The sequence below is a fragment of the Parabacteroides sp. AF19-14 genome (genome assembly GCF_003635485.1).
Lineage (GTDB): Bacteria > Bacteroidota > Bacteroidia > Bacteroidales > Tannerellaceae > Parabacteroides > Parabacteroides distasonis.
In genome coordinates this window covers 1-85698 of record NZ_QTMJ01000022.1, presented here as the reverse complement: position 1 = coordinate 85698, position 85698 = coordinate 1, and the positions used below count along the sequence as shown (strand labels likewise).

Annotated in this window: 69 protein-coding genes; 41 read left to right on the top strand and 28 right to left on the bottom strand. The window is 46.0% G+C overall.

The window, feature by feature from the left end:
- Window positions 1–109 precede the first annotated feature (109 nt).
- Window positions 110–649: an RNA polymerase sigma-70 factor gene (locus DWX33_RS18235; RefSeq protein ID WP_005860644.1), complete on the bottom strand. Its 540-nt coding sequence runs from the start codon at window positions 647–649 to the stop codon at window positions 110–112.
- Between the two features lie 257 nt (window positions 650–906).
- Between DWX33_RS18235 and DWX33_RS18230 the strand changes: the two genes are divergently transcribed.
- Window positions 907–3162 (top strand): inorganic phosphate transporter, encoded by a 2256-nt coding sequence (locus tag DWX33_RS18230; protein ID WP_044545184.1) that lies wholly within the window; start codon window positions 907–909, stop codon window positions 3160–3162.
- A 56-nt stretch (window positions 3163–3218) separates the two neighbouring features.
- Here DWX33_RS18230 and DWX33_RS18225 read toward each other — a convergent pair whose 3' ends face one another.
- A complete protein-coding gene (locus tag DWX33_RS18225; RefSeq protein ID WP_009276618.1) occupies window positions 3219–4091 on the bottom strand; it encodes a hypothetical protein in 873 nt (290 codons plus the stop codon).
- A gap of 196 nt (window positions 4092–4287) precedes the next feature.
- On the opposite strand from DWX33_RS18225, the gene DWX33_RS18220 reads away from it, so the two are divergent.
- Genes DWX33_RS18220 through phnW form a run of 3 tightly spaced genes read left to right on the top strand, consistent with a single transcriptional unit; the run spans window position 4288 to window position 7571 of the window.
- Entirely contained in the window at window positions 4288–5631 is a 1344-nt protein-coding gene (locus DWX33_RS18220; RefSeq protein ID WP_008774290.1) for a DUF5690 family protein, read from the top strand.
- A gap of 34 nt (window positions 5632–5665) precedes the next feature.
- Window positions 5666–6454 (top strand): phosphonoacetaldehyde hydrolase, encoded by a 789-nt coding sequence (gene phnX / locus DWX33_RS18215; protein ID WP_005863985.1) that lies wholly within the window; start codon window positions 5666–5668, stop codon window positions 6452–6454.
- 31 nt (window positions 6455–6485) lie between these two features.
- Window positions 6486–7571: a 2-aminoethylphosphonate--pyruvate transaminase gene (gene phnW / locus DWX33_RS18210; RefSeq protein ID WP_122144732.1), complete on the top strand. Its 1086-nt coding sequence runs from the start codon at window positions 6486–6488 to the stop codon at window positions 7569–7571.
- On the opposite strand, the gene DWX33_RS18205 is transcribed toward phnW, so the two are convergent.
- From DWX33_RS18205 to dapB, 4 genes are read right to left on the bottom strand one after another with little or no spacing between them, the layout of a single operon-like run.
- Window positions 7555–8184: a WbqC family protein gene (locus tag DWX33_RS18205; RefSeq protein ID WP_122144731.1), complete on the bottom strand. Its 630-nt coding sequence runs from the start codon at window positions 8182–8184 to the stop codon at window positions 7555–7557. The two genes, phnW and DWX33_RS18205, sit on opposite strands and share 17 nt — an antisense overlap.
- 2 nt (window positions 8185–8186) lie before the next feature.
- Window positions 8187–9047 (bottom strand): signal peptidase I, encoded by an 861-nt coding sequence (gene lepB / locus DWX33_RS18200; RefSeq protein ID WP_122380823.1) that lies wholly within the window; start codon window positions 9045–9047, stop codon window positions 8187–8189.
- 19 nt (window positions 9048–9066) lie between these two features.
- The gene (locus DWX33_RS18195; RefSeq protein WP_044545178.1) at window positions 9067–10464 is read right to left on the bottom strand and encodes a S26 family signal peptidase; all 1398 of its coding nucleotides are present in this window, start codon (window positions 10462–10464) and stop codon (window positions 9067–9069) included.
- Between the two features lie 16 nt (window positions 10465–10480).
- Complete coding sequence (dapB, locus tag DWX33_RS18190) at window positions 10481–11197, bottom strand: 4-hydroxy-tetrahydrodipicolinate reductase (RefSeq protein ID WP_005863996.1); 717 nt, start codon at window positions 11195–11197, stop codon at window positions 10481–10483.
- Window positions 11198–11273: 76 nt separating this feature from the next.
- On the opposite strand from dapB, the gene DWX33_RS18185 reads away from it, so the two are divergent.
- Window positions 11274–12554 carry a DUF2851 family protein gene (locus DWX33_RS18185; protein WP_122144730.1) on the top strand — a complete coding sequence of 427 codons (1281 nt, stop codon included), beginning with the start codon at window positions 11274–11276 and terminating at the stop codon, window positions 12552–12554.
- 95 nt (window positions 12555–12649) lie between these two features.
- Here DWX33_RS18185 and DWX33_RS18180 read toward each other — a convergent pair whose 3' ends face one another.
- Window positions 12650–13324, bottom strand: coding sequence for a M15 family metallopeptidase (locus tag DWX33_RS18180; protein ID WP_233564027.1), 675 nt, complete (start codon window positions 13322–13324; stop codon window positions 12650–12652).
- A gap of 922 nt (window positions 13325–14246) precedes the next feature.
- Here DWX33_RS18180 and DWX33_RS18175 point away from each other — a divergent pair.
- On the top strand, window positions 14247–16160 hold the full coding sequence (locus DWX33_RS18175) for an Ig-like domain-containing protein (protein ID WP_122380822.1): 1914 nt from the start codon (window positions 14247–14249) through the stop codon (window positions 16158–16160).
- Window positions 16102–16968 carry a DUF3108 domain-containing protein gene (locus DWX33_RS18170; RefSeq protein WP_005860674.1) on the top strand — a complete coding sequence of 289 codons (867 nt, stop codon included), beginning with the start codon at window positions 16102–16104 and terminating at the stop codon, window positions 16966–16968. The genes DWX33_RS18175 and DWX33_RS18170 overlap by 59 nt, the downstream gene beginning before the upstream one ends.
- Before the next feature lie 293 nt (window positions 16969–17261).
- Here the strand turns inward: DWX33_RS18170 and DWX33_RS18165 are convergent, their stop codons facing one another.
- From DWX33_RS18165 to DWX33_RS18155, 3 genes are all read right to left on the bottom strand, one after another.
- Window positions 17262–17669 (bottom strand): PaaI family thioesterase, encoded by a 408-nt coding sequence (locus tag DWX33_RS18165; protein ID WP_005864005.1) that lies wholly within the window; start codon window positions 17667–17669, stop codon window positions 17262–17264.
- Between the two features lie 25 nt (window positions 17670–17694).
- On the bottom strand, window positions 17695–19170 hold the full coding sequence (cysS, locus tag DWX33_RS18160; protein WP_087347183.1) for a cysteine--tRNA ligase: 1476 nt from the start codon (window positions 19168–19170) through the stop codon (window positions 17695–17697).
- Between the two features lie 90 nt (window positions 19171–19260).
- Entirely contained in the window at window positions 19261–21627 is a 2367-nt protein-coding gene (locus DWX33_RS18155) for an ABC transporter permease (protein ID WP_122380821.1), read from the bottom strand.
- A 195-nt stretch (window positions 21628–21822) separates the two neighbouring features.
- Here DWX33_RS18155 and DWX33_RS18150 point away from each other — a divergent pair, with 195 nt between their 5' ends.
- The 4 genes from DWX33_RS18150 to DWX33_RS18135 all read left to right on the top strand — a co-directional run bounded on the left by DWX33_RS18150 (window position 21823) and on the right by DWX33_RS18135 (window position 27320).
- Window positions 21823–23190: a sigma-54 dependent transcriptional regulator gene (locus DWX33_RS18150; protein WP_044544785.1), complete on the top strand. Its 1368-nt coding sequence runs from the start codon at window positions 21823–21825 to the stop codon at window positions 23188–23190.
- Window positions 23187–24455 carry a PAS domain-containing sensor histidine kinase gene (locus DWX33_RS18145; protein WP_048928470.1) on the top strand — a complete coding sequence of 423 codons (1269 nt, stop codon included), beginning with the start codon at window positions 23187–23189 and terminating at the stop codon, window positions 24453–24455. The genes DWX33_RS18150 and DWX33_RS18145 overlap by 4 nt, the downstream gene beginning before the upstream one ends.
- Window positions 24456–24706: 251 nt before the next feature.
- The gene (locus DWX33_RS18140) at window positions 24707–26545 is read left to right on the top strand and encodes a right-handed parallel beta-helix repeat-containing protein (RefSeq protein ID WP_122380820.1); all 1839 of its coding nucleotides are present in this window, start codon (window positions 24707–24709) and stop codon (window positions 26543–26545) included.
- On the top strand, window positions 26535–27320 hold the full coding sequence (locus DWX33_RS18135) for a phosphatase PAP2 family protein (protein WP_005864018.1): 786 nt from the start codon (window positions 26535–26537) through the stop codon (window positions 27318–27320). Before DWX33_RS18140 ends, DWX33_RS18135 begins: the two co-directional genes overlap by 11 nt.
- A gap of 29 nt (window positions 27321–27349) precedes the next feature.
- Here the strand turns inward: DWX33_RS18135 and DWX33_RS18130 are convergent, their stop codons facing one another.
- A complete protein-coding gene (locus tag DWX33_RS18130; RefSeq protein WP_005864020.1) occupies window positions 27350–28867 on the bottom strand; it encodes a GH3 auxin-responsive promoter family protein in 1518 nt (505 codons plus the stop codon).
- An 80-nt stretch (window positions 28868–28947) separates the two neighbouring features.
- Between DWX33_RS18130 and DWX33_RS18125 the strand changes: the two genes are divergently transcribed.
- Window positions 28948–29961 (top strand): ATP-dependent 6-phosphofructokinase, encoded by a 1014-nt coding sequence (locus tag DWX33_RS18125; RefSeq protein WP_005864022.1) that lies wholly within the window; start codon window positions 28948–28950, stop codon window positions 29959–29961.
- Window positions 29962–30025: 64 nt separating this feature from the next.
- On the opposite strand, the gene DWX33_RS18120 is transcribed toward DWX33_RS18125, so the two are convergent.
- The 4 genes from DWX33_RS18120 to DWX33_RS18105 all read right to left on the bottom strand — a co-directional run bounded on the left by DWX33_RS18120 (window position 30026) and on the right by DWX33_RS18105 (window position 35069).
- Window positions 30026–32620 carry a T9SS type A sorting domain-containing protein gene (locus tag DWX33_RS18120; RefSeq protein WP_122380819.1) on the bottom strand — a complete coding sequence of 865 codons (2595 nt, stop codon included), beginning with the start codon at window positions 32618–32620 and terminating at the stop codon, window positions 30026–30028.
- 81 nt (window positions 32621–32701) lie between these two features.
- Window positions 32702–33544, bottom strand: a complete 843-nt coding sequence (gene rnc, locus DWX33_RS18115; protein ID WP_005864026.1) for a ribonuclease III — start codon at window positions 33542–33544, stop codon at window positions 32702–32704.
- Window position 33545: 1 nt separating this feature from the next.
- Entirely contained in the window at window positions 33546–34811 is a 1266-nt protein-coding gene (fabF, locus tag DWX33_RS18110; RefSeq protein ID WP_122380818.1) for a beta-ketoacyl-ACP synthase II, read from the bottom strand.
- Between the two features lie 21 nt (window positions 34812–34832).
- Window positions 34833–35069 (bottom strand): acyl carrier protein, encoded by a 237-nt coding sequence (locus tag DWX33_RS18105; protein WP_005639879.1) that lies wholly within the window; start codon window positions 35067–35069, stop codon window positions 34833–34835.
- Between the two features lie 154 nt (window positions 35070–35223).
- On the opposite strand from DWX33_RS18105, the gene DWX33_RS18100 reads away from it, so the two are divergent.
- On the top strand, window positions 35224–35784 hold the full coding sequence (locus tag DWX33_RS18100; RefSeq protein ID WP_122380817.1) for a phosphoribosylglycinamide formyltransferase: 561 nt from the start codon (window positions 35224–35226) through the stop codon (window positions 35782–35784).
- Between the two features lie 13 nt (window positions 35785–35797).
- On the opposite strand, the gene pdxB is transcribed toward DWX33_RS18100, so the two are convergent.
- From pdxB to DWX33_RS18085, 3 genes are all read right to left on the bottom strand, one after another.
- The gene (gene pdxB / locus DWX33_RS18095) at window positions 35798–36907 is read right to left on the bottom strand and encodes a 4-phosphoerythronate dehydrogenase PdxB (RefSeq protein ID WP_122380816.1); all 1110 of its coding nucleotides are present in this window, start codon (window positions 36905–36907) and stop codon (window positions 35798–35800) included.
- Between the two features lie 315 nt (window positions 36908–37222).
- Window positions 37223–38422: an MFS transporter gene (locus DWX33_RS18090; protein ID WP_009018735.1), complete on the bottom strand. Its 1200-nt coding sequence runs from the start codon at window positions 38420–38422 to the stop codon at window positions 37223–37225.
- Between the two features lie 40 nt (window positions 38423–38462).
- On the bottom strand, window positions 38463–38783 hold the full coding sequence (locus DWX33_RS18085) for a hypothetical protein (protein ID WP_230327978.1): 321 nt from the start codon (window positions 38781–38783) through the stop codon (window positions 38463–38465).
- Between the two features lie 290 nt (window positions 38784–39073).
- On the opposite strand from DWX33_RS18085, the gene DWX33_RS22940 reads away from it, so the two are divergent.
- Window positions 39074–39721 carry a hypothetical protein gene (locus DWX33_RS22940; protein WP_233570208.1) on the top strand — a complete coding sequence of 216 codons (648 nt, stop codon included), beginning with the start codon at window positions 39074–39076 and terminating at the stop codon, window positions 39719–39721.
- 35 nt (window positions 39722–39756) lie between these two features.
- Window positions 39757–41247: a S8 family peptidase gene (locus DWX33_RS18080; RefSeq protein ID WP_233570207.1), complete on the top strand. Its 1491-nt coding sequence runs from the start codon at window positions 39757–39759 to the stop codon at window positions 41245–41247.
- 20 nt (window positions 41248–41267) lie between these two features.
- On the opposite strand, the gene DWX33_RS18075 is transcribed toward DWX33_RS18080, so the two are convergent.
- Together DWX33_RS18075 and DWX33_RS18070 are read right to left on the bottom strand one after the other, a co-directional pair.
- The gene (locus DWX33_RS18075; protein WP_122380815.1) at window positions 41268–43793 is read right to left on the bottom strand and encodes a carboxypeptidase-like regulatory domain-containing protein; all 2526 of its coding nucleotides are present in this window, start codon (window positions 43791–43793) and stop codon (window positions 41268–41270) included.
- Window positions 43790–44668, bottom strand: coding sequence for a GLPGLI family protein (locus DWX33_RS18070; RefSeq protein ID WP_057328602.1), 879 nt, complete (start codon window positions 44666–44668; stop codon window positions 43790–43792). Before DWX33_RS18070 ends, DWX33_RS18075 begins: the two co-directional genes overlap by 4 nt.
- A gap of 160 nt (window positions 44669–44828) precedes the next feature.
- Between DWX33_RS18070 and DWX33_RS18065 the strand changes: the two genes are divergently transcribed.
- From DWX33_RS18065 to DWX33_RS18040, 6 genes are all read left to right on the top strand, one after another.
- Window positions 44829–46244, top strand: coding sequence for a sensor histidine kinase KdpD (locus DWX33_RS18065; RefSeq protein ID WP_122380814.1), 1416 nt, complete (start codon window positions 44829–44831; stop codon window positions 46242–46244).
- Window positions 46241–46924 carry a response regulator transcription factor gene (locus DWX33_RS18060; protein ID WP_122380813.1) on the top strand — a complete coding sequence of 228 codons (684 nt, stop codon included), beginning with the start codon at window positions 46241–46243 and terminating at the stop codon, window positions 46922–46924. Before DWX33_RS18065 ends, DWX33_RS18060 begins: the two co-directional genes overlap by 4 nt.
- 84 nt (window positions 46925–47008) lie before the next feature.
- On the top strand, window positions 47009–47614 hold the full coding sequence (locus DWX33_RS18055) for a DUF4254 domain-containing protein (RefSeq protein ID WP_005860709.1): 606 nt from the start codon (window positions 47009–47011) through the stop codon (window positions 47612–47614).
- Window positions 47614–48669 carry a glycosyltransferase family 9 protein gene (locus DWX33_RS18050; protein ID WP_122380812.1) on the top strand — a complete coding sequence of 352 codons (1056 nt, stop codon included), beginning with the start codon at window positions 47614–47616 and terminating at the stop codon, window positions 48667–48669. Before DWX33_RS18055 ends, DWX33_RS18050 begins: the two co-directional genes overlap by 1 nt.
- Window positions 48653–49387, top strand: a complete 735-nt coding sequence (locus DWX33_RS18045; RefSeq protein WP_122380811.1) for a lipopolysaccharide kinase InaA family protein — start codon at window positions 48653–48655, stop codon at window positions 49385–49387. Before DWX33_RS18050 ends, DWX33_RS18045 begins: the two co-directional genes overlap by 17 nt.
- 6 nt (window positions 49388–49393) lie before the next feature.
- The gene (locus DWX33_RS18040; RefSeq protein ID WP_122380810.1) at window positions 49394–50257 is read left to right on the top strand and encodes a hypothetical protein; all 864 of its coding nucleotides are present in this window, start codon (window positions 49394–49396) and stop codon (window positions 50255–50257) included.
- 13 nt (window positions 50258–50270) lie between these two features.
- Here the strand turns inward: DWX33_RS18040 and DWX33_RS18035 are convergent, their stop codons facing one another.
- Genes DWX33_RS18035 through DWX33_RS18010 form a run of 6 tightly spaced genes read right to left on the bottom strand, consistent with a single transcriptional unit; the run spans window position 50271 to window position 55881 of the window.
- Window positions 50271–51335, bottom strand: coding sequence for a glycosyltransferase (locus DWX33_RS18035; RefSeq protein WP_122380809.1), 1065 nt, complete (start codon window positions 51333–51335; stop codon window positions 50271–50273).
- A gap of 23 nt (window positions 51336–51358) precedes the next feature.
- Complete coding sequence (locus DWX33_RS18030) at window positions 51359–52492, bottom strand: glycosyltransferase family 1 protein (protein WP_122380808.1); 1134 nt, start codon at window positions 52490–52492, stop codon at window positions 51359–51361.
- Window positions 52493–52548: 56 nt separating this feature from the next.
- Window positions 52549–53184 (bottom strand): viroplasmin family protein, encoded by a 636-nt coding sequence (locus tag DWX33_RS18025; protein WP_122380807.1) that lies wholly within the window; start codon window positions 53182–53184, stop codon window positions 52549–52551.
- A complete protein-coding gene (locus DWX33_RS18020) occupies window positions 53171–53968 on the bottom strand; it encodes a polysaccharide deacetylase family protein (RefSeq protein WP_009018725.1) in 798 nt (265 codons plus the stop codon). Before DWX33_RS18020 ends, DWX33_RS18025 begins: the two co-directional genes overlap by 14 nt.
- Before the next feature lie 9 nt (window positions 53969–53977).
- Window positions 53978–54694: a glycosyltransferase family 2 protein gene (locus DWX33_RS18015; protein WP_122380806.1), complete on the bottom strand. Its 717-nt coding sequence runs from the start codon at window positions 54692–54694 to the stop codon at window positions 53978–53980.
- Between the two features lie 5 nt (window positions 54695–54699).
- Window positions 54700–55881 carry a glycosyltransferase family 87 protein gene (locus DWX33_RS18010; protein WP_122380805.1) on the bottom strand — a complete coding sequence of 394 codons (1182 nt, stop codon included), beginning with the start codon at window positions 55879–55881 and terminating at the stop codon, window positions 54700–54702.
- Window positions 55882–55986: 105 nt separating this feature from the next.
- Between DWX33_RS18010 and DWX33_RS18005 the strand changes: the two genes are divergently transcribed.
- The 8 genes from DWX33_RS18005 to DWX33_RS17970 all read left to right on the top strand — a co-directional run bounded on the left by DWX33_RS18005 (window position 55987) and on the right by DWX33_RS17970 (window position 67737).
- Window positions 55987–58047 (top strand): hypothetical protein, encoded by a 2061-nt coding sequence (locus DWX33_RS18005; RefSeq protein WP_122380804.1) that lies wholly within the window; start codon window positions 55987–55989, stop codon window positions 58045–58047.
- A gap of 80 nt (window positions 58048–58127) precedes the next feature.
- Complete coding sequence (locus tag DWX33_RS18000) at window positions 58128–58649, top strand: shikimate kinase (protein ID WP_005860724.1); 522 nt, start codon at window positions 58128–58130, stop codon at window positions 58647–58649.
- A gap of 3 nt (window positions 58650–58652) precedes the next feature.
- Window positions 58653–59864 (top strand): alanine dehydrogenase, encoded by a 1212-nt coding sequence (locus DWX33_RS17995; RefSeq protein ID WP_005860726.1) that lies wholly within the window; start codon window positions 58653–58655, stop codon window positions 59862–59864.
- Window positions 59865–59952: 88 nt separating this feature from the next.
- The gene (locus DWX33_RS17990; protein ID WP_008774335.1) at window positions 59953–61806 is read left to right on the top strand and encodes a 2-oxoacid:acceptor oxidoreductase subunit alpha; all 1854 of its coding nucleotides are present in this window, start codon (window positions 59953–59955) and stop codon (window positions 61804–61806) included.
- 3 nt (window positions 61807–61809) lie between these two features.
- A complete protein-coding gene (locus DWX33_RS17985; protein ID WP_122380803.1) occupies window positions 61810–62826 on the top strand; it encodes a 2-oxoacid:ferredoxin oxidoreductase subunit beta in 1017 nt (338 codons plus the stop codon).
- Between the two features lie 414 nt (window positions 62827–63240).
- On the top strand, window positions 63241–64848 hold the full coding sequence (gene pckA, locus DWX33_RS17980; RefSeq protein WP_005860732.1) for a phosphoenolpyruvate carboxykinase (ATP): 1608 nt from the start codon (window positions 63241–63243) through the stop codon (window positions 64846–64848).
- Window positions 64849–65037: 189 nt separating this feature from the next.
- The gene (locus DWX33_RS17975; protein ID WP_057317550.1) at window positions 65038–66138 is read left to right on the top strand and encodes a TlpA disulfide reductase family protein; all 1101 of its coding nucleotides are present in this window, start codon (window positions 65038–65040) and stop codon (window positions 66136–66138) included.
- A 60-nt stretch (window positions 66139–66198) separates the two neighbouring features.
- Window positions 66199–67737, top strand: a complete 1539-nt coding sequence (locus DWX33_RS17970) for a YifB family Mg chelatase-like AAA ATPase (RefSeq protein ID WP_008774337.1) — start codon at window positions 66199–66201, stop codon at window positions 67735–67737.
- Between the two features lie 189 nt (window positions 67738–67926).
- Here DWX33_RS17970 and DWX33_RS17965 read toward each other — a convergent pair whose 3' ends face one another.
- On the bottom strand, window positions 67927–68769 hold the full coding sequence (locus DWX33_RS17965) for an AraC family transcriptional regulator (protein ID WP_122380802.1): 843 nt from the start codon (window positions 68767–68769) through the stop codon (window positions 67927–67929).
- 266 nt (window positions 68770–69035) lie between these two features.
- Between DWX33_RS17965 and DWX33_RS17960 the strand changes: the two genes are divergently transcribed.
- The 12 genes from DWX33_RS17960 (at window position 69036) to DWX33_RS17905 (ending at window position 85147) form a co-directional block, all read left to right on the top strand.
- Window positions 69036–69836 carry a DUF4493 domain-containing protein gene (locus DWX33_RS17960; RefSeq protein WP_122380801.1) on the top strand — a complete coding sequence of 267 codons (801 nt, stop codon included), beginning with the start codon at window positions 69036–69038 and terminating at the stop codon, window positions 69834–69836.
- A 38-nt stretch (window positions 69837–69874) separates the two neighbouring features.
- On the top strand, window positions 69875–71215 hold the full coding sequence (locus DWX33_RS17955; protein WP_122380800.1) for a DUF4493 domain-containing protein: 1341 nt from the start codon (window positions 69875–69877) through the stop codon (window positions 71213–71215).
- Window positions 71216–71223: 8 nt separating this feature from the next.
- A complete protein-coding gene (locus DWX33_RS17950) occupies window positions 71224–73023 on the top strand; it encodes a PCMD domain-containing protein (RefSeq protein ID WP_122380799.1) in 1800 nt (599 codons plus the stop codon).
- An 11-nt stretch (window positions 73024–73034) separates the two neighbouring features.
- The gene (locus DWX33_RS17945; protein ID WP_044546377.1) at window positions 73035–73784 is read left to right on the top strand and encodes a hypothetical protein; all 750 of its coding nucleotides are present in this window, start codon (window positions 73035–73037) and stop codon (window positions 73782–73784) included.
- Between the two features lie 10 nt (window positions 73785–73794).
- Window positions 73795–75459 (top strand): PCMD domain-containing protein, encoded by a 1665-nt coding sequence (locus tag DWX33_RS17940; protein ID WP_122380798.1) that lies wholly within the window; start codon window positions 73795–73797, stop codon window positions 75457–75459.
- 4 nt (window positions 75460–75463) lie between these two features.
- Window positions 75464–77596 carry a DUF4493 domain-containing protein gene (locus tag DWX33_RS17935; protein ID WP_158595309.1) on the top strand — a complete coding sequence of 711 codons (2133 nt, stop codon included), beginning with the start codon at window positions 75464–75466 and terminating at the stop codon, window positions 77594–77596.
- A gap of 11 nt (window positions 77597–77607) precedes the next feature.
- Window positions 77608–78306 carry a DUF4493 domain-containing protein gene (locus DWX33_RS17930; RefSeq protein WP_122380796.1) on the top strand — a complete coding sequence of 233 codons (699 nt, stop codon included), beginning with the start codon at window positions 77608–77610 and terminating at the stop codon, window positions 78304–78306.
- A gap of 13 nt (window positions 78307–78319) precedes the next feature.
- Window positions 78320–80149, top strand: a complete 1830-nt coding sequence (locus DWX33_RS17925; RefSeq protein WP_122380795.1) for a DUF4493 domain-containing protein — start codon at window positions 78320–78322, stop codon at window positions 80147–80149.
- A gap of 35 nt (window positions 80150–80184) precedes the next feature.
- Complete coding sequence (locus DWX33_RS17920; protein ID WP_122380794.1) at window positions 80185–81051, top strand: DUF4493 domain-containing protein; 867 nt, start codon at window positions 80185–80187, stop codon at window positions 81049–81051.
- Window positions 81052–81221: 170 nt separating this feature from the next.
- A complete protein-coding gene (locus DWX33_RS17915; RefSeq protein ID WP_233570206.1) occupies window positions 81222–82562 on the top strand; it encodes a DUF3575 domain-containing protein in 1341 nt (446 codons plus the stop codon).
- Between the two features lie 603 nt (window positions 82563–83165).
- On the top strand, window positions 83166–84890 hold the full coding sequence (locus tag DWX33_RS17910) for an ATP-binding protein (RefSeq protein WP_122380792.1): 1725 nt from the start codon (window positions 83166–83168) through the stop codon (window positions 84888–84890).
- A 74-nt stretch (window positions 84891–84964) separates the two neighbouring features.
- Window positions 84965–85147, top strand: a complete 183-nt coding sequence (locus tag DWX33_RS17905; protein WP_121962188.1) for a hypothetical protein — start codon at window positions 84965–84967, stop codon at window positions 85145–85147.
- On the opposite strand, the gene DWX33_RS17900 is transcribed toward DWX33_RS17905, so the two are convergent.
- Window positions 85140–85559 carry a hypothetical protein gene (locus DWX33_RS17900; protein ID WP_147331050.1) on the bottom strand — a complete coding sequence of 140 codons (420 nt, stop codon included), beginning with the start codon at window positions 85557–85559 and terminating at the stop codon, window positions 85140–85142. The genes DWX33_RS17905 and DWX33_RS17900 overlap by 8 nt on opposite strands.
- Between the last annotated feature and the right edge of the window lie 139 nt (window positions 85560–85698).

Here is an 85698-nt window from a genome sequence, read left to right as displayed (position 1 = left end):
TTAGGTGAAAGGAGTCAGTCGAAAGATTGGCTCCTTTTTTTTGGTATATACACCAGCCGTTGTAGAGATGTGGCACGCTACGTCTTTACAAAGAGGGAACGTGGATAGATTAGTCGTTTATTTCTTTAGCTAGAGATTCCCGTAGTTTTCGGACTGCCGTGGCGATGTGGGCTTCTAATGTCTTTACTGATATTTCTAGGATATTTGCCGCATCCTTATATTTCATCTTATCTTCACGGATCAGTTTAAAAGCCATCTTGCATTTATCCGGGAGTGTATTGATCGCCTCATTTAAATGATCGATGCATTCTTTGGAAATAAGTTCTTCCTCGGGCGTAGTATCGGTATGTGCGAATAAATCGATCGTATTCTCATCGATCTGGACTTTCTCCATATGCTGTGTCCGGTATAGGCTGATGGCTTTGTGGCGGGCTATGCCATAGATATAAGAATCGAAGTTAGAGATCTCCGGTAATGACTTTCTATTATTCCAAAGACTTAGAAATGTATCAGAGACAATTTCCTCAGCTTCTACAGAGGAAGGCACATAAAGGGATGTAAACCGCATTAGCCTCTGAAAATAGGCTAAATAAAGCGATTTAAAAGCAGTTTGAGAATCGGATAGCGCGATTTCACAGACCCATTGCATTATTTCTTTGGAGTGTTTTTCCAAGTAACTAGAATCTTGTTAACTTATTTCCCTTCTAAATATATAGTCGCAAATGTATATAAAAACCCTTAGTAGATCTCTCTCTTAAAAGAGAAATACTTGATGTTAATTTCAACCTAATTTCATATCTGGTTGTTTTTGAATCTAATCCGCAGGTTGTAACATCATTGTAATATGTATGTAACGGATGCGAAATAATTGTTTCAGAACTTTGCGCAAGAATTGTAACAATCAGTATGGAAACATTTTATTTGTTCTTGGTCATATTTTTGTTTGTATTGGCCATCGTAGATTTATCGGTCGGTGTTAGTAATGATGCCGTGAATTTCTTGAATTCAGCTATCGGCGCGAGAGCCGCATCCTTTAAAGTTATTATCGCTATCGCTGCTGTGGGAGTCTTTGTTGGTGCGGCGTTATCCAATGGTATGATGGATATCGCCCGGCATGGTATTTATCAACCCCAGCATTTTTATTTCTCGGAGATCATGTGTATCCTTGCGGCCGTTATGCTTACGGATGTGGTGCTACTGGATATTTTTAACTCGTTAGGTATGCCGACCTCGACAACGGTTTCCATGGTGTTTGAGTTGGTGGGTGGAACGGTAGCGATCGCCTTGGTAAAGATCGCTAGTTCTTCAGGCGCTTTGCAATTGGGGGATCTGCTGAATACCGAAAAGGCTTTTACCGTGATTCTGGGTATCTTTCTTTCTGTGGCGATCGCTTTTTTCTTTGGTGTGATCGTGCAGTATCTGTCCCGGATCTTGTTCTCGTTTAATTATAAGAAAAGCTCTAAATATTTTATTGGTCTGTTTGGAGGTTTAGCGGCCACTTCCATCATTTACTTTATGCTGATAAAGGGATTGAAGACAAGTTCTTTTATGACGGGTGAGTTCAAGGATATGGTGTATGCCAATACGGGGATGATCGTTTTGGGATGTATGGTATTTTTTACGATCTTGATGCAGGTATTGCATTGGTTGAAGGTGAATGTATTCAAGGTGGTCATTTTGATGGGTACGTTTGCCTTGGCGTTGGCTTTTGCCGGGAATGACTTGGTGAACTTTATCGGAGTCCCCTTGGCTGGCTATTCCTCTTATATGGACTTGATGGCGCAGGGAGGGACCACTACCACGGATACATTTTTGATGACCTCCTTGTTGGGACCGGCCCAGACACCTTGGTATTTCTTGGTGGGTTCCGGGGTCGTGATGGTAATCGCCTTGGCTACCTCCAAAAAGGCTCAGAACGTGGTGAAGACTTCCTTGGATCTGTCTCGTCAATCGGATGGAGAGGAGTCTTTCGGTACATCGCCTGTCGCACGGGTATTGGTACGGAATTGCAGTAATATATCCGCTACGATATTAAGTATCGTGCCCACTCCGGTTAAGAACTGGATTGATAGCCGTTTCAACCAAAGCGAGATGATCATGGATGACAAGGCTAGCTTCGACTTGGTACGTGCCTCGGTGAACGTGGTTTTGTCCGGATTGCTGATCGCTTTGGGAACCTCCTTGAAATTGCCTTTATCTACGACGTATGTGGCTTTCATGGTCGCTATGGGTACTTCGTTGGCAGACCGTGCTTGGGGGCGTGAGAGCGCCGTATATCGCATCACAGGCGTATTGTCCGTGATAGGTGGTTGGTTCATTACGGCAGGGGCTGCTTTTACGATCTGTTTCATCGTCGCTCTTTTGATTTATTGGGGAGGTATTCCAGCTTTGGTCGCTATGATTGGTTTGGCGATCTATTCGTTGGTTCGTAGCCACTTCGCTTATAAGGCTAAATTGCGGAAAGAGGCATTGAAGGAGGAGGTGAATTCTACGGTGTCTAAACTTCGTAAGGCTACGGATACCCGTGAGGCTTTGGCACTGTTCCGCGAGCATAGCCGTGAGGAATTACAATCCGATCTGGATTTTACGGCGGAAGTATTCGGTAAGGCGGTAAATGGATTCATGAATGAGAACCTCCGTGAGTTGCGCAAGGTCTTGACTGCCGTGGAGGAGAAGAAGATTCACTTGAAGCAAGTGAAACGTGTCGGTACGCTTGGCGTTACCCAATTGGATCACGATATCGCCGTGGAGAAGGGGCTTTATTATTATCAAGGAAATGACTTCGCCAGCGAGATCATATTCAGTATCCGTCGCTTGGCAGAACCGATGAAAGATCATATCGATAATAATTTCAGCCCGTTGAGTCCGGTACAGAAAGATGATTTTGGTAAGGTATCTGAACAAATCATCTCCTTCTTGAGAAATTGCGCTACTATGATCCGTAAAAACGATTATATTGGTTTTGAGGAGCTGATCGCTGAGTCGATTACTTTGATGAACCAACTTACCGCCTTGAAGAAAGGGGAGTTGAAGCGTATCCAAGGGCAGTCCGGCAGCACGAAGGTGAGCATGGTTTATTTGAACATGGTACAAGAGGCCCAGAACGTGGTTTCTTTTACGGCGAACCTTTTGAAGGTGAGCAGGAAGTTCCAGAAGGAATAATCAGTCTCTATTCTATTGGGATGGTGGGAGACGGGGCATGCCCCGTCTCTACTGGTTTATAGGGTTAGCATCTTCTTTTCTTTGACTAAATCACTCTCGTCCATCCGCAGGGATGGGACTGTACACATCTTGATAAAATCTCCTGTTTGGCAAGTATAATCATAGTAGGCCTGTTGTTCCGGGGTAAAATCTTCTTTATCGATCAGTCCGCTTTTCCGGCTCATGAATTCATCGATCTCCGTGCTTTCTGATTCCTTGATAAGAAGGATTCGGCGGGCGATCGGGTTACGATTATAATCCTGCCCGATGTATAATCCTCGTAATTGGCGGGGATTCTTGAAAAATGGTATTTGCAGGTATATCGTTACCATCGTGAATTGGGGCGCTTGGTTCTCGTTCAGCATGCAATGGAAATTCTGAGGATCGGGCATGATCCCGAATCCCCATTGAGCCTCTCCATAAGCGCTGATCCGCCCTACACGGACTTGATTATCCGAGGGGGAGAGTAGGAAGGGTTCCATCTTGAGGCAGTCCGAGGAGGAAGAAAGGCTGTAACTGGTATAGATTCCTTTGAAAGCCTCTATTTTAGAGGCGGAGAGCCGTGTCTCCTCCATCAATTGCTTGGCGAAAGGATTATCTTTTAGGCTATCCGGTTCGGCGAGCTCCATCTGGTCTAGGCGAAGGATCATCTCCTCTATATGGGAAAGCAAACGTTTTTTCGACACGTTATTCACTAGGGCGAGCGCCGAGTCCAGCGCTTCTTCCGGCGGGTAACTCTTGATGCCCTCGAAATAATTCGGCAATACGGTCGTATATAGGGAGGACAATATGCTGGGAGCCATATCGATCCAGTCGGCTATCTCTTTCATCTTAACCCCATTGCTTCGTAGATATTCGATCTTTCGGTAGAATTCTTGAAGATTGTTCATGTGTTTATACTCTTGATTTACCTTACAAAATAAGAGGACATATGTTGCGTTTCCGTTTCATGAATGTTACATAAATATTTCTTTATAATTTATTGATTCCTAGTTGGGTATTAATAATATACATTCATGGGTTCAGTAATATGTCTGTAACATGGCGGCTGTACTTTTGCCTTCGAAAATAAAACGACAGAAGATTATGGACACTGCGATACAGACAAATAAAACATCCCGGAGGCGGGTTTCCGATCTCTTCTTCATCCTATGGGCCGGAGGGGCCGCTTTGCTTTCTTATTCCTTGGTATATATGTTGCGTAAGCCTTATACGGCTGCCGCTTTCGAGGATCTGGAGGTATTCAATATGGACTATAAGGTGGCGGTTACGATCGTGCAGATCTTGGGGTACGTGGTGTCGAAGTTCATGGGAATTAAGTTGATATCGGAGTTGCGGCGGGAAGAGCGCTTGCGGTTCATCTTGATGTCCGTGGTGATGGCGGAACTTTCGTTGGTATTCTTCGGGTTGCTCTCGGCTCCTTATAATATAGCGGCGATGTTCTTGAACGGGCTTTCGCTGGGATGTATGTGGGGGATTATTTTCAGCTTTATAGAAGGACGTAGGATGACGGATGTCCTCGCTAGTTTGTTGGGCGTAAGTATGGTGATCAGTTCCGGTACGGCAAAGTCTGTCGGCTTGTACGTAATGGATACGTGGCAGGTCAGCGAGTTCTGGATGCCCGCCTTGATCGGGGCGGTGGCATTGCCTTTGCTAGCCTTGTTGGGATATGCGCTGAACCGGCTTCCACAGCCTACGGAGGAGGATATCGCCTTGAAGTCGGAGCGGGAGACCTTGAACGGGCGGCAGCGTTGGGAGCTTTTTAAGCATTTCATGCCTTTCTTGACGATGCTTTTCGTGGCGAATATAGCGATCGTGGTATTGCGGGATATCAAGGAGGACTTCTTGGTGAATATCATCGATATGTCCGGTTACTCGCCTTGGTTGTTCACGCAAATAGATAGCGTGGTGACCTTGACTATCTTGGCGATCTTTGGTTTGATGGTGCTCGTGAAAGATAATTTTAAGGCGCTTTCAGTCCTGTACGGTTTGATTATTACGGGCATGATGGTCATGGCGTTCGTGTCGTTCGGGCAGGAGCGGATGGGATTGAGCCCGGTGACATGGCTTTTCTTGCAGAGCCTTTGCCTGTATATGGCTTACTTAACCTTCCAGACGATTTTCTTCGATCGCTTCATCGCTTGTTTCAAGATACGGGGAAACGTCGGTTTCTTTATTGTCTTAACAGATTTTCTGGGGTACACGGGTACGATACTGGTATTGGTGCTAAAGGAATTCGTGGGTACGAGATTGGACTGGGCGGTATTTTATAACCAACTTGCCGGATATGTAGGGATCTTTTGCTGCGCCACTTTTGTCGCTTCCTTCGTATATTTGCGGCAACGCTATCGCAAGGAGACCGCTTTATGTGGCTGCGAGGAAATAGCAACTCTTGAACCTACCGAAAACAATGTCCTTACGATCGCTTAAACAAGAAAATTATTAAATACGATACATACAGAATATGAAGAAGATTTCAGGTGTCATTATGGATTGGGCCGGTACGGCCGTGGATTATGGATGCTTCGCTCCGCTGAACGCTTTTCTCAAGGTATTCTCGGAAGAGAAAGGGATTGATATCACTTACCGGCAGGCCCGTGAGCCGATGGGTCTCTTGAAGATCGATCATATCAAGGCGATCTTGAGCATGCCGGAGGTGAACGAGAAGTTCCGTGCCCTGTATAAGAGGGACTGGAACAAGGGGGACGTGGATGAGATGTACGCTAGTTTCGAGAAACATTTGTTCGCTTCCTTGAAGGATTTCACCACTCCGATACCGGGAGTCTTGGAGACGATGGCGATGCTTCGCGAGCAAGGTATAAAGATCGGCTCTACGACCGGGTACACGGCGAAGATGATGGAGATTGTCCGTCCCGGAGCCGAGGCCAAAGGATATAGGGTAGATAATCTGGTGACACCAAACGAGGTCCCGGCCGGTCGCCCCGCCCCGTATATGATCTATAAGAATATGATAGATTTAGCGATTCCTTCCGTAGATCAAGTGGTGAAGGTAGGAGATACGATCGCTGATATTAAGGAGGGCGTGAACGCCAAGGTATGGAGCGTCGGTATCGTGACCGGTAGCAACGAGATGGGCGTGAGCGAGGAGGAATATAACAGCCGTCCGGCGGAAGAATGGGAATCTCTGAAGAAAGAGGTGCGTGAGCGTATGTTGGCGGCGGGGGCTCATTTCGTCTTGGATACGATCGCCGAGCTGCCCGCTTGCATCGAGAAGATTAACAACAGGAATTAAGCTTGATAACCGAATAGAATAAAACAATCATATGAGAAACTATTTATTATTGACACCGGGCCCGTTGAGTACGTCGCAGACGGTACGTGAGGCCATGCTTCAAGATTGGTGTACGTGGGATAAGGATTATAACGAGGGTATCGTTACCCCGATCCGTAAAGGCTTGCTGGCGATAGCGGGACTGGACGGGGATGAGTACACCAGTGTCCTGCTGCAAGGTAGCGGAACGTATTGTGTGGAGGCTACGATCGGGGCTACCGTGTGTCCGGAGGATAAATTGTTGATCCTCGCTAACGGCGCTTATGGCAAACGTATGGCGCAGATCGCCGATTATTATCATATCAATTACGTACTGGTCTCTTTGCATGAGACGGAACTGGTAACTGGCGAGGTAGCCCGACGTGCCTTGGAGGAGCATCCCGGTATCACGCATCTCTCAATGGTACATAGCGAGACCACGACCGGTTTGTTGAATCCGATTGAGGAGGTAGCCGAGGTGATCAAGGGCCGGGGGATTACCTTTATCGTGGATGCGATGAGCAGCTTTGGCGGTGTCCCTATCGACGTGAAAGGTTTAGGTATCGACTTCTTGGTCAGTAGCGCGAACAAATGTATTCAAGGAGTTCCCGGCTTCGGCTTTATCCTCGCTCAAAAAGATAAATTGATGGCGACGAAGGGGAATGCCCGCTCGCTTTCCTTAGATATCTATGCCCAGTGGGAAGCGATGGAGAAAGGGGGAGGCAAATGGCGTTTCACGTCTCCGACGCACGTGGTTCACGCTTTCTACCAAGCGATGAAGGAATTGAACGAGGAAGGCGGTATCACGGCTCGTTATAAGAGATATCAGGAGAATCACCAGATATTGGTGGAAGGTATGCGTGGATTGGGTTTCAAGACCTTGCTGCCCGATGATGCCCAAGGGCCTATTATCACTTCGTTCTTATATCCTTCCGCGGATTTCGATTTCACCTCGTTCTACGCACGGCTGAAGGAGAAAGGCTTCGTGATCTATCCGGGTAAGATCTCGGATGCGGATACGTTCCGTATCGGTAATATCGGAGATATCTTCCCGAAAGATATGGAAGCCTTGATACAAGCGATTAAAGAGATCCGGTAATCGATGCCCGTAACGTAACGAGTCCTTCGGGGCCCATATTGAACAGCAAATCAGCAATACTCAGATTGGGGAGGAATCCGAATTTCTCCCGGAATACTTGATAATAAGGTTCCGGGTGGAAGGCGGGATCTTCCCCTTCGTGTTTCGGGCAGATCGTTTCCCGGAAATCGTTGGCTACCTCTGGCTCATAATGCTCGGTGTAGACGACTGCGGGTTGCATATCCAACAGGTCACAGACTAGACGGCGCAGTTCCTCGTTGAAGTCGAGGAGGAACTCGTATTTCTTTTCGTAGAAAGGAGCGAAGTCATCGGCATAATACTCGAAAAACGGACTCATATTGTAGGCCGATACCAAAGCGTTCCAGTGTAGGTGCCGCCAGTTTCCGTGGTCGGAGATACGGATGTCCTTGGTCTGGCATTTCAAGGTATCCGGCTTGACGATGGGGATGGATAGGGAGAGTGGGCCGTTCGCGGCGGCGATGACGCAGCGGTTACGATAGGTTTGCTTCACGTAATTCTCGGCGGTCTCGATACGGACTTCCGGGTATTGGAGCATCTTGCAATATTGTTGTATGGGGCCTAGATAGGCGGTCGCTATATATACAGGTCGCATGATTAATGAACGGGTTTAAAGATTCGTTGTTTGTCGGGGCTGTACCAGCAGAGCCAAGCGTTGCCGACGATATGGTCGGCCGGTATGAAACCGAGATGGCGGGAATCTACCGCCTCGTTGGTATTATCGGACAGTACCCAATAGTAGTCTTGTCGGAAAAAGAAGAAATTAGTCTCCCGCCCGTCCAGATATAACTTTCCGTCGCGGAAGGAAGCCTTGCCATCCGTCTCCCGCAGGATGATCTCCTTGCAGGCGGTGAGCGAGGCTGCGTCCAGCGGGTAAGCCCGGTCTTTCCGGGGGACGATCAACATGTATTTTTGCTTTTGTTCCCCGATAAAATGACGGTTTATGGCATCGGGCAATTCCTCCCTCAATTGATATTCCTCGAAAGCCGTGAGGCTGAGCATGCAGCCAAAACTTTCCTGCCTGAAATCCCTAAGTGGGATGTCCAACTTCTCTAACGTCTCCAAGAACGTCTCCTTGGCGCTCAGTGTTATGAAATAGGAGCTGAGGGAGCGGGGAGAGCGGGGGATTTTCTGCCCGTTTATCGTATATCCGTCCATGCTGACCCGGATCGTATCGCCCGGCATACCGATGCAGCGGCTGATGAATAAGGGAGCATCCGCTGAATCTCGAGAGAGCGGACTGGTAAAAAGCACGACCTTGCCCCGGACGGGCTTATTCTTCCCCGGTATTTTATTGACTAGGATATAATCCCCTTTATGTAAAGCCTCTTCCATAGAGTCCGTGGAGATGCGATAGGACTCTATGCAGAAAAGACGTATGAGCATGACGATCCCCGAGGCTAGCGCGAAAGCTGCCAGCCATTTCATGAGAACTATCAGGAATCGTTGGATTGTCATAATACGAAGTTTTCACCTCTTAATCCGGATGAACCCAGCGGAACAGGCGGTTCCAACGGATACCACCGTCGAACAGACTGCGATCCTTGTCCAAGGATAGCCAAACCAAGATCGGCTTGCCGACAATGTGATCCTCGGGTACGAAACCCCATGAGCGGCTATCCGCGCTATTATGGCGGTTATCGCCCATCATCCAGTAATAATCGTATTTAAACGTATAGGAAGTCTCGGGCTTGCCGTTGATGTAGACCTTGCCGTCCTTCATTTCCAAGGTGTTGTTCTCGTAATTCTTGATACAACGGCTGTACAACGCCAGATTACGTTCGTCCAACGGGATGGTAGCCCCTTTCTTCGGGATCCAAAGCGGCCCGAAGTTATCACGGGTCCAGCCAGTATTGTATCCGACCGGATAGGTAGGGCCGCCCAACGTCTCCGGCTCGATGATAACCTTCTTCACGGTAGGTAACTTCTCCGCTATCGCCAAGGCCTTTTTCGTGAGTGGCAGGCGATATACCGGGTTGTACTGTCCGTTCGCGTTAGGCGTAAAGCCTAGGTATGACAATAGGTTCTGGTAATAACCGCCGCTGGAGGCCAGCATACGGTCATCCTTGCTTACGTCCATTAGGCGGAATTGCTCCTCTGTGATCGGGGAACCGTCTGTTTCGATGAAGTAGTTGAACTGCATATCTTTCGGGTTCTCGGCGGGTTTACCGTCTATGTACACTTGGTTGTCTATGAGTTGGAGCGTATCACCCGGCATACCGATACAACGCTTCACGTAATTCTCCCGTTTGTCGACCGGGCGGTACATAACCTCGCCGAACGTGGCCTTATCCAATAAGATACGTTCCCGTCCGTACTCCTCGACCAAGGAGTAGTAATCTGGGTTTTGCACTTTCACGGCGATCGTGTCGCCTGCGGGGAAGTTGAACACTACGATATCATTACGTTTCACGTGGCCCAAACCTTTCACCCGTTTGTAGCCCCATTCCGGCCAATCCAGATACGATTTGCAGTTTAAGATAGGCAACGTATTTTGTACCAACGGGAAGGAGATCGGAGTGTTCGGAACGCGAGGGCCGTAACTTAATTTGCTGACGAACAGGTAATCTCCTACCAGCAAGGATTTCTCTAGGGAAGAACTCGGTATCTGATAGTTCTGGAAGACGAACAAATTGATGAAATAAACGGCTACCAGCGCGAATACGATATCGTCCACCCATTCCAATACGTTGCGTACCGCCGGGTTCTTAGACCGTTTCCAAGCTCCCCAAGGGATGTAGTGCGTCAAGAATATATCGACTAGGACGATTAATCCCAGCAGTAACCATAAGTTTTGCATCCAGATAGCGAACAACGTGTATAATACGGCCGCTATACTAAACTTGATCCATTGTTTTTTCGTGAACTTCTTCATCTTTTAGCTAATACGTTTAGAATTTGAATAAGTCATTCATGCCTAGGAAACCTTTCTTTCCGGCGGTAAACTCTGCCGCTATTACGGCGCCTAGCGCAAATCCGGCACGGCTCTTGGCATCATGCTTGATACTGATCGTATCTACGTCCGACTCATACGTGATCTCGTGGATACCCGGAACCTCACCCTCACGGATGGCGTGGATCGGCAGGTCGGTCGCGTTCTCGGCGTTCTCTAAGGTCCAGCGGTCTTTACGATCGATGTTTTCCAAGATACCTTCGGCCAACGTGATAGCCGTTCCACTGGGTGCGTCCAGCTTGTGGATATGGTGGACTTCCGTCATTTTAACGTCGTAGGAGGGGAAGTTGTTCATGATTTTCGCCAGATACTTGTTCATGGCGAAGAAGATATTTACGCCGATGCTGAAGTTGGAGGCGTAGAAGAAGGTTTTGCCCTCTTTCTCGCATTTCTCCTTGATCTCGCCGATACGGTCCAGCCATCCGGTAGTACCCGATACGACCGGCACGCCTACCTCGAAACATTTCATATAGTTATTGAAAGCGGTAGCCGGGGTAGTAAACTCAATCGCCGCGTCGGCGCTCTTGAACGCTTCTGAATATATATCCTCAGCGTTATTGATATCTATGATGGAAACAATTTGATGTCCTCTTTGGATGGCGATCTGCTCGATCGTTTTGCCCATTTTCCCGTAACCTATAAGTGCAATTTTCATACTTTAATTCAATTAATGTCGCAAATATACAGAAAATGAATTACATTTGAATCCAAAATCTTAACTCTGAAAGAATATGGAACGTTTATTACACTATGTTTGGAAATACAAACTCTACGCGAGTACTTCATTGGCTACCACCGAGGGGCTTCCCATCGCTGTTATCGATCCCGGAATACAAAACACCGACGCCGGTCCCGACTTCTTCAACGCCAAGATAAAGATTGACGGCACGGTATGGGCCGGAAGCGTGGAGATCCACGAGAAAGCTTCCGATTGGTTGCTGCATCATCATGATTCGGATAAGGCATATGACTCCGTTATCTTGCATGTAACAGGTGTGAATGACGCATCCATCTGCCGGATGAACGGTGAGCCTATTCCTCAATTGATATTACCCGTTCCGGAACCTGCCCGGAAAAATATCGATTGGTTATTGGCAAGAGAGGTGCCCGTCCCCTGTCTTGAGCGGATTCAAGATGTGGACTCCGTGCATCTGGCCTCATGGATGGATACCTTGCTCAGTGAGCGGCTGGAACGAAAGACAGAGGATATATACCGTCTGCTGGATCAGTACCAAGAGGATTGGAACGAGGTATTCTATATCCTATTGACCCGTAGTTTCGGCTTTGGCGTGAATAGCGACGCTTTCGAGTGGTTGGCGAAAAGCCTCCCCCTGCGATATATCCAAAAGCAAAGGGCTAGCGAGTCGCAAGTAGAGGCGATGCTTTTCGGACAAGCGGGTATGCTCTCGGAAGAGGGCTCCTGCCATTACTACCGTCTGCTGAGGCGGGAATATGAGTTTCTCCGCCATAAGTTCGGCCTCAAGCCTTTGGATGACTCCTTGTTCAAAAGCCTTCGCATCCGTCCGACCAACTTCCCGCATGTGAAGTTGGCGCAACTGTCCGCTATCTGGCATCGGTACGATACGTTGTTCTCGATGATCCTGTCCGCTTCTTCTCCTAAAGAGATCAAGGATTATTTCCGTATCCAACCCTCGGATTATTGGAAGAATCATTATCACTTCCAATACGCCTCGGTGCAAAAAGATAAAATGATCGGGGAGAATGCCTTGAATATCCTGTTAATAAATACGGTAGTCCCTCTGCTATTCGCTTACGGCGGTCGAAATAAACTTCCTGAGTATTGCCTGCGTGCGACCCGCCTCTTGGAGAGTATCCCGCCGGAACGCAATCATATCGTAACCGCTTTCGCTCGATCCGGTATCGAAGTCCATAACGCTGGTGATACGCAATCACTCATCCAGTTAAAACGAGAATATTGCGAGAAGCGAAAGTGTTTGTATTGCCGGATTGGGTTCAGGTTGCTAAAACGAAGTGTTAATCCTCCTCGGTAAAAGGAGCTCTGTAACCAGCTTAGGAAAAACACGTACATGTTTTCGAGGAAATAAGCTGATGATAGCCAAAGATAAAACTAATAATCGAAATGTGTTCATAATGATAGGTTTATCTCAAAATGCTGATAATCCTTCAATGAAGTCCAATCACCGCCCCATTCAAATCCGGCCTCAGTGAAGAGTTTGTACGCCAAATCATCGTGGTCTATTTTATACGGGATGTCGGTTCTACTCTCGCGGTCGAAAGCATACGGTTCGGCAGTGGCAGGCTCGATGTGCCAAGTACCATCACTTTTTCGCTTGACGTATGGATTGTAAAGCGCATTGATATCGATGGCAAGCCCAAGGCCATGTTTGGATATTTTAGTAGTCGAACCCGTCATGAAGCGGAAATTGAACGAGGAGGAGTTGTTGGCGCGCATCGATGTCTCATCATCGGCGCCATAATTATCAATCAACGCCATCCTCTCGATCCGGTAGCCTGCTTCATAGAGCTGGCGAAATATTCCCAGTACTTTATCCGCGATAGCGGTGTTTACTACCATCTCGCCGCATTGCGGCAATCCATCGGCATTGCGATGCAGCACTTTCAGGTAACGGAGATCGGATCTGTCCAAGGGACAATCCTCTTTCCACGATTTCAGCCACATGCGGTCGAAAACGTCATCGCTGATTTCCTCTGATTTGAACCAAGCATCCAAGCCGGTCCGGTCTATTTCAGATTTATCGACAATCGTTTCCGCTTTCCATTCGGTAAAATGAGCGGGCATGGGTTCATCACCCGAGCAAAACGAAAAAGCAGCCAGTTGTAGGAAGCAAAACGCAAAGCCTATCAGAAAACGTTTCATTGATACATCTTTTTATTAGAATTTTTCGAATATATATATGCGAAACAAATGTAGTATAAAGTTTATGAAAAGAGGAGAACTTCAGACAGGTAAGTGTCCATAGAAATCACTTTTAGTGTCCGCGGGAATCACCTTTTTGTTTCTTTTCCTTTAGTTATCAAATGCTTATGATCTTATGGGGGTCGCTATGGTTTTCCTTTATAGTATGTGCGTTAGGAGCTTTGCGTTTGTTTTATCCGGTTGTGCTTTTGTAAGGAATAAGTTAGGTATGGCTGTCTTCTTGTCGAAAAGAGGCTGCTTATCGTGACAAGTGATGTGAACGAAAAGGACGAATTAGGAGCGTGAAGTGGTGAAAATAAGGCTAGGGAACCGGAAATAGGGCTGTTTTTATGCGAAAGTAATGGAAAAAGGATACGCAAGTACTGCCGATTGGATGCGCAAGTACTGCCGTTGGGCATCGGAAGTAGCTGTGAACTGGATCGGAAGTAAGTGCGAATGGGCATTCAAGTAGGTTCATGAACCGGTTGGGGTGGTATCGGACTTCTATTTTGGCTCTTTTGGGGTGAATTACGGTGAATGGTTTCGCTAGAATAAAAGGTCGTTTTTCGGCATCTATCTATGAGCTAGCGTATTGCTAATTTATTTTCTCGTATTTGAGAGCGAACCGTACTTTAGTCCGAAATATGCGACTTTCCGGAGGGTAAGATGACAAATTGTCAAAATGTCAATCGATGAATCAAACGGAACCTTGTCCTTTGTAAAGATAGATTAATTAGCGTATATATCCTTATCGTTCACAGGATTTTTCCCTATTTTTGTCCCTCAATTGAAATATGAAGATTGAATGGAAGATAAATACGTAAGAAATAGTTTACGGTTCTTTATAGGAGTACTTTTGTTGGCCGTGCTGTACTCGTGCGCGAATATAGCCTCGCCGAACGGGGGGCCTTATGATGAGGCCCCGCCTAAGTTCGTAAGCAGTACGCCGTTGCCTAACCAGATAAACTATAAGGGAAAGAAGGTGGAGATTATTTTTGATGAGTTGATCCAGATCGATAAGCCTACCGAGAACGTGATCATCACTCCACCCCAAATGGAGCAACCCGTTATCCGGGCGAACGGCCGGAAGGCGGTCATCGAGCTGATGGATACGTTGAAGGAGAATACGACCTATACGATAGACTTTACCAATTCGATCTCCGATAATAATGAGAAGAATGTATTGGAGAATTATTCCTTCGCGTTCTCTACCGGCGAATCCATCGACAGTATGGAGGTGTCCGGAGTCTTGCTGAACGCCGAGAATCTGGAGCCTATGCCGGGTATTACGATCGGTGTGCATACGAATCTGGAGGATTCCGCCTTTACGACGATCCCATTTGTCCGTACTTCCCGTACGAACGACAAGGGAGAGTTTACGATTCGTAATATGGCCCCGGGGACCTATCGGATCTATGCCTTGGAGGATGTGATGCGCTCCTATAAGTACAGTCAGCCCGGGCAGCAGATCGCTTTTTACGATTCCTTGATCGTCCCCGCGTTCGAGTTGACGACCCGTCAAGATACGATTTGGAAAGATAGCTTGACGATCGATACGGTGATGACAGTCGGTTATACCCATTTTATGCCGGACAATATCGAGTTGCGCCTGTTTAAGGAGAAAGTAGAGCGTCAATATATGTTGAAGCCGGAGCGTACGGATGAGAAAATACTAACCTTGCGTTTCAATACCTCCTTGGATACTATTCCGGTACCGGTTCCTTTGAATTTCACCCCGGCGGATAGCAATTGGTATTTCTTGCAGACAGCGGAGGAAGGAAAAGCCGTGCATTACTGGTTGACCGATTCTTTGATCTGGAAGCAAGATACGCTACAAGTGGAGGTGAATTACCTGAAAAGTGATTCCATGAATATACTTCGTCCGCAGACCGATACGGTACAATTTACCGTGCGTCGCCGTCCTGTGGAGAAGAAGAAAAAGAAAAAAGACGATGAGCCGGAACCCATCGAGTTTCTGGGAATGAACGTAAACGCTTCCGGTTCCATCAACCTGTATGATACGGTCGCTGTTACGTTTAGCGAACCGGTAGCGGGGTTAACGAAAGATCATTTTTATCTGGATCAGAAAGTGGATACGCTTTGGGAAGCCGTTGACTTCGATTTCTTCCCGGATACGACGAATTCCTTGAATTTCTTCATCAAGCGCCCGTGGAAATATGGCGAGGAATTCCGTTTGGAAGTAGATTCCGCCACGATATTCAGTGCCTATGGTAAATGGAACGATGTGTATAGCGGGGAATTCAAGATCAAGAAGGAAGATGAGTACGGGCATTTATATATCAATATCGAGGGAGCGGATACCACCGCTTTCGTGGAATTATTGAATAGCAGCGACCAGCCGATCCGTAAGGTGAAGGTAAAAGATGGCGGCGTGCTTTTCATGGACTTGAAACCGGATAAATATTATGCCCGTTTAGTATTAGACGTGAATGATAACGGTGTCTGGGATACCGGTAATTACGCCGATAAACGGCAGCCGGAACTTGTCTTCTATTGCCCGAAGATGTTCAATATCATGCAGAACTGGCAAGTGGAGGAGACTTGGAATATCAAGGCTACACCGATGAAACGGCAGAAACCGATCGATATCACGAAGAATAAACCGAAAGAGCTAACGAAAAAGAAAAGAGATTACAAAAATGAGGGAACACAGTCTTCGTCCAATAGGAACAGCGGTGTGGGCGGCTTGCGCTTCTAAACTGTATATATGCGTTTTCTTTTTGTGTGTAGCGAGTCTTACGTCTTTGCGGGCACAAACGTTGCCGTTATCCCATGGGGAACGGGTGGATTACGATCTTTATTTCAAATGGGGGCTGATCATGTCGAAGGCCGGATTGGCTACCCTTTCCGTGAAAGAATCGGAATACCAAGGAGCGCCGTCATGGCATTATAACCTGTTGTTCCGCTCTGCCGGCGTGATCGAGAAAGTCTTCAGGATGCGTGATACGATGGATTGCCATTACTCAAAGGAGCCTCGGCTCTTGTTCAGCTCGAAGCGCACGAACGAGGGAGACTACTATCTGGTGGATAATCTCCAGTTTGAGTATCAAGGAAGCGGTAGGATCGATATCCACTCGCATCGCCATACATTAAAGGAGACGAAGATCGACACGATGCTAATGGCGAAAGGGCGTGTATTCGATATGCTGGGAGCTACGATGTATCTCCGTTCGCTGGATTGGCGGACGATGAGTTATGGTGCGGAGTTCCCTTTCATGATCGCTATCGGCCGGGAGCTCGTGAACGCTCGTTTCCGCTATACGGGACAACAGATCGTCGAGCATAAGGAGGCGAAATTCCGTACCCGTCATTTCTATATCGATATCTACGATGAGGCATTTTCCCAAGCCAAGGAAGCGGCGGAGGTTTGGATCGGTGATGACGAGAACCATATCCCGGTAAAGATCCGGGCGAAACTGAAGATCGGGGCGGCCGAGGTCTATTATAAAGACTCCTATAACCTGCGTGCCCCGCTTACTTGCCGTATCGTGGTGCAAAAGAAATGAAAGCTTTTAGATAGGCTTGTGTTTCTCGCACCCAGCTCATCACGGAGCTGGGGCGAGAGCTTTTTATATTGATAGGGTAGTTGTCGTGATCGTGTAGCATTGATGTAGACAAATATAAAAGATGTTTTATAATAAAGGGGGCTCATAAAGGCAGAGGTTATGACATGTGAATAATTTGTTTATGACATATTGTTTATTTAGATTGATTTATAATGTGTTGCGTATAAGCATAAAAAAGCGAAAGCCTTTGGGAACAAACCCCAAAGGCTTTCGCTTTTTATAGAATTTCTTTTTTAAACCAACGGAGTGAAGGGTAATTCCGTGTCTTTGCGGTAACCTGTACCATTAAAAGTCGCGATTAATTCTCCGGCTTCATTGGTGATACGGACTTCGCAATTCGCCAGTCTCTTATGGCTGAACGCTTCTTTCGCTTCCGCATATAAATATCCCTTACTCTCCGCCTTAAAGAAATTGATGTTTGAGGTAATGGATAATGTCAGGCGTGCGTGGCTATTAGTCGCCGCGGCGAAAGCCAGATCCGCCAACGTGAAGATCGCCCCACCTTGACATACGCCTCCACCATTTAAATGTTCGGGCTTGATGAGCATACGCGCCTTGGCGTAACCGTTGCCCGTTTCTAATAATTCAACGCCCGCAAGCAAGGCGAATTTATCGCCTTGAAGAAATTCATGGATTGTCATAACCTCTTACTATTCGCTTGGTGGATTATTTGCTTAGTTTCCATTCCGCACCATCCTTGGTATCCTTTATCTCGAATCCCATCGCGGTTAATTCGTTACGGATCTTGTCGGAGGTGGCCCAGTCTTTATTCGCCTTGGCTTGCTGGCGGATGGATAATAATAAGTCTACGGCCTTGCCAAAAGTCTCATAGCTGTTACCACCTGCGGAAGCCTCGTCTTTCATACCTAGGATGTCGAACAAGAACAAGTGGAATACCTCTTGTAATTCTTTCAGGTCCTCCTCGGTTATGGTAGCCTTGCCGTCTTTTATCGAATTGATCGCACGGGCGGCATCGAATAGATGAGAAATCACGATCGGTGAGTTCAAATCGTCATTCATGGCCTCGAAACATTTCTCACGAAGACCTCTCGTGTCTACAGTAGAGGTGGCGGACGGTTTCAACTTCATCAAATGTCCGTATGCCTCCATCAAGCGTGACAAGCCCTTCTCGGCAGCTTGCAAAGCCTCATTGCTGAAATCAACCGTGCTACGGTAATGCGCTTGCAGGATGAAGAAACGGATGGTCATGGCGGAATATGCTTGTTGCAACGTCGGATGATCACCCGTGAAGAACTGCTCCAGTGTGATGAAATTACCTAATGATTTACCCATCTTCTGGCCATTGATGGTGATCATATTATTGTGCATCCAATAATGAACCATGTCATCCCCTTGGGAAGCCACGGCTTGCGCGATCTCGCATTCATGGTGCGGGAAGATCAAGTCCATGCCACCCCCGTGGATGTCGAAATGCTCCCCGAGGTATTTCTTGCCCATAGCGGTACATTCGCAGTGCCAACCGGGGAAGCCGTCGCTCCACGGAGACGGCCAACGCATGATATGCTCCGGCTGGGCGCATTTCCAAAGGGCGAAGTCGATGGCGTTATGCTTCTCGTCCTGCCCGTCCAACGCACGGGTCGTATTCAACATATCCTCGATATTGCGACCCGAGAGGATGCCGTATTTATGATCTTTATTATATTTCTCTACGTCGAAATAGACGGAGCCTTGGCTTTCGTAAGCGTAGCCGTTATCCAGAATCTTCTTGACTAACTCGATTTGTTCGATAATATGTCCGGAAGCGTGCGGCTCGATGCTGGGAGGAAGTACGTTCAGCGCATCCATCGCTTGATGATAACGATTGAGGTAATATTGAACCACTTCCATCGGCTCCAACTGTTCTAGCCGTGCCTTCTTGGCGATCTTATCCTCCCCATCATCGGCGTCGTGCTCCAGATGCCCTACATCCGTTATATTACGTACATAACGCACTTTATATCCTAGGTGGGTAAGGTAACGGAATAGCAAGTCGAACGTGATCGCCGGACGTGCGTGTCCCAAGTGGGCGTCACCATAAACCGTGGGGCCACATACGTACATACCTACATGCGGCTCGTGCAGGGGTATGAATTGCTCCTTCTTTCTCGTAAGCGTGTTGTAAATATTCAATGGATGTTCCATATTCTATTATATATTTAGGAATCGCGAACTTACATAAAATCCTTGGTATTATCAAGCTGATCGTGAATAGTCTGTAGTTTTCATAGGCATTCATTGACTCTTGATGACTTCCGACGGATTCTCATTGGCTGCCTTACATACCTGTTCACGTATCGTACCTAGAACCATGCTGGTAATGGTGATGAATATTCCCACCAACCACCAGATCTGGATTTGGATGCGATAGGCGTAGCCTTGCAACCAGTAGTTCATGACGAGATAGCTGATCGGGAAAGCGATGATTCCGGCGATGACAATTAATCGCATGTATTCCTTGAAGAACAAGAAAATGATCTCGGAGGCTTTCGAGCCTACTACTTTCCGGATAGCGATCTCTTTACGCCGCCGTTTCGTGGAGGCTGTAGCGACGGCGTAGATGCCGAACAAGGAGATTAGCAAACAGGCGAAAGCGAGGAACGAGAATATTTTCAGCCCGACGATCTCGGATTGGTTCAGTTGATCGTAAAGCGTTCCGATCGGGGTGATCCGGGTATCCGCTAATGTCGGGTCTATCTTGGGCAGTAGCTCCGTGATATGGTGGGCGATGTTTCCTTCCTCGCCCGGTATGACCCGGATATACAGATTATTCACCAGTCCACCCGAAGGAATGAATAGCATCGGATGAATACTTTCCCGGAAAGATAGCGCATGGAAATCGTTGACGACACCGACGATCTCGTATTCTTTGATCACGCTGAAATCTGACCACCACGGCATACGGATGATGCTGCCGACTGGGGCTTGTAAGCCCATGGCACGAACCGCCGACTCGTTGAGCACGACACTAAGTTCGTTGCCTTCTGTCCACCACCGGCCCATTAACATCTTTAGGTCGAAGGTCTCACCAAATCGGTGATCGGTTCCATAGAGGTGGAAGTCCACCTTTGTGTCCAGCGGTTTTCCCTCCCATTCCACATTCGTGAAGATCGCCATGGGATCGACATGATGTTGAGGCTTAAAGTTCGTGTCGGTGAAACTTTTGACTTGCGGCAGGGCACTTAACTCTTGCATCAACGTGGATTCTATTTTCCCGGATACGTCTACGAAGCCGGATAGTTGGATAAGGCCTTTTGGGTCGAAACCTAAATCTTTTTGATTTACGAATCGCATTTGCTCCATGACAACCAGCGATGCTACGATGAACAGGATACTGATCATCAATTGTAAGGTCACGGCCATGCGGCGTAACAAAAGGGGTTTGACTGTCTCTTTGGGAACGAGCGAGGTGGTTGCCGTATGGCTGAACTGCCCGAAGAATACTAATCCTGCACATTGGAGGATGAGGAATGTACCTATACCTACCCCTGCGAAAAGAAACAGGAACCGGCCCATCTCCAAATCAATCTCCAGCCATCGGGCGAAAAGCGGCTTGACTTGGACTATGAAGATCAAGGCTACCAACAAGGATGCAAGTACGGAACAGCCTAGCTCGACAGACATTTGTTCGATCAATTGCTTTCTCGTTGCGCCGTTGACCGTCCGTAAACGCCATTCCCGCACACGTTGCCGAAAGAGATCCATATAGGAATTCAAGAAATTGAAGAGGGCGGCAAACAATAATAGGGCACCAGATACGACAAACAAGCCGATGAAATTTAAGGTGAAGGGTGTATCTTCATTCAGATGATGCCGGATCTCACGGATGGGGAGTGTTCGCAACTCGATCTCCTTGTTCACCCCGATACGTTCAGGTAGCTCTTTTAGTTGATTGGCGAAGGCTTTTGGGTCTGAGCTTGGATGGAGTTTCACGTATAAGTCCATCACGAAGAAGCTCCATTGTGCCTCTGGAGGTAACTGGGAGAAATGCTGTATCATGTTATGGTTGATGATCGCGTCGAACGGTAGATTGGTATGGGGTGATGGGTCTTTCACCACAGCCGTGACGATGTAGGGAGGTAAGGAGGCTCTCATCAAGGTGTGTATCGGTTGCCCGATCGCCTTTTCCGCGTCGCCAAATAGACGGACCGCCGTACGTTCGCTCAAGATCATGTTGTTTACGATTTGTAGCGGATGATTCATTTCTCCACAAACGAAAGATTGCGGGAATACCTCTAGGAACGTGCTGTCTGTATAAAGCATATTCATTTGGATATAAGGAGTCGCTTGGGTACGGCAGTTTTCGGTTGAAAGCATAAGCGTGGTGGAGGCTTCGATGGCTGGGACTTGCTCTCGTAAGCTATTCTCGATACCTTTCGAGGCTCCTTTGTTCACTTTCCCGGATTGTTTCTCGGCGCTATAGACACGGTAGATGGATTCGGAATCCTTGTAGAAAGAATCGTAAGTGGTCTCATGATCCATCCAATAGAGTATGGGCACGAAACAGACGAGGGCGAAAGCCAGCCCTAGGATACTGATGGAGGCGCTGACTTTATACTTCCAGATGTTTTTGAAGGCAATGACACAGTAATGTATTAACATGGCAATTCCGTTTTTTGATGATATCGCTGATGACTCAATTTCGCTGAATCCGATTCAAATATCATGCCATAAATGTAACGTATTAGAAAATAGAATCATAGAAAAATCTGTATTTCTTCATGTAGTGCGATAGCGTACATTTTTTGTGCGATAATGCACGTACAAGCTGTCTTTATTCCCTTTATCTTTGTCCGTATGGAAGAAAAAGGAAAGATATTGATCATCGACGATAATAAGGATGTGTTGTTCGCATTGAACTTACTGTTGGAGCCGTACATGCAAAAGGTGAAGGTAACGACACAACCGGCACGCATTGAGTATTTCATGCGAACGTTCCAACCGGACGTGGTCTTGCTGGATATGAATTTCCATCGGGATGCCGTGAGCGGGCAGGAGGGTTTTGAGTATTTGGGACAAATCTTGGAGATCGATCCGCAAGCGGTCGTGATCTTCATGACGGCCTATTCGGATATAGAGAAGGCGGTCAAGGCCATTAAGGTAGGAGCTACCGATTTCATCTCCAAGCCGTGGGAAACGGAGAAGTTACTGGCTACCCTCTCGTCGGGCATTCGATTGAGCCATTCCCGTAAGGAGGTAGGACGTTTGCGAGAGCAAATGAAAGCCATGAAGGAGGACGACACATTGCCGGAATTGATAGGTGAGTCGCCGGCTATGCTGAAGGTAAAAGACACGATCTACAAACTTGTGGAGACCGACGCGAATATATTGATTACCGGCGAGAGCGGTACGGGAAAGGATTTGGTGGCTCGTTTGTTGAGGCATTACTCGCCCCGGCGTGACGATGCTTTCGTGACGATCGATTTGGGAAGCATCCCGGAACAATTATTTGAGAGTGAGTTGTTCGGCTATGAGAAAGGTGCCTTCACGGATGCCCGAAGATCCAAGCCGGGACGTATGGAGATGGCTTCCGGCGGTACGCTCTTTCTGGACGAGATCGGGAATCTATCTTTGCCGATGCAATCTAAATTGCTGACAGCTATAGAGAAACGTCATATCACCCGTTTGGGAGCGGTGGAACCGATCTCGATCGATGTCCGTTTGATCTGCGCCACCAACGCCAATCTGCGTCAGCTGGTGAGCGAGGGGAGTTTCCGGCAAGACTTGCTCTATCGGATCAATACCATAGAGATAGCCATACCACCGCTGCGTGAGCGGGGAGAGGATATCTTGATGCTGGCCGATCATTTCCAGAGGCTGTATAGCCGGAAATACAAGAAAACGATCAAAGGGTTGAGCCGGGAGACGGGGAGTAAGCTGATGAAATACCCTTGGCCCGGTAATGTCCGGGAGTTGCAGCATGTTTTGGAGCGAGCCGTGATCTTGAACGAGGGCACGGTGCTGAGACCGGATGATTTCCCTCTCTATACGGCCTCGTACGAGCGAAAGAAGGAACCGGACCCTGATTTGAATCTAGAGCAAGCCGAGCGGAAAATCATTGAGCGCGCCTTGCGGCAAAGCAATGGCAATATGAGCTATGCCGCCGAGCTATTGGGTATCACCCGTTTTTCCTTGTATCGTAAAATAGAGAAGTTCGGCTTATGAGATCGTATGCGTTCACGGTCATCTCGCACATCGTAGGCATCGTCTTGTCTACGGGAGTCCTGTTCTATTGCGTGCATGAGGAGATTATCTTTTGTCCTACTTTTTGCGGGATCGCGATCTTGTATTTCTCGATTCATCTTTATTTCATACAGATGCGGCAGGTGAAGTATTGGCGTTATGTGGTGGATTGCTTGCGGCAGCAAGACTTGATCCAGATCGTTCGTTCACCTTATGAGGATAAGGTGATGCGGGAGTTGGCGGACGATTTGTCCGAGGCCCTGCGATCTTTGCGTGGCCGATTGATGGACGAGGAGGTAAGGCGGCAGTATTTTGAGAGTCTGTTGAATAAGGTGGACACTGCCGTACTCGTTACTGACAGGGAAGGGGCTATTGAATGGAAGAACCGGGCCGCCGACGCGTTGCTGGATACGAGGTGTCGGTTACCCAATGAGTTCTTGGAGGCTATCAAGGCGGGGAAGACGGTGGTGCGTTACGGAAAACCATCCGTTCCGCAAGATTGGGCGATCGATGCCACTCGTATCGACTTGCGAGGTTGCGAGCGTTGGATCGTCAGCTTGAAGAACATCCATTCTACCTTGGAGCGGAATGAGATGGAGGCTTGGCAGAAATTGATCCGTGTCTTGACGCACGAGATCATGAACTCCATCACACCCGTTATCTCGTTGTCCGAGACCTTGAGTAAACGTTGTAAAGCAGATCCGGATGATGTCCGGAATCGTTCGTATATCCAGCATGGGGTGAATGTCATCCATCGCCGGAGTAAAGGGTTGCTGGATTTCGTTGAGAATTACCGGAGATTGACCCGGATCGCCTCTCCGGTAAAGACCCGTATCTTAGTGAAAGATTTCTTTTCGGATTTAAGGCGTTTGTGCCCTGAGCCTTCTATCCGTTTCCGCTTGCCGGACGAGCCTCTGGAATGGTTCGCGGATCGGGCGCAGATGGAGCAGGTCTTCTTGAACTTACTGAAGAATGCTTGTGAGGCTTGTGCGGAAAAGCCAAACCCCGAGATTATCGTGGCGGCTCAGCGGGAGGGAAACGAACTCGTCTTTACCGTGCGAGACAACGGTATCGGTGTCTTACCCGAGGTTATCGACCGGGTTTTTGTACCTTTCTTTACCACCAAGCCCTCCGGCTCGGGTATCGGTTTAAGCATCTGTAAGCAAATAATCACCTTGCATGGCGGCCATATCTCGGTAGAATCCGAGAATGGAAAGGGTAGCTGTTTCTTTTTGTACTTTAATTGATTATCAGCCTATTGCAGTTTTTCTAAATTTCTTATACGGAAAACTTTAGTTTCTTCAAGGAAAAACTTTCGTTTCTATATAGGGAAACAAAAGTTTCTTACTGAGGAAACTTTTGTTTTATTAGGAGAAAACTCAGGCTGCTATTATAGGAGATTCGTGATAGGATTCATGAGACGGAAAGTTATTGTCTGTTTTTAGTGCGCTTACCCTGTAAAATACATACCTTCGCGGATATATTTAATTGATTTTCTATGAAATGGTATCTATGGGGGGCAGTTGTCCTGCTTTATTCCCTGTTTGGAAGCGCTTGTTCTACGGAACGGAGGTATGATTTGTCGGCTTATGGTTTATCCCCGGTCGAGAATGTGGATAATGCGCCCGCTATGGCGAGGGCATTGGAGCAGATACGGGAGAAATGCGAGGAAAACCAGATAATTGTGGTGACCTTGCCTAAGGGCCGCTATGAGTTTTATCCCGATAGCGCGGCGGAGCGTGTCTATTTCATCTCGAATCATGATCAAATGAATCCGAAGAAAGTAGGTTTGCCTTTCGAGGGGATGAAGAATATGGTGTTCGATGGGCAAGGCTCGGAGTTAATCTTCCACGGCAGGATGTTGCCGGTCTCTTTGCTGGATTCGAGGAATTGTGTCTTGAAGAATTTCAGTATAGACTTCAAGCATCCTCAGATTTCACAGGTAAAAGTGGTGGAGAACGATACGCTGAAAGGCGGGATCACCTTCGAGGTGGCTCCATGGGTACGCTATGAGATACGGGATAGCGTGTTTGTAGCGAAGGGAGAAGGCTGGGAGTTGACTCCCGGTTCCGGTATCGCCTTCGAGGGAGATACACGTCATTTGGTGTATAATACAAGCGATATCCCGGTAGGCGTGCGGGGCTTGATCGAGGTTTCTCCAAGGCTGATAAAGTCTCCCTGTTGGAAAGACAGCCGTTTGGTGCCCGGTACGGTGATCGCCATGCGTTCTTGGGAACGTCCGGCTCCCGGTGTCTTCCTGTATCATGACGTGAATACGACTCTGGAGAATATCAAGGTTCATTATGCCGAGGGAATGGGCCTCTTGGCGCAAGTGAGCGAGAATATCACGCTGGATGGTTTCTCCGTTTGCTTGAAAGGGGCGGACGATCCGCGGTATTTCACGACACAGGCGGACGCTACCCATTTCTCGGCCTGCAAGGGAACGATCATCTCCAAGAATGGCTTGTACGAAGGGATGATGGACGACGCTATCAATGTGCATGGAACTTACCTGAAAGTGGTGAGACGAGTGAATGACTCTACCTTGGTAGGCCGGTATATGCACCCGCAATCGTATGGTTTCGAATGGGGAAGGGTAGGGGATTCCGTGCAGTTCATCCATTCGAGCACCATGGAATTGATAGGGGCGAGAAACCGGATTACCGCTATCAAGGCAGTTGATCAACCGGATTACCGAGGGGCGAAGGAGTTCGAGATCCGGTTTGAGAATACGGTGAATCCTTCGATCCATGAGGGGAGCGGTTTCGGCATAGAGAATCTGGAGTGGACGCCGACGGTCCTATTCTCGGATAACGTGATCCGGAATAACCGTGCCCGCGGTTCCTTGTTCAGCACGCCTCGGCAAACGGTCGTAGAGAATAATGTTTTCGATCATACCTCGGGGACGGCGATCCTGCTGTGCGGTGATTGCAACGGCTGGTTTGAGACCGGCGCTTGCCGGAACGTGTTGATCCGTAAGAATAAGTTCATCAACTCCTTGACGAATATGTTCCAATTTACGAACGCTATTATCTCTATTTATCCCGAAATCCCGGATTTAGCGTCGCAAAGGAAATATTTCCATAGTGATATCGTGATCGACGCAAACGAGTTTATTACGTTCGATAGGCCATTGGTATACGCCAAGTCCGTGGACGGGTTGGTCTTCACGAATAATATTGTCAAACAAAATAAGGAATACCCAGCCTTCCATTGGAATAACCATCGTTTCTATTTCCAGCGGGTGATCCATTCGAAAATAGAGAACAACTATTTTGATGAAGGGTTTATCCGGGAGAGGGATGTCTTAGAGGAAAATAACGGATATGATATATAGGAAATTAATCGTCTTGGTAAGCCTTTTGATAGGCTTCGTAAACATTGCGTTCGCCGGCGTTGGTGATCTCGATACGTTAAACGTACGTTCTCAAGCCCCTGTCAAGGAGAGAATGCCTGTCGTCGCCTATAAGTTTAACCCGAAAAGCTTGATTCTTCCGGCCTCATTGATAACGGTGGGAGCCGTAGGCACGGCGATCGACGGGATGAATGACTTTCACCTGTTTTCACGGAAAGATTCCGTGAAGCAAATCCATATCGACAATTACTTGGAGTGGGGAATGCTGGGTTGGGTATTTGTCTGCGACCTTATGGGAAAAGAGAAGCATAACTGGGTGGACCAACTTTGCTTGGTTGCTTTAGCGGAAGGGATGAACGGATTGATGGTGCATGGGCTGAAGAACTGGGTAAACGAGCCTCGCCCGGACGGGGCGCCTTATTCGTTTCCGTCCGGACATACCTCGAATGCTTTCTTAGGGGCGCATATGGCTTATAAGGAATTTAAGGATAGCTCGCCTATACTCGCTTACTCGGGTTATGCGATAGCGGCGTTCGTGGCGGGTTCCCGCTTATACAATAACAGGCATTGGGTGGCGGATGTAGTAGCCGGCGCGGGTTTCGGGATCTTGTCGGTAGAGTTATCGTATCTGATCTATTTCCCGATTCGTAACGCTATCGCCCGGCGGATCAATCGAAATGTGAAGAACTGCCCGATCGTGGCCGCTCCGGTATTCAGTTCGAATATGGCGGGATTCTATCTGACTTATCAATTTTAATGCGTCTTATGGATCAAGCGCATGTCGGCTTATAGAGACTGGTTGATGCGCAAAAGCTCCTCTATATGCGTGCGGTCATTGCTGAGGCGTGGGATCTTGTGTTGGCCGCCTAATTTACCTTTCTGCTTGAGCCATTCATAGAAAGCACCGTCGTGGGCGATAACGATTTCCAGCGGTTGAAGGGAGATCTCTTTATACCGCTTCGCCTCATAGTCCGAGTTCAGCTTTTGTAAGTTCTGATCTAATAAAGTGGCGAATTCATCGAGAGATTCCGGTTTCTTGTCAAACTCGATAAACCATTGGTGCCGTCCTTTCGCCTTATCCAGCATAAAAAGTGGGGCGGCGGTATATTCTTTTACTTTCGCCCCGGTTCGTAGGCAAGTCATGGCGATCGCCTTATCGGCGTTATCCACCATTAGCTCCTCGCCGAAGGCGTTGATAAAGTGCTTGGTACGTCCGGAGATAACGAATTTATGAGGGAATAACGAGGTGAAACGTACCGTATCCCCGATCTGATAGCGCCATAATCCTCCCGAGGTCGTGATTACCATCGCATAGTTTTTCCCGGTCTCTACCGATTCCAGCGGCAACACGGTCGGATGGGCGCTACCCACCTCGTTCATCGGGATGAACTCATAGAAAATACCGTAATCCGGCATCATAAGCAAACTGGGGTCTGTCGGATCGTCTTGCAGCCCGAAGAAACCCTCGGATGCGTTATAGGTCTCCATATAATGCATCTTATTCGATGGAATCAAGGTTTTATATTGCTCCCGGTAAGGCTCGAAACTGATTCCCCCATGGAAGAAGACCTCCAGATTAGGCCATACGTCCGTAAGATATTCCCTACCCGTTTTTTTCAATACGGCCTTGATCAAGACCAACATCCAAGAAGGAACACCGGATAGGCTGTTTACATCCTTATTCCAAGTGTTCTCCACGATCGCCTTGATCTTGCTTTCCCATTCATCCATTAGGATAATGGGTTTCTTGGGGACGCGTATTAAATTGACGAGCGGATTGAGATTTTGAAGTAATACGGCGGATAAGTCGCCTTGATGAGCCTCGGAGTTTAGCGGGGAAGGGCTATGGCTACCGCCCAATATCAAGCCTTTCTTGGAGAAGAAACGGCTTTCCGGGTTGTTCCGCAGATAAATGGCTACGCAATCAAAGCCGCCTTTATAGTGGCAACCCTTTAATATCTCGGGGGTGACGGGCAGGAATTTACTTTTGTCGTTCGTGGTCCCGCTACTCTTAGCGTACCACCGCACCACCGAAGGCCAGAGAATATTCCTTTCTCCGTTTATCATTCGGGTGACATACGGCTTTATCTCGTCATAAGTCTGTAAGGGAAGACGTTGGCAGAAGTCAGAATAAGAGCGAATGCTTTTATAATCATATTTGAGTCCCCATTCCGTCTTGCGTGCCGTCGAAAGCAGAGCATGCAGCTGTTTGCGCTGGATATGGTCTATATCCTGCCCAAATCGTCCGATCTCCGTTTGTCGATGGCGGAAAAGGAGCGAAATCGTCTGTGTTAAAATATCCATGCTCTTTTTATTTGTTCGAGTGCAAATGTAGGCATTCTCTTTTTATTTATATCTTTGCTAGGTACTAAATTAACGTTACGATGAAAATAGGGATTCTCTCATCGGGTGGCGATTGCCCCGGTATCAACGCTACGATCCGTGGTGTTGGCAAGACCGCTATCATGCATTACGGCATGGAAGTGATAGGTATTCATAGCGGTTTTATAGGTCTTTTGAATAAAGACGTCCAAGTTTTCGATGAACGGAGCTTATCCGGCATATTAAATTTAGGGGGAACCATTTTAGGAACGTCCAGAGAGAAGCCTTTCCGTAAGCTCTTGGCCTCGGGAGATTCGGAAAAGCCGGAGATCATTAAGAAAAATTATGAGGAGCTGGGGCTGGACTGCTTGGTTTGTATCGGAGGAAACGGTACGCAGAAGACGGCCAATCTGTTATCTCAGATCGGATTGAACGTGATAGGCGTTCCCAAGACAATCGATAATGACATATGGGGTACGGATATTACGTTCGGTTTTAATACTGCCGTGAATATCGCCACGGAATCTATAGACCGTCTTCATTCTACGGCTAGTTCACATAAGCGGGTGATGGTCGTGGAGGTGATGGGCCATCATGCCGGATGGATCGCCTTGTATGCCGGGATGGCTGGAGGTGCCGACGTGATCTTACTTCCGGAATTGGGATACGATATCGATAAGGTGAACGAGGCGATCTTGGATCGGGCTCGCAGGGGCAAACCTTATTCCATCGTTGTAGTAGCCGAGGGTATCGAGACTCCGGATAAAAAGCGTCCTTCTGATTATATTACCCGGGCTATCGAGGCGGGAACGGGTATCGAGACCCGGGATACCGTATTGGGATACACCCAACGGGGTGGAAACCCCTCTCCGTTCGACCGTAACCTTGCGACTCGCTTGGGAGGCCATGCCACGGAACTGATCGCTAATGGTGAATTCGGACGTATGGTTTGTATGAAAGGAGATAGGGTAGAATCCATTCCCTTGTTAGAAGTAGCGGGAAAACTAAAATTAGTGACACCGGATCATGATTTGATCGTACAAGGAAAACGGATGGGGGTAACATTCGGGAAATAAAATAAAAAAGGTTGTGTGTCAGAGAACGCACAACCTTTTTTACTTTATACTAGTAGGCGGCCGTTTATTTCTTAATACCTTGAACGGTTTGGCTTCCCTTTTCGGTAGTCAAGCGGAAGATATACATTCCAGTGGCAAAATCACCCGTGCTGAGACTGCTTCCCGGTTGCGGGACGCTACGTATCAACTTTCCATCGGCCCTGTAGATCTCAAGCGATTTCAGTTGTTGATAATTCTGGATCTGTACTTCATTCGAGAAGATACGTGGTTGAATATCTACTTCTTCGCCTGTTGGCTTCAGTTCGTTACCTACGCTCGTTTCCGGAATTACCGTAACCGGGGCGCTCTCATCGGTACCATAAAGTGCCGTTACTTGGAGCAGAGGGGTACTTGTTGTCAGATTTTTCATCGTATAATTCCGTTGAGAAACAGGTAATGTCGTCAGTTCCCGGGTATCTTGATATACCTTATAACCGGTCAGCTCCGGAAAAGCCGTGATCAACTCTGCTTCTTGCGCATCAGAGGCGATAGCCAGTTTCCGGAATGATAATCGGCCCGTTCTCATGGGTTGCGGTTTCTCCGAGAAAGTGCTCGTGGAGAATACGGAACTTGAGGGGAGCTCACCTTCTTCCGCGCTTATTACGATCGATAACACAACATTGGCATCTAGCTCATCATCTGAGAATGTTTCCCATTTTTTTCCGTCCAAAGAGTATAAATTCCCTTTTCCGTCGACTGCGGGGCCTTCATCGGAGCATGCCGGGTATGTGTTATTGGCATAGCTTATCACATGAATGGCTACCAGTAAATCCAGCTTCGCGTCGATTACGAATGGTGTTTTAAGTGTGACCGAATTTATTTTACCTGATTTCAGTTGAGTGAAACTCTCTTCATACTCCCGGTTTCCCTGTTTGATATAGACTCCATAAGTGACCCTTTCCTGTGGATAGAAATTAACCTTCCGGATCGTTTTTTTATGTACCGGTTGTAGATCTTTCGTATCCCATTTCTGAGCGAAATAGAATGGATCTCCTCCGAGACCGAACTGTTGATAACGATCTTGTGATCCCCAACCAGCTATTTTTTCGAGGACTGGGGCATTCCATGTCAGTTGAATCTCACCCGTGGAGATCTGTTTGTATTTCAAATCAGTCGGACCTTCATACTCGTTTCCGATCGTTTTCCCATCCTGCGTCATTCCCTGCAACGAGGTGACGCCCGTTCCGAGTGGATCTAGCCAGACATCCATCCGGGCTGTATCATTATCACTGTATTTATTCCAGTGATAATACAATTTACCGTATAAATTCAATCCTTCGGGCAGTTCGCAACTGGAGCTTCCACCGCTCAGCGTGCCTATAATCAAGCCTTTGCTATTAAATAAAGGCGAGCCGGAAGAACCTCCCTCGGTCACCCCGTGTCCGTTTAGCGTGGCATCGAAAGTCGCATTCCAATGAGCGTTCGTGGCCCCGGTTTTCCCAACATCACTATTACGCCATGTAATCGATTCTGTCGGATAATTTCCATAGGTGGAGATTTTCATATAATCGCCGGAAGGATGATGGATGCCTACGCCCGAGAGTGAAAGCATATTTGAACGATCCCATCCGTTAAAGAATACATTATAATCGTCGGGGATCTCGTCGTTAAGCAACAGCAACAGTCCGTCGGAACCGTTTTCGACAGGGGTAGAGGCTTTCCGTGTACATCCTACCATGGTTTTTATCGGATAAATGGGTGACTCATTATCGCAGCCCACATGTTCTTGGTGGAAATAAAACAACCAGACCGCTAATTCCTCGGGAGTAACCGTCTGTTCGCCCAGTATATCTTGCGAACAATGGAAGGCGGATAATACATAAGGCTTTTTGTCACGGGCCGTATTATTTACCAGAGAAGCCGTACAAATATAGCTTCCTCCTTCTCCCTCTTTATTACGGATGTATTGAATCATTTGTATCACCCCCTTCTTTTGCTCCTGCCAATCGGCTCCCTCCTCGCAATTGATATTCACTTCGCAAGCTCCTGAAAAGTCGGCTCCCGGCGCTTCCTGTACTTCTGGCATGATCGCTTCAAGATGATTATACCCGTAACCGACCTCCCGGATGCGTAGTCGAGGTGTCTCGCCGGATGGTGCAGGTACATATTCGAGGATCACTTCATCGCCTGCTACGGCTTGGGTTGCGAACGGTCCGTTTTTAGGATGCGTACGATGCGTATAGGCACCCAATACTTGGGTTTTCGCTGCGTTATACAGGTATAACCGGGCACCTTTGGGTATATAAAAATCGGAGTAATACAGGATCAAGGCGATCGCTCCTTTCGCTTGAAGGTGAAGTTGCCATACTTGGCTACCGTCAGGTAGTGAAATCCAATCGCCGCTATTGGCGATGTCGAAGCTGGTTGGAATCGACTTGGCTACACGCAACGGAGCGCCTTGGCTGACCCTCCACGCATCGACCGCCTTGAGGTCTTCCACACTGAAATTCACTGGAACTTGTTCTGCTAGCTTTTCACTTCGAAGTGAACCTGCGAATTGAAAGCTGGGGGGGAGTCCTCCTTCGCTGATCTGCGCCAACGAACTTGAAATCGAGAAATAGCCGATATATAATATGCTGGTTATTAATATTCGGAGAAATTTACTGTACTGTTTTTTCATACATACAACTTTATATGAGCTTATTCTTATATAACTAAGAACTTGGGTATATCAAACGATATACCCAAGTTCTGCTATTTATCATACAGTTTCTTCCTCTGGGAGGTCAGAAAACTCTTTTTCATCGGTTAGTTCACCAGTCTTCTTTTTCTTTGTGGCAGAGATACGTTGCTGGAGTTCTTTGTCTGTCCGCAATCTTTTGACCGCCATTTTAGAAGCCGCTTGCTGGGATTCTTTTTTGGAGTAACCGATACCTATGCCAATTTGCTCGCCGAGCAATTTAATCGCGCTTTGGAATACAGGATTTCCATCATGATCTGTAAAAGACTCTATTAGATCGAACGAGATCGATATTTTGTTCTTTTGGCTCCATTCAATCAAGTTTGACTTGAAATTTATCTCTTTCCGGACGAGTGTATCTACATCGATATACTTTTCTATCATCACGTCACGGATAAACTTATAACAAACGTCATAACCTTGATCCAGATAAATAGCGCCGATTAAAGCCTCGAGCGCATTACCATACATATGATTGTTATGAGAGTTTATCTTGGTTGAATAGACTACCATTTGATCGAGGCCGAGTTGTACGGCGACCTTATTCATCGTTTCCCGTTGTACGATCTTGGAGCGTGTGTTTGTCAAAAAGCCTTCCCGCTTATTCGGGTAGCGCTTATAGACAATATCGGCGACCGCCGCATCCAAAATGCCATCTCCTAAAAATTCAAGACGCTCATTGTTAAGCCATTTACCATCATCCGTCTCTACCGATGATGATTTATGCAACAAGGCCTGCTCGTAAATCTGGAGATTATCCGGATAAAAACCTAGAATCTTTGATAAAGACAAATAAGGCTCCCTACCTTTATTATGCAGGAGCCTTATTCTTTTATGTAGCTGTTTGTATAGCTTTCTAAACACGTTATTTCACGAATTTTTTAACAATGGCGCAAGCGTTGTGTCCACCGAAACCAAACGTATTCGATAAAGCGGCTTTCACTTCTCTCTTTTGAGCCTTATTGAATGTGAAATTCAGTTTATAATCTATTTCAGGATCATCGTCGCCTTCCGCATGGTTAATGGTCGGCGGGATAATACCATCGTTTATAGCCATAATACACAGGATCGCCTCTACCGCTCCGGCAGCACCAAGCAAGTGACCGGTCATTGACTTTGTAGAACTGATATTCAGTTGATAAGCATGTTCTCCGAACACATCTTTGATCGCCTTAACCTCTGAGATATCGCCTACGGGAGTCGATGTTCCATGAACATTGATGTAATCAATATCTTCCGGAGTCATTCCCGCGTCTTCCAATGCGTTGCGCATAACCAGCTTCGCTCCTAAACCATCCGGATGAGAAGCGGTCAAGTGATAAGCATCGGCAGACATTCCGGTTCCTGCGATCTCGCAATATATTTTAGCGCCACGAGCCAATGCGTGCTCCATTTCTTCCAATACCAAGCAAGCTCCACCTTCACCCATCACGAATCCGTCACGGCTAGCGCTGAACGGGCGAGATGCGGTCTCGGGAGAATCATTACGTGTCGATAACGCGTTCATGGAGTTGAATCCACCTACACCCGATTCAGAAACAGCAGCTTCCGCTCCACCGGTGATGATGACGTTAGCCTTGCCTAAACGGATATAATTGAATGCGTCGCTGATAGCGTTTGTAGAAGATGCACAAGCTGAGACGGTCGCAAAGTTCGGGCCGTGGAATCCATAAAGCATGGAAATATGTCCAGCCGCGATATCCGAGATCATTTTCGGGATGAAGAACGGGTTAAACTTCGGACCGATCGTATCCTTGATCTTCGCATAACTCAATACTTCCTCGTCAAATGTCTTGATACCACCGATACCTGAAGCGAAAATAACGCCGATACGGTTCTTATCTTCTTTATCCAAGTCCATTGCCGCGTCCTCGATCGCTTGTTTCGCTGCGTCGATCGCGAATAAGCTATAACGATCACACTTGCGGGCTTCCTTACGATCCATAACTTTCAACGGATCGAAGCCTTTAACTTCGCATGCAAATTGTGTCTTGAATTTGGATGCATCAAACTGAGTAATAGGTCCAGCGCTACTTTTTCCATTGATAATACCTTCCCATGTTTCGGGGAGGGTATTACCAAGAGGAGTAATAGCTCCAAGACCTGTTACTACAACTCTTTTTAATTCCATACCTTTAGTTAAAAGGATTGATTACTTCGCGTTAGCCTCGATGTAAGCGATAGCGTCACCTACAGTTGTAATCTTTTCTGCTTGATCGTCAGGAATTGAGATGCCGAATTCTTTTTCGAACTCCATAATCAATTCTACAGTGTCAAGAGAGTCTGCTCCTAAATCGTTAGTAAAGCTTGCTTCGTTTGTAACTTCTGTTTCTTCAACACTTAACTTGTCAACGATGATAGCTTTTACTCTTTCAGCAACTTCAGACATAACTTTTTCAATTTAGATTAATAAATACGAATATACTTTTTAAATTTGCAGTGCAAAGAAAAGAATTTTTTATGTTACAAAGCAAATTTAATAAGCTAAAAATGCGGAAAACTGCACATTTTTTCTTTTCTTGTGCATTTAAACATCTAAAAATATGAAAAACATAGCGATTTTTGCTTCCGGATCTGGTACGAATGCCGAGAACATCGCCCGATATTTTGCTAACAGTGAAAATGTTAATGTTGCGGTTGTTTTATCAAATAATCGTAATGTTGGCGTGCATGGGCGGGTAAACAAGTTGGGAGTGCCTTCTTTCGTGTTTTCACGGGAGGAATTTATTGCCGGTGTGCCGATCTTGGAAAAGTTGGCGGAATATGATGTCTGCCTTATCGTGTTGGCCGGTTTTATGAATAAGATCTCAGACGTGATTCTTCAGGCTTTTCCCGGTAAGATCGTGAACATCCATCCTGCGTTACTCCCTAAATATGGCGGCAAGGGGATGTATGGCATGCATGTGCATGAGGCGGTCGTGAAGGCTGGTGAGCGGGAGTCGGGTATTACTATACATTATATTAATGAGCATTATGATGAGGGCGCTATCATCTTCCAGGCTTCTTGCCCGGTGCTTCCTTCGGATACACCGGAAGAGGTGGCCTGGAAAGTGCATGCCCTGGAGTATGCGCATTATCCTCATGTGATCGAAAGTTTATTGTAAAGCTTTTTTGTCATCAGCCTACTTGAAAACCTAGTTTCTGGAGTACGGCGAATTCTTCCGGGTCAGCTTTGATCGCTTGGTAAGCATGGAACTCACGGGGATGATCATACGCTGCCCTAAATCGCTCGAAATGATGAGGATTCGCTCTTAGTGCTTGGTCGATTACTTCTGGGTTGAAACTTCTCAAGATGGCTTCTTCCACCCGGTGCTCCTTGAATTGTCCCAAGTCGATGAACGGGTTGGTTGGGGCAGGCGGAATGACTTCCTTGATCTTTTCGATACGGATACCGAAAAAGCATCCTATATTCTCTAGGCACATTCGTGTCCCGTTCGCCTTCCCGTCGGCGGAGAAACCGGCTATATGAGGAGTGGCGATCGTGGCTTCCGACAGTAATTCCCGGTCGATATCCGGTTCGTTCTCCCAGCAATCGATGATCAGTTCGCTGACCTTGCCGGTTCGTTTGGCCTGCAATAAGGCCTGCGTATCATGTACGGCGCCCCGGCAACTGTTGATAAACCATGGTTTTCGTTCCAATTTGTCGAAAAAAGCAGGATCGGCGAGATGGCGGGTGGCAAAACGTCCCTCTTTGGTCAACGGCACATGCAAGGTTATGATATCCGCCTCTCTCGCGATCGTGTCCAAGGATACGAATCCATCCTCACCTTCCTGCTCGGCACGGGGCGGGTCATTGCGAAGCACACGCATCCCCATGGCCTCGCATAGCATCTCCACGATACTCCCTACATGGCCTACGCCAACGATACCGATAGTCTTCCCTGCTAGTCTCTCTCCTTTGCGGAGGGCGACGGCTACCAAAGAGGATAATACATATTGCCCCACGGAAGCGGCGTTGCAACCCGGGGCGTTCTTCCACGTGATCCCTGCCTTCTCGCAATAATGGATATCGATATGGTCGTACCCGATCGTAGCTGTCGTGATGAGGCGAACCCGGCTACCTTCCAATAGCTCGCGTGTACATTTATCTATGCTACGTACGATCAAGGCATCCGCGTCTTTTATGTTCGTGGGCGTAAACTCTTTGGAGTCAAGGTAGGATACGTCCGCTATCGGCTCCAAGATCCCTTTTAGGTAAGGAACCGTGTTATCTGCTATTATTTTCATCTTATCAGCTTGATTATCGTTACGCGATATTAAGTAAAAAACAGGGGATATACAAGTGATGATGGCTTCTTGTCGATTTCTATTTGTGCTTTTGTTCTCAGCCGAAAGATTCGGGAAAACACGTACGAGTTTCATCCAAAACACGTACGACTTTTTGAAAAAACATGTACGTGTTTTGACGGAAAGATTCTCGTGTTTTTTTGACGCTGATTCTTAGCTTCTTACGTGCGCAGCTCATGAGTAGGCTTATTGTATGGAATTAAAGCTTCTCGGCTTAACTAAAACGGATAGATTAATGGAAGAGCCGTGCAGTACTTATCTCAGCTTGTACCGATTGAAATGAGGCCCTGCCTTGAACAAGAAGAAAAACGTAGACAATACCGTAAGGCAAGCGCCAGACAAGTAGGCGTAGTTGAAGCCACCCAGCTCTTGTGCGATGCTGCCCCCGGCCATCAACCCGATACCGATACCTACATCCCAACTAGTTAGATATGTAGACGTGGCCGTACCCCGCTGGTTATTGGGTGCCAGATTCACGAAAAGCGTGTTGAAAGCAGGGAACATGGTTCCGAACGCCACGCCTTGCGAGAGGGCTATACCTATGTAGAGATAAGAGGAAAATACCGGATTCCAATGCATCAACTCCTTGAGCGCCGCAAGAAGAAAGAATGTGGCCGCCGCCAAATACATCCCGAGGGAGATAACAAGCGTGATCCGTCCTTTATCCACTTGCCGTCCGGAGAACAGGCGGGAGACGGCGAGTCCCACGGCCATAAAGGTGAAATAAAGTCCGGAGTTTACGCTGATCCCGATCTCAGCGGCGTACATCGCTACATAAGTGGTAGTCATACCATAAGGAATGGAGAGCAATAATAGGGAGATACCCGCCCAAGTTCCCTTCACCAAGAAAAAGCGGTCTAGGGAGATCGGTTCTCGTTTGACCGGTTGCTTATAAGGAGTCTTGACCATATAGGCCATGATAAAACCAAGGCTTCCGGATAGCAACGAGCAGGAAAAGATCACGTCGTATGTGAAGTTCCCTTGCATGAACAGACCGATCATCGGCCCGAAACTCATGGCGATGTTATTGGCTAGGCCGTAATAGCCAATACCTTCCCCACGGCGGGAGGAGGGCAAGATGTCGATCAGTATCGTATTTCCGGCCACCGTCACCATGCCGAAGGCGAAACCGTGTACGACGCGTAAGGCGATAAAGAGGGTAAGCGCCGTGGCTACCATGTATCCGCCAAATATGGCGGTGAAAATGAAATAAGCCACCAGATATAAGGGACGGCGGGCGAAAGTATCCAGCAAATATCCGGCGAACGGACGGATACAGAGCGCCGCTAGCGTATAGCACGACAAGATAAACCCGATCATAGACTTCCCGATCATGAATTCTTCCTTCAGATAAAAAGGCAAGATCGGCAGGATTAGATAGAAAGCGAAAAAAAGCAGGAAATTCGCCGCTAGTATATAGCAAAAGCTGGGTGTGACGATCTTATCATTATTCATAGAGACGTGTCGTTTATAAATGACGCGAAATTAGATGAATTTATTGAATAAAAGGGCTTAAAGTAAGTTTTTTGTACGGAATCGGTGTGTGGAATGCGGCTAGAGCGTATTCCAGCGCTTTCTTCTCGTTTTTCAACCGGGCGTATGCCCGTGACCGGATGATATGTGCTTTGTATTCCGGTATGATCCGTAGGTTCTCGGCGCTATCGGCTAGGTTTATCGCTTTTTCGGGGGTTGCGATGATCTGATTGAATATGGATTGGTAAGATAATTTTTCTTGGGGGCGGTTATCTGCGGAAGGGTTTGCCGCTCTCAAGAGTACGATAGAAAAAAAGAATAAAGTTATATATGTTAGTTTCATTCATTTACTTTTTAGCGAACAAAAATATAAATTTTTCTTTGATTTATAAGTGTTTTTTGTGACGATTAGATATGAAAAGGGCCTAGTTTACCTCGAATCCGGATTATATGTCACACTGTTTTTGGACTAAATGTCGTAAGGTAGCGGGGTTTCTTAATGAAAGTCCGCATTTAAAAGCCTTACTTTGTATCACAATAAGACAGATAAAATGGCGCATTTAAAATGTCGTGGCTGGCGTGATGAGACGAGCTTTACGTCTTAATTGAAATATAATGGAAAAGATGGTTAATATGAAGAGAAAATCTATTTTGTTATCGCTGCTTCTAGCGATTTTTGTGGAAGGAGGGATGTTTGCCCAAGAACCTACGTATTCCAAGATGTCTCCCTATACACGTATTCTTTTAGGCAAATTAGCGAAGAAAGATACGGCGAACTCGTTGTTGAGGAGTTCTATCTCGGGAGATTATCTCTCGGCTTTCGTGAAGGTGGCGACGGATGAGGGATGGGCTTCCTTGGATTCGGCCGGGTGCCGTATCCGGACAAGGACGGGAGATATCGCTACGGTGTTGATCCCCCTGTCTGCCGTGGAGTCGGTGTCTGGGCTGGGTTGTATCCAATATGTATCAGCCTCGCAGCCGATGAGGGCCAGTATGGACTCGGCCCGTTACTACTCGGACGTGGCGGATGCCTATGCGGGGACTAAGCTTCCCCAGCCTTATACGGGCAAGGGGGTCATCGTGGGTGTGGTCGATCAGGGATTAGATTTTACTCACCCGAATTTCTATGACAAGGAGGGTAAAGCGTATCGTATCAAACAAGTTTGGGACCAAACGAGTCCTTATAGTAAAGCGGAATACAGGACGGAAGAGGAACTGCTGGATGCGGCTTGCTCGTTTGATTCGGATGTAAATACGCATGGACCCATGTCGCGGGCATAGCTGCCGGAGGAGGGTTTGATACGCCCTACCAAGGTGTGGCCAACGAGAGTGATATGATCTTGGTGGCTACTACCATGCAGAATTCTGATATCGTAGACGGAGTGGACTATATATTCAAGGAGAGCGAGAGACTAGGTAGACCTTGCGTGGTGAATCTTAGTTTAGGGGATGGTATTGGAGGACACGATGGTACTAATTTTATGGATATAATGTTGGACCGAATGGTCGGACCGGGAAAAATCATCACGGTTGCCATGGGAAATTCTAGGGACATGCCAGTATATACCGAACTGATGTCGCCTTCGGATACCTTGCGTACTTTTGTTGGCAGGTCTAATACGGGTCTTTCTTATGGACTGGTGGATATTTGGGCGGACGAGCCCGGGGAACCTTTTTCTGTTTGCCTGGATCTGTATGATCGCGAAAGCGATGAGATATTAAATACTACCGGGTTTTTCGCCTTGGATACAATGCCTAAGTCTTCTGTTTTTACTAGTGAGAGCGTGGATGGCACGTTGGTGTATGAGGCGCAAATGGAATCTGAATTATATGTGTTTAATGGGAGATACCGTCTTTTTATTCAGTTCAATTATCCGGAAGGCACCAAAAATGAAAAGATATTCTTACTTCATGTGGCGACAAATAACACGCCGGTCCGGGCTTGGGGCAACAATGGCGAGAGCTTATTTACGGACTTGGGAAAAGGGTATCCTTATACGGTCGGTACGGGAGATTTCACTGTCGGCTCTCCGGCATCAGCCAAAAACGTGATAGCTGTCGGGGCTTATGCCACTCGTATATGCCCGGTAAATGTAGATGGGGGTACCTCTTATTTGGCAGGTAATAGTTTGGGTGAGTTAACATCATTTTCAAGCGTAGGCCCTACGCTTGATAATCGCATGAAACCAGATATAACAGCACCCGGACTTTGGGTGGCATCCTCCTATAACTCATTCTATCTGGAGGGTGAGATCGGTGAAGGAGCCAAGGCATCACAGGCTCGCTATTCCACTTTCAATGGACATCGATATCCATGGGGGTATATGAGTGGAACCTCGATGGCTTGTCCTTTCGTGACTGGCAGTATCGCTCTCTGGTTACAGGCGAATCCTGCTTTATCCCCGGATGATATCAAGGATGTCTTCTCCCGTACGGCTGTTCAGGATAAACCGCTCTCTTATCCGAACAAGCAATGGGGATGGGGAAAGATAGACGTGTATAAAGGTCTGCTGGATATATTGGGAATCCCTACCTCTACGGAGAACGTATTCGAGGAGGCTCCGCAAGAGGCCGTGTCCGTATATGCTAGCGGTACGAAAGGAAGTTTCCATGTCCGTTGGGCGGAGGTCCCCGGTTCGTTCAGCATCCATGTACATGACGCTTCGGGCCGTCATCTGTATGGTGAGAAGGTAGATTCTCCAGCCTCGGTGGATTACGCTGTTTCCTTGGGAAATGTCCAGCCCGGCGTTTATTTCATACGGATAGATACGGCAGAGGGTACGGTGGAGCGGAAGATACGCCTATAACCCGGACTCGTCTGGATCGTTTATAGCTGGTAGCGGATCGCTACCAGAAACTCCCGGGGACGGATACGTACCCATGAGGTATAGCTTTCCAACGATGCGTATCGCGTGTATCCGTAGGTACGTTTGTCGAACAGGTTTGTCGCCGTGGCGGTGATTTGCAAACGCCGGGATTTCCATAAGACCGAGAAGTCCGCGAAAACGGCGTTGACGGATTGGTCTTCATTCACGTCATTGTGATAATGATCTACGGAAAGGCTTGCCTCTATGGGTGAGAAAATGTAGGAGAGCTGTACTTGTTGGGTGACGTTCCATAAGGGCGCCAAACGGGTACGTTCTCCTATTTTACTTCCTCCGTACCGGATATCGGTTTGGTAACTGGTCTCCCAATGGCGGTTGGGAGTCCAGATCACTTTGGGTTCTAGGCGCATGAGACGATATTGATAGGGAAGCCTTTGTCCCCCGCTGATTTGCTCGGCCTTGCTGATATTGAGGAGCGCCAGGAACGAGGTCTTTAGCCCTAGATCGTAAAAGCCTTTGGATAGCGTGCTTTTGACGGTATAGCCGGAACCGTGGTTGGATAAGGGTAAGGAGACTCGTTGTATCTGTCCATTCTCTATACGTTGCTCGTATATACGATTGTACCACTCCCGATTGTGTGTTAGGTTTACCGTGGCGAAGAATTCCCGCGCCGTATTCTTGTACTCCCCATAAACGGAATAAAGCTGTTGTCTGTAAACCGGGAGGATTCCGCAATTCCAGACGCTATTCCGGTAATCCGTTTGATAAGGCCGGTCGTATAAATCGGTCATCTCTCCGTATCTTTCCTTATAGGAGGCGTGTACCGTGAAACGCCATGCGTAATTCAGTTTGTAGATAATGGACAGGGACGGATTAACCGAGATGCGGGAGAAACCGACCCCTGTATATCCGGTCCATCTGAGAGGGGCGCTGAGGGATAGGGTCCATTTATAGGTATTCCATTGGTAATCGGGTGAGAGATAAGTTTGCAGGCTTTTCTCGATATTGCTGATCTCCCCGTTTATGCCTACTGTATATCGCTGGGTGAGAGAACCGCTCTTTTTCAGGAATGAGAAGGAATTATCGGTATAAAAGTCGCGTAAGTTCATCGGATAAGGGTGGTTATCCAAGCGAAGATCGGCCGCGTTGCTGTGGTAACGGAGCGAAGACTGGGCTTCCAACGTGTATTTGTCCAAGCTCCACAGGGTCCGTAAATTATTATGCAAGTCGAGGTTCGGGGTTTTGATGCGTTGGTCCAATGTTGTACGGCCGGTGGAAATTGTGTTTCCGGTTATATGGGAAAGGCTGGATTGCCAATCTCCGGTGGCTGAGAACTGGTTCTTGAGATACCTTTCCTGCGAGTTGTTTTCCACTCCGATATTTAGGTTGGCTTGATCCGAGCGAATGCGGCTATCGCTTTGCTCAGTTAGATGAATCGTGTCCTCGGATTGGTAATAAGTCGTCTCACTCCCCCTTTCCTGTGTTTGCCGGTCGTGGATATAACCGGCGTTTATACGGAGTTGGGTGTTCTCGTTCAGTTTATATAGGCGATTTGCGGATAGGCTGTGTATATGGTTGAACAGCCAGCGCTCTTTCTTTAGCGGGGCGGAGAATGAGGGCTGTAGCAGAAATTGGGGAACCTTGGGCTCGGATAAACGGGATTCGGGTGATTCGGTAAGCGTATTTTGCTCGCCCGATACATCCTGCCCGGTATTATTCCCTTTATATAGATAAGCGGATTGGCTGCTGCGGCTGATCTGCAAGGCGTCAGCGGCTCCTTTCCATAAGAACGGGGATGCGCCGAGACCGCCTTCGGCATTGATCAGCCAGCGATCCCGGAATTCCGGTCTCAGCTTGAGGTTCAACGCTACGTCTTCGGTCTTGATCTTTCTCTGTAACACACGGATCGGTTGGTGGTTCTCCATCACTTGTACGTTCTGCACGGCGTCGGCTCGCAGGTTCTCGCTGATTTGCTTGTATTTCCCGTTGGTGAGATCCAGTCCCTCCACATAGAAATTACGGATCTCTTTCCCGTTGTAAGAGATCTTCCCCAGATCATCGATATCGATACCTGGAAGTTTCCGTAATACGTCCTTGATGGATTGATCCTTTGGGGAGAGAAAGCGGGTGACATCATAATTGATCGTATCTTGCCGCCCCCAGACACGTCCCGGACGGATTTCCACCTCCTTTAGGCTGAATACCTGCGGCTCCATCTCAAAACGAAGCGTTTGTCCGGCATGTACGGCTTGTTGCTGGGTTTGGTACCCCAAGAGCGAGACGGAGACGAGAAGTGAGTCCGTCCGCTTCGGTTGGGTGAGGATAAAGGTCCCTTCATTATTACTTAACGTATAGTTGATCGGAAGGGAGGCGTTGCCTCTGGTTAATTGCACGGTGGCCGCTTCTACCGGCAGTTGGCTTTCCCTGTCGATCACGATCCCTCGGATGACGGATTGGGCGGCCAATCCTGCCGGGCAGAGCAGCGTAAGTAAACAAAAAGTGTGTATATGCAGTATGATCCGTTTCATCTTTCTTCCCTTTCTATAGGGTTATACGGCATGTTCTTGGGTTGGTAAGGTTTTCCGTTATCGTCGGTGACGGTCACTTTCACCTGTGGCGAGGTCAAGGCGATGTATCCGATAGGATCGGCGGCATATCGTTCGTAAGCCTTTTGCAGGTTCTTGCGGCTGATCGGCTCGAAATCGTTTCCCCCGAAAAGGATCGGGTTCTTACCCCGGCTCAGTTCGATACCCGTGCAGATGAAAGTGTAATGTCCTTGGCTGTCTTGGGCTTTTAGGATCAGGCCCGGTAATCCGCATAATTTCCAAGGACCCTCGCTTTTCGGTATCTCCGGCGTGTACCAAGCCTCATAATGTCTGCCCTTGAAATGACAGGTCGCTTTCCGGCAAGGATAGGACAGGATGGTCATCGTATCGGGCAGTAAGGTCCATTCCGGGCGCTCCTCCTTTTCCTCGCAGCGAAAGCGACTGGCGGCAAGGGCATCCAAGGTCGTGGTCTTTCCCGCCGGATAGTTCTTGTAGACCTGTGCATTGGTCTTGGAGGAATATTGTTGCAGGTGTTCATTGATGACTTCTTGTGAGGCTCCGGCGGCTTTGTCGGCCTCTAGTACGGAATCGGTGAGGAATTTGGCGTAACTATAGTAAACGGAGCATTTATCCCCGACCTTCAGCATGAGGGTCTCTTCCTCTTTCTTGTCGGGTTGGAGCGTGTCCGGCATGGACGTGGTTTGGTATTGTACCGTGAAACGTGTCTCGTCGATGGGCTTGGCTCTTAGTACGTCGTTTAGGTTGAAGATGTTGATTGTCACTTGGGCGTTCGTCTCGTGTCCCGCCCCTGACAGACCTACGCAAAGCAGGCCGATTGTCGCTATGATTCGTTTCATGATCTGTTGGTTTTAGAAGTTATTTGTCGCGAATGTAAGAGAGGAACGTTTGCCGTAAGGAAGATTTTTATTACTGAAATATTACTCCGCTTATAAAAATGGCTACATGTACGTTGTAATCATGGAGTAGCTATCTATCTTTGCCGGAAAGGAATAAGATATGGGAAAGAGGATTCGATGGATATGGGTAATCTCGTTGGCGGCGGCTTTGGCGGCGATCGGGGTACAAGGCTATTGGCTGTTCAATCAGTTCCGGTACGAGATGTGTACTTATGCGGATGAGATCGCCGGTGAGGTATTTCATGCCGGGCAGGAGGAATTTCGTATACGGAAGGAAGAGGCGGAGATGACGAAAGGTACTTATATCATAGAACGCCAGTCGAAATACCAGTCTGGTGATAGCGTGTTAAATGGGTTGAAAAACTCGTTCGGCTTCCAGCTTTATCCCAAGGATACGACAAAGATCCATAGTTTTCGGCTTCATCTGGACCCGAATATGCCGGAAGATAGCTTATTGGTTGGGGTAGATCGTTCGGTCGTGGAGTTCTTTGTGCCTTTCTCCGCGGAGCGTTTGGACTCCATCTTGTCTGCCAGTCTGCCCGGTCTGGATTATCGGGTACGTCCGTTCGTAGCGAGCGATACCTTGTCCGGACAGTCATCGGCCTTATGGTTGCCGTTATCGAAAAACCTGTTTTCAACCTCTATCTCGATATGCTATGTGTTCGCCCCGATCGAGCGAAAGGCGGTGTGGGTGGATGTGGATCTTCCTATGAATCCGTTATTGGGCCGGATGGGATGGCAGCTTTTCCTAAGTATTTTCCTTATCTTGTTATTGCTGGCTTGTTTGGGTCTCCAGATCCGTACGATCTGGGAGCAAATGCGCTTGAACGAGTTGCGTGAGGGATTCGTGCATACGATGATCCATGAGCTGAGGCGACCGGTACAAACCTTGAAGGTATTCGTCTCTTTCTTGAATGACCGGGAGATGCGGATGGATGAGGCCACGACGGAACGGGTCCTTCAAGACTCCATGTTCGAGTTGGATAATCTTTCCGCCTATCTGGGAAAATTGAAAGATATGGTCTGTGCGGACGAGCGGGAGACGCTTCTGAGACCTTCCGCTTTTAATCTCCGTGAGTTGGTGGAGAAGGTGGTACGCCTAACCAATATCCCCGCCGGGAAAAAAGTCTCTTTCTCGACGGCCTTTCCCCCGGATATGCCGGATCTGACGGCCGATCCGGTACATGTGGCGAATGTCTTGTCTAACTTGATAGAGAACGCGATCAAATATTCGGGAGAGGAAGTGGATATCGATATCGTAGTGCTTTGGAATCAGCAAAGGGTGGAATTGACCGTTTCGGATAATGGCTTCGGTATCGCTCCGGATGAGCGGCGAAAGGTGTTCGATAAATTTTACCGTTCGTCTCATCTGCCGGATAAGCAAATTCCGGGTATTGGGTTGGGATTGAGCTACGTTCGCCAAATAGTAGAGGCGCATCATGGCTCTGTATCCCTGCGAAGTGAATTAGGTGAAGGCACTCGAATTACTATAAATCTACCGACTACAGCCTTATGAAATCGACATTGAAAATACTTTTCGCTGACGATGACCTTAAGTATTCCCTCGTCTTGAAGCGATTCTTGGAACGGGAGGGGTATGAGGTGACTTATACCGGCAATGGTACCATGGCTTTGGAGCAATTCCCGGTCGTGAAACCGGATCTGGTCTTGCTGGATATCAACATGCCCGGCTTAAACGGTTTCGAGGTAGCGGAAAAGATCCGTGAGCAAGACCACCATGTCTTGATCTTTTTCCTTTCCGACCGTTCCGATAAGAACGACCGTTTGAAAGGTTTTAGCTTGCGCGGAAACGATTACTTGGCGAAACCCTTCTATCCGGAAGAGCTGATCGCCCGTATCAAGGACCGTTTTGAGATCGGTGTCCATGAAAGCGTGCAGGAGGAGAGCTTCCATTTCGGAAACACGACCTTCAACTATACCACGAATGAGATCCGTACGGGCAATAACAAGGTATTGATCACTTCCCGCCAAGCGGATCTTCTGCGAATCCTGGCGACAAACCTGAATCTGGCGGTGGATCGTGACCTTCTGTTGGAAACCGTCTGGGGAACTAGCTCATACGCCAACTCCCTGGCCTTGAATGTGCAGGTCACCTATCTCCGTAAAGCGCTTCATAACGATCCGTCTACCGGCATCGTATCCTTGCCGAAGAAAGGATATATGCTAAGAGGATAGAATTTATCCGGTAGAATTGGGTTTCTGATCCGTAAGCATTATCTTTGTCCCACAAAGTATTCACAGAAAGAAAATGAATCATATATGAACTTCAGCGAACAATGTTTCCGCATTTTTGAGCAAGCTACGGAGGCTTATCATGTAACTGACAATGTAGATGCTACAGTGCATAATCCCTATGCGGTAAAGAGCATCGAGTTTTATCTTTATCTTAAGAACTGGATCGATGCCGTACAATGGCATTTGGAGGACATTATCCGGAATCCGGAGATCGACCCGGTGGAAGCGCTGGCTATCAAACGCCGCATCGACAAGTCGAATCAAGATCGTACGGATTTGGTAGAGTTGATCGATAGTTTCTTTCTGGATAAATACAAGAACGTGAAAGTCTTGCCGGATGCTACGATCAATACGGAAAGCCCGGCTTGGGCGATCGATCGTCTCTCTATCCTTACGCTAAAGATCTATCATATGCGTGAGGAGGCAAACCGTCCGGATGCTACTGCCGAGCATAAGGCTCGTTGTGAGCAGAAACTGGCGGTGCTGATGGAGCAGAAGAAGGATTTGTCGATGGCTTTGGATCAATTGCTATCCGATATCCGTGACGGTAAGAAATACATGAAGGTCTACAAGCAAATGAAGATGTACAACGACCCGGCCTTGAATCCTGTGTTGTACGGTAAGAAATAATGGCAAATATATTAGTAATACGACTTTCGGCTATTGGGGATGTGGCGATGACCGTTCCCGTTATCTATTCCGCCGCCAAGGCGAATCCTACGGACTCGTTTACCGTGTTGACGCAAGCGTTCTTGATCCCGGTCTTTATCAACCGCCCGAAGAACGTGAACGTGATCGGCATCAATACGAAGAGCACGGAGAAAACGTTGGCGGGATTGCTTCGTTTTGCCTCTGCCTTGGTAAAATATGATTTCGACGTGGTTTTGGATTTGCATGACGTATTGCGGACCATGATCATCCGTACGCTGTTCCGCTTGAACGGCAGACGGGTGTTTGTCGTGGATAAGGCCCGGAAAGATCGTGCCCGGTTGACCGACGCGAAGCATAAACGATTTAAACAACTTCGCCCGGTGATCGAACGTTACGCGGATGTGTTCCGCAACGCCGGGCTTAACTATACGGAATCGTTCACCTCGCTTTACGAGACCTCTATCCCGGATGTATCCGCCTTGGAACCCCTTGCGGGAACGAAGACGGGCAAATGGATCGGTATCGCCCCCTTCGCCAAGCACCGGGGAAAGATTTATCCGACCGGGGAGATGGAGCTGGTCATGGCCGAGCTTTCCGATCGAGAGGATTTTACCATCTTCCTGTTCGGTGGTCGTGGCTACGAGGAGGCGCTCTTGGATCAATGGGCTTTTGAGTATCCCCGGGTAAAAAGCGTGGCGGGCAAGTATTCCTTGGATCAGGAACTGGCCTTGATCAGCCGGTTGGATCTGTTGATTTGCATGGATTCCGCCAATATGCATTTCGCTTCCTTGGTCGGTACACGGGTGCTTTCCGTTTGGGGCGCTACCCATCCCTATGCCGGATTTTACGGATATCATCAGGATCCGGAAGATTGTATCCAGTTGGACTTACCTTGCCGTCCTTGTTCCGTATTCGGCCAAAAGCCCTGCCTGCGGAAGGATTGGGCGTGTATGAAACAGCTCAATCCGGATCTAATCATAAACAAGGTATTAACCTCTTTAAATGAAACGGTTTCGGATGAAGGAGGTCATTAACCCGGCGTACGGGCGATTCGAGGATTTTGTAAGGCGTGTACCTCGTATATTTTCAGAAGAGGGAAAAACGATTTATAAGGCGAGGAATGAGATCAAGGTTTTTGAGGTAGATGGTGTGGAACTGAATGTCAAGCGATATAGAGTCCCCTTCTTGATAAACCGTGTTATTTATCGTTTTTTCCGTCAGCCTAAGGCTGTGCGAGCCTATGAGTACGCTCTGCGATTGGTTGCCAAGGGATTTGAGACACCTGCCCCGATCGCTTATATCCTTTTTAGGAAGAAAGGGTTTTTGGAATATAGTTATTTTATCAGTCTGCAATCTAGATATAAGACATTGTATAAAGTCGGACAGCGTCCGGTAGAGGGGAACGAGGATATTTTTCGTGCGTTAGGTACTTATATGGCAGAGTTGCATGAGGCGGAGGTCTATCATGCCGATTTCTCTCCGGGAAATGTATTGTACGATCGTACGGAGGAAGGGGTTAAGTTCTCCTTGATCGATATAAACCGGATGTATTTCGGGCCTGTCTCGCTCAAACGAGGATGCGCGAATTTCTCCCGCTTGTGGGGACGGGAAGCCGCTTTTCATTTAATGGCGGAGACCTATGCCGAGAGCCGGCATTTTGATAAAGCGGAATGCCTTCGTTGGATATTATACTATCGAAATCGTTTCTGGAAGAAATATGCGTTGAAGCATGAGATTGAATTTGAATTATAGACTTTTATGAAAACACAAATACTCCGGTTCTGTTTAGTTGTTAGTTGTCTTTTGGCCTATGTATCTCCGGTTAAGGCGTTAGAATGGTGGGAAAAGGTAGAGTATCTGACTTACTCGCCCCGTTATTTCGGGCCAAATGCCTTTCCGATTCCCGAGTTGGTAGGAGGAAGCCTGTCCAGCCGTTGGGAAGTGGAGCTTCGGGGGGAATATCATAAGACGCGAGGCGATCAGACGAAAGATATCTTTACCCGTTTGTACATTCCTGTCGTAAAGGGACGTGTAGGAGTGAATGTCAGTTGGGTATTCCAAGAATGGTATGAGATGTCGCCGGAAGTGCGGGATGAGCGTTATGCGGTAGAACTGAAATCCCCGATTGTTTGCCGGGGCGACGTGATCTTTAATTTTTATTTCCAAGCCCTCCGGAGCGAGAAATGGATGGATATCGTGGTAAGCGCCAACCTGAAAACCGCCAGTGGCGGACGCTTGTGCGACGCTCGTTATACGGATGCGGCCTCTTATTGGTTCGACGCCAATCTGGGACGTACGTTGTGGAAGCGGAAAGATGTAAACGCTTCGATCCGTGTGCAAGCTTTAGCGGGTTTTTATTGTTGGATGACTAACGATGTCGTTAATCGTCAGAACGACGCTTTCTGTTATGGGGCAGGTGTGTTAGGGACCTATCGGGGGTTCTCGTTGGATTGTAATTATGCCGGTTTCCGGGGATATCGGGATAATGGAGATAAGCCGATGATTCTACGGACAAAGCTAAATTATGAGCTTAAGAAAAATATCTTGTCCTTCCAATATAAACATGGAATGAAGGACCATCTTTATGATAGCTATTCATTAGCTTATATCCGTTGTTTCTGAATCTGTAAATAATCTATGCTTTCTTGATCGACCTGAATAACGTGGCGAAGCCGTCTGTATAAGCCTTTACGCTGAAATCTTGGATGATATGCTCACGTGAGGCCTTGGCGAACGCTTCCAATCGCTCCGGGTTATCGATAAGCGAGCGGATAGACGCCGCCATTTGTTGAGGAGAAGAAGGCGGCACTAACAATCCGGTGACTCCGTCTATGATTAAGTCTCTTGCTCCCGGTATGTCTGTTACGATACAAGGTACGGAACAAGCCATAGCCTCCCGCACGACTCTTGGGGAGGCATCCCGGTGCGAGGGAAGTATAAACAACTGGGACGTGACCAGAAAAGAGATGGCGTCGGAACGCTGTCCCAGAAAATGAATTTGTGCGCTTACCTTCGACTGTTGGGCTAATTGGAAATCATTTTCCCCATATTCTCCCACGATCGTAAGATGTACCCGTGGATCATCCAATAAGATAAACGCGTCGATCAAATCGGTTAAGCCTTTGAACGGCCTGTTCTTCGTCGCCCCGATATAGATGCAACGAAAGGTGTCGTCCGGAATACCGTCGGCTTGTTTGGGCGTACGGACTGCCTCCTTGATCCAATCGATATCAAATGGCTTTGTGCTGGTCGTTAGCCTTTTTCGTGCGATGAATCGGGAGAGATATTCCTCGATATCTTTGGTCTCGCATACGACATGCTCTACGGCGGGATTTAATATGCCTAGATAATAGGTCGGATCGAACCGCTTCAATTTAGCCTGCGTACCTCGGTATGCGATATTCTTCGCCCGTGTGCCTATGGAGGCGAATAGAGCGTTTGATAAACCGGAACTACTTGGTGAGTAGATAAGGTCGATCCGATAAGTCTTGATGATTTCGCGCAGGGCACGAATAACGTTCCAGTTGAACTTCGAGGTAATGACCGGCAGATCCAAGGGTGTACAATTCCCATAGATCTTTTTGTCGGTATACGATTGGGGGGAAGCGATATAGATGTTGAAGTCCTCAAGCTTGGACAATCCTTCCAGCATTTTGTAGGTCGCTATGTCGGCTTCTTTATAGACTAAAAGTATATTCATTGTGTATGGATAAAATGGGTTTGCTAAGATCGTGAGATATTCTCGTATACTCGCATGAAATGAGCCGCTAATACGTCGGGCATGAATCGCCGTATATTCTCTCGTCCGCCGGAACGCATGGATTCGGCCAGCTTCGGCTCGTTCAATACGGACTCTATCAAGCCGCACAGCTCTTGCTCATTTCTCGGATCGGTATATAGAGCGGACGATCCGCCCGCCTCTTCCAGACAAGAACCGGTAGCCGCTATCACCGGAATACCGGCAAGTTGGGCTTCTAAGATCGGGATACCGAATCCTTCGAAAAACGAGGGATAGACAAATAAGGTCGCCATCTGATAGAAAGCGGCTAATTCGTTAAAAGGTATATGGGTCAAGATACGGATGCGACCGGACAGGTTGTTTTCCCGGATATAGGTCTCTACCGTATCCGTATAAGGCGTATGCTTACCGATAGCGATCACGGAGATATCTTCTTTCAGGGCTTTCAGGGCTTTTACCAGAAGCAACAAATTCTTCCGTTCCTCGATGCTCCCTACATATAATATATAAGGCCCGTTTATCTGATATTTCTCGCGTACGGACGATTTCACGTCTTCTTGAACCGCTTGTCCGAATATCGGGTCACAACCTTGGTAAACCACCTCGATCTTGCTTTCCGGAATGTGGAAGAAGTCCCGGATGTCTCGCATCGTCTGCCTGCTGATCGCTATGATCTTGTCCGATCGTAAACAAGCTTGCTTGAATTTGTAGGTATAGATGGAACGATCGATCGGTTTATAAAGCTGCGGGTAACGCAAGAAGATCAAGTCATGTATCGTTACGACCGCTGGGATTCCGTTCTGTTTTAGATTCATAGGAATCTCATTACTCAAGCCATGGAACAGATCTACGTGTTCTTTTCGAAGCGTAGCCGTTAGGCCCGAGGTACGCCATAAAGACGGAAATAGTTTATCGAACCTGCCTTCCGGATAATGGAATGAGACACTTGGACGCTCCTCGATCCGTTTCCGTAACGCCTCTTTGCCTTTGCCCGGCGTATAGAGTTGATAGATATGCTCCGGGAAAGAAGCGGACAAACTATTCACTACGAACCGGCTATAATTACCCAGTCCGGTAGCGTTATGCGTAATCCGTTTTGCGTCGAAAGCGATCTTCATAGGCTTGAATTCGATATATTGGGCAAATATACGATATAATTTTAATTACCTTTACCTCATTTCCTTCCGAAATCCGCCGGGATCTCCCCCCATACGGATGTTTCCCATTTGAGGATCCGGGTGGTATAGGTATGGGTGTTCAACCATTTCTCGGCCCGCTCGATGAGGTCGAAGATAGGTTCGTTGATCGGTTTACGTGCTAATAAGGTTTTGCATTTCTTTTTCTTGACCCAGCTGATGGCGTTGCGGCTATCCGAATAGATCGGCAGGTCGCTTCCCTTTTGCTGTAGCAAGGCGAGGCCGTGTACTAAGGCGAGGAATTCCCCGACATTGTTCGTGCCCTCCTTCAGCGGGCCGATATGGAAGATCTCTTGCCCGGTAGCGGTATAAACGCCTCTGTACTCCATATCCCCGGGATTACCGCTACAGGCGGCGTCTACGGCAAGACTCTCATTGATCGGGTTTCCGATCGGGGCTTCCGGCGCGAGGCGGGCCACGGCTTTCGGGGAAGAGGCGGTCTTTAGGTAATGGGTATAGCCGGCCTCGAAGGCTTTGGCGGCTTCCTCCCGGTTCTCGAAGGATTTATATTTGGCTCCCTCTTGTCCGTCTACCTGTGCCTTGCATTCCGCCCAGTTATCATAGATTCCCGGGTTCAACCCTTTCCATACGACATAAAACTTATTCTTGGCCATGACTCTTACTCAAGATTTCTTGTGAGAATTGCGTATAGGTACCAAACGGCGCTCTTTTATCCTTGAAGAAACGGATCAAGGCGTCCAGCCTTCTTTCCATGCCGCAACCGGAATGGTTGGTCATGATAAACGGTAACTTTAGCTCTTTCCGATCACTTAAGGAGGTGAACTCCCACGGATGGAAATAGGTTAGGAAATAACCGTCCTCTTTCCAAGTCCAAAGCGCTAACTTACGGTACAAGGTGGCCGGAAGGTTATGGTAAGCCAGCCAAAATAAGGGGAAACGGACGATCGGGGTCACCGAGGCGGGCAGTTGCAATACGCCATCTTTCATGAAATAGGTGCGGGGCTGCCCCAGATGATTGTAACGGCCGGGAATACAAGTCGGGTTCAAGGACGAGTTGTATAAGTAACCGGCCTTATGTATCTCTTCTTCTTCGACGGGCATCATGCGGGCCATACGGAAACCGTTCACCGGTTGTCCGGTCAGTTCCTCCAACGCCTCTTTGGACTTGCGTAGATCGGCGGTCTCGAACGACGAGTGATAAAAACCATGCGAAGCGATCTCATGTCCACCCTTTTGGATGTCCAAGATCAAATCCTTTGCGTGAAGGGCGAAGTTCGCCGTGCAAAAGAAAGTCGCTTTTACCCGGTGACGGGCCAGACATGCCAGTATCTTCCGGGTTCCTTCTACGGAAGTACGCATTTGTTCCTCGAACGGCAATTCCACGCCGTGTTCCAATGGAGCGTCAAACTCCTCGATATCAAAACTAAGTAATATCATGTATGTCAATTAATCTCTATGAAATAAGATGGATAAGAAGTTCAACGCTTCCCGCCGCAGGACCTTGAATCCCATATCGGATACCGCCAGTCCTTCTTTGATGTTCGCGTTGATCGTCCGTAAGTTTATCTCTTTCCGGCGACTTGCCTTATAGATAAATTCCGTATCGAATAGGAAGCTATTGATACGGGTCGTTAGGAATATCGCCTGTCCCGCTTGGCTGAATCCCTTCATGCCCCCTTGCGTATCCTTGATCTTGATCCGCAAGACCCATGTATTGCATATGTGGGACAGTTTGGATAACATTTGCCGGAAAGGAGGTAGATTATCCTGATAACTTTTGCCGCGGGTAGCCACGACTACGTCCGCTCCTCCTAGCAACGCCTCGACCATCCTGCCGAATGAGTCGTTTGTATATGGAAAATCGTAGTCTGTATAAATAATGTAAGGAGAGGTACATCGCTTTACCGCCTCTCGCAAGGCATATCCTTTTCCCCGGTTGGGCTTATAGTCCACGACGCAGACATCCGGTATCAATTGCCGGAGGCGGTCGATCGTTTCCGGCTCGTATCCCCGTCTCGAACCATCACTGACAATAAAAAGGTGGAAACGTACCGGGCTGAATAATCGCTCCACTTTGCGGAAATGGGTGGCTACTCGTTCCTCCCAGCCCGAAGGCGGGTTGTAACAAGGTAATACCAAATCTATGTCTGCTCGTGCGTTCATTCTATTTATACCTTTACCGGATTATAATTCCTCGTACACATCTCAAATGTCAGCTTTAGCCAGATCAGCATACAAGGCAACGCTTTTAACGCATACGGGTATACATAATGCACTCGTATGTATTTCGGGAAAAGATCGGACGGAGACATGCTGGTCAATATAAAGGCGAAGACCATCAAGACAATATCCAATGTCGAACGTTTCCACGGTACAGCCGTATACCAAATAGCGACTCCGATAAACGCTATGATATAGGTACTGGACTCGCTACCCGTGCTGAACAGTACGACAAACATCAACACCGAGGCCAATAACGTTTTCCGGAAAGCCTCATATTTATATTGACTGATGCGTAGATAAGGCAGGCCGAATAATATTAATCCCCCTATTATCAGATAAATGTCCGAGTAACTGACCGATCCCGATATCTTACGAACCATTCCCAAGAAGGAAATGTTCTGCATGAGCGCGAATAAGTTCTCCGAATTTTTTCCGGATAAGTCCTCGAACCAACCGGTATATTGGGACATTATATAATCCGGCCCGGACAATATCATCGGGGCTACGACCATGACGACCGCCCATCCTACGCAAGATAGGCTGAACTTCATCTTATGGCGAGAGAAAAAGAAGAACGCCAATCCCGTGATCCCATACAATTTAGTAAAGGTACCCAACATGATCACGAAAGCGGCCCATACGTCTTTCTCTTTCTCTATCAATACGTAAGCGAGGACAATGATAGCGGCGATACTGATATTGAATTGCGACATGAAAAGCGAGGTAAGCAACTCGTGGGCACAAAACCAATAGATAAAGATGCGTTCCCGCTTGGTCCCCGGTAGCATCTTGACCGCCCAGAATAAAAAAAGGCTTTGCGCCACCGACCAAGTAAGCAGTCCTAACCATAACGGTGTAATGGCGAACGGAGCTACTACCAAGCTAAATACCGGCCCGTAGTGAAAAATATCGTTGTATTCTTCCGGATAGGCGGCATAGAGCGGTAACTCATTCAACGTATGCCAAAAGGATTGCCTGAAGATCGAGAAGTTGTTATATTTCCCGGGGAAATACTTGGTAATCCATGCGATAACCCCCAGCAATGCCCATAGCCCCATTAAGGTACTATATTTGCTGAAAAATGGCTTATGGATAATTGTATTGAACTTATCTATAAATTTCATCATCGAATCTACATCTGTCTACGGGGCAAAATTACATAAAAACGGTGACTTTTATGCGAGTTAAATAAAAATACTATTTTTGCGTCCAAAACTGGTAAGAGATTATTTATGAATGAAATGTTGAGATACACGATCATTCGTGTCATTCTGTTTGTAATGGGAGGCTTTCTTGTTCTCGGATGTTCGGATGAAGATGATGTGGATAATAGTGGAGGAACGAGTAAATATGGTTTAATACGGATGGCGGAGGAGGATTATGATTCGTCGAATACTTCTTATATCCTTCAGGATGAGGAACCGGACGAGGTTCTTTTCGATTCGTCGCAGCGAAAATTCAAGGTGAATGAACCTTTGCAGGTGTCGGTTACCGAGCAGAATGAGCTGATGCTTCGTTTCTATTCACCCAGGGCTATACATAACGTGATCGTATGGGCGACGATTGAAGGCTATGAGGACGAGGTACGGTTTGCGGAGTTTACTACGGTTTTACCTTTTCAGGAGTTTAAAATGAAGTTGCCTTTTCTGGAACAGGCGAAGGTTTATTATACGCGTTCCGGCGAGGAGGTTACCATAGAAGCCTATCCGGATATGGCGGCCGAGAATATAAGTTTGCGGATTGAATGTGGAGATCCGGTATATCAAGGAATGATTAACGTGAAACCAAAGTGGAATATTTGGTTTGGTAAGTATTCCGGTTCAAACTGGGGTAACTTCAGGCCACATCTGGCTCGTGAGGCGGTTGCCCTTTCCTTGAATATGGCGGCGATGTTTTCTTCCTCGCTTTTTGACGAGGAACTGGAGAAGTGGCGTGGTAAGCTGATAAATAACGAGCAAATCGTGGATATAGATGTATTGAAGAAAAAGATCTTGAATCATGGCGGATTGTGTTATGGGCGTGTGGTGAATGTTGTCGGCCTGGGCGGGGGAAATACCTTTGGATTAGGTGAATATGTCTATCTTACCCATTATGCGGATGATGCCAACGGGACTGATGTGCCGTATCATGAGCTGGCGCACTGCTTGGGATATGGGCATAGTGGGAATATGACGTATTATCCGGCGGAAGGAGGCTTCCCTACGATTTGTATGAAGGTTTACTCACAGCTTTCCGTGAGTAAGAAATTGCCGATTTATTCCCGCCGTTTCTTGCATACTCGGAGGAATAAGAACTTGGTAGAGAACAAAAGCGTGTATACCTCCTCGAAATACATTATCGATGATCCGGAACTGGATGCCATAGATGGTGGGCTTGGGCTTGCTCCGATGGAGACGGATAGAGCCGGCGATGAGGGTCCTTCTCTCTCATTTATACTTTCTGCCTTGGATATTCCCGGTGCCACTGTGGAAACTTTTCATCCGAAAGCGGTCTATCTTTATGGGAATACGCTATATGTAGTAAATGATGCTCCGGGACATTATAGTTTGGAGGTTTTTGATGTATCTTCCGGTAATGTACATCATGTGAAAAGTATGGTTGAGTGGATGAATGGAGATAAGAAAGAGACTTTTGCGGGGGAGCCAAACGGTGTGACTCGCTCGTATGGGAAAATATATGTCACGAATGCGGGAAGCCGTACGGATGTGTTCGATGCTGAAACATATGAGTTCATTACTTGTATCGGTACGGGTACTTGGGGTGAGGGTGGTTATCAGACCGTTCACGCATTTGATGTCACGGCTAGTCAAGGAGCTGTTTTTATTCGGGATAAACGCAAGTTAGTAGTTGTCTTGGAGCAAGATGTACAGCCCGGTTCCGCTACTCGAGTACCTATATATAGTCGTAGCGTGAATTTGCAAGAGGCAATGGGTACTTATGCGGTAGCGGCACGGAGTGATGGCTTTTTGTATGTGACGGCTCAGAATAAAAATATGATCTATTTATTCGATCCTGCGGACATTCGGGTAGGGAACGTGGGTTTCGAGCCGTATCTGGTGGCATTGGGATTTGAAAAGTCTCCCCAGTCGATAGCGTTTGTAGGGGATCGTTTGTTTGTTACGCTTCGTGTCGATGATAAACGGTCGGAGCTATGGGAGATCAGCCCTAAGAACGGAAAATTATTGCAGGACTTTACAGATTCGATGGTCTATCCCGAGAAAATAGCCGGTGCTCGTCATACTTTATTAGTAGTGGATCGTGCGACCCAGACCGTAAAAGCCATTGGCCTATGATTTTTTTATTGATTCTTAGGAATAAAGAAGATAGAGTTCCCGGAAAAAGTTTACATTTGCGAAAACTATTATAATAATGTATGAAACGTGTTTTTTTGGTCGGATATATGGGAGCGGGCAAGACAACGGTGGGAAAGGAGCTTGCCAAGCTCGCCGGTCTTTCGTTCATAGATCTTGATTACTATATCGAAGGGCGTTATCATAAGGCCGTTTCGCAGATATTCGCCGAGAGAGGGGAGGAGGCTTTCCGAGAGATAGAACGGAATATGCTTCACGAGGTCGCTGAGTTTGAGGACGTGCTGATCTCCACGGGAGGAGGCGCTCCTTGTTTTTTCGATAACATGGAGTTTATGAACGCTTCTGGCACGACGGTTTACTTGAAGGTGTCAGTCGAGGAGCTGGCGAAGCGTCTGGAGTTGTGCAAACATACCCGTCCGGTGTTGAAAGGACGTTCCGGGGAGGAACTGAGGGCGTTTATCGCCGAGAGTCTGGAGAAAAGGAATCCGTTTTATACGAAGGCGTCCATAACGTTTGATGCCGAGAAGATGTTAACAGAATCTGATGTACATGACATATCGAACGCGTTAATGAAAATCCTATAGCATATGGAAGCGAACGACGGCCGGCAGGCACAGGGGGCCTATATCCCGCAGGAATTATTGAAAGAGATCAGCAAGGTGAATAACCGTTTGCTTATCGGTATTCCTCGTGAACGATGCGAGGCGGAAAAACGTTTGCCGTTGACTCCGGAGGCGGTGGATATGCTGACCGATTGCGGTCACCGGGTGCTGGTGGAAAGTGGCGCCGGATTAGGCATCAACTATTCCGATAATCATTTCTCGGAGGCGGGGGCGGAGATCGTCGATACGCCCGCGGAAGTTTTCCAAGCGGATCTGATCTTGAAGATATTGCCTCCGTTGCCGGTGGAAATCGCGCTTATGAGACCTCGCACGACCGTTTTCTCATTGGTGCAGTTTAATTTATTCGCTCAGGAGGCTTTCGAGTTGATGATGGCGAAACGGATTACCGCTATCTCTTATGAGTTGATGGCGGATGAATATAATCGTTTCCCGGTGCTGAATGTCACTTCCGAGATCGAGGGGGCGGCTTCCATAACGATCGCTTCCGAGTTGTTGAGCAATACCCAAGGAGGTAAAGGGATCTTATTAGGCGGTATCCCGGGTGTATCCCCTACGGAAGTGGTGATCATCGGGGCCGGAAACGCCGGGACCGTGGCCGCGCGTGCTGCGTTAGCCTTGGGAGCATCCGTGAAAGTATTCGATGATGATATCAATAAATTGCGTATAATACAACAGGTCTTGGGACAAGGGCTTTTTACTTCCACGTTCCATCCGAATGTGCTGCATAACGCATTTCGTAGCGCTGACGTGGTGATCGGGGCGATGCGTTATATTAATACGAGACATCGCTATATTATCGCTACGGACTTGGTGCGTACGATGAAAAAGGGAGCTTTGGTGATCGATCTGAGGGTAAGCCAAGGCGGTTGCTTTGAGACGACATGCTGCTTGTCGAGGGAAGATCCTGCGGTGTTCGAGCAATATGGGGTATTACATTATTGTAAACTGAATATCAGCAACCGGGTGGCTCGTACTACCTCGATGGCTTATAGTAATATATTCGTGCCTTTATTATTGTCGTTGGGCGACGCCGGTTCCGTGCAAGGAATGATCAAATCGGATAAGGGCTTTAGGGCGGGAGTATATATGTATTACGGGAAGACAGTGAATAGTTATGTGTCTAATCATTTTAATCTATCATCTAATAATCTTGATCTATACCTCTCTGCTTTTTGATGCGGAAAAGTTTTGAACTCGCAAAGTTTATGCTTTACTTTGCGGACGATCTAAATACCAATAAGCGATAAAGCTAATAAAGTATATTATGGCAGAACAGACAAAAGTTAAGACGCTGGAGAAGGTTGTAATTCGTTTCTCGGGAGACTCGGGAGATGGCATGCAGTTAACCGGTACAATCTTTTCAAACCTGTCCGCGGTTTTCGGGAACGAGATTTCTACATTCCCAGACTATCCGGCAGAAGTACGTGCTCCACAAGGAACACTAAGTGGTGTATCTGGATTCCAAGTGCACTTGGGATCGCGCAAAATCTTCACACCCGGTGATAAGGCCGACGTATTGGTGGCCATGAATCCCGCCGCGCTAAAGGTGAACGTAAAACACCTAAAACCCAATGCGATTGTTTTAATCGACACGGACTCTTTCAAGAAAAGTGATTTGGATAAGGCCTTGTTTACGACCGATGATCCGTTTACTGAGCTGGGATTGACTGGCGTGCAGGTTGTTGCCGCTCCGATCTCTACGATGGTAAAAGACGGATTGGTTGAGTTTGGCTTGGACAATAAATCGGCTCTTCGCTGTAAGAATATGTTCGCCTTAGGACTTGTTTGCTGGTTGTTCGAGCGTCCGCTGGAGGAGGCTATGCACATGTTGCAGAATAAGTTCGCTAAGAAACCGGTTATCGCCCAAGCTAATATCAAGGCTTTGACGGACGGTTATAATTATGGTAATAACATCCATGCCTCGGTTTCTACGTATCGTATCGAGAGTAAGAAAGCCGAGCCCGGATTCTATACGGACGTGAATGGTAATAAGGCTACTTCCTATGGTTTGATAGCCGCTGCCGAGAAAGCTGGTTTGCAGTTGTTCTTGGGTAGTTACCCGATCACTCCGGCTACTGATATTTTACATGAATTATCTAAACGTAAGGATTTAGGCGTTATCACGGTTCAGGCCGAGGATGAGATCGCCGGTATCTGTACTTCTATCGGAGCTAGTTTCGCCGGTTGCTTGGCGGCTACGTCTACTTCCGGACCAGGTCTTGCCTTGAAGAGCGAGGCGATCGGTTTGGCTGTAATTGCCGAGTTGCCTTTGGTGATTATCGATGTTCAGCGTGGCGGTCCTTCTACGGGTATGCCGACGAAGAGCGAGCAAACGGACTTGATGCAAGCGCTGTATGGCCGTAACGGTGAGAGCCCTGTAGTGGTAGTCGCCGCTTCTACGCCGACCGACTGTTTCGATGCTGCTTTCTGGGCTAGTAAGTTGGCCGTGGAGCATATGACTCCGGTTATCTTGTTGACCGATGCCTTTATCGCTAATGGTTCTTCCGCTTGGAGAATTCCGGAAATGGATAAATATCCGGAGATTAAGCCGAATTACGTAGCTAATTATCAAGACGAGAAAGTTTGGAAGGCGTATCGTCGTAACAAGGAAAGCTTGGTTCGTTATTGGGCGATTCCGGGAACGGAAGGTTTCGCTCATCGTCTGGGCGGTCTGGAGAAAGACTACGAGACGAGCGCTATCTCTACCGATCCGGCTAACCACCAGAAGATGGTGACGACCCGTCAGGCTAAGATCGATAAGATCGCCGACTATATCCCCGAACTGGAAGTGATCGGAGATGAGGACGCTGATTTATTGATCGTTGGTTGGGGTGGAACCTACGGACACCTTTACGAGACGATGGAGACGATGCAGGAGAATGGCAAGAAGGTGGCTTTCGCTCACTTCAAGTTTATCAACCCGCTGCCTAAGAATACGGCTGAGGTTCTTTCTAAGTATAAGAAAGTGGTGGTGGCTGAGCAAAATAACGGCCAGTTCGCTAACTATTTACGTGGAAAGGTACCCGGATTTAACCCGTATCGCTTCAATCGTGTAAAGGGACAACCTTTTGTCGTTGCGAGATTAGTTGAGGAATTCACTAAAATATTGGAGGCTTAAAAGATGACAACAGAAGAAACTAAATTTCAACCGAAAGATTATAAAAGCGACCAGTACGTACGTTGGTGCCCGGGTTGTGGCGACCATGCGGTACTGAATTGCCTGCATAAGGCTATGGCCGAGGTAGGAGTGGCTCCTCACAATATGGCAGTTATCTCAGGTATCGGCTGTTCTTCCCGCTTACCTTATTATATGAATACGTATGGCTTCCATACGATCCATGGTCGTGGAGCGGCTATCGCTACCGGCGTAAAGACGGCTCGCCCGGACTTGAGCGTATGGTTGATTACGGGTGATGGCGACTGCTTGGCTATCGGCGGTAATCATTTTATCCACGCTGTCCGTCGTAATATCGACTTGAATATCGTTCTTTTCAACAATAAGATCTATGGTTTGACGAAGGGACAGTATTCCCCGACATCCGACCGTGGTTTCGTATCCAAGAGCTCTCCTTATGGGACGGTGGAAGATCCGTTTGTGCCGGCTGAGTTGGCATTGGGTGCCCGTGGCAATTTCTTCGCCCGTACGATTGACGTGGATTTGAAGAATACGACCGAGGTATTGACGGCTTCCGCCCGTCATAAAGGCGCTTCCGTTACGGAAGTGTTGGTAAACTGCGTGATCTTTAATGATGGTATCCATAAGGGGATCGTTGATAAGGCATACCGTGCGGATCGTACGATTTTCCTTCGCCATGGCGAGAAAATGGTTTACGGCGCTAACATGGATAAAGGCCTTGTGCTAGACGGCCTAAAACTGAAATCCGTAACGATCGGACAAGATGGTTATACGATGGATGACGTATTGGTACACGACGCCCATGAGAAGGATAACACCTTGCATATGATGCTTGCCATGATGAGCGGTGATATGCCAATCGCATTAGGCGTAATACGAGATGTGGAGGGACCGACCTATGATGAGGCTGTCCACCAGCAAATCGAGGAGGTACAAGCGAAGAATCCTACACGTAAATTACACGACCTTTTGATGAAAGGTGAGATTTGGGAGGTAAAGTAATATATTTCTGATCGGATATAAGAGAAGGCGCAAGATATTTATCCTGCGCCTTTCTTATATTTATACGCTGGATTTGTTTGTGTGGAAAAAAGTATATATCTTTGTTTCAGTCACAATAAAAGCGAATACCTATGATGACGACTTCGGAAATAGTTGAGATGCTAGCTAAAAGTATATGATTTGTAAACTCCATATTACAAATAGACTAAGGGTTTTGTTAATTGCATGGAAAAGAGTAATTATTACTGAAAAATTTCCTTAATAAGCTGTGTACGATAAAAAAAAATATTACTTTTGTACCGCGGTTAACAAGGTGGAGTCGCAGCAAGCTCCAAAAGGTCGGAAAGCCTCACCGTATCGAACTAGAGTAGAGAGAAAAGTTATATAAAGTCAATCATTTAAATTAAATTCAAGATGGCTAATTTAGATTTAAGCAAGTACGGAATTGTTGATGTGAAAGAAATCGTTCACAATCCGTCTTATGATGTTCTGTTCGCAGAAGAAACTAAACCGAGTTTGGAAGGCTTCGAGAAAGGCCAGGTAACTGAGCTAGGTGCTGTAAACGTGATGACTGGTATTTATACAGGTCGTTCTCCTAAAGATAAATTTTTCGTAAAGAATGAAGCCAGCGAAGATTCTGTGTGGTGGACTTCTGATGAATATAAGAATGATAACAAGCCTTGTTCTGAGGCTGCTTGGGCAGACTTGAAGGCTAAAGCCGTAAAAGAATTGTCTGGCAAACGTTTGTTCGTTGTCGATACATTCTGTGGCGCTAACGAGGCTACTCGTTTGAAAGTACGTTTCATCATGGAGGTTGCTTGGCAAGCTCACTTCGTAACTAATATGTTCATCCGTCCGACAGCTGAGGAATTGGCTAACTACGGCGAACCTGATTTCGTTTCTTTCAACGCAGCTAAGGCTAAAGTTGACAACTACAAAGAATTAGGCTTGAACTCTGAGACTGCTACTGTTTTCAACTTGAAGACTAAAGAGCAAGTTATCTTGAATACTTGGTACGGTGGTGAGATGAAGAAGGGTATCTTCTCTATCATGAACTACTTGAACCCGTTGCGTGGTATCGCTTCTATGCACTGCTCCGCTAACACGGATAAAGAGGGCAAGAGCTCAGCTATCTTCTTCGGTTTGTCTGGTACTGGTAAGACTACTTTGTCTACGGACCCGAAACGTTTGTTGATCGGTGACGATGAGCACGGATGGGATAACGAAGGTGTATTCAACTACGAGGGTGGTTGCTACGCTAAGGTTATCAACTTGGATAAAGAGAGCGAGCCGGATATCTACAACGCTATCAAACGTGACGCTCTTCTTGAGAACGTAACAGTTGCCGCTGATGGTAAGATCGATTTCGCTGATAAGTCAGTTACAGAGAACACTCGTGTTTCTTATCCGATCTATCACATCGAGAACATCGTTAAGCCGGTTTCTAAAGGCCCGCACGCAAAACAAGTTATCTTCTTGTCTGCTGACGCATTCGGTGTATTGCCTCCAGTATCTATCTTGACTCCGGAGCAAACTCAATACTACTTCTTGTCTGGATTTACCGCTAAATTAGCAGGTACAGAGCGTGGTATCACGGAACCGACTCCTACATTCTCCGCTTGTTTCGGTGCTGCTTTCTTGTCATTGCACCCGACAAAATACGGCGAAGAGTTGGTTAAGAAGATGGAAATGACTGGCGCTAAGGCTTACTTGGTGAACACAGGTTGGAACGGTAGCGGCAAACGTATCTCTATCAAAGATACAAGAGGTATCATCGACGCTATCCTTGATGGTTCTATCAACGAGGCTCCGACAAAGAAGATCCCGTATTTCGACTTCGAGGTTCCGACTGCATTACCGGGCGTAGATCCGAAGATCTTAGATCCTCGCGATACCTATGCTGATCCTGCTCAATGGGATGAGAAAGCGAAGGATTTGGCTGCTCGCTTCCAGAAGAACTTCGCTAAGTTCACGGGCAACGAAGCTGGTAAGGCATTGGTTGCTGCTGGTCCTCAGTTATAATTGCTTAAAAAAACTTGATCAAAAAAGGTCAAGGTTTAAAAATATCTTTATAAAAAAGCGTGGAATTACTAATTCTGCGCTTTTTTTATGATAACTGCGTTAATTTTATTATAAATGTGAAGTAGTTTTAAAAAATATTCCTACCTTTAGACCGGATTATCTGTTATAAGAAGAGCTTAAAAAGGAGTAATGATAAAAAAACTGGCACTTATTATTGGCTTTATAATTTGTTTGTCATCTTGTGGCAAGGATTATGTCTATCGGATTGAAGGGGAACTTTCTAATCTGGAAGATCAAACCGTATATGCTGTATTTGAGAAGGATAATTATAAAGTGGTTGATACAGTGGCTTGTACGAAACCCGGGCAGTTCCAGATCGATCAACATGAAGCGGGTTTCCATTGTGTGACTATCTTCTTTGCGGATAAAGAGCATTGGGTTACGGCTTATCTGGAACCGGGAGAAACCGTGAAAATCACGGGCGACGCTAACTCTCCATTGCTATTGCAGGTAAAGGGGGGACGGACAAATGATAAGTTGACCGCTTTTAAGAAAAAAATCGCTCCTTTATTGACGGAATTGACAAATTTATCAAATTCTTTAAATAGCAAGGATTTGAACGATACGATCGAGGAGACGGATATCGCCGCTCGTTTGGCGAATGTTAATATGCAATTGAGCGAGGAAGCGATCCGGTACGTGAAAGAGAACCCGAATGAAGAGGCATCCGTTGTCTTGATTCAATCTTTTTTCTCAGATCCCGATGATACTCGTAAAATTGATGAGTTGTTGGCGTTATTGAATCCAAGGTTGAAAGACTTTTATCTGGTGAAGGAGCTGGAGCAATATAGCGCCCGTGCGAAACGTACGGCTTTGGGTGCGGAAGCCCCAGATTTCTCCGTAAGGAATATTTATGGGAATACGGTAAGTTTGGACTCTTTCCCGCAGAAATATTTATTGCTGACGTTTACCGCTCCTTGGTGTGATATGTGCCAGACAGAGGATCTATATCTGGATAAGGTAGCGATGAAATATCCGAAAGATCAGTTGGATATTCTTTTGGTTAGCTTGGACGATAATCCGGATAATGTCCGGGATGTACTGAAGAAGGATAGTATAGCGTGGAATCTGGTAACAGATTCGGCCGGACAAGCGGCTATGTTGATAGATCTGTATAACGTAAGCGTATTGCCACGCTGTTTCTTGATAGATGAGGATCATAAGATCTTGATGAAAACAGAGAATGGAATCGAGATCAAGCAAACACTGGAGAACTTGTTCGAAGACTGAGCGATTGAAAACAGGAGGTTCCGGTTTTAATTTGTAATTAGTAACTCAAAATTCTTAACTATGTTAGTAAAATCTTATGCCGCTGCCGTGCAGGGGATTTCCGCTACGGTCGTTACCGTAGAAGTGAACTGTTCCAAAGGTATCCAATTCTTTTTAGTCGGTCTTCCGGACGTGGCCGTTCGTGAGAGCCATGAACGCATTATCTCGGCTCTTCAAGTATGTGGTTATAAATTCCCCCGCAATCGTATCGTTATTAATATGGCCCCCGCAGATATCCGTAAGGAAGGGTCCTCTTATGATCTGCCTTTGGCGATCGGTATTCTGGCGGCGGCAGAGCAGATAGATTCATCCAACTTATCCAAATTCGTATTGATGGGCGAGCTTTCTATGGACGGGAGCCTCCAACCGATAAAAGGGGCATTGCCTATTGCTATCAAGGCTAGGGAAGAAGGCTTTAAGGGCTTTATCTTACCCAAGCAAAACGCTTGTGAGGCTGCGGTGGTGAACGATCTGGAAGTGTATGGAGCTTCGAATATCAAAGAGGTGCTGGAGTTTATGGAGGGTAAACCTACATTGCGGCCTACGGTTATTGATACCCGTAAGGAGTTTTACGACCGCCAGCAATTGTTTGATTGCGATTTCTCCGATGTCCGGGGACAAGAGAACGTGAAGCGTGCGATGGAGGTGGCCGCAGCCGGCGGACATAATCTGATCATGGTAGGTCCTCCCGGAAGTGGCAAGTCCATGTTGGCGAAACGTCTCCCTACGATCTTGCCTCCCTTTACCTTGCATGAGTCCTTGGAAACAACTAAAATCCATTCCGTAGCCGGTAAGATAGGAGGTGGCGCCTCCTTGATGGTACAACGTCCTTTTCGCTCTCCCCATCATACGATCTCTAATGTCGCTATGGTAGGAGGTGGCACTTTCCCGCAGCCGGGAGAGATCAGCTTGGCTCACAATGGTGTCCTTTTTTTGGATGAGTTGCCGGAATTTAACAGGAGTGTCTTGGAAGTCATGCGGCAGCCATTGGAAGATCGAGTGATCAATATCTCCCGTGCCCGTTTCACGGTGGAATATCCAGCTGGCTTTATGCTTGTGGCCTCCATGAATCCTTGTCCCTGCGGCTACTACAACCATCCGGACCGTCCTTGTCTCTGTTCTCCCGGAGCCGTCCAGAAATATATGAACCGCATTTCCGGCCCATTACTCGATCGTATCGATATCCAGATAGAGATTGTCCCTGTCCCTTTCGAGAAGATTTCCGAGCAACAGCCCTCAGAGCCTAGTATCGCTATCCGTGAGCGGGTCATAAAAGCCCGTGCGATCCAGGAAAGGCGTTTTGCCGCTTATGAGGGTATTTATTGTAATGCCCAGATGAACTCCAAGCTACTCCATCAGTACGCCGTTCCCGACGCTTCCGGCCTCTCCATCCTCAAAACCGCCATGCAACGTCTCTGCCTCTCCGCCCGTGCCTATGACCGTATCCTGAAAGTCTCCCGCACGATAGCCGACTTGGATAATTCGGAACATATCGAAGTCCGGCATTTGGCGGAGGCGATACAGTATAGGAGTTTGGATAGGGAGAATTGGGGGATGTGAGGTAATGTCATGGAAATAGCTTTTACGGCATTTTTACGTAGGCTGATTGAAAGGTATAAGTAAGTTAACTTAAACAGCGAAGTAAGTTAACTTAAACAGCGAAGTAAGTTAACTTAAATGGCAAAGTAAGTTAACTTCATTGGCGCATGGAGTTAACTTGCTAAATGAAGCCTTTCGTCTGTATAAGAATTAGGAGTTGCGGTATTCCTGTGGCCCTATACCGACATAACGTTTAAAATATTTACCGAAGAAGGAGACATTGCTGAAATTCAGCGAGTCCGCTATTTGGTAAATGGGGATATCGGTAGATTTTAACTGGTTTTTGGCATCCATGATAACCATCGCAGAAATAATATCCGTACAAGTTTTTCCTGTCGTTTCCTTTATTGTCGTACTTAGATGTGCGGCGGTAATACTTAGTTTATCGGCATAGAAAGAGACATTACGTTCTTTCATATAGTTACGCATGACTAACTCTGAGAATTCTTTCGTGATCTTTTTACTTTTAATCAAGGGAGTATCGCTAGGGGCTATTTTCTTATACGTCTCTTTCAAGCATATAAGCAGGAGGTGTAGTATTGATTTACAGATTTCATTGTTAGAAGACAAATAGCCATTTTCTTGCGTTTTTAATAGGAGCTCAAAATAGTGATGAAAAATTGATGTATCGTTGTTTTCTAGCGGAATAACAGGTGTCTCTCGCATTCGATAATAATATTCTGAGATGATTTTAAATATGTTATTATTTGCGAGGAATTCAGAGGAGAATCCTATGAAATAAATTTGCAAGTTTCCATTCGCTTTGTGTATTTGTAGAATACTTTGCGGCAAAATCGTAATAAAATTCATCGGTTGTATTTTGTATCGAACGAGGTTGATCGACGCTTCAATGTCTCCATCCAGCAACAAGACGAATATCCCGGCCTTGAGTTTACAAGGAGAATCCGTATAAAGGTTTAATAATTCTTTCGTAATATCTGTTCCCGCAACACAGTCGACAGGAATATCTATTTTCGGTAGCTCATTCTGCATTGATAATGAAATTTAGACGATACAAATATAAGCTTATTTTTTGGTACTAATGCTATGTATGCTTTGAAAATACATAATATCAATAGCTTAACAAATAGTTGTAAAAAGTGATCACGAGTTGAATAATGCGCTTAAAATATAATAAATAGAACACTCTTTCCTTAAAATAGACCTTGTATGATTTTTTGAATTGTCGTTATTTTGTATCCAAATTTGGGAATAATCTCTTTTTAAGGTAAACAGATTAATAAGTAAACAATTATTGTATGGGAAATTTGAGGGTGCTACTGTATGGGATGGCTTATCTCCTTTCGGGGTGCATGTTGATGACATCTTGTCAAGTAGAGGATTTAACTTCTTTTTCAAAAGGAAAAGGGACGATCGCTTTGGACTTGTCTGCTACCGCAAGTTTTAATACGGAGACAAAAGCGGTAAATGAGAGCGATTATAAAAATCCGGATAATTATACGGTGCAATTTTTGAAAGTAGGTGAGAGTGATCCTGTTAAAACATTCAAATATGCGGAAATACCTGCTTCAGTCGAATTGGATAACGGAGCTTATACCGTGAAGGCTTTTTATGGGACGAATACAGATGCCGCTTCCCGGACAGGATTCTATGTGGAAGGTTCCAACTCTTTTAATTTAAATGGTGAAACGGATAAATCTATTTCTCTTACTTGTACACCAACCTATGGTAAGGTGAAAGTGGAATTTACGGAAATGGATACTTATTTTAGTGATTATTATGTTACTTATTCGACTTCAGCCTTGGGGAGTAGTTCTACGGCTAAGTGGTCTAAAGCAGATACGGAACCTTGGTATTTGAAACTGAACAAAGGCGGAGAAACTGTAACCGCCACAATCTATTTAACACCGAAATCTCAATATCAAACAAAAGCGGCTACTGTTGTCCGGACTTATGATTTGGCACCGAATAAAGCGTGGACATTGCAGGTAGCCCCTAGCTATAACGATAAAACCGGACAATTGGGAGTCTCTATCAAGATTGATGAAGGAACAAATGATATACCTGTAGATATCGTGATCCCTTCTGAATGGGTTTAGTCATTAAGGTCTAATTAAAAAAAGAGAAGAAAAAAATCATGAGATTATTAAATTATATTGCTTTAAGTCTGTTCGCTTTGGTCGGTTTTATCTCTTGCGAGATGAGGGAAGAAATAAAGAGTGGCAAAGAGGGTGTGGATATGGGACTTTTGGAGTTGAGTGTACAAGCTAAATCTCCGGCGGTGACGAAGGCTGCATCTGTTAGTACGGACGATTTCCCGGTTTCTATTGTCGGGAAAAGTGTAGATGGGGAAGAGGTTGAAAGAAATTATGATGCGGTGGCGGATTTACCGGAATCTATTTTATTGCCGGTAGGTACTTATTCCGTAGTTTCTCATACAAAAGGCGTACTGGAAAAGAAATTGGAAGCTCCTTATTATAAGGGAAGTTCCGATATGGAAATTAAGAAGGATATCACGAGTAGCGCAAAGGTGACTTGCAAGATGCAGAATAGTAGGATTCAATTGAATTATAGTTCGGAGTTTTTGGCGAAGTTTACAGAATGGACGATCATGTTGGATGATGGTTCGGAGACTGCGTTGTCGATTACGGAGACAAGCGCAAGTGCTTCTACAAATCCTGCTCCTATTTATTGGTATTTTGGAGAGAATGGTGCAGAGACTGTAACTTTGAATATTCGGGCGAAAACCATAGAGGGTAATACGGTTGCGATGGCTCCTTATGTGTTTAAAAAAGAGGATGCCAAAGAAAAATATGATGATGTTGATAATCCCAATTTCACGGGTGGAGAAGCGCTTATCATCGATCTGAAACCGGGAAATGAGGAAGACCCTACTACGGGAGCGGTTACAGGCATCTCTGTTACGATAAGTGTTATTTTTGAGAATCATAATGAGGCTGTAGATATTCCGGTAGAGGATAAGGAGGAGACGAAACCGGATCCGGATCCAGACCCTACGCCTGAAGATAAAGTGCCTTCGTTGTCATGTGATGCATTTGAGAACGGTGTAAAATATTCAATGACGAAACAGGATTGGCCAGCAACAACTGATGTGGTTATTTCGGCTTCGGAAGGGATCGCTAGTATGAAAGTTATAATAGAGGGCGGAAATCCTGGTTTTTCCTCTGCAGTCAAGGATTTGAATTTTACAGGAGAAGGACGTGAACTGGTCGATGATGCAGACCTTTCTGAAAGTCTCGGAATGGCTATGCCTGCAGAAGGTGATACAGAATATACTTTTCCTATTGCTGGATTTTATACTATGATGAATATCTATGGTCCAACGATAGATACTGATGCTACGACTGGAATCGGAAATGCTCCAGATGGTAAAGAAAGTCATGTTTTTAAAATAACAATTACGGATAAAAAAGGACAAACTGCGTCTGCGGAGTTACGTGTGACGATTAGTAAATGATAAACCTTATGAGAAGAATATATTTTGTTTCAATATTGCTTTCACTGTTGGTTCTTGCTGCTTGCCAACAAGAAGATTATACGAGTGATAAGGTTGGATATCTTAATGTAAATGTTTCACCGGTTTTTGGCGTAGTTACAAAAGGTTTAGTTCCAGATAATTACAAACCAAAGCAACTTTGTGTGGAAATTAAAAATGAGGCTGGTATAGTCGTGGAAAGTACAGAAGATTATGCGGAATGGGAAGGTAAACAGTTGAAGTTAAAGTCCGGCACTTATATGATTACAGCTTCATCGAATGGGTTTGATGGGAATGCCTCAGGAGTAGATATACCTTATTATAAGGGCTCTACTCAAGTAACAGTTGTGGCAGGAAAGGAAGTCACAGCCTCTATCATTTGCACATTGGCGAATGTTAAGGTCACGGTGAATTTTGAAGATTCCTTTACAAACTCTTTTAAAAGTGCGGTTGTTTTAATAGAATCTAAGGTTCCGGGAATATCAGGTCAGAATCTTATGATGGGTGCGCAAAATAAGTCCATTTATTTTCCTGAAGGAGATTTAAAGGCGACGATCACAGTTATAAATAAAGCGAACCAAACTCATACACTGAGCCAAGATATTACAAAGGTGAAGGCTAGGGATCATTATGTATTGAATTATAGAGTCTCTGATTCGGGCTCTGTCGGGGATATAACTGTAGATGTGGATGATTCTGAAAAAAAATATACATATGAGATTACGGTACCGGTTACCTCATCAACGCAATTAGAAGTGGCTTCTGCGAATGCGTGGAGTAACTTTGCTCTTTTGGAAGGTAAAATATCTTCAATAAAAGAAGGTGTGGAATTAGATCCAACTTGTATGAAGTTTGAATATAAAACAGAGCGTGCCGCAGAGTGGTCGGAATGTAGTGCTACCAAAGAAGGTGATTTATTTAAAGCGACATTGAAAGGATTAACTCCTGCCACTTCTTATTCTTATCGTTTATCTTACGATAAAGCAGGAGACAATTATGCGAGTGATGTGAAAACATTTACAACTGAAACTGTTACGGCTTTACCCAATGGAAACCTAGATAGCTGGTATAAGTCAGGCAAGACATGGTATGCTGCATCTAAAGAATATTTTGATGCAAATGGTTCATTTTGGGATTCTAGTAATCCGGGAACAACAACGGGTGTTGGTGGACTTGTGAATATAAATCCAACAATGGGTAATGCATCTATTGTACATACTCAAGGTGGACAGTCTGCAGAATTGAAAACTCAAACAGCAATGGGAGTTTTGGCTGCGGCAAGTTTATATACAGGCAAGTATGGAGCTACAAAATCTGATTTTTCTGGGGCTACATTAGAATTTGGTAGACCATTCACTTCTAGGCCTACCGCATTCCATGGTTGGTTCCGGTATTCAACAAAGGCAATTGATGTTGTAGGATCGAATCTGCCCTCATCTGCGAATGTGATAAAAGGTCAGACTCAGGATCTCTGCTCTATATATATAGTATTAGCAACTAAATCTTATCAAATAGATAATACGAATCCTAGTACGTTTATAAATTTTGAAAATGATGATGCCATAGTGGCTCATGGGGAGTTACCTATGGCTGATTGTGTGGCAACGAATGGATCTTGGAGGGAGTTTAATATTGATTTAAAATATCATAAGTTGGATGTAAAGCCGACTCATATAATTATTGTTTGTTCCGCAAGTAAATATGGGGATTATTTTACGGGAAGTACTTCGAGCGTTTTATACTTGGATGATTTTGAGTTGATATACGGAGATGAACCTAAAACAAAATAGGGTTTTAATTGATGAAACATAAATTATTTATAGTGACCCTACTGGTGGTCATGGGTATTGGCTCTGTGATAGCTCAATCTTCCCGTAGAATTCAGAGAATTGACCGGGAGATCCAGAAGACTGTCTTTATCCCGAAAGGGACTTGGATGGCCGGAGGTACGGTTTCTTATTCTGAGCATAATGAGAGTAACTTAAATTTCCTCGTGTTGAAAGATATCGAAGGGAAGGGGTATGATTTTAGTGTCAGCCCTTATTTCGGTTATTTTTTCCGGGATAATATTTCTATGGGTGCCCGCTTCTCTTACAAACGGAATTATTTGGATCTGGGTAATTTCGATTTGAATTTGGGAGAAGACTTTAAAATCAGCTTGAAGGATCTGTATTATCTGGAGCATAAGTATGAGGCTTCTTGCTTTATACGGACCTATATGCCGATCGGAAAAAGTAAGATTTTTGGGTTGTTTAATGAGGCTCGGTTGACTTATGGATATGGAACAGGTAAAAACTCTACCGGATCGGGTACGGAATATGATGGCTCTTATCAAACCGTGCAGAATATGCAGATTGGTTTCGCACCGGGAATGACAGCCTTTATTACGGATTGGTCTGCTGTAGAGGTTTCGGTTGGCGTGATGGGTTTTGACTTTAAGTGGATTGATCAAGAGACAAACCAAGTGGAGGAAGGACGGCAACGGGTTTCTTCGGGTAATTTTAAGATAAATCTATTCTCTATAAATATAGGTATGACGTTTTATCTGTAAATATTAGGAGATGATGATAAAATTAGGTTGTTATATAAGCTTATTCTTCACGTTGGCCAGCTGTGTTATAGAGGATGATATTCCTTATCCTGTAGTGGATGGAGCGATCCTTTCCATGGAGGTAGAGGGGCAACGGGCTGGAGAGGACGGACAAAGTGCCGAGGCTACGATCAATAATACAGATCGTACGGTAACTTTATTTGTGAATGATTCCGTGGATATCTCTAACTTAAAGATTAAGCGCTTGAAAATAACGGATGGAGCGGTGTTAGTGGGTGATTCTACGGCTTGTGTGGATATTAAGAATTTCCCTACGACAGGCTTTGCCTCGTTGGATAGCATCTCTTCTACCGCTAATACACGAGTAGATTTCACGTCACCGGTTTCTTTTACGATAAGTACGTATCAAGATTATAAATGGAAGGTGACTGTAAAGCAAATCATCAATCGGGAAATTGATGTGACCAATCAAGTGGGAAACGCAGTCATCGATGCGTACAACCGGAACGTGATTATTTATGTATCTCCGGAACAATCTTTAAGGGATTTACAAGTGAATAAGATGAATCTTGGTGGTGAATATGGTACGGTAGAGCCGGATCCAACCGCTTCTACCGAGAAAGATTATTCAAGTGGTTCCCGACAATTCTTTGTTGGAAACGCATGGGAAGACGTGATGCAGAAATGGACGGTTTATGTGTATCATAAATCAGGGGAATCGTCAACTTCCTCGGAGGCTTTCGCTATGGTGACCAAGGCTTCGTTAAGTGGAAAGATACAGAGTGGAAAGACCCCGGTCATTGAGTATAAAAAACAAGGTGATGCCGCTTGGAATACATTGGCAACCTCGGCGATAAAGGTTTCCGGTACTTCCTTTACGGCTACTGTCACTGGCTTGAAAGCGAAAACAACTTATCAATATCGGGTATCGATTGATGGTACGGCGGGTGAAGAGAAATCCTTTACGACTGCGGAAGAGATCCCATTGACGAATGCTAGCTTCGATAATTGGTCGCAGAATGATAAAAACAATAAGTTGTGGCAACCTTGGGGCGATGGCGAAAGTTCTTTTTGGGATACAGGAAACCAAGGGGCGACAACAGTTGGTGAAAGCAACTCAACTCCGGTTACGGATACAAGTAATGGCTCTGGAAAAGCAGCTTCTTTGGAGTCTAAATATATCGTGATAAAATTCGCCGCTGGCAATATCTTTACGGGTACGTATAAGAAGACGGATGGAACAAATGGGGTCTTGGATTTTGGCCGTCCTTTTACTTCTTTCCCGAGTAAGTTGCGAGTTCACTATAAATATAATTGTGCAACAATCGATAAGGTTGGTGATGATGCGATGGCGAGTTTGAAGGGCCGCCCGGACTCTTGTCAGATTTATATTGCGTTGACAGATTGGGATGCTCCATTGGAGATACGAACCCGTCCATCCGAGCGTCAATTGTTCGATCCCAACGATTCGCATGTGATTGCCTATGGCGAGTTGACCAAGGGAGAATCCGTAACATCGTACACGCAAGAGGATATTGTTTTGAATTATCGTTATACGAACCGTACACCCAAATATATCGTGATAGTGGCCTCGTCTAGCAAATATGGTGACTACTTCACGGGAGGTGTAGGTAGTAAACTATGGTTGGATGAGTGTGAATTGATATATGATTAAGGATATGAAGATAAAAAAGATATATACGATGCTGCTGGCATCAATCGCTTTGACCGCCTGTCAGCAAGAAAACTTGTCGGACCCGGTGAAAGGTGCTTTTAGTATATCTTTGACCGAGGCTACTGCCGAGGTGGAAACGAAGGCGACACCCGCTGATTTGGATAAGCCGGTCGCAGAGAAGTTCAATCTACTAATAACCAATAAGACAACCGGAAAGGAACTTTATAAGGGTGCTTTCACGGATCAGACAATTCCTGCGTCTGTTGGAACTTATACGGTAAAGGCTACTTGTAGCCCGAACACATCGTATGAAGAGAATCCAGTACTTGCTTTAGATGCTCCTTACTACGAGGGAACGGAGGAGGCTACCTTGACGGTGGACAAAACGGTTTCGGTAACGATTCCTTGTCATGTTGCGAATGCGCTGGCATCTATCCGTTTTGGGAATAATAAGGACAAATTCGAGGCTCTGTTCTCGAGCTATAGCGTGGAAGTAAAGGTTGGCAATAGTTCTGTGTCCTTACAAGATACTTTACGAAGTGCTTACTATCGGGCAGGTTCGGATGTGAAGTTTTTTTTTAAAGGCAAGTTGAAAGGAAATGGCCAAGATGTCACCAAGGAGCTGACGCATAGTGAGTTCAGTAAAGCGGAGACATTCGTGGCTGGTGCGCATTGTGTTATTAATTTATCTGTCGAGAAAACTACCTCTGGTGTAATCCTTACGGTAGCTGCCGCCGAGGTGAAGAAGGAGACAATTAATGCGACGATTCCGATGGAGTGGTTACCGGCACCTAAGATTTTAGTAAAGGGATTTACAGGGAATACGCTGGATCTGTATGAAACAGCTAGTCCAAAAGATGTATCATTCGATTTCGATCTATCTTCCAGTTTACAAGAGTTGAAATTTGCGGTGGACTTTGAGGATCAAGTTTATAAGGCATTGAATGGGGATTATACCTTATCAACGATGAGCGATGCGGATAAAGCGAAATTCGTGGATGCAGGAATCATATTGCCTGTGATTGGACAGAGTAGTCCTTCAATTAATATTGCGGAGTTGGTCTCTAAATTGAAAGCAGATAATGAGCAGACGATAAATAATACTTTTTCCATTACAGAGGTCAAGGCTAATAACCGGACAATCTCCGGGGAATATAAGATATTGACTCATAAACCGGAATTTTCCGTAAGTGTATTGCCGGGTAATGTATGGACGAAGGAATTTACGGCTGAGGATTGTACGGTTACAGAAGGGAAAGGAGACGCTACCGCCATCAATGCGGATTTGATTTATCAATATAGTGCGGATAATGGGCGAACTTGGAATGCGTTTAATGACAATACGAATGCACGCCAAGCGTTTATTTCTACACCGGAAAATAAGATTTATCAAGTGCGGGCGCTGTATCGAGGAGAGTTGGCATCTTCTGCTATCAATGTAGAATTAGAATCTCCAATACAATTACCTAATTCGGACATGGAGGAGTGGACTTCTTCCACTAGATATGAACAACCGTATTACCAACCTTGGAGTGAACATGTAGAGCATTGTTGGGATACTAATAACAATGAGACGATGAGGGATAAATATAGTACTTATCCTAATTATAAAACATTTCCTACTACTACTTATACAGAAGATGGATATAAAGGGCGTGCTGCTGTTATACGAACTGTTGCTGCTAATAATGGATGGGCCTCTGAAGTTATGTCTGGTACCGCGTATCGAGGTAAGTTGATCGTTGGGAATACAGATGATAGTGGAAATATAACAGAGGGCTACAGTTTTGGTTCTCGTCCAACTGAGTTGGACTTTTATTACAAATATGATAGTTATAATAATGAACGTTTTGGAGTGTATGTAGAATTGATGAATGGAGATGATGTGATAGCTTCAAATTCTTACATATCTGGGAGACAGACTGTTTCTTCATATACCTTGGCTTCAGTGTTGCTTCCGTATGATGAAAGCGACTTGAAACCAGCGACTTCTATACGTATTAGATGTTATTCAGTGGCAGAAGGGGAAGATCCTGCTGTAAGAAAACAAACAATAACAATACCAGCAGGAAGCCGTAAAATTTATGGTGGTAGCTGTCTTACCATTGATAATATATCATTGATTTATGATAAATAGAAAATGACAAGATGAAACGAATAATATATACACTAATAATTCTTTTAATCCTTGTTTCTTGTCAACAAGAGGACTTAGTCCAGCCCCAATCCCCCGGTTTCCTCTCCTTGGATAACGTGACTGTGGCTACTAGCGATGTCAATTCTATCCAAACGAAAGCCGGGATTGATGCTCGGTTTGTGATAGAGATCTGGAAAGAGGGTGCTCTTTATAACAATTGTAAATATGAGCCGGGACAAACTCCAAGTAAGATAGAATTGCCTGCGGGTTCATATCAATTGAAGGCATATACCTCTAACTATACTTTGCAGGGAACTGTTTTTGCGGAGGGAAGTTTAGGAGAAGCCATATATTATAAGGAACAGTCATTTGTGATAGAGGCGGAGAAGGTAACTTACCCTGCTGTATCCGTACCGATGATAAACTTCGGTATATGTTTGAAGGACGATCTTCCCGCTAGTTTTGAAAATTATACGTTAGATGCCACTATCGGTGATCGTACGATTACGCTCAAACCTACGGAGATAGGCTATTTCTCTGATTCGGCGGTAGGAAGTTCTTTGTCGTTTACATTAAGAGCGACAAATAAGGATGGAGAAGAACTAGAGAAGAAAGAAACCGCCACAAATCTTCGAGCGGGTACGATCTACGAGATCGTCTACTCGATGGCTACGAAAAGCTTGGATTGTGAAGTGTTGAATAAAGATTAATATAGAGAACCGGATGTTTTGGAGAACATGGAGATATTACGTTGGTTTGCTAGGGTTATTACTCGGGCTGAGCGCTTGCGTGACGGAAGATCTGCGTAATCCCATTGCCGAAGGACAAGGTTACCTACGTTTGGAACTAGCCTCTGTAACTACAGAGCTTTCGTCTTCTTCGCAGACGAAAGCGTCAACGACATCTATACCTAGCGAAGATGTACCGGATGCTTCCGATTTTACGATAGATATCCAAAAAGGGGGAACTAGCGTTGACGGTTTCCCGAAAAAGTTTAGTGAATTAGGTAGTAGCTCTTTGGTTTTGGAAACCGGTGATTATATGGTTTCTGCTTATTGTGGCGAGAATGCTTTGATTCAAACAAAGCCCTATTTTTGGGGTTCCTCAATCGTTACGGTTCTGCCTAACCAACAGGTTTCAGCTTCTATTGAAACCGCTTTAGCTAACACCTTATTGATCCCTGCCGTGGATGAGAGCCTACAAAAACATTATTCCACTTGGGCGTTGACGCTAAAAGTGGGTGAAGAATCAATGCAATTGGCTTCGAAAGAAAACTCAAATAACCATTTGTATGTAAAAGCCGGACAATCAGTGACAGGCATATTCAATGGCAAGAATCTGGCAGAGAAGGAAACCTCGACGGAATGGACTGTGATTTCTGAAACAGTTTCTTGTACGCAATATACCATTCAATGTAATCCGGATTTGTCTATATTCTCAAACATTCAATTGACAGCAAAAGCAACTCATAATTATAACAATGGTTCTTTGACTGGAACAGACGTTATATTGAATCTTTCGGCTAATGGTGCTCCGGTAGAAGCGATCGCGTCATGGGATATAAAGGTCTTATACAATGGAGAAACAATCCGGACGTATTCGAACAATCCCGATAACGCAACGATGAATGTCTTGGAAGGGTGGCCGTATGTACCTCAAGGTAGTACATTATCTGCGTCTATCCTTTTGAAGGCGGGTGATAAAATGGATCTTCCATCTACTACCATGGAAACGATTCCTATGCCGACATTTACGGCAACAGTTTCTGGAAAAACCAGTTATTCGGTTTATAAATCATCCGGAGCTTCCGCTGCAAATGAAATGGACGGATCTAGTATTATTGCTGCTGCAACAGTAAATATATCTTCGGATATATTGAATAACGCAAACTATTCAAATATTCTAAAGGTAACTTATACAACGGATGGTGGAGGGGATTCGGGTGAACTTCCATATGGTACTGTTGGGATATTAACAGACCTTGCTTGGCAAAAACATGTTTTGACTGCTATAGTCACCTTTGATGGTGAAACAGTAGCTTCTCCTCCTGCAGAGTGCCATGTTACGGGGTTGCCATATAAGGGGGATTTTTCATCAGTAGGACCAGCTTTTGGTACTGATGTAAAGTCGTGGATAGCAGTAGGATCTGGTGGAGAATATTGGTCTGGAAGAGGATATATACTATTTCAGTATTATTTTAGTAGTGTATCAAAGAATTGTTACGTATTTTCACCAGCATTTCAATTGCCTGAGAATTTAAATGTAACTTATTCAACGAAAGTTGCTTATTTTACTGGGGGAGTAGGTACTCCTACTATAGAGGTTTATACAGGTGTAAGTGATAAAACAGGTGCTAAAGTAAAAGATAATACATCATCAATTAAGCGAATAAATTCAAACAACTCACCTGCAGATAGTAAATTTACGACAATATCTGCTGACACATCAATAGGTAATAATTACAGAGTTTGTATTTCTCACGATGAAGGTACAGATAGTAATTGGGCTGAAGATTGGTTGACATTCAAAACTCTTAATGTCTTGTATAGATAATATGGAATAAACAGTAACGATTAAATAATTAAACAATGAAAAAAATATTATTATTAGGCATAGCGGCGCTAGCATTCGGAGGCTTAACCTCCTGCAGCAATATAATGGAAGAAAGCGGTATAAATCCAACAGCTAAAGCGAAAACAGGCGAACTTAGTATCGCTCTTGAAGCTGATGCCTCTGTTAGTGTTACTACGAAAGCGGGAACTTCTGATGAAGTTACTTTGTCAGATGAGGAAAAAAAGAAATTTGTAATTACGGGAACGAAAGCAGGAGGCTCCTCCTCCATCCCTTTAGGTACATTTGCGGATTTTGCAAATGGAGCAGTTAAAACAGTTGAAGTAGGTACTTATTCGATAACGGCTGCTTATGGCACGATGACGGGCGAGTTGGACTTTGACAAGCCTACTTTTGAAGGGATGGAAAATGATGTGGTGGTTGAGGCCAATAAGACAACTGAGAATGTTAATATTACAGCAAGCTTGACAAATTCCATTATCTCAATTGATAATACAACATTTACAGATCTCAAAAATTCAGCTACTATTACGGATTTGTTTGCCTACTCGGGTACGGTAGAACCTACGGATACAAATGAGAAATACTCGTTGATATCGGCTACGAATACATTGGATTCTTCTAAAAAGCTATATGTGAAAAAAGGAGCTTCGAATGTTAACATCGTGATAAAAGGAACTCTGAAGGACGACCCTACAAAGTCGTTCACAAATACAAAAAATATTAAGACATTGATAGGGGAAGGCCAGAATGTTGAGGAGGCTAAAAATTATAACATTAAATATTCTCTTTCCGGAGATAAGGGCTCTTTAACGTTGACTATTACGGTAAATGGAACCGTTACAAACGTGGATCTTCCTGTGACGGTTAATCCTTACGAATAATCTACTTTCTCAGTTAGGGCGGATGTGATACGCCCCATTGAAGTAGTACCTGTATGGAAGTGGATTTTAAACTAAATGCGTTATCTTCGCGTTATTAATCATAATGTAAAGGACAAGACATGAGACATCCGTTGATTATTCTATTTTGTTTTTCTTTTCTCTCAATCTTTATGGCTCATGGGCAGTCGGAGAATGAGAAATCCAAGGGCGATTCTTTCTTGTTTTCCTTTATACCCGGAGAGGCTGATATACAGGCTACCTATGGGAATAATTCCATAGAGATGGAGCGACTGAACCGGAAAATCTGGCCGGTGATGAATCCTTTGATGGACGGGGAGTTTCACGTGTTGATCGTCTCGCATATCTATACAGAGACAGGGGCAGTATCCAAAACCGCCGTCAATACTGCTATGTGGAGAGGAAACACTGTAAGGAAATATCTGAAAAACAAATATGAGCTTGATAATAAACAGATCTCTTTTTATGTGGACCGTAGTGGGGAGTGGGGGAATAGCGTACATGTGTACCTGCTTTATTTCACTATGCCAGAGTTCGCTAATAAACAGATCTTTTATTCCACGGATCAGTCTATACCCGCTATCTCATCAAGCTTAAAACGATATACGGAGGTTCCTTATATTTATGTACTCAACGATCCCGATCTTTGTGTGGATGATGAGGTCTTCGCTTATGTCGTGATTGATGGTAAGGCTGATCTTCCCTATGAGGAAGGGGCGATGATTCCCGTAGCTCCTCCCGTACAAGAGAAGGTGAGTAAAGCTCCTGTAGTCTCTCAACCGGTTCGTACAGAGCCTGAGATTGCTCAGCAGGCAACAGTGTCCATAACGCCTGAGCCGCAAGTCTCGGAACGGCAGTCTACTGTGTACCAACCTCAACAAGAGGCGACTCGGTTGGTGTCGAAAGTCTATCCTACTTTCCAAATGACAAACTTGACTGTTAGGACTAACTTACTTCCTTGGTTTACGGTCTCTCCGGGTTTGAGTGTTGGAAAGAATGGAGCGGAACTGAAGACAGGATCGATCATGCCAAACTTGGAATTGGAGTATATGTTTGGAGGTTGGGGGTCTGTCATTCTAGGAGGTACGTATTCGAGGTTTGGCTATAAAGGGAACCCTAATAATTTATGGGGAGTGTCGGCATTATCCTTGGAGCCTCGCTTATGGTTTAACGATGATGGTACTTATCGGGGATTCAATGTAGGCTTGCAATTGAAATATGGTAACTTCAACGTGCGTGATAATGATCCGCTAGGGCATGGACAGACGGGGCAGTTCTTTGGTATCGGAGTGATGTTGAATTATTTGCAACCTATCTCAGGGAATTTCGCTTTTGAGGCGGGACTTGGTTTTGGTTCACGGATGATATTTGACGCTTCCACCTATATGCGGGATTATGAAACGCAAGTGAGCGAGACTACGGAGAATTTCTCAGCGACCCATTTCATGCTTAATTTCCGGTTGGCGCTGGTGTATAGGTTTGGATTTAAATAAAAGTGAGAGTGAATATTTGTATCTTATACAAAAAATATTAATTCCTATAAATAACTGAAGTACATGCTTTTATAGGTGTTGATATGTCCTTTGCTTACGGCTTATGAAATGAATAACTAACGGCTTCCCAAGCCGTAAGCTTACCACTAGGGGTAGCCGCTAGTTATTCACTCGACAAGCCGCTAGTTATTCACTCGACAAGCCGTTAGTTATTCACTTCACAAGCTATAAACAAGGGGGGCGTTCTTTACGTATAATATAACGTACGTGCGTACATTAAAATATACAGCCTCTCTCTTTAAAGGCAAATCCAAAAACATATCCAGTTACTTTTCTCCCCTTTTGGATTAAAAAGTATCTTAACTGTATCGCTCAACGAAACTAAGTGTGTTGGTCAAGTATCTTAGTTTCGTTGGCCAACGCACCTAGGTGCAGATATGTATTAAAGCATATGGACAATTCCCATCCCTCGTGCCCCAACCGTTATTCGCAAATTATTCCTTACCTTTCCTTGATAAAAGAAGATTTCTCAGCGAACAGGTATAAGAATTGGAGATTTTTATCTAAGTTTGTCAGTATACATCAAAAAGAAAGGAAGATCCTATGATACCTCAGATAACCATTCCCTATGCCGTGGCTGATTTTGCGGAGATGCGCGAACGTGGCTTTTATTATGTGGATAAAACTCAGTTTATCCCTTACTTGGAGCGTTATAAGGCTCCGGTATTCTTGCGTCCGCGGCGTTTTGGTAAGAGCTTGTTGGTCTCTATGCTCGCCCATTACTACGATCGGAGTAAGTCTCATCGCTTTGAGGAACTTTTTGGGGGAACGTGGATCGGGAGCAATCCTACGCCGGAGCATAACCAATACATGATTATCCGCTATGACTTCTCGAAGATGGTGCTGGATGAGACGATGGATGGGTTGGAGCGTAACTTTAATATATTGAACTGTTCTCCCGTGGAGATTATGGTGGAGCATAACCGGGATCTCTTCGGCGACTTCCGGTTCTCTACCAAGGGCAACGCCACGCAGATGCTGGAGGAGGCATTGGCTTATGCCCGGGCGCACGATTTGCCCAAGGTATATATCCTTATCGATGAGTACGATAATTTCACCAACCAATTGCTCACGGCCTATAAGGACCCGCTTTACGAGTCTGTCACCACTGGCGAGAGCTTCTTGCGTACCTTCTTCAAGGCGATCAAGGCGGGTATCGGCGAGGGTAGTATCCGTACTTGCTTTTGTTTGGGTGTGTTGCCTGTTACGATGGATGACTTGACGAGCGGCTATAATATCGCCGAGATTCTTACCTTGAAGCCTGATTTCACGGAGATGCTGGGTTTCAATCATGAGGAGGCTGCCGAGTATCTGCGCTATGTGATTCGTAAATATGGCAACGGCGAGGATCGTTTCGACGAGCTGTGGACGCTTATCGTAAACAACTATGATGGCTATCGCTTCCTGCCCAACGCGCGTCCGTTATTTAATTCCACTATATTGACTTATTTCTTCAAGAACTTTGCCGAGCTGTCCGGAGGTGTCCCCGATGAGATGGTGGACGAGAACCTTCGTACGGACGTGAATTGGATCCGCCGCCTTACCATCACCTTGAAGAACGCGAAGGAGATGCTGGATGCCTTGGTGATCGATGGGGAGTTGATCTACTCTCAACCGGATCTGAGGAGTAAGTTCAACAAGCAGAAGTTCTTCGATCCGGAGTTTTATCCCGTCAGTTTATATTACTTGGGCATGACAACGTTGAAAAACCAATTCAAGATGGTGTTGCCTAATTTGACAGCGCATAGTATTTACATGAATTATTACAACGAGTTGAACCGCATAAGTGACGATGCTCGCCGGTTTGTGCCAGCTTATGAGTCTTTCATGGATCATCGGAAGCTGGAGCCGCTGGTGGAAAATTATTTCAAGGAGTACCTCGGTCAGTTCCCGGCGCAAGTATTCGACAAGATCAACGAGAACTTTATTCGTTGCTCTTTCTACGAGGTGCTGAGTCGTTACTTGAGCAATTGCTATACCTTTGCCGTGGAGCAGAACTTGCCAAGCGGCCGTGCGGATCTGGTATTGACGGGCATACCGGGCACCGCCTTCCACAACGATTGCCGGGTGGTGGAGTTCAAGTATTTCAAGGCGAAAGACGCTGCCATGATAGAGGCCTTGGAGGTTGTTCGTTCCGAGGATGCCGATCAGGTGAGAAGATATGCCGCTGATATCAATCGGCAATTCCCCGCTTATCGCATGCGATCGTATGTGGTGTATATAGCGGCCGGGAAGGTTTGTAAGACATGGGAAATTATTAATCTCTAACGTAAAGGACAAGACATGAGACATTCATTGATTATTCTATTATGTCTTGATCGGCAATAAGGCCGATCTTCCTTATGAGGAAGGGGCGATGGTTCCTTGAGGCTGGGCTTGGCTTTGGCTCACGAATTATCTTTGATGCTTCCACTTACGAGCGGGATTATGATACACAGGTGAGCGAGACTACGGAGAAATTCTCAGCGACGCATTTCATGCTTAATTTCCGGTTGGCACTGGTGTATAGGTTCGGGTTTAAATAAATGAGATCAACGTCCCTTTCTCGGAAGTCGTAATAGACGCCGTGTAAATCTTATCTTCGATATTTATTATAATAATCTTCTTTTTGTCGAAGAAATTACCCTTTTCCATGATGTCGAGAGCTTCCGCTTTATGTCCCCTAGTGGTAAGCTCTTTTTTTATACCTTTTTTTATGTCTTCTTCCCATATAGAATTTATTTTGTTAGCCTCAATAAAGGCCATGATAATAGCCGATAATAATGAGATATCAACTAGGGTACAGGCTATGATGACCATCCATTTTCTAATACCATTGAAGGTTGCAAAATATCCGAATACAGGGATGATAAATAAAAACACCAAAATAAAGGGAAGAGTGAATATTTGTACCCAAATAGGTAAAGAATTCGTGATATTTAAGTATATGCTTTCCATATATATTATTATTAGAGGTAAAGTTCCTAGCCTCATTAAGAGGAAACTCGCTCACAAAGGAAATTATTCTTTTCCGTCTAACCAAATTATTCCGTACCTTCCTCTATAAATCAAGTTCACGTTAGGAAATAGTTGGTGC

Coding starts and splice junctions, on each gene's coding strand:
- DWX33_RS18120 (WP_122380819.1), bottom strand. CDS start 32,620: ATGAAAAAACAGTACAGTAAATTTCTCCGAATATTAATAACCAGCATA.
- DWX33_RS18090 (WP_009018735.1), bottom strand. CDS start 38,422: ATGAATAATGATAAGATCGTCACACCCAGCTTTTGCTATATACTAGCG.
- DWX33_RS18070 (WP_057328602.1), bottom strand. CDS start 44,668: ATGAAACGAATCATAGCGACAATCGGCCTGCTTTGCGTAGGTCTGTCA.
- dapB (WP_005863996.1), bottom strand. CDS start 11,197: ATGAAAATTGCACTTATAGGTTACGGGAAAATGGGCAAAACGATCGAG.
- DWX33_RS18030 (WP_122380808.1), bottom strand. CDS start 52,492: ATGAAGATCGCTTTCGACGCAAAACGGATTACGCATAACGCTACCGGA.
- DWX33_RS17940 (WP_122380798.1), top strand. CDS start 73,795: ATGATGATAAAATTAGGTTGTTATATAAGCTTATTCTTCACGTTGGCC.
- DWX33_RS18135 (WP_005864018.1), top strand. CDS start 26,535: ATGATATATAGGAAATTAATCGTCTTGGTAAGCCTTTTGATAGGCTTC.
- DWX33_RS18005 (WP_122380804.1), top strand. CDS start 55,987: ATGAATGAAATGTTGAGATACACGATCATTCGTGTCATTCTGTTTGTA.
- DWX33_RS17985 (WP_122380803.1), top strand. CDS start 61,810: ATGACAACAGAAGAAACTAAATTTCAACCGAAAGATTATAAAAGCGAC.
- DWX33_RS18130 (WP_005864020.1), bottom strand. CDS start 28,867: ATGGATATTTTAACACAGACGATTTCGCTCCTTTTCCGCCATCGACAA.
- DWX33_RS18175 (WP_122380822.1), top strand. CDS start 14,247: ATGGAAGATAAATACGTAAGAAATAGTTTACGGTTCTTTATAGGAGTA.
- DWX33_RS17950 (WP_122380799.1), top strand. CDS start 71,224: ATGAGAAGAATATATTTTGTTTCAATATTGCTTTCACTGTTGGTTCTT.
- DWX33_RS17955 (WP_122380800.1), top strand. CDS start 69,875: ATGAGATTATTAAATTATATTGCTTTAAGTCTGTTCGCTTTGGTCGGT.
- DWX33_RS17945 (WP_044546377.1), top strand. CDS start 73,035: ATGAAACATAAATTATTTATAGTGACCCTACTGGTGGTCATGGGTATT.
- DWX33_RS17910 (WP_122380792.1), top strand. CDS start 83,166: ATGATACCTCAGATAACCATTCCCTATGCCGTGGCTGATTTTGCGGAG.
- DWX33_RS18025 (WP_122380807.1), bottom strand. CDS start 53,184: ATGGCCAAGAATAAGTTTTATGTCGTATGGAAAGGGTTGAACCCGGGA.
- DWX33_RS18010 (WP_122380805.1), bottom strand. CDS start 55,881: ATGATGAAATTTATAGATAAGTTCAATACAATTATCCATAAGCCATTT.
- DWX33_RS18060 (WP_122380813.1), top strand. CDS start 46,241: ATGAAATCGACATTGAAAATACTTTTCGCTGACGATGACCTTAAGTAT.
- DWX33_RS18165 (WP_005864005.1), bottom strand. CDS start 17,669: ATGACAATCCATGAATTTCTTCAAGGCGATAAATTCGCCTTGCTTGCG.
- pckA (WP_005860732.1), top strand. CDS start 63,241: ATGGCTAATTTAGATTTAAGCAAGTACGGAATTGTTGATGTGAAAGAA.
- DWX33_RS17930 (WP_122380796.1), top strand. CDS start 77,608: ATGAAACGAATAATATATACACTAATAATTCTTTTAATCCTTGTTTCT.
- DWX33_RS17900 (WP_147331050.1), bottom strand. CDS start 85,559: ATGGAAAGCATATACTTAAATATCACGAATTCTTTACCTATTTGGGTA.
- DWX33_RS17975 (WP_057317550.1), top strand. CDS start 65,038: ATGATAAAAAAACTGGCACTTATTATTGGCTTTATAATTTGTTTGTCA.
- DWX33_RS18220 (WP_008774290.1), top strand. CDS start 4,288: ATGGACACTGCGATACAGACAAATAAAACATCCCGGAGGCGGGTTTCC.
- pdxB (WP_122380816.1), bottom strand. CDS start 36,907: ATGAAAATAATAGCAGATAACACGGTTCCTTACCTAAAAGGGATCTTG.
- DWX33_RS18140 (WP_122380820.1), top strand. CDS start 24,707: ATGAAATGGTATCTATGGGGGGCAGTTGTCCTGCTTTATTCCCTGTTT.
- DWX33_RS17920 (WP_122380794.1), top strand. CDS start 80,185: ATGAAAAAAATATTATTATTAGGCATAGCGGCGCTAGCATTCGGAGGC.
- DWX33_RS18150 (WP_044544785.1), top strand. CDS start 21,823: ATGGAAGAAAAAGGAAAGATATTGATCATCGACGATAATAAGGATGTG.
- DWX33_RS22940 (WP_233570208.1), top strand. CDS start 39,074: ATGAAGAGAAAATCTATTTTGTTATCGCTGCTTCTAGCGATTTTTGTG.
- DWX33_RS18205 (WP_122144731.1), bottom strand. CDS start 8,184: ATGCGACCTGTATATATAGCGACCGCCTATCTAGGCCCCATACAACAA.
- DWX33_RS17935 (WP_158595309.1), top strand. CDS start 75,464: ATGAAGATAAAAAAGATATATACGATGCTGCTGGCATCAATCGCTTTG.
- DWX33_RS18035 (WP_122380809.1), bottom strand. CDS start 51,335: ATGAATATACTTTTAGTCTATAAAGAAGCCGACATAGCGACCTACAAA.
- DWX33_RS18075 (WP_122380815.1), bottom strand. CDS start 43,793: ATGAAACGGATCATACTGCATATACACACTTTTTGTTTACTTACGCTG.
- DWX33_RS17995 (WP_005860726.1), top strand. CDS start 58,653: ATGGAAGCGAACGACGGCCGGCAGGCACAGGGGGCCTATATCCCGCAG.
- DWX33_RS17915 (WP_233570206.1), top strand. CDS start 81,222: ATGGCTCATGGGCAGTCGGAGAATGAGAAATCCAAGGGCGATTCTTTC.
- DWX33_RS18000 (WP_005860724.1), top strand. CDS start 58,128: ATGAAACGTGTTTTTTTGGTCGGATATATGGGAGCGGGCAAGACAACG.
- DWX33_RS18230 (WP_044545184.1), top strand. CDS start 907: ATGGAAACATTTTATTTGTTCTTGGTCATATTTTTGTTTGTATTGGCC.
- DWX33_RS18085 (WP_230327978.1), bottom strand. CDS start 38,783: ATGAAACTAACATATATAACTTTATTCTTTTTTTCTATCGTACTCTTG.
- DWX33_RS18020 (WP_009018725.1), bottom strand. CDS start 53,968: ATGATATTACTTAGTTTTGATATCGAGGAGTTTGACGCTCCATTGGAA.
- phnX (WP_005863985.1), top strand. CDS start 5,666: ATGAAGAAGATTTCAGGTGTCATTATGGATTGGGCCGGTACGGCCGTG.
- DWX33_RS18105 (WP_005639879.1), bottom strand. CDS start 35,069: ATGTCTGAAGTTGCTGAAAGAGTAAAAGCTATCATCGTTGACAAGTTA.
- DWX33_RS18125 (WP_005864022.1), top strand. CDS start 28,948: ATGAAAATAGGGATTCTCTCATCGGGTGGCGATTGCCCCGGTATCAAC.
- DWX33_RS17960 (WP_122380801.1), top strand. CDS start 69,036: ATGGGAAATTTGAGGGTGCTACTGTATGGGATGGCTTATCTCCTTTCG.
- DWX33_RS18040 (WP_122380810.1), top strand. CDS start 49,394: ATGAAAACACAAATACTCCGGTTCTGTTTAGTTGTTAGTTGTCTTTTG.
- fabF (WP_122380818.1), bottom strand. CDS start 34,811: ATGGAATTAAAAAGAGTTGTAGTAACAGGTCTTGGAGCTATTACTCCT.
- lepB (WP_122380823.1), bottom strand. CDS start 9,047: ATGACAATCCAACGATTCCTGATAGTTCTCATGAAATGGCTGGCAGCT.
- DWX33_RS17990 (WP_008774335.1), top strand. CDS start 59,953: ATGGCAGAACAGACAAAAGTTAAGACGCTGGAGAAGGTTGTAATTCGT.
- DWX33_RS18155 (WP_122380821.1), bottom strand. CDS start 21,627: ATGTTAATACATTACTGTGTCATTGCCTTCAAAAACATCTGGAAGTAT.
- DWX33_RS17965 (WP_122380802.1), bottom strand. CDS start 68,769: ATGCAGAATGAGCTACCGAAAATAGATATTCCTGTCGACTGTGTTGCG.
- DWX33_RS18145 (WP_048928470.1), top strand. CDS start 23,187: ATGAGATCGTATGCGTTCACGGTCATCTCGCACATCGTAGGCATCGTC.
- DWX33_RS17925 (WP_122380795.1), top strand. CDS start 78,320: ATGTTTTGGAGAACATGGAGATATTACGTTGGTTTGCTAGGGTTATTA.
- DWX33_RS17970 (WP_008774337.1), top strand. CDS start 66,199: ATGTTAGTAAAATCTTATGCCGCTGCCGTGCAGGGGATTTCCGCTACG.
- phnW (WP_122144732.1), top strand. CDS start 6,486: ATGAGAAACTATTTATTATTGACACCGGGCCCGTTGAGTACGTCGCAG.
- DWX33_RS18185 (WP_122144730.1), top strand. CDS start 11,274: ATGGAACGTTTATTACACTATGTTTGGAAATACAAACTCTACGCGAGT.
- DWX33_RS18065 (WP_122380814.1), top strand. CDS start 44,829: ATGGGAAAGAGGATTCGATGGATATGGGTAATCTCGTTGGCGGCGGCT.
- cysS (WP_087347183.1), bottom strand. CDS start 19,170: ATGGAACATCCATTGAATATTTACAACACGCTTACGAGAAAGAAGGAG.
- DWX33_RS18225 (WP_009276618.1), bottom strand. CDS start 4,091: ATGAACAATCTTCAAGAATTCTACCGAAAGATCGAATATCTACGAAGC.
- DWX33_RS18170 (WP_005860674.1), top strand. CDS start 16,102: ATGAGGGAACACAGTCTTCGTCCAATAGGAACAGCGGTGTGGGCGGCT.
- DWX33_RS18235 (WP_005860644.1), bottom strand. CDS start 649: ATGCAATGGGTCTGTGAAATCGCGCTATCCGATTCTCAAACTGCTTTT.
- DWX33_RS18180 (WP_233564027.1), bottom strand. CDS start 13,324: ATGCCCGCTCATTTTACCGAATGGAAAGCGGAAACGATTGTCGATAAA.
- DWX33_RS18050 (WP_122380812.1), top strand. CDS start 47,614: ATGGCAAATATATTAGTAATACGACTTTCGGCTATTGGGGATGTGGCG.
- DWX33_RS18100 (WP_122380817.1), top strand. CDS start 35,224: ATGAAAAACATAGCGATTTTTGCTTCCGGATCTGGTACGAATGCCGAG.
- DWX33_RS18195 (WP_044545178.1), bottom strand. CDS start 10,464: ATGAAGAAGTTCACGAAAAAACAATGGATCAAGTTTAGTATAGCGGCC.
- DWX33_RS17905 (WP_121962188.1), top strand. CDS start 84,965: ATGAGGAAGGGGCGATGGTTCCTTGAGGCTGGGCTTGGCTTTGGCTCA.
- DWX33_RS18045 (WP_122380811.1), top strand. CDS start 48,653: ATGAAGGAGGTCATTAACCCGGCGTACGGGCGATTCGAGGATTTTGTA.
- DWX33_RS18015 (WP_122380806.1), bottom strand. CDS start 54,694: ATGAACGCACGAGCAGACATAGATTTGGTATTACCTTGTTACAACCCG.
- DWX33_RS18055 (WP_005860709.1), top strand. CDS start 47,009: ATGAACTTCAGCGAACAATGTTTCCGCATTTTTGAGCAAGCTACGGAG.